Raw genomic sequence first — 113,479 nt, 5'->3', positions numbered from 1 at the left:
CACCGAGGTGCCGGCCGGCACGCTGATGCTGCGGCCATCGATGTTCAGGCTGACCTGCACGTCGCTGTCACGGGCTGGCGTGCCCAGGTCGGTCTCTGGATCGAAATAGATGATCACTGTGCGGCCTCCGTGGTGGTCAGCCCGAAATCGGCGGGGAAGTACTTGAGGGCGCTGGCCACCGGGTAGGCGGTCATGCCGCCCATGGCGCACAGCGAGCCGTACTGCATGGTGTCGCAGAGGTCGCGCAGCAGCAGCGCCTGGTCATGGCGCTCGGTGAAGTCGCTGCTCGCAATCAGCCGGTCGACCACCTCCATGCCACGGGTCGAGCCGATCCGGCACGGGGTGCATTTGCCGCAGGATTCCTCGGCGCAGAACTGCAGGGCAAAGCGCGCCATGCTGGCCATGTTCAGTGTATCGTCGGCCACCACCACGCCACCATGGCCGAGCATCGCGCCCATGGCGGCGAAGGCCTCGTAGTCCAGCGGCGTATCGAAGTGGCTGGGCGGTACCCAGGCGCCGAGCGGGCCGCCGACCTGGGCGGCCTTGAGCGGCCGGCCGCTGGCGGTGCCGCCGCCGTAGCCTTCCACCAATTCGCGCAGGGTCAGGCCGAAAGCGCGCTCCACCAGGCCACCGTTGCGGATGTTGCCGGCCAGCTGGAACGGCATGGTGCCCAGCGAGCGGCCCATGCCGAAATCACGGTAGAACGCCGCGCCCTCGGCCAGGATGGTCGGCACCGAGGCCAGGGTAAGCACGTTGTGCACCAGGGTCGGCAGGCCGAACAGGCCTTCGAGCGCGGGCAACGGCGGCTTGGCGCGGACGATGCCGCGTTTGCCTTCGATGGATTCGAGCAGCGCGGTTTCCTCGCCGCAGATATAGGCACCGGCACCCACCCGTACTTCCAGGTCGAAAGCCTGGCCGCTGCCGGCCACGTCGCTGCCCAGATAACCGGCGTCGCGGGCGATGGCGAAGGCCTGGTTGAGCACGCGGATGGCGTCGGGATACTCCGAGCGCACATAGATGTAGCCTTTGTCGGCCCCGACGGCAAGGCCGGCGATGATCATGCCTTCGATCAGCAGGAAGGGGTCGCCCTCCATCAGCATGCGGTCAGCGAAGGTGCCAGAATCGCCTTCATCGGCGTTACACACCACGTACTTTTGCGCTGCACTGGCCTCGCGCACGGTGCGCCACTTGATGCCGGCCGGGAACGCCGCGCCGCCACGGCCGCGCAGGCCGGAGTCGAGCACGGTGGCGACCACGGCGGCGCCGTCCATCGCCACCGCCGTTTCCAGGCCCTTGAAACCGCCATGGGCACGGTAGTCGTCCAGCGACAACGGGCGGGTGATGCCCGCGCGGGCGAACAGCAGGCGCTGCTGGGTTTTCAGGTAAGGGATTGCTTCGACCGGGCCCAGCGCCAGCGAATGGCCGCCGGGTTCACCCGCCAGGGCGTCAAGCAGCGACGGCACGTCTGCCGGGCTGACCGGGCCGAAGCCCTGGCGCCCTTCGCTGCTTTCGCACTCCAGCAGCGGCTCCAGCCAATACAGGCCACGCGAACTGGTGCGTTGAATATCGACGGGCAACTGGCGGCGCGCGGCCTCGGCCTGGATTGCATCGGCGACCTCATCGGCACCGACTGCGCGGGCGACCGAGTCACAGGGAATGCACAACTTCAGCATGTTTCACCCTCCAGGCAACCGTTCACCAACGCCCGCAGGCGCTCAGGGGTAAGCCTTGCATGCACCTGGCCATCCAGCTCCAGCGCCGGCGAGCAGGCGCAAGCGCCCAGGCAGTACACCGGGCGCAGGCTGATGGCACCGTCGGCGCTGGTGCCATGGTCATCCAGCGCCAGCTGTTCGCGCAGCTGCGCAGCCAGGGCTTCGCTGCCACGGCTCTGGCACGATTCGGCGCGGCACAGGCGCAGGGTGTGACGAGCAGGCGGTGAGGTGCGGAAGTCGTGATAGAAGCTGATCACCCCGCGCACCTCGGCGAGGCTGAGGTTAAGGGCATGGGCGATTTCAGGAACAGCAGCTTCGGGGATGAAACCGACAGCGTCCTGGATGGCGTGAAGGATCGGCAACAGCGCGCCGGGAGCGTCCTTCTCGCGGGTCAGGATGTTCTGGATTACCGGCAGGTGAAGCAGTTCATCAGGCATACAGCGGACCTCGGCATCACGGACCCTGCCTGAATTATTGTGAAGGGCAGGTATCCGGCGTGTTCTGCTGCGGCACACCGGCCACGTCACGGTGGCGTGGGCGCGGTGGCCTCCTTGCCGATGGCCGTGCGTCTGCGCGCACTGGGCTCATGGGCATCCCACAAGCATGGCAGTTGTGACGCCGTTAGGTTGCGTGCGAGCGACCAGGCGCATCCTGAAACCGACCTCAGGATTCTTGCAGGTGTTTGCTGGCCTCTCAGCCAATCACCACATGAGGCAGGAACCGTGAACTGTCCTTGGTTATCAACGAATCATCCTCGCGGATGCCGATCCCCGAAGCCCTGCCCCCAACCACCCAGGACCCGATCAGGGTATAGCTGTCGCCAAACTTCGGCAGCGGAGCAAAACCCTGCAGGATGTAAGGCGCATCATCGTATGGGCCGTCCTCGAAAACCCGCTCCCCCTCGGCAGTGCGGATATCCACGTTGGCCCCTTCCCGCGAGAAATACGGTTTGCGTACCCAGCCCTTGGGCACCGGCAGGTGCGGGCTGTGGTCGACAAACGCCGGGAGCAGGTTCGGGTGGCCTTCATGCCATTGCCAAAGCAACGGCAGAATGCCTTTGTTGGAAATCAACGCCTTCCAGGGCGGCTCGACGAACTGCGTGTCGCACCCGCCAATCGCCTGGCCGAAGTCCTCGTGGAACATGTGCTCCCAGGCATGCAGCTTGAACAGCCGTGCAATCGCCCGCCCCTGCAGGTCGACGAAGCGGCCATCGCCGTCCAGGCCGATGTCTTCCAGGTCGATATGCCGGGTACGGATGCCGGCATGCTCGGCCATCTTGCGCAGGAAGTCGGTGGTACCACGGTCCTCCAGCGAACCGGAGATGGTCGAAAAATAGAAATCTGCATGCCCAGGCATCGCTGCAAATGCCTGGACCAGGTCTTCGGCCAGGGTATTGAACTGGCTCGCCTCGGCGGGCAGAACACCGCGCTGAATCTGCTCCTCCAGCCAGATCAACTGAAATGCTGCGGCTTCGTACAGCGAGGTGGGCGTGTCGTAATTGGCCTCGATCAACTTCGCCGGGCCTTTGCCGTCGTAGCTGAAGTCGAAGCGCCCGTAGAGGTGCGCCTGCCCCTCCAGCCATGAGCGGCGTACCAGGTCGAAGAAGGCTGGCGGGATTGCCAGGCGCGCCATCAGCGCTTCGCTTTCGACGATGCGCCCTACCGCGTCCAGACACATCGCGTGCAGCTCTGCGGTCGGGGCGTGCAGGTCATGCATCACCTGGGCCTCGCTGAATTGATAGTACCCACGCTCGTCCCAGTAACGCTCACCGTCGATCGTGTGAAAGGCAAAGCCCTCGCGCAGGGCTGTCGTGCGCCAGTCGGGACGCTCCGCCAGTTCGACCTTGCGCATGCCTAGCCCCCGAAGAAACTGCCGGATCTGCCGCCCCAGCCACTGCGCGCAGTGGCCTGGCTGCCAAAGCCACCACGCGTGACCGAGGCTGAAGTCGCCGAACGCGACTCGTTGCGGCTTGAGCCGCCGTAGCCGCCACCACCCCCTCCGCCACTCGATGAGCTGTTGCTCTCTTCGTCCTGCTTCACCCGCTGAATACCGCCACCCGTGGCACCGTAACGCTGGCCAAGCAAGCCGTGCCGCTGGCCTGTACCGTCGCGGTAGGCATACAACGGTTGCGCGTTGTAGTGACGGCTGGCGCTGTTGCCCATCTGCGCAAGCAGCATGCCAGCCACTGCGGCGGTGGCCACATGGCCATAGCCACCGCCCTGGGCATAGCCCGCGTCGAGCTGAGACTGCGTCACCTCAGCGCTGGTCTGCAGCTCGAAGCCACTCATGCGCGGCATGTAGCGCCCACCAACGGTGATCTGGCAACCGTCCGGGGTGAACTGCGCCTCGCACTCCGCCTGGGTGAAAAATGTCGGTGCATTGCGCTTGTAATCCGCCAGCGCCCGCTTGAAGGCATCGTTGCAGGCGGGTTCCGGCACCTGGTCGGCGACGCAGGCGGCAACGCTGTCGAAATTGCTTTGCTGGGTGACCGTGTACAGCTCTTCCTGCGGGCCGCAAGCGGTCAGCGCCAGTGGCAGCGAACCGGCCAGCACCAGCTTGACGGAGCTGCGTCGAACAGGGGGCTTCATGGGGGCTCCTTGCATGTCAGGCCGCCGGCGTCATGCAGGCCGAGTTGAGGAAGCCCACGCTGATTGCCACGCTGGCCGCGTATATGGCCGCAGCCAGTTCACCCTTGGCGATGCGCCTGGACAGGTCGCGCAGCACCAGGCTGGTGAGGCCGAAGGCGAGCAACTGCACCACGGCTGCGATCACCACCCAGGCGACGAAGTCAAGGATGCTCACGCTGTAGGCGATGATGTTGCTGGCTGGCAGCGAGAAACCGATCAGCGAGCCCCCGAGGGCGATGGCCGCCGCCGGATTGTTTTCGCGGATCAGCGAAAACTCGCGGTGGGGCGTAATGCGCGTGTAGATGAACTGGAACAGCCAGAACAGCAGCAGCGCCACACTGATATAGAGAATGAAACCGGTCACCGCCGAAGCATTGAGTGACAGGCGAAGCGCGTCGAGCATGGTGAATCCTTGTCAGGTTACGTTGAAGTCCGTGGGGAACAGGGTGACACCCAGCGAGGTGGTGAAGGTGAGCGCACCGTGCTCATCTTCTTCGAGGGAAAACAGCAGAAATTCGCGACGGTCGGGCAGGCCCGTGTCGCGGGCATAAAGCATCGACAGGTGCTGGACGCCATAGCGCGCCTGCGGGCTGACCACCTGCTCATGGAACGGGACCAGTTCAGCCTGCCCTTGAGCCTGGCCCCATTGGCGGGAGTAGAGGCAGCCTTCGTGCGTGTAGATCGGCAGGCCGACCTTGGACAGACAGCCAACCAGCGCCTGCCGGTGCGCATCGTCGCGCACGGCAATGGCGCTGTGGTAGCCGAACAGCACGGTATCGCCCGGCTGGCTGCCGTGCATCAGCACTTGCAGCCAGTAATCTTCGTCGTCCAGGTAGTACCGCAAAAGGCGTACGGACTGGCCAAGGTCGACCTCGCCGCAGGCCCATACCGTTTCCGGGCCGGGGAGCTGAAGTTCAGAGTAACCGTCGAGCAACGGCTCAAGCGTTGGAGCAGGCGTGAAGGTACTGCCAAAACGCAGGTCGAAAGGCGGGCTGGCCCGATTGAAAAGCGACATCAATTACTCCCTGGGGTCGCGGCGTTCCTTGCTGGGGGCGACACCTTAACGGGTTTCAATACCTGGGCCAATACTGACGGTGTGAGCATTCTTTTCGCTGGAAATGTGGTGTAACTACTGGCCTGGGCGCCGGTTTGCCGGCGATGCCCCAGCGTGCTGCGCAGCCCAAGCGACAGCGCCCTGAGCCTTGCACAGCGCTTCAGACCATTCACGATGCCGGTGGGAGTAGGTCTTGAGCAACGATTCGTTAAGACTTTTTCCATACTCCGTTAACGTAATTTTCACGATCCGCCCTCTAGCGTCTCTGCCTTTCCGGCAGCCCCCTTTTCTGGCTGCCGCCATGGTTACGAGGCACACGTGGCAAACACCGCATCCCCATCCACATCCAAGCGGGTGGACTGGGCCGGCCTGGGCTGGCTCCTGCTGTTCTTCTGGTATTTCTCCGGCGTCACCCAGGCGTTGCTGCTGTTCAGCGGTACCACCGGTTTCGCTGGCTTCCGCGATGCCCTGTTCCTCAGCACCCTGTGGTTCGTCCCGGTCCTGCTGCTGCCACGCCTCACCCGCACCCTCGCCGCCGTGATCGGCGTGGTGTTGTGGGCCGCCTCGCTGGTGGGTTTGAGCTACTTCGGCATCTACCACCAGGAATTCTCGCAAAGCGTCATCTTCGTGATGTTCGAGTCGAACACCGCCGAAGCGGGCGAATACTTCAGCCAGTACTTCAGCATTGGCCTGATGCTCGGCCTGCTGGCCTACACCGTGGGCGCCGTGCTGCTGTGGACCCGCGTGCGCCCGGTCACCCTGCGCCTGCGCAGCCGCATCCCGGTGGTGGTGCTGTTGCTGGTCGTCAACCTGGTGCTGCCGTTCTACAAGCAGATGGTCACCCAGGAACGCAATTTCGCCGACGCCGTGGAAAAAGTGCAGCAACGCATGGAGCCTGCCGTGCCCTGGCAGCTGGTGGTCGGTTACCGTCAGTACCTGCAGCAGCTGAACAACATGCAGAAACTGCTGGCGCAGAACGCTGCCCTGCCGCCCCTGCAGAACCTGCAGGACAGCAGCGGCGACGCCCCGCGCACCCTGGTGCTGGTACTTGGCGAGTCGACTACCCGCGAACACATGCACCTGTACGGCTACAACCGCGACACCACCCCCAACCTGGATGCCCTGGCCGCCGACAAGAGCCTGACCGTATTCCGCAACGTGGTGACCCCGCGCCCCTACACCATCGAGGTGATGCAGCAAATCCTCACCTTTGGCGACGAGGAACACCCCGACCGCTTCCTCACCGACCCGTCGCTGATCAACCTGATGAAACAGGCAGGCTACAAGACCTTCTGGATCACCAACCAGCAGACCATGACCAAGCGCAACACCATGCTCACCACGTTCTCGCAGCAGACGGACGAGCAGGTGTACCTGAACAACCAACGCAACCAGAACGCCAGCCAGTACGACGAAGTGGTACTGCCACCGTTCGATAAGGCCCTCAAAGACCCGGCGCCGAAGAAGTTCATCATCGTCCACCTGCTGGGCACGCACATGGACTACCGCTACCGGTACCCGGATGCCTACCAGCACTTCACTGATCGCAAAGGTGCGCCGGCTGCACTGACCGATGACCAGGTAGAAACCTACAACTTCTACGACAATGCCGTGCGCTATAACGATTTCGTGGTGTCGAGCCTGATCAAACAGTATTCGGCGACCACGCCCAACGGCTTCTTGCTGTACCTGTCCGACCACGGCGAAGACGTCTACAGCTCCGGCAACCACGACCGCCTGGGCCGCAACGAAGGCGCGCCGACCCGGCCGATGTACACCGTGCCGTTCCTGCTGTGGACCTCACCGAGCTGGCAGGCCGAGCACCCGCGTGACCTGGAGTCGATGGCCAACCGTGCCTACAGCAGCTCGCACCTGATTCATACGCTGTCGGACCTGGCAGGGTTGAGCTACGACCGGTACGAGCCGGCCAAGAGCCTGGTGAGCACGCAGTTCACGCCAATGCCGCGCTGGATTGGCGACCCGTACCGCAAGGATGGGTTGCATGAGTTCGACCAGCTGCCGCAGGACACGGCGGGGCAGGCTCAACAGACTGCGGCCAATTCCCGGCCGTAGCGAGCGGACGGGTATCCACCGTTCTGAAGGCTGATGGCGAGGTCCCAGATCACGCCATCGGCCTTTCCTCAAAACGACTCAACGGGCTTGTTGGCCTCAGCCAGAACCTTATTCGCCTCTAACCGAGGAAACGTAAACCGAATATGGGTCATTGCGCACCGCGCTGCGGGAGCGGGAACGCAGGTTGCGCAAGGCCGGCATGATCAGGCTGTTCACACCGGTATCCGGCGCATCCCACCCCGACGAGCGCCGTCCCTCGGCGGCGCCTTCATAGCTGGCCTTGATCCGTTCGGGCACCAAGATGCCCGAACGGCCGAGGGACATATAACGTCCGCTCACAGTCCCTTGCCCCCATGGTAGAGGCGAGTCAGCCATGTCGTTCATTTGCGACATCTGCGGTAAGGCTCGCGTGAAGGGCAATCACGACCAATGCTCTAAAACCCGTCAAGCAGCTGGCTTCATCATCATGCGAGGGCGCAAGCCATGAACACTGCATTCATGCTAATGGCGCAATACAACGGACTCGCCATCATCCCAATCGACCAAGTGTGCACCGACTACTTCACCCACCTGACCCCTGACATGTTTCAGCGGAAGGTTCTTGCCGGACAAATCAAGCTTCCTATCACCAGGCTCGAGGCAAGCCAGAAGAGCGCACGAGGCATTCATATTGCCGACCTGGCGCATTACTTGGATCAGCAGCGGGAGGCTGCCCGCAAGGAGTGTGCGCAATTGAACAAGACACTGCGGGCCGGCTAACCGGGAGATTGCACCTCGCCTGGCCAGGTGCCGGTGCCGGTCGACATCGTCGACGATCAATCCGGACCGGCATTTGGCGAGGGCAGCTAACAACCCATAGCGGTTACTCATTGTATGAAAGACAATGCCTACCTACGTATACCTTAGCGAGGGAGAAACTCGTGGACCTTCATGAACAATTGGCCGAGGTTATGGACGCGACGACCTTCTTGGCTTTTGTCCACGCCCTAGCAGCTGATAAGCGCGCAAACAATGCTTGGGAGAATACCAATGTTGAAGCTTTCCTGGATGCCGCAATAGCTTGGGCCGAAGTCAGTGAATTTGGTATTCGCCAAGGGCTTTCACCTTCCAACCCGTGGGCGCAGTTCGCTACATTTCTTTACTGCGGAAAAATTTACGAGTAACTGAAGAGCAATTCGGCTTCTGTTGTGCGTTTGCGAGTGGCCTGGAGCCAGAACGCCTTGAAAGCTCTCAGGTAGCCTTCAAAGCTTTTATTAAAGGAGCCAGTATGCGTATCACCCAAGATTTACGTGCAAACGAAATCCTCAGACTTGAGCATCTCTTGAAGGGTTTTAACTATTCGGTCTGGGTCAACACCTATGGGCCCTTTGACTTGGATAGAACGCTTGAAGAGCAACTCGCTTTTTCCACCGGTAACCAAGTGATCATCTGCGGGCAGTCCTGCGTGACCGCAAGCGAGGCTCGCAGTGAGGTTACCGAGCAACTGCTACACGCCGGGGATGGCGGTTACGGCCCACTGGATCTGGATGCAAAACGCTCCGAAATCCTATGCCTTCTTGAGGACCTATTCACGCATGTGCGCCTAGACCAGGCCAGCACCCTCACTTCATTTTGGCTAACCAAGGGCCATCCGGCATACCCAGTGTTCTGGGACTTCGCTTTTGATATTCAGCAGGGTGGGAAAAGATGGATTTTGATGGGCAGTAGCAGCGATTAGGCTGGGATAGCTAAGCTTTCTGAAGACTTGGCCAAGCCTGCTGCTATGACCGCTAAGGGTCGAAAGAGACCAGTCGCGAACGTCTGCTATCGACCCATAGCAGCCCGTCGCGGCAGGTAAAAAACGTCCAAGCGGACAGTCGTCGGTGCCCTCTGCACTTGCGTGAGTCACGCCCAATGTGTGTAATCGTGACCATATTGAAGTAAGGAACAAGGCATGCACCGCAACACCATAACTTTTCAGGATGCGATTCGCTCTGGAGGCGCATCGAACGGTTGTACTAGCGTTGAGCGTTATTTTGCCGACTTTAGAATCGACGAGCGTTCTCTATTGGAAATTTTAGTAAGCGCTGACGGTGGGCACTCTGACTATATGAGTGGTTTTGTATCGGGATATCCAGAACAAAATCTTCGCTTTGCCAATAGCTTGATCCGAAGCGGCCTGCCCGAGACAAGGTCCAATCGGGTAATCATCTACATTTGCCCTGAATGTGGAGACATCGAGTGCGGAGCATATTCAGTGCACATTCGCAGCTCTGGTGACGAGATCATCTGGGAGGAGTTCGCTTACGAAATCGGATATGAAGAGCCTCGCATAATCCTTGGTGTTGGGCCTTTTTTATTCGGCTCTGCTTCCTATGAGCGCGCCGTTAAAGCCGCGTCTGAGATTTGATTTGGGCCGTGTTAGTAAGCTGCCACTTGGTCTTACATACCCGATCTTGGGCGAGGCGACCACTTGCGAATGGCTACCAGAATCGCTCCCTAGTTTCGTATACGCCTACAAGCCTCTAGGATAGTCTGTTCACTCGAGGCCGGTCGCTTCTGGCCGCTTGCTGCCCTCGGCGATGGCAGCTAAGGTCGAGTGTGGTCGCTCGCGCAGACAGCAACCCGCGTTAGTCCCAGTCCATTTTGATGCTCTCTTGTTTCCTGAACGCATCCAGCACACTCTCGAAACGGGAGCGCTCGAAAGTCAGGCTCGGTATCGAGTCATACCAATCAACGGCAGGGCATTGCAAAGTTATTAATTCCCTCAGCAAACCAAATCGGCGCCAATGGACATGGTGCTCATCGGCGTGCTGCTCAGCAACAATGACGGTACATGTCAGGTCCAAGTCATCAGAGCAAACAAGCAGGGGGACCAAGGCTTCCCAGCCCGGCGCTGTGGAATAGGTCCGATCCCATACCAAATAGGTGTCGTCATCGTCGCTCAAGCCTGAATGCGCTGATACGAGGTGTAACTCAGCTTCCCGATTGTGCTGAGATAGCCAAACCTCCAAAGGTACTCCGTCAACGGCAAACGTCGGGTAGAAGCCGAGACTGTAGTTGGATTTGTGGCTTGTGATGGATAGCAAATTACTCATGCCAGCTCTCGAATCCCTGAAGTCTGTAGAGCTTACTTTTGCCAGGTGCGCATGTCTGCTTTTGGCGGATAGTGGCCCTCCGCGTGAAGGGCCGCTTTGGGTCGAAAGCAGCCGGTCACTTAGACCACTTTCTACCCGAAGCGGACCGTCGCTACGCCTTGCCTTTTGGGCTGGCGCTATCCACCCTGATGGTGGGTCTATTTAGATAACGATGTGCTGAGGGTAAATTTGCACGCTTTCGAATTGCTCTGAGTTATCGTGCAGACGTAGTCTGAACTCTTCACTTAGGCAGATCTCCAACACCCTCTCATCAATCACGCTGTAGCTGGTCACGGAGACGTTCAGGAGCCTTTGGAAATTACTGCTAGTCCAATTGACGTCTTCATACCAAGTTGCAATTAGCTCGTCGCCATGAAATACCTCTATCAGGCTCTGGACAGCGATGCAGCTGCCTGAGCCAAATAGAAACTGAACGTCGTATCGCCCCATGCGAATCTGCCGTATTTCCTCTCCTAGGATACCTTCGATCTTCAGATCCTTGGCAAAGCCGTACATCTCATCTCCTCCTGTGTACGTGCCGAGCCGATGAGTTCGGACTGGATCGCAAGCATACCTACATTGAGGTGGCCGCGCAGAGTCATTACCGGGATGGCTGCGAATTGTGTGGCCGCTCCTTGCCGATTTCTGCCCTTCGTGAACGGCAGCTTCGGGTCGATAGCAGCCATCCGTGAACAGCGTTCGCTCCAGATCAGCCATTCGTGAAGGCAGTTAACCGCCCAAAATGAAGACACTCACTGGTGGCTTATCCGCCGCTGTAGGCCCTAGATTCGCCTGTCACTTATCTGATCCATTTGCATGCAGCGAATGACCGCACTGCAAACGCCTCAGCGGGAGAACTCTGCCAATAACGCCTTGACTTCCCCAGGCCCCATCGCACTCAAAGCCAGCTCGGCAACCTCGCGCATCGGCTGCCAATGGCCCCGTTGAAAGATCGATCGATCATGGCAAGGCAGGTCGGTGTCTGCCATCGATGAATAGAGCGCCCATACGCTGTTCAATGGCACCGCAATCGAATCAGGCAAGACATTGCCAATGTCCTGGAGCGCGTCCTGCACATGACGCATCTTTGTATTCCACACCTCACAAGCCAGGCAGCCTGGAAGCGCATGCTCCTGCTGGGCCGCGGTCATGGCAACGAACTCAAGTGCCGGAACCAGACGCGCTATCGCGTCAATTGACTCAAGTTCATCTGCGCCATACCAATGGCCAATCAGCTCGGCAAAATCAGACATCTCTGTGACCTTTCAGGTTGAGGTGCATGGACCAATCACCTGCCGACCTCTCAGGTAATGCTGCCCAGAACTCCAGTGCATCCCGCAGCGCGAGTAATTGCCATTACACCTGATGGTGCCAGATGCTACCGGTCTATGAGTCGATGCCACCGACACTGGACGAACGATGATCGAATCACAAGGATGTGCAGCATTTTCCGGCCTGCAATGCCAGCCTGTCGACCCCTCTGACGCAGAGATGATCTGCGCGCATCGCCAGGACATGTTTCTTGAGGCGGGTGAGTCATCAATTCGCTTGTTGGTGACAGCTTGTGGCAAATGTCAGCTCAGCGTCTGCTTTGGGTCGAAAGCAGCCGTTCGCGACTGACGGCAATCGACCCAATGCCGATGCCTACCATGAGTAAGCGCTGATAGGGGATAGCATCGTTACCCACCCGCCTACTCAGCCCGGGCGCCGAGTTTAACCGGTGCCTGAATGATCTGATCCAGCCACTTCCAACCTTTATACCCATCGCCTCGCCCACGCAAATGGGTATACCGCCGCAGCGAGTTCCAATCACGGTGACCAGATACGCTTGAGACCCTCGGTATGTCCCAGTCCATTTCAAACAACCGACTCACCCCTTCGTGACGCAAGTCGTGGAAGTGCAGATCCTCTATCCCTTTCATCTTGCATGCCTTCGACCAGGCTGTGCCGATTGAATCCGTGTTGTACGGGAATATCTCGCGACACGCTCTGGGCATGCTCTGCACGATGATCCACGCTTCATCCGGCAAGTAACACCAGACATCGTTGCCAATCTTCTGACCGGGGTTTTTCATGTCCCGCACCTTCACTGCCTGCCGGTGCTCATCGAGATCTTCCCACCGTATGCGTGTGATCTCGTCCATTCGGCGGGTCGAAAAAATTGCGAACGCTACTACCTTGGGCATGTGGATGACGCTCGGACGCCGCTGCAACATCTCGAAGAAGTGCTCCATCACCTTATCGAGCTCATCCAGCGTAGGACGCCGATCCCGCTCTCGGCTCTTCAGGTTGTAGCCGAACTTCTTCAGCACCAGACGCGCATCTGGCATTGCTTGCGCGTCAATCTCATATCCCCACGCCGCCCTGGCCAGGGACAGCACCGACCCCAGGTGCGCCAGGTCATTGCCGGCCGTCTGCGGTTTAATGCCTCCACCTTCAGGACTCATGCGCCACAGCGCATAGTCCACCAGCACCTGCTGGGTGAGGTCAGAATCCACCTTCTCCCCCAGGTAGCTGTTCTTGATGGCATTCAACGTGCGGCGCTTCGTCTCGCCCAACGGCCGGGCTTTCTCGGCCTCGACTAGGTAGCGGTCGATCATCTGCTTGACCGTGCGTCCTACCCGGCTGGCCCGCCCGATTGCACCAGGTTCCGCCAACTCGGTTTCCCGTCGCTTCGCCCAGGCCACCGCCGCCTGTTTGCGGGCGAACGTCTGGCTCTCTTGGTAGACTGTCACCTTATCGCGGTTGATGCGGATCTGAGCTGTGTAGCTGATGGAGCCGTCGGCCTTCTTGCGGGGCCTGATCGTTGCCATGAGAACTGGTACACGTCCTGATTCGATTGGTACATTGTACAAAGCGCTTGGTAAAAACGCCCCAAAACTCCCGAAAATCGGTACGAAACACGTTGAACGAAATCACTGCAAAATCAGGCGCTAAGCCAGACACCACGCGCCCTGAGCCGTCCCGCCGCTTCAGCGTTGCCCCCATGATGGATTGGACTGACCGCCACTGCCGGTTCTTCCTGCGCCTGCTCTCCAAGCACACTCTGCTCTACACCGAAATGGTCACCACCGGTGCCCTCCTGCACAACGACTCCCACCGTTTCCTGCGCCACGACGCCTCCGAGCACCCGCTGGCCCTGCAGTTGGGCGGCAGCGTGCCGGCCGAGCTGGCCGCTTGTGCCAAGTTGGCCGAGGAAGCTGGCTACGACGAGGTCAACCTCAACGTTGGCTGCCCGAGCGACCGGGTGCAGAACAACATGATCGGCGCTTGCCTGATGGCCCACCCGGCGCTGGTCGCCGATTGCGTGAAGGCCATGCAGGATGCGGTATCCACGCCAGTGACGGTAAAGCACCGCATCGGCATCAATGGCCGTGACAGCTATGCCGAGCTGTGCGATTTCGTGGGCCAGGTGCGCGAGGCCGGTTGCCGGAGTTTTACCGTGCATGCGCGGATCGCGATTCTCGAGGGGCTGTCGCCGAAGGAAAACCGCGAGATCCCACCGCTGCGCTATGACATCGCTGCGCAGTTGAAGGCGGACTTCCCGGACCTGGAGATCGTGCTCAATGGCGGGATCAAGACCCTGGCGGAATGCCAGGCGCATCTAGAGACCTTCGATGGCGTGATGCTGGGGCGCGAGGTGTACCACAACCCTTACCTGCTGGCCGAGGTGGATCAGCAGCTGTTTGCCAGCGAAGCGCCGGTAGTGAGCCGCAGCGAGGCACTGGAGCAACTGCGGCCTTATATCGTGGCGCATATGGAGAGTGGTGGCGCGATGCATCACATCACCCGGCATATCCTGGGGCTTGGCCAGGGGTTCCCGGGTGCGCGGCGGTTCCGGCAGCTGTTGTCGGCGGATATTCACAAGGCGGCGGAGCCGCTGAAGGTGTTTGATCAGGCGGCGGAGTTGATGCAGGGGCGGTGAGGCTGGGGCTGACAGGCGCTGCAACACTCAAGGCGAACACCCAGGGAACCTCACGCCACCTCCTGACTCGAATCATCACCGTCGGCACTTCTGCCCCGCCCCACTGGCCTCTTGAGCGCCCGTCGGGCCTCGGGTAATGTCGAGTAAATGCACAGGACAGAGCACGCCCATGACCTCCAAGCTGGAACAACTCAAGCAGTTCACCACCGTGGTTGCCGACACCGGGGACCTGGATGCCATCACCCGCCTCAAGCCGGTCGATGCCACCACCAACCCTTCCCTGCTGCTCAAGGCCGCGGCCATCCCGGGCTACGCCGAGCTGCTCAAGCAAGTGAAGGCCGATGCCAAGGGCGATGTAGACCTGGCCTGCGACAAGTTCGCCGTGGCCGTGGGCGCGGGCATTCTCAAAGTCATTCCAGGGCGCATCTCCACCGAGGTGGATGCGCGCCTGTCGTTCGATGAGCCGGCGCTGCTGAACAAGGCACGCCAGCTGATCGGCCTGTACGAAACCGCAGGGGTGTCGAAAAACCGCGTGCTGATCAAGCTGGCCTCCACCTGGGAAGGCATCCGCGCTGCCGAGAAGCTGGAAAAGGAAGGCATCCAGACCAACCTGACCCTGCTGTTCTCCTTCGCCCAGGCCCAGGCCTGCGCCGACGCCGGGGTGTTTCTGATTTCGCCATTCGTGGGCCGCATCTACGACTGGTACAAGAAGAATACCGGCCAGGAATACGTCGGCGCCGAAGACCCGGGCGTGCAGTCGGTCACGCGCATCTACAACTACTACAAGGCCAATGGCTACGACACCGTGGTCATGGGCGCCAGCTTCCGCAACCTCGGCCAGATCGAACAGCTGGCCGGGTGTGATCGCCTGACCATCAGCCCGGACCTGCTGGACAAGCTGAGCAGCGACCAAGGCGAACTGCCGCGGGTTCTCAAGCCGGGCAATGCCGGTGAAGCCAGACAGGTGCTGAACGAAAGCCAGTTCCGCTGGGCGATGAACGAAGATGCCATGGGCACCGAGAAGCTGGCTGAAGGTATTCGCCAGTTCGCCCGGGATCAGGAAAAACTCGAGAAGTTGATGGCTGAAAAAGCCTGATACATCTAAGGTTTGCCAGGCGGGCGGGAAATGTTCAGCATTTTCCGCCCGTTTCGTTTCAGCGGGCTGTGAACGCGTTCCGAACCCAAAGGCAAAATGACCTCATCCCCCTTGCCCCTCGTACTCTCCGGCCCGGTACTGCGCCGCCTTGAACCGCAAAGGCTGGCCATCTGGCTGGTCGGCAGCCAACCCCTGCAACCTGAATTCATCTTCGACGGCACCGCCCAGGTCGATTGCCAGGTCATTGCCGTCGGCCAGCACGCCTTCGTTCACCTGTTGGACGTCCACTTCGCCGAGCCCCTGCCGCGCAACGTCGCCATCGCCTATGACCTGCTGATCGACGGCCAGGGCGTTGCCGGCTGGGCCCCGCACCTGCTCTACCCCGGCAGCCAACGCCCCAGCCTGGTGCTGCGTGACCGCCTCGATCAGCTGCTGCACGGGTCCTGTCGCAAACCGCATTACCCTGCCGCCGACGGCCTGCTCTGCGCCGACCGCCTGCTGCAGGCCTGCCAACGCCCCGAGGACCGCCCCGCCGTGCTCTTGATGAGCGGTGATCAGGTGTATGCCGACGACGTCGCCGGCCCGATGCTGCGGGCCATTCACTCGCTGATCGAACGCCTGGGGTTGTTCGACGAAGCGCTGGATGGCGCAGTCGTGACCGACAGCCAGGCGCTCTACCGGCATGCTGCCAGTTACTACCATCGTGCCGACCTGCTGCCGGCCCAGGCCCGCAACGAAACCCTGCGCGAACGCTTCTTCGGCGGCAAGCGCAAACCGATATTCTCTTCCAGCAATGCCGACAACCACCTGGTGACCTTAGCCGAGGTCATGGCCATGTACTTGCTGGTATGGGCGCCCGCGCCCTGGCACCTGGTGGACCTGGGCATGCCTGCCGGCCTGAGCCAGCATGACCAGGCGCGCTACCATACGGAACTGCCGCTGATCGAAGCTTTCGCCGCCAACCTGGGTGACGTGGCACGGGTGATGGCGCACCTGCCCTGCCTGATGATCTTCGATGATCACGACATCACCGACGACTGGAACCTCTCCGCGCAATGGGAAGAAACCGCCTATGGCCACCCCTTCTCGCGACGAATCATCGGCAACGCGTTATTGGGCTATCTGCTGTGCCAGGCCTGGGGTAACGACCCGGATGGCTGCAACACGCTGATCGGGCGGTGCCAGGCGCTGAGCCAGCAGCAGGACGAGCTGATCAGTGAGCTCCTGCGCTTCCAGGGCTGGCAATACAGCCTGCCCAGCGAGCCGCCGCTGCTGGTGCTGGACACCCGCACCCGCCGTTGGCGCAGCGAGAGCGACCTGGGCAAGCCGTCCGGCCTGCTCGACTGGGAAGCGCTGTGCGAGCTGCAGCAGGCGCTGCTGGACCATCCTTCGGCAATCATCGTGTCACCGGCTCCGGTCTTTGGCGTCAAGCTGATCGAGACCGTGCAGAAGGTGTTCAGCTGGCTGGGCTACCCGTTGCTGGTGGATGCCGAGAACTGGATGGCCCACCGCGGCGCAGCGCAGGTGATCCTCAACATCTTCCGCCATTCGCGCACGCCGGGGCACTACGTGATCCTCTCGGGCGATGTGCATTATTCATTCGTCTATGAGGTGCTGATCCGCCATCGCCAACGCAGCCCGCACCTCTGGCAGGTGACCAGCAGCGGGATCAAGAACGAGTTCCCGCGGCGCTTGCTGAACGTGCTCGACAGGCTCAACCGCTGGTTGTACTCGCCACGTTCACCATTGAACTGGTTTACCAAGCGCCGGCAGATGGAGGTTGTGCCCCGCCCACCCAGCCGCAGCAAGGCCGGGGAGCGGTTGTGGAATGGGGCGGGGTTGGGGCAGGTGTTCTTCGATGAGCAGGGGCGACCGGCGCGGGTGCTGCAACTGAGCGCGGATGGCAGTGAGGCGACCGAGTTCGCACAGCGAGAGTGACTTGCCTAGTGAGGTTGTGGAGGCCTTGCTGGCCTCTTCGCGGCTAAAGCCGCTCGTACAGGGATCTCACCTGCCTTGAGGTCTGTGGAGGAACTGTGGGAGCGGCTTTAGCCGCGAAGGGGCCAGCGCAGGCTGCCAGATCAGGTGCGCTCCAGCGCATTCACCAGGTCATGGAACGCTTCGCGGTTGGAGTCATTGAGCCCCATGAGAATCTTGTGCGCCTCCAGCACCTTGGAGCGTACTACATCTTCGTTCTGATCCTGCGACGGCAGGTCGGTCAGGCACTCAGGGCGCGGCACCGGGCGGTCGACGATGTTGAACACCTGGTCGAAGCCCATCGATTGCAGCAGCCGCGAAATATCCGGGTTGGTGGTAACCACGGTCGGCAACAGGCCCACCTTCTGCCGCGACAGGATCGACAGCTTGGCCAGCAGGCCCAGGGTGGTGCTGTCGATGCTTTCGGTTTCGGTCAGGTCGATGACGATGGTCGAGAAGTTCAGTGCGGTGAAAATCTTCTCGATCGTCGCATCCAGCGCCGAACACAGGGTCAGGCGCACTTCACCGACGAATTTCAGCACAAAGGTACCGCTCTGCTCGGCGAACTGGATTCTACCGGTACTCATTGAAGGTTCCTGCTCAACACCAATAGGGCGATATCATCCGGCATCTCCCCAAGCGTAGCCAATCCGAATCGTTGGCGCAGCCCATCCAGGCTACCCCCCGCCGCCTTGACGATATCCGGCAAGGCAGCTTCTTTATCTTTGAGCGTATGCCCCGGCAAAAGGTCCAGAATGCCGTCGGACATCAGGCTCAGGCTGAACTGCGGCGGCAGCTCGATCACCAAGTCCTGGTAGCTCGCTTCGTCGAACAACCCTACCGGCAGGCCTCGGCCTTCCAGGTAGCGGGCTCGGCCGGGGGTAAACAGCACCGGCAGCGGCAGGTGGCCGCCCACGGCATAGGTCAGCAGGCCGGTTTCTTCGTCGATCACGCCACCGACCATGGTCACGTGCTTGCCCAGCTTGCAGTTGATCAAACCACGGTTGATGTGGCTGAGCACTTCCGAAGGCTTGAACTCGCGTAGCTTGCTGTTGCGCTTGAATTCGAACAACAGCCGTGTGGTCATGAACTTCAGCAGCACCGTGACGAACGCCGACGACGCGCCGTGCCCGGAGACATCGGCCAGGTAGAAGGCAATGCGCCGCTCATCCACGCGGAAGTAGTCGACGAAATCGCCCGACAGGTACAGCGATGGAATGATCTGGTGCTCGAAAGAGAACTCGCCGAGCTTCCAGGGGCTTTCTGGCAGCATGTTCATCTGCACTTGGCGACCAGCGGTCTGGTCCTCCTGCAACAGGTGCAGGCTGGCCTCCAGTTCGCGGTTGGCCGCTTCCAGCTTGTCGCGGTAGCGCTGGTTTTCCAGCACCAGGCGCGAACGGTCAAGCGCCCGGCGTACCGAGTGCTCGAGCACGGCCAAGTCTTCCAGCGGCTTGATCAGGTAGTCGGCGGCCCCCAGGCGCAAGGCCTCGACCGCGTCGCTCATCACGCCGGCACCCGAGACCACGATCACCGGCAACTGCGGCGCACGCTCGCTGATCTGGCGGATCAGTTCGAGGCCGCCCATCTGCGGCATGCGCAGATCGCAGATCACGAGGTCGGGCTGGTGTTCTTCAAAGACCTGAAGCCCCTGCTGGCCATTTCCGGCCTGGAGGACGCTGAAGCCACTGTCTTCCAGATAGGCGGCGAGGCTCGCACGGACCACGTCGTCATCATCGATGATCAGCAGCGTTGCACTGATTTTCTGCATGTGGGCGAACGGCGCCGATTTGGGGTGGTGCAGGGGCGTCTGCAAGGCTGACATCCAACTGCTGGAATACTCTGTAGTATCACTCTACTTGAGTTGTAGGCCAAGAACGCGGCCCAGGCAACCAGTCGAGCTACCTCGTAAGGCGCAGACGGTACTCCCATCCGCCAGGCGTTTCAAGCATACGTCGGTCGAGTTCGCTGCTCTTTACAGGGTAAATCACCGAGAGTTATAAAAACGCCAACCAGTACTACCTATTGGGAAGGATGCAGCATGCCTCACACGCCCACCAGCCACAGCGAAAAACGCGATTTCATCCGCATGCGCATCGACACCGAGGTCAGCCTGCTGCATGAGGGGCAGGTCATCGCGGCGATCTGCCTGGACCTTTCCAGCGGCGGCATGCAGGTGCAGGCGCCGCAGCAATTCAAGGTGGGTGACCCCCTGGAGGTGCGCATCGAATCCGATCACCCCGCACTCAAGGGGTTGCATGCCAGCACCGAAGTGGTGTGGATCGCCAATCAACCCGGCGGGCAGCAGAAATTTGGCCTGCGCATCCTGGCCATGCATTGAGCTGAAATGAAAACGGCGACCCGAAAGTCGCCGTTTTCATGCATGCCAGGATCAGAAGTCGTCTTCGACTTCGCCATCCTTGACCTTGAACTCGCGGTTCTGCAGGTAGGCATTGCGGATGAAGATGTACTTGTCTCCCTGGATCAGCTTCTCGGCCGACAGCAGGCTGGCGCGCGTGTCGACTACGTTGAGGGCGAAGATCGAATTACGCACCGGCACATCGTTGATGTATCGGTAGGGTTCGGTATAGGAGTCCGGGTACTTGGCCAGGCCGTCACGCACGGTGCTCGGGCCGAGTAGCGGGATCACGACGTATGGACCGCTGGGCACGCCCCAGTGACCGAGGGTCTGGCCGAAGTCTTCGTCGTTGCGCTGCAAGCCCATCTTGCTGCCGACATCGAAGAAGCCACCGATGCCGAACACCGTATTGACGATCAGCCGCGCCGTGTCGACGCCTGCCGCATGGGGCTTGAATTGCAGCACGTCGTTGGCCAGGTTGGTGACATCACCAACGTTGTTGAACATGTTGTGGATGCCATCCTGCAAGAACTGCGGGGTGACCCACTGGTAGCCCTTGGCCAACGGCTTGAGGCCATAGGTATCGATCGCATCGTTGAAACGGAAGATCGGGCGGTTGACCGCTTCCCAGGGATCTTCCTCGGTGGCGGCATGGGTGGCTGCCACGGGCGCCAGCAACAAGCTGGCGCAGACACAGGCCTGGGTGACTCGTTCGATCACACCGGCACCGATCCTACGCATAGATGTTTCTCCATCGAAATTCTCGGTCGCAAACGCCACGTGAGCGCTGCTGTACGGCGGCAGTATAGAGCCTTGTACGCTGATAAACAGCCTTACACATTTTTGCTCAATAATTTGTGAACAACTGTTGCCCGTCACGGCACGGTAACAATCGTCCAATAGCCTGCGGACTATTTCAGGGACGTTACCATGCTCGCTGCACCCGCCATTACCGCTGTGCTGTTCGGCCTGCGCGGTTGCCTGGTCCAGGCCACCGACGGCACCCCCCTGCCCGCCCCTGGCGCCCTCGAAGCCCTGGCCGGCCTGCGCCACGCCCAGGTGCCGTGCATCTGGCTGGACGATCTCGGCAGCCTGCAAAGCAGGCGCCTTGCCAGCGTTCTCCCCGCCTGGCTGCCGGGCCACTCGGTCAATGGTGTGCACTGGCCGGCGCCAAACGCCTGCTGGCAGGCCTTGATGAGCCTGGGCAGCGAACGTCTGGAAGGTTGCGTGCTGGTCAGCGGTGAGCCAAAGCTGCTGCAATCGGGGCTCAACGCCGGCTTGTGGACGGTGGGCCTGGCGGCCTGCAGCCCCTCGTGCGACGCCTCCACCAGGCAATGGCAGGCCATGACCCAGCAAGAGCAGGACCTGGCGCGTGGCAAGGCCACTCTGGGGTTGTTCAGCCTGGGGGTACATTCGGTGATCGACCACCTCGATGAACTGGACGCCTGCCTTGCCGACATCGCCCTGCGTTGCAGCAAGGGCGAAAAACCCTGACACAGCGCCATTGATGTCGATCATGCAAAGCGCCAGCGAGTGGATTACGCTAGGAGACAGGCGAGAACCTTTGCCGCTTCGCTGAGGTCCATGCCTTGCCAAGCCATTGATGGAGAACAGCCAATGCCTGCCCGCGAATTGCAAGAGCGCTTGAACAGCCTGCGCGAGCAACTGGACCGCAACATACCGCTTACGGATGAAGAACTGGCCGCCTTGCACGAAGAGGCCAGGCAGATCGAAGCGCAGTTGAAGCTCGAGGAAGCCACGCCGGACAACAACGTGGTTGACGGGGTGAACCTGGCGATCGAACGTTTCGAGGCCGATCACCCGGACTTGACCGCGACACTGCGCAGCATCGCCAACTCGCTGCACAGTATGGGGATCTGAAACATCTGGGGCCGCTTTGCGGCCCCGATTACATGCAAATTACTGCCGGACCAGCCGCCGGTTCGCCGGGCTGATCGCTCCGGTGCTGCGGTACGGGTTGATATCCAGCCCGCCGCGGCGTACGTACCGCGCATACACCGTCAGGTGCTCAGGCTGCAGCAGGTTCTTCAAGTCCAGGTAAATCCGCTCCACGCACTGCTCATGGAAGTCGGCATGCTGGCGAAAGCTGATCAGGTAGGTCAGCAGGCTGGCATGGTCAAGCGCCCTGCCCTTGTACTCGACCACCACGCTACCCCAGTCCGGCTGGCCGGTCACCGGGCAATTGGATTTGAGCAGGTGGCTGTGCACGGTCTCTTCGACGATGCGCTCCGGGTGGCAGCTCAACAGCTCCGGTTGCGGCTGCTCGTAGTTGTCGATCGCCACATCCAGCGCATCGATGCACTGCCCAGGCAACGCGACCACGCCTTGGGCCTCCACTTCTGCCAAGGTCCGCACCTGCACATCGACGGGTTTGCCAGCGGCCGCCGAAAGGTCTTTGACCAGGCACGCCTGGAGCTCGCCGATCGAGGCAAACACGGTCTGATTCAACGAGTTGAGGTAGAGCTTGAACGACTTCGACTCGATGATGTTCGGCGAATCGGCCGGAATGGCGAACTCGCCGATGGCCACCACCGGTTTGCCCGAGGGCAGCAGCCACGACAGCTCGAAGCAGTTCCAGTAGTCCACGCCCTGCCACGGCAAAGTCTGGGCAGTCACACCCAGCTCAGCCCACTTGGCCGTGCGCGGGATCGGGAACAGCAGCGAGGGCGTGTAGGTGGCGATGTATTCGCTGGACTTGCCCAGCGGAGAGTGTTCGGCGGCGGGATGCATGGAAACTGACCTGGAGGTTCGAAATTGCCCCTAGTCTACCGGTTTTGCACCCCGCCTTGGAGTGCCAGTCACTCGATGGTCAGCTCACCGACCATACCGGCCTGGTAATGCCCGGGCACGTTGCAGGCGAATTCGATCGGCGCCGACTTCCGGAACGTCCAGGTCAGCTCGGCGCGCTGGCCAGGCTGCAGCAGCACGGTATTGCCGCCGTCGTGGCCGTGGGCACCGTGGTCCATCGGCTTGGCGGGTGCGTGGCCCATCTGCGAATGGTCCATGCCCTCATGCTGCATGGCAGCGTTGTACATCTTGCCCTGCATGGCGATCATTTCCTTCTGGTGTTCGGCATGCATGGCCTTGTCACCGAGGTTGAACTCATGGGGCAGCTTGCCTTCGTTGATCAGCACGAAGCGCACGGTCTCACCGGCTTTGACGTGCAGGTTCTTGGGCTCGAAGGCGATGTCCTTGAGCACCACTTCGACGGTGCGGGTGGCCTTGGCCGCCGGAGCGGGCTCGCCGAAAGCGAAGGCTTTCGCCTCGCCAGCCAGGGTGGGCAGGCTGGCCAGGGCCAACGCAGCGGCGACGAACAGGTGCTTCATGATGACTCCGAAAGATCACGGCGGGATGAGACCACTCTAGAAGGGCACGGCTGGCGGTTAGCTGACGGGGAGATTACAACTTTGTCAGCTTGGCCGAGGCACAAGTTAGTCACGTATCATTTCTGCCATTACATCCCCCCTGTGGGAGCGGGTTTACCCGCGAATGCTGTAGTGAACGCACCGACGCATTCGCGGGTAAACCCGCTCCCACAAGGAACCGCGTCAACCCTCTGATTGTGGATTGAGCATGAAACTGCTGATCGTCGAAGACCAGGCCCGCACCGGCCAGTACCTGAGCCAGGGCTTGAGCGAAGCCGGGTTTGCCACCGAACTGGCCACCGACGGCGAAACCGGCCAGTACCTGGCCCTGACAGGCGACCACGACCTGCTGATTCTCGACGTGATGCTGCCCGGGCGTGACGGCTGGCAGATTCTGCAAGCGGTGCGCTCTGCCGGGCTGGACACTCCGGTGCTGTTCCTTACCGCCCGCGACGCCGTCGAAGATCGCGTGCACGGCCTTGAATTGGGCGCCGATGACTATCTGGTCAAGCCCTTCGCCTTCTCTGAGCTGCTGGCCCGGGTACGCAGCCTGCTGCGCCGGGGCGCCAGCCCCAGCCAGGACACTACCCTGGGCCTGGCCGACCTGCGCCTGGACCTGATCCGCCGCCGCGCCGAACGGGCGGGCACACGCATCGACCTGACCGCCAAGGAGTTCGCCTTGCTCGAACTGCTGCTGCGCCGCCAGGGTGAGGTGCTGCCCAAATCGCTGATTGCCTCGCAAGTGTGGGACATGAATTTCGACAGCGACACCAACGTGATCGAAGTGGCGGTCCGCCGCCTGCGCCTGAAGATCGACGACCCGCACCCGAACAAGCTGATCCATACCGTGCGCGGCATGGGCTACGTGCTCGAAGAGCGTCACGACTGATGCGCAGGCTTTCCCTCGGCACGCGCCTGGCGCTGCTGTTTGCCGCCTGTACCGCCGCCGTGTCGCTGGGCGCTGGGCTGCTGTTCAACCGCGCCAGCGAGCAGCATTTCATCGAACTGGACCAGCAACTGCTGGAGTCGCGCCTTTCTCTGTTTCGCAGCCAGCTCGCTGGCCTGCAGGGGCCTGGTGAATTGCAAGGCCGCCTGCCTGCCCTGCGCAACGAGCTGAGCCATCAGGCAGACCTGGCGCTGCGCATCGCTGGCCGCGACGGTGCGACCTGGTTCGCCAGCCGTGACAGCCTGCCCAGCACGCCGTCAACGCCGGGGCTTACGACCCTTCACGCCGACGGCATCGATTATCGAAGCCTGTCTGTGCCGCCGGACGCTCAGACGCCTGCGCAACTGACGCTGTTTCTCGACATCACCCATCACCAGCACTTCTTGCAGGGCATGCAGCGCCTGATCTGGCTCACCGTCGGGCTGTCGGCGCTGGCCACCGCCCTGCTCGGTGCCTGGGCCGCACGCAGTGGCTTGCGCCCCTTGCGCCAGATGGGCCGGGTAGCCGCCAGCGTGTCGGCGCGCTCATTGACCACGCGCCTGCCGGTGGCGCAGATGCCCGAGGAGCTCGCGGAACTGGCCACGACCGTCAACGCCATGCTCCAGCGCCTGGACGACGCCTTCCAGCGCCTGTCGGCGTTCTCCGCCGACATCGCCCACGAGTTGCGCACGCCGCTGTCCAACCTGCTGACCCACACCCAGGTCACCCTCACCCGCCCGCGCAGCCTGGAGGAGTACCGCGAGGCACTGCATGGCAACCTCGAGGAACTGCAGTGGATGGCGCAGATGATCAACGACATGCTGTTCCTCGCCAAGGCCGACCACGGCTTGTTGGTGCCTGGGCAAACAGCCCTGGCCCTGCACGATGACGTGGACGCATTGCTGGAGTACTACGCACCGCTGGCCGAGGACAATGACGTGCAGCTGCTGCGCGAAGGCGAGGCGGTACTGCAGGGGGACCGGCCCATGCTGCGCCGGGCGCTGTCGAACCTCCTCGACAATGCCTTGCGCTTCACACCCAGGGGCGGGCAGGTACGGGTAACCTTGGGGCCGGGTTTGCGAATCTGCGTGGCCAATACCGGGGTAGCAATCGAAGCGGCGGCGTTGCCGCGCCTGTTTGATCGGTTTTACCGGGTGGACCCGGCGCGGCGGGAAGGCAGCAGCGAACATGCGGGGTTGGGGTTGGCGATCACCCGTTCGATCGTGCAGGCCCATGGCGGCAGCATTTCGGTGCAGAGCCAGGGGGGCTGGACACGCTTTGTGATCGAATTACCTGAAACCAGGTGAAAGCGGGGCTGCTTTGCAGCCCCGCAGCTCAGGCAGACATCAAACTGCCAGGCCTATCGCCGGCTGTACCTGCGACGCCCGGTAAGCAGGATAGATGGTCGCCAGGAAGCTCATTACCAACCCGGCAGCACAGATCATCAGCACATCCCCGCCCTGCAGCTCGGACGGCAAGCTGCTGACGAAGTAAACATCCGAGGTGAAGATGTGCTGCCCGCTCACCCGCTCCAGCCAGCCGACGATCTGGCTGACATTGAGCGCTGCAAGTACCCCGAACACACCGCCGATCAGGGTGCCGACAATGCCGATCAAGCTGCCCTGGACCATGAACGTGCCCATGATCTGTGCCGGCGTGGCACCCAGGGTGCGCAGAATGGCGATGTCCGGCCCCTTGTCGTTCACCACCATCACCAGGGTGGCGATGATGTTGAATGCGGCCACCGCGATGATCATCAGCAGCAACAGGCCGATCATGGTCTTTTCCATCTTCATCGCGCTGAACAGGCTGCCCTGGGTGTGCGACCAGTCGTCGGCACGGTAGCGATCGCCCAGGCTGGCAGCGATCGCCTTGGACACCTGTGGCGCGGCATACAGGTCATGCAGCTTCAGGCGCACACCCTGGACCTGGCCCGGCGCCCAGCGCTGCATTTCACCGGCATCGGCCACGTGCATGTAGGCCTGCGAGCCGTCCAGTTCGGCACCGACCTTGAAGATGCCGACCACGGTCAGGCGCTGCATGCGCGGGGTGATGCCCCCTGGCTCCTTGCTGATTTCCGGCACGATCAGGGTCAGCTTGTCGCCCGTGTTGAGGCGGAAGCGCCGTGCGGTCAGTTCACCGATGACCACACCGTACTCACCCGGCTGCAGGTCCTGCAGGCGACCCTGGACGATGTGCTGGCCGACGATCGAAACCTTGCCTTCCTCGGCCGGGTCGATGCCGCTGACCTGGATCGGCTGCATCGCGCCCTTGTAGGAAAGCATGCCTTCCATCTCGGTGATCGGCGCTGCGGCCATCACCGCCGGGTTCTGCAGCGCAGCGTCGGCCGCCTTGTGCCAGTCGTCCAACGGTTGCACACCAAGGATCGAGGCATGCGGCACCAGGCCGAGAATGCGCGAGCTCATTTCACGCTGGAAGCCGTTCATCACCGACAGCACCACGATCATCGCCAGCACGCCCAGCGACAGGCCGATCATCGAGGTCATCGAGATGAACGAGATGAAGTGGTTGCGGCGCTTGGCCCGGGTATAGCGTGCGCCGATGAAGATGGGCAAGGGTCTGAACATGTAGGAAACACCCAATTAAAACGGGAAAACGGGGCAGCGCTGCCACCCCGTGCACTCGGTCAGATCGCCACCAGGTGGCCGTCGTCGAGCTTCAGCACGCGGTCCATCTGGCGCGCCAGGTTGAGGTCGTGAGTCACCACCAGGAAGGCGGTACGCGACGCACTGGACAGCTCCTGCATCAGTTCCTGGATGCCTTGGGCGGTGTGATGGTCGAGGTTGCCGGTCGGCTCGTCGAGCATCACCAGGCCCGGGCGGTTGACCAGGGCGCGGGCGATCGCCACGCGCTGGCGCTCGCCACCGGACAGCTCGGCCGGCTTGTGGTGCAGGCGATGGCCCAGGCCGACCCGCTTGAGCAACGCCTCGGCACGCTCACGGGCTTCCGGGATGGCAGTGCGGCCGATCAGCAGCGGCATGCACACGTTCTCCATGGCGGTGAACTCTGGCAACAGGTGGTGGAACTGGTAGACGAAACCCAGCTCGCGGTTGCGCAGCAGGCCGCGGGCGCGCTCGCCAAGGGCCGACAGCTCTTCGCCGGCCAGCCATACGCTGCCCTGGGTCGGCCGGTCGAGGCCACCTAGCAGGTTGAGCAAGGTGCTCTTGCCCGAGCCCGAGCTGCCGACGATGGCCACACGCTCACCAGCGTGCAGCTCCAGGTTGAGCCCGGACAGCACCTGCACCGACTCCGGGCCCTCGTCGTAGGACTTGCCCAGGTTGCGGCAACTCAGAACGGCTTTATCACTCATGCGCGACTCACTCATAACGTAGCGCCTCTGCAGGCTGGGTGCGGGCCGCACGCCAGGCCGGGTACAGGGTGGCGAAGAAACTCAGGACCAGCGCCGCACCACAGACCATGTAAACGTCCTGGGCCTGGATCTGCGACGGCAGGTAATCGATGAAGTAGACGTCGGCGTTGAGGAACTTGTGCCCGATCAGTTTCTCGATGCCGGCGATCACCGCGCTGACATTCAGCGCAGCGACGATCCCGACCACGGCGCCGATCAGGGTGCCGATCACCCCGATCACCGTGCCCTGAACCATGAAGATCAGCATGATTTGCCCGGGCGTGGCACCCAGGGTACGCAAGATGGCAATATCGCCGCGCTTGTCGTTGACCACCATCACCAGGGTGGAAATGATGTTGAACGCCGCCACCGCGACGATCAGCAGCAACAGCAGGCCGATCATGGCCTTTTCCATGCGGATCGCCTGGTACAGGTTGCCGTGGGTGCGGGTCCAGTCGCGGCTGTAGTATTCCTGGTCACCGAGCTGCTGGGCGATGCTCCAGGCCTCTCGCGGCGCCTGGAACAGGTCGTCGAACTTCAGGCGCAGGCCCTGTACCTGGTCCGGCTTCCAGCGGTGCAGGCGGGACAGGTCGGTGATGTGGGTCAGGCCCAGGTAGCCGTCGATCTCGCCAGCGCCAACGTGGAAGGTGCCGACCACGGTGAAGCGCTTCATGCGCGGGAACATCCCGGCCGGGGTCACGCTGACCTCGGGAGCGACGAAGGTCAGCTTGTCGCCGATGGCGACGCCCAGCTTGGCTGCGGCCTTGTCGCCGATCATGATGCCCCACTCCCCGGCCGCCAGCTTGTCGAGGCTGCCTTGCTGGATGAAGTTGTCGATGATCGACACCTCGCGCTCGCGCGCCGGGTCGATGCCATTGAGCAACACCTTCTGCACCTTGCCATCATGGGTCAGCAGGCCCTGCATCTGCGTGTACGGAGCAACCGCCAGCACGTGCGGATTCTGCTTTACTTGTTGGGCAAGGGCAGACCAGTCGTTGATCGGCTGGCCACTCTCCAGCGTGGCGTGGGGGATCATCCCCAACACGCGGGTACGCATCTCGTGGTCGAAACCGTTCATGACCGAGAGCACCACGATCATCACCACCACGCCCAGGGCGAGGCCGATCATCGAGGTCAGGGAAATGAACGAGACGAAGTGATTACGGCGCTTGGCACGGGTGTAACGCGTACCGATGAATGCGAAAAGAGGTCTGAACATGTCGGGGCTTGTTCGGATGAAAGGGAACGTCCTTGTGGCGAGGCGCCTACGGCGGCTTTACACTCGGACCACCGCCGCAACCATGGGTTCGCCATGACGACATTAGACGAAGAAGATCGCCGCGAATACTACCGCATCGAAGATCGGATCGCACTGGAAATCAGCCCCCTCAGCGCGGCCGAAGCCCTTGAAGCAGAACTGTTGGAGGATGATTCGCCGCTGTTCAACCTGCTCAGCGAATTACACCTGTCCGACTTCGAGTCGCAGCACCTGCTGCGCCAGCTGAGCGAGAAGGACCGCACCCTCGCAGCATTCCTGCGGGCGCAGAACAAACGCCTCGACCTGCTCAGCGCCGTTGTCGCGCAAACCCTGCTCGGCGAAATCGGCCAACCACAACGGGTGATCATCTCCGAAGGGGGCATCGAGTTCGCGCAACCGCGGCAGATCGCCCCCGGCACCCGGGTGAAAGTGAAGATGGTGCTGATGCCACGCGCCCACGGCCTGCTGCTGCGCGGCAAGGTCACCCACTGCGACCGGCGCCCGGACGGCGATTTCGAGGTGGGCACGGAATTCACCGACATGACCGATGCCCAACGGCAACTGCTGGCCCGCTACATCCTGCAACGCCAACAGCAGCAACGGCGCCAGCAACTGGAACAAGACGGCCCCGCCTCCTGAGCCCTATCCCCCTGATTTGAAGGAACGAACGTGACCCTGATCTATGGCCACCGCGGCGCCAAGGGCGAAGCCCCCGAAAATACCCTGAAGAGTTTTCAGCAGTGCCTGTCACACGGCGTGACCCGCTGCGAACTGGACCTGCACCTGTCGGCCGACAACGAACTGATGGTCATCCACGACCCTACCCTCAAGCGCACCACCGGCCGGCGCGGCAAGGTGGTCGAGCACCCGGCTGCCGAGCTGGTCATGATCGATGCGCGCAAGGGCGGCCCGGGCCACGTGCAGCCCTGCCCCATCCCGAAACTTGAGGAACTGTTCGAGAAGTGTCCGTTCGAGCACTGGCAGCTGGAGGTCAAGAGCGCCTCGCGCACCCGCGCCGCCACCACCGTGCTGGCGATCCGCGAACTGGCGCAGCAATACGGCCTGCTGGACAAGGTGACCATCACCTCGAGCTCACGGGAAGTACTGGGCGCGGCCCAGGAGCTGGTACCGGATGTGAAACGCGGGCTGGTAGCCGAGTACGCCTGGCTCGACCCGTTGAAGGTCGCGCAGAATTATGGCTGCGAGCTGCTGGCGTTGAACTGGACGCTGTGCACCCCAGAGCGCCTGCTCAAGGCACAGGGTCAGGGCTTGCATGTGTCGGTGTGGACGGTCAACGAACCGGCACTGATGCGCCGGCTCGCTGATTTTGGCGTGGACAGCCTGATTACAGACTTTCCCGGTTTGGCCAAGACCACCCTCGGGTAGGGCTGAAATCGGTCTCCCCGACCGGCTCAGGCCACCGGCCGGAGCCGGTTAAAAAAGCCGGTTCAGGCCGTCGTAGGCAGCTACCCGATAGGCTTCGGCCATGGTCGGGTAGTTGAACGTGGTGTTGACGAAGTACTTCAGATTGTTCTGCTCGCCTGGCTGGTTCATGATCGCCTGGCCGATGTGAACGATTTCCGAAGCCTGGTAGCCGAAGCAGTGCACGCCGAGGATTTCCAGGGTTTCGCGGTGGAACAGGATCTTCAGCATGCCTTGCGGCTCGCCGGCGATCTGCGCGCGCGCCATGCTCTTGAAGAACGCCTTGCCCACTTCGTATGGCACCTTGGCCTGGGTCAGCTCCTGCTCGTTCTTGCCGATCGAGCTGATCTCCGGGATGGTGTAGATGCCGGTCGGCACGTCATTGACGAAGCGCCAGCTGCCGTTATCGACGATGCTGCCAGAAGCCGAACGGCCCTGGTCATGGGCAGCACTGGCCAGGCTTGGCCAGCCGATCACATCACCGGCGCCATAGACGTTCGGCACGCTGGTGCGGTAGGCCTCGTCGACCTCGATCTGGCCACGGCTGTTGACCTTGATGCCGATGTTTTCCAGGCCCAGCTTGTCGGTGTTGCCGGTACGGCCGTTGCACCACAGCAAGGCGTCGGCCTTGATCTTCTTGCCCGACTTCAGGTGCAGGATGACGCCGTTGTCCAGGCCCTCGACCCGCTCGTACTCCTCGTTGTGGCGCACGGTGATGTTGTTGTTGCTGAAGTGGTAGCTCAGCGCCTGGGAAATTTCCGAATCGAGGAAGCTCAGCAGCTGACCGCGGTTGTCGACCAACTCGACCAGCACGCCCAGGCCGCTGAAGATCGAGGCGTACTCGCAACCGATCACGCCGGCGCCGTAGACGATCAGCTTGCGCGGGGTGTGGCTCAGGCTGAGGATGGTGTCGCTGTCATAGACGCGCGGGTGGTGGAAGTCGATGTCGGCCGGGCGGTACGGGCGCGAGCCGGTGGCAATGATGATGTGCTTGGCGTTGAGCTTCTCGACCACGCCATTCGGGCACACCACTTCGACGGTCTGCTCGTCGGCGAAGCTGCCAGTACCGAAGAACAGATCAACGCGATTACGGGCATAGTAGCCGGTACGCGACGCAACCTGCTTGGCAATGACCTTCTCGGCGCTCTTGAGTACGTCCGGGAACGAGAACCAGCGCGGCTCACCGATGGCACGGAACATCGGGTTGGTGTTGAACTGCATGATCTGCCGCACCGAGTGACGCAGCGCCTTGGACGGGATGGTGCCCAGGTGGGTGCAGTTGCCGCCGACCTGACGGCGGCTGTCGACCATTGCCACCTTGCGCCCCGCTTTGGCGGCGTTCATTGCCGCGCCTTCACCGGCCGGGCCGGAACCCAGCACCACTACGTCGTAGTTGTAGACAGCCATGCGTACTCCTTCAGAACTGGCCCGGGGTTACGGTTACCCGCGGGGCTCGATCATGCCGCCGGGGCGTCATGAGAAAATTCGGGTGCAGTCTAATCAAGCGTGAACGCCGCGCACATTAACCCTTGGTCGCGTCGTAGGCCAATTTTGCCTGCACTACATGTCATTCACCGATCCCTGGCGGCGATCATCCCTGGCAACGCTTTCAATCGCCTTTCACCGCCTGCTCGAATGCAGGGGTCGCTCGGGAGACGAAGCCACCGTCTGCCCGAGTCACCAAAACCGCAGCCAGATCATGGGCCAGGGCAAAATCCCAGCCGCGCTCTGGCCCCAGGATCAGCAACAGGGTCGAATAGCCATCGGCCTGCAGCGCCGAGGCATCGAGCACGGTGACCGCGGCCAGGTCGTGGTCGACCGGGCGCCCCAGGCGTGCGTCGAACGTGTGTGAATAGCGCCGGCCATTCTCCTCGAAATAGTGGCGATAGTCACCCGAGGTCGACACCCCCAGGCCATTGACCGGGATGATCTGGCGGGCGATCTGCCGGTCTTCGCGCGGCAATTCAAGGGCGATGCGCCAGGGGCTGCCGTCGGGCTTGCGGCCCACGGCCTTGAGCTCACCGGTGGCTTCGGCGATGAAACTGGCCACGCCCATGGCGCGCAGGCGCTCGGCGATCAGGTCGACGGCGTGGCCAGCAGCGATGCTGTTGAAATCCAGTTGCACCGCAGCGTCCTTGCACAGTGCCTGGCCGTCGATGCGCAGGTGGTGGTAACCGACGCGCTGGCGGGCCTGGGCCAGGGCCAGCGGATCGGGCACCTGCTCCTGGCGGGCTTGCGGGCCGAACCCCCAGAGGTCGAGCAATGGCTCGACGGTGAGGTCGAAAGCGCCATCACTCTGTTCGGCCAGGTGCTGGCCGAATGCGGCCAGCTCAAGCATGTCGGGCGGCAAAGCCATGCACTGGTTGGCGGGCAGCAGGTTGAACTGGCTGACGGTGGAGTCGCCGCGGTAGGTCGAGTAATGCTGGTCGATGTCGTTGAGGATGGTCTCGACCGCCGCCTGGACCTGGGCCGGTGCCGGGCCGCCGGGTTCGCGGACGTACTGGATGCTGTAGCTGCTGCCCATGGTCGGGCCGCCCAGGCGTTCCAGGGTCGGGCCTTGGTTGCAGGCGGTGAGGAGCATCAACAGGATTGAGAGAAGTGCACGCAATATCGAGATCTCGATTGTCTGTACCTACCTCTTCGCGGGCTTGCCCGCTCCCACAGGGATATCACAAGCCTTGAAAGCAGTGATATCCCTGTGGGAGCGGGCAAGCCCGCGAAGAGGCCGGCACAGGCAACAACAATTGCCAGGCAAAAAAAACGGGAACCCGAAGGTTCCCGTTTTTTCATGCGCTTACAAGCGAATCAGCGTGGAAACGCTGGCGGGTTCACACCCGACATCTCTTCCATCACGCGAACGACCTGGCAGCTGTAACCGAATTCGTTGTCGTACCAGACGTACAGGACAACGCGGTTGTCGTTGGCGATGGTCGCCTCGGCATCCACCACACCGGCGTGGCGCGATCCGACGAAGTCGGTCGAAACCACTTCTTGCGAGCTGACGTAGTCGATCTGCTTGTGCAGTTCCGAGTGCATGGCGGTCTGGCGCAGGTACTCGTTGATTTCGTCGCGGGTGGTCGGCTTCTCAAGGTTCAGGTTGAGAATGGCCATCGAAACGTTCGGCGTCGGAACGCGGATGGCGTTGCCGGTCAGCTTGCCCTTCAGCACTGGCAGCGCCTTGGCGGCAGCGGTGGCGGCGCCGGTTTCGGTGATGACCATGTTCAGCGGCGCGGCACGGCCACGGCGGCTGCCCTTGTGGAAGTTGTCGATCAGGTTCTGGTCGTTGGTGAACGAGTGAACGGTTTCGACGTGGCCGTTGACGATGCCGTACTGGTCATTGATGGCCTTGAGCACCGGCACGATGGCGTTGGTGGTGCACGAAGCTGCCGAGATGATCTTGTCATCGGCAGTGATGTCGCCGTGGTTGATGCCATGCACGATGTTCTTCAGCGCGCCCTTGCCCGGCGCAGTGAGGATCACGCGGGCAGCGCCCGGGCAGGCCAGGTGCTGGCCCAGGCCATCGGCGTCACGCCATACACCGGTGTTGTCGACGATCAGCGCATTGTTGATGCCGTACTGGGTGTAGTCGACTTCGCTCGGGCTCTTGGCGTAGATGACCTGGATCAGGTTGCCGTTGGCAGTGATGGTGTTGTTGGCTTCATCGATGGTGATGGTGCCATCGAACGGGCCATGCACCGAGTCACGGCGCAGCAGGCTGGCACGCTTGACCAGGTCGTTCTCGGCGCCTTTGCGCACGACAATGGCACGCAGACGCAGGCCGTCGCCGCCACCGGTCTTCTCGATCAGGATGCGCGCCAGCAGGCGGCCGATGCGACCGAAGCCGTACAGGACGACGTCGGTACCCTTGCGGGCCGAAGCGTTCTGTTGGCCAACCACGTCGGCCAGCTCTTCACGGACGAACTGCTCGGCAGTGCGGCCGTTGCCCTCCTGCTTGAACTTGTTGGCCAGCTTGCCCAGGTCGACCGAAGCGGCGCCCAGTTTCAGCTCGCTCATGGCCTTGAGCAGGGGGAATGTCTCGTGTACGGACAGTTCGGTCTCGTCGGTCTGACGGTGACGCGCAAAGCGGTGGGCTTTGAGGATCGAGATAACCGAACGGTTGATCAGGCTGCGGCCATAAATCGAGCTCACCACATTGTTGTTGCGGTAGAGCTGACCGATAAGCGGGATCATCGCTTCAGCCAGCGCTTCACGATCGATCCACTCACCAAGACACTGGTCGGGCTTCTGAGTCACGGGAACCTTCCACATGTAGGGACAGAAAAAAGGGGCTACATTATGACGCCCCAGCGCGTAACCGGCAATGAGCGCCTGTCGCCGATGGCAAAGCCTGCTGTTCATGGCCTGTGAAGCCTGACAGCAGGCACCGTCACCGGTACAATCGATCTCTTTGCCGCAACGCTTGGAGTGCAATCTCCCGTGTCAGTTCTGCGCCTTCCGCAAATGTCGGCCACGGCCGGCAAACAAACCTGGGGCAACCTGCCCGGGGCCGCCCTCAGCCTGGCCATCGCCGAGGCCGCCAGCAGCGCGGGTCGCTTCACCCTGCTGCTGACCGCCGACAGCCAGGCAGCCGATCGTCTGGAACAGGAACTTCGCTTCTTTGCCCCGGACCTGCCGGTGCTGCCGTTCCCCGATTGGGAAACCCTGCCCTACGACCTGTTCTCGCCGCACCAGGACATCATTTCCCAGCGTATCGCCAGCCTCTACCGGTTGCCCGAACTGAGCCACGGCATTCTGGTGGTGCCGATCACCACCGCCCTGCACCGCCTGGCCCCCACGCGCTTCCTGCTGGGCAGCAGCCTGGTGCTCGACGTGGGCCAGACCATTGACGTCGAGCAGATGCGCACGCGCCTTGAGGCCACCGGCTACCGCTGCGTAGACACGGTCTACGAGCATGGTGAGTTCGCCGTGCGTGGCGCGCTGATCGACTTGTTCCCGATGGGTAGCAAACTGCCTTATCGCATCGACCTGTTCGATGACGAGATCGAGACCCTGCGCACCTTCGACCCGGAAACCCAGCGCTCGATCGACAAGGTCGACTCGATCCGCCTGCTGCCGGCGCGCGAGTTCCCCATGCAGAAGGAAGAGGTGACCCGCTTCAAGGCGCGTTTCCGTGAGCGTTTCGATGTCGACTTCCGCCGCAGCGCGATCTTCCAGGACCTGGCCAGCGGCATCATCCCCGCCGGCATCGAGTACTACCTGCCGCTGTTCTTCGAAGAAACCTCGACCCTGTTCGACTACCTCCCCGCCGACACCCAGGTGTTCTCGCTGCCAGGCGTCGAGCAGGCTGCCGAGCACTTCTGGAGCGACGTGCGCGGGCGCTATGAAGAACGCCGCGGCGACCTGACCCGCCCGCTGCTGCCGCCAGCCGAGCTGTTCCTGCCGGTGGAAGACTGCTTCGCCCAACTCAAGCAGTGGCCACGGGTGGTGGTCAGCCCCGACGACATCGAAACCGGTGTCGGCCGCGAGCGCTTCCCTGCGCGCAGCCTGCCCAACCTTGCCATCGAAGCCAAGGCCAACCAGCCGCTGGCGGCGCTGGCCGAGTTCCTCGATCAGTTCAGCGGCCGCGTGCTGTTCACCGCCGAATCGGCGGGCCGCCGCGAGGTACTGCTGGAACTGCTCGAACGCCTCAAGCTGCGCCCACAGACGGTCGACAGCTGGGCCGACTTCATTACCGGCGGCGAACGCCTGGCGATCACCATCGCCCCGCTCGACGACGGCTTGCTGCTGGACGACCCGGCCGTCGCCCTGGTTGCCGAGAGCCCGCTGTTCGGCCAGCGCGTGATGCAGCGTCGGCGCCGTGAAAAACGCGGCGAGGCTGCCAACGACGCGGTGATCAAGAACCTCACCGAACTGCGCGAAGGCGCGCCGGTGGTGCATATCGACCATGGCGTGGGCCGCTACCTGGGCCTGGCCACCCTGGAGATCGACGGCCAGGCCGCCGAATTCCTCACCCTGGAATACGCCGAGGGCGCCAAGCTGTATGTGCCGGTGGCCAACCTGCACCTGATCGCCCGCTACACCGGCAGCGATGACGCCCTGGCGCCGCTGCACCGGCTGGGTTCCGAAGCCTGGCAGAAAGCCAAGCGCAAGGCCGCCGAACAGGTCCGCGACGTGGCGGCCGAGCTGCTCGACATCTATGCCCGCCGCGCGGCGCGCAAGGGCTATGCCTTCGCTGACCCCGCCGCTGACTACGCCACTTTCAGCGCAGGCTTCCCGTTCGAGGAAACCCCTGACCAGCAAGCAGCGATCGAGGCGGTGCGGCTCGACATGCTGGCGCCCAAGCCGATGGACCGCCTGGTGTGTGGCGACGTCGGCTTCGGCAAGACCGAAGTGGCCATGCGCGCCGCCTTCATTGCCGTGCACAGTGGCCGCCAGGTGGCGGTGCTGGTGCCCACCACCCTGCTCGCCCAGCAGCACTACAACAGCTTCCGCGACCGCTTTGCCGAATGGCCGGTGAAGGTCGAAGTGATGAGCCGCTTCAAGTCGGCCAAGGAAGTGGCCGCAGCGGCCGCCGACCTCGCCGAAGGCAAGATCGACATCCTCATCGGTACCCACAAGCTGCTGCAGGATGACGTGCGCTTCAAGGACCTGGGCCTGGCCATCATCGACGAGGAACACCGCTTCGGCGTGCGCCAGAAAGAGCAGCTCAAGGCCCTGCGCAGCGAAGTGGACATCCTCACCCTGACCGCCACACCGATCCCGCGTACGCTGAACATGGCGGTGGCGGGCATGCGCGACCTGTCGATCATCGCCACCCCGCCGGCGCGGCGCCTGTCGGTGCGTACCTTCGTCATGGAGCAGAACAAGAGCACGGTCAAAGAGGCGCTGCTGCGTGAACTGCTGCGCGGTGGCCAGGTGTACTACCTGCACAACGATGTGAAAACCATCGAAAAGTGCGCCGCCGAACTGGCCGAGCTGGTCCCGGAAGCGCGTATCGGCATCGGCCACGGGCAGATGCGCGAGCGCGAACTGGAACAGGTGATGAGCGACTTCTACCACAAGCGCTTCAACGTGCTGATCGCCTCGACCATCATCGAGACCGGTATCGACGTGCCCAGTGCCAACACCATCGTCATCGAGCGCGCCGACAAGTTCGGCCTGGCCCAGCTGCACCAGCTGCGTGGCCGGGTTGGCCGTAGCCACCACCAGGCCTACGCCTACCTGCTGACGCCGCAGCGCCAGAAGATCAGCGCCGACGCCGAAAAGCGCCTGGAAGCCATCGCCAACACCCAGGACCTCGGTGCCGGCTTCGTGCTGGCCACCAACGACCTGGAAATCCGCGGTGCCGGCGAGTTGCTTGGTGAAGGCCAGAGCGGGCAGATCCAGGCCGTGGGCTTCACCCTGTACATGGAAATGCTCGAACGTGCGGTCAAGGCGATCCGCAAAGGCACCCAGCCAAACCTCGAGCAGCCGCTGGGCGGCGGCCCGGAGATCAACCTGCGCCTGCCGGCGCTGATCCCCGAGGACTATTTGCCCGACGTGCACGCCCGCCTGATCCTCTACAAGCGCATCGCCTCGGCGGCCGACGAAGAGGGCTTGAAGGACTTGCAGGTTGAGATGATCGACCGCTTCGGCCTGCTGCCCGAGCCGACCAAGAACCTCATGCGCCTGACCCAGCTCAAGCTGCAGGCGGAAACCCTCGGCATCAAGAAAGTCGACGCCGGCCCCAATGGCGGCAAGCTCGAATTCGAGGCCGAGACCCCGGTCGACCCGCTGACCCTGATCAAGCTGATCCAGAGCCAGCCCAAACGCTACAAGTTCGAAGGCGCGACGCAGTTCCGTTTCCTGGTACCGATGGAACGCCCCGAAGAACGCTTCAACACCTTGGAGGCGCTGTTCGAGCGCCTGACCCCACAGCCTGCCTAAGGAAGATCCATGCGTGCCATCCGTTGCCTGACCCTGCTGTTCGCGCTGTTCGCGCCGGCCGCCTTTGCCGAAGGGATGTATCAGGTGGAAATGATTCTGGTGCGGCAGAATAGCGTGCCCGCCTTCACCAGCCCGTTCGCCCCGGAAGACTGGAGCGCCGGCGCCCCGCGCCTGGACAAGGGCGCCGAACGCCCACTGGCGCTGCAGGATGAGGCCACCCGCCTGCAAGCCACTGCCGACTACACCGTGTTGCTGCACAAGGCCTGGCAACAGCCGGTCAGCAGCGACACCAGCCGCATCGCCCTGAGCGCTGGCGCCGAGCAGTTCGGCCACTTCCCCATCGAGGGCAACCTGGGCATCACCGCCGGCCGCTTCATCGGCGTGGAGGCCAACTTCTGGGTCAACCAGCTGGACAGCAACGGCAACGTACTGCAAAGCGAGCAGTTCAAGCAGAGCAACAGCAACATGAAAGGCGGCCAACTGACGTTCCTTGATGGCGGCCACCTGGCCCTGTTGCTGAAGGTCACGCCCCCGGGCACGCCGAAGATGCCGGTGATGGACCCGGAGATGATGGAGCAGTGATGCAATGAGCCGCGACGCTCTCCAGCTGCTGCGCGAATACCCGAACTGGACCCAGTCGTTCACCGGCCCGGTCCTGCAGCGCGGCGAGCGTTACGCCCGGGAAGACCGGGTAGAGGTCGAACACTGCAGCGGCCCGATCATCGAAGCCACCTGTCGTGGCAGCGAAGGCAGCCGCTATCGGCTGAAGATCACCCTCACCGCCCTGGCTGGCCGCTGCCACGTACGCGGCCAGTGCAGTTGCCCAGTGGGGCAGAACTGCAAGCACTGCGCCGCCGTATTGCTCACCTTGAGCGAGCCGCAGGCAGCGGCAAAACACGCTGGCGACGCACTGCCAGCCAACCTGCAGCGCTGGCTGAAAGGCCTTGAGCAACCCGCCCCGGAAACCGCCGAAGCGCAAGATAAACGTGGACGCATGGTTTGCTACCAGCTCAGGCTGACCGAGGAGCCTGGCTGCGCCCTGCGGGTACGCAAAGGCATGCGCGAAGAGGAGGGCTTGCGCTACAGCCGCGTGCAGTCACTGTACGAATTCCTCTACGAACCACCGCGTTTCGTCAAAGAGGAAGATATCCGCATCCTGCGCCTGCTCTCGGCACTGAACCAGGCCGGTAGCCAGGATCGCGGCTACCAGCTCACAGGCCGCGAAGGCGGCGAACTGTTCCAGCGCGCACTGGATACCGGGCGCATGCTCTGTGACGAGAACAAACCGCTGCTGCGCGAGGGCCCGGCGCTTGCCGCCGAGTTCCGCTGGGTGCGACTGGATAACGGCCATTATCGCGGCATCTGGTATCACGGCGAAACACCGCTGAACTGCGTGATTGCACTACTGCCGCTTTACTACTTCGATTTTTCGAGCAGTGAAGCAGGCAAGCTCGAGCACAGCCTCGACCCTCACATTGCCCTGCAACTGACCATCGCTCCTGACGTTCCGGAACACCTCGTCGTGCCTCTCAGCCACAAGCTCAATGCCTTGAACCACCAGCTTCCTACGCCGACCACGCTGGACGAACAGCTCATCGATGACCTGCAGCCCAGGCCCCACCTGACCCTCGGCAGCCTCGAATTCAGCGCCTACACGCCCAAGACCGGGCGTATGCAACGGCAGATGCAGCACCGCGCCGCACTGGCGTTCGACTACGACGGCCTGCGCGCCAGTGGCAATGACGACAAGCCGTTGACCCGCCTGGTCGACGCCACCTGTCAGCGCATCCGCCGCCAGCCCCAGGCCGAGCAGGCGCAGCGCAAGGTGCTGCGCGATTTCGGCTTCAAACCCGCCACCCGGCAGAGCAAGGCCCTGCCCGACAGTGCTGGCGAGATGCTCCAGCTGCCCGACGACGAGGCCTGGCTGCGCTTTGCCCGCGATGGCCTGCCACGCTTGCGCGAGGCTGGCTGGGACATCGAAATCCACCGTGACTTCGCCTTCAACCTGCAGGACGTGGACGACTGGTACGCCACTATCGAGGAAGCGCCGGGGCATGAATGGTTCGACCTGGAGCTGGGCATCGTGGTCGAAGGCCAGCGTCACAGCCTGCTGCCGATCGTGCTGCAACTGTTGCGCAGCAACCCCGAGCTGCTGCGCCCCAGTGAACTGGCGCGGCGCAGCGACGATGAGCATTTGTTGATCGACCTCAATCGCGGCCGCCTGGATAGCCCGGCGCTGCGCGTTGCCCTTCCCTATGGCCGCATCAAGGCAGTGATGGGCACGCTCGGCGAACTGTACCTGCACGAGGACGCGGTCGGCCCTACCCTGCGCATGGACCGTGCCGACGCCGCGCGGCTGAATGACATCGAACACCTGCCACTGCACTGGGAAGGCGGCGCCCATGTGCGCGACCTTGGCCGGCGCCTGCGCGACGCCCGCGAGCTGCAGGTCGAAGTGCCGAGCGGGCTCAACGCCACCCTGCGGCCTTACCAGCAGCAAGGCCTGAACTGGCTGCAGGCCCTGCGCGAAATGGGCACCGGCGGCATCCTTGGCGACGACATGGGCCTGGGCAAGACCCTGCAGGCCCTGGCTCATCTGCTGCTGGAAAAACAGTCCGGGCGCCTGACCGCCCCGGCCCTGGCGGTGATGCCAACCAGCCTGGTGCCCAACTGGCTCGATGAAGCGCAACGCTTCGCTCCCGGCCTGCGCGTGCTGGCCCTGCATGGCCCCGGCCGCAGCAAGCATTTCGCCAAGCTGCACGAATACGACCTGGTACTGAGCACCTACGCCCTGCTGCCTCGCGACCTGGAACACCTGCGCGCGCAAGCCTGGCATGTGCTGGTGCTGGACGAGGCACAGAACATCAAGAGCAGCACCAGCAAAGCCGCCCAGGCCGTCGGCGAACTGCAGGCCAACCAGCGCCTGTGCCTGACCGGCACGCCAATGGAGAACAACCTGGGCGAGCTGTGGTCGATCTTCCACTTCCTCATGCCCGGCTGGCTGGGAGACGTGAAACGCTTCAACCAGGATTACCGCACCCCTATCGAGCGCCACGGCGACGCCGAGCGCCTGGCCCACCTGGTCAGCCGGGTGCGCCCGTTCCTGCTGCGGCGCACCAAGGAACAGGTGGCCACCGAGCTGCCGGCGAAAACCGAAATGGTCCACTGGGTCGAACTCAGTGACGCCCAGCGCGACACCTACGAGGCGGTGCGCGTGGCCATGGACAAGAAGGTCCGCGACGAAATCACCCGCAATGGCGCGGCGCGCAGCCAGATCGTGATCCTCGACGCCCTGCTCAAGCTGCGCCAGGTGTGCTGCGACCTGCGCCTGGTCAAAGGGGTCGAGACCAAAGGCAACCAGGCCGACAAGGGCAAGCTCGGCGCGCTACTGGAGATGCTCGAAGAGCTGCTCAGCGAGGGGCGCCGTGTCCTGCTGTTCTCGCAGTTCACCTCAATGCTGGCGCTGATCGAGCAGGAGCTGGAAAAGCGCAAGATCCGCTATAGCCTGCTCACCGGCGACACCCGCGACCGACGCACCCCGGTGCAGCAGTTCCAGCAGGGCGACAGCGAAGTGTTCCTGATAAGCCTCAAGGCCGGAGGGGTGGGGCTGAACCTCACCGCTGCGGACACCGTAATCCACTTCGACCCGTGGTGGAACCCGGCCAGCGAGAACCAGGCGACCGACCGTGCCTACCGGATCGGCCAGGACAAGCCGGTGTTCGTGTTCAAACTGATTACCCGGGGGACGGTGGAAGAAAAGATCCAGGCGCTGCAGCAGGAGAAGGCAGCGCTGGCGGCGAGCCTGCTCGATGGAGGGCAGGCAGGGCAATGGCGACTTGGCGATGACGAGATCGACGCGCTGTTTGCCCCGCTACCTGGCAAGCGAACCCGATAACCTGTACCGGCCTCTTCGCGGGACACGCCCGCTCCCCTAGGTAGTGCACCGTTCTTGAGGTGGGTGAAATCCTGTGGGAGCGGGCTTGTCCTGCGAAGAGGCCGGTACAGTCAATCGACCAGCTGTGCGTCTTTCAAGGCCCCCAGGGCCTCCAGCCAACGCGGCTGCTGGCGATAATCGGTACGGGCAAAGCCACGCCCGCGCATCTGCGCAATACGCGCCGACGGCTTGACCTTCAAGCGCTGCGCTGCGGTCAACGCCAGCTCCGCCGCCGCCCGGTCGTTGCACACCAGGCCCATGTCGCAACCGGCGCTCAGCGCCGCCTCGATGCGATTGGCGGTATCACCCACCACATGCGCACCAGCCATCGAAAGATCGTCACTGAAGATCACCCCGTCGAAGCCCAGCTCGCCGCGCAAGATGTCCTGCAGCCAGCGGCGCGAGAACCCGGCAGGCTGGTTGTCGACCTGCGGGTAGATCACATGCGCCGGCATCACCGCTGCCAGTTGCCCGCTAAGGCGGGAGAACGGCACCAGGTCCGCCTGGCGCAGCTGTTCGAGGCTGCGTTCGTCGGTAGGAATCGCTACATGCGAATCCGCCTCGGCCCAGCCATGCCCTGGGAAATGCTTGCCGCAAGCTGCCATGCCCGCCGCATTCATGCCGCGAATGAATGCGCCAGCCAGCTGTGTGGCACGCTCAGGGTTGCCTTCGAAGGCACGGCTGCCAACCACCGCGCTGCGCTGGTGGTCGAGGTCGAGCACCGGAGCGAAGCTGAGGTCCAGGCCGACCGCAAGCACCTCGGTGGCCATCAGCCAGCCGCACTGCTCGGCCAGGTACTCGGCATTGGCATTGTCGGCGATGGCGCGCATCGCCGGCAGGCGTACGAAGCCCTGGCGCAGGCGCTGCACGCGGCCGCCTTCCTGGTCGACCGCAAGGATCAGGTCGGGACGGATGGCGCGAATCGATGCGCACAGCTCACGCACCTGGCGTGGGCTGTCGATGTTGCGGGCGAAGATGATCAGGCCGGCCACTTCCGGCTGGCGTAGAAGCTGGCGATCTTCGGCAGTCAGCCATTTACCGGCGATATCCACCATCAGGGAGCCTTGCAGGCTGGTCATAGGCAATCCTTCATTGCAGAGTCAGTGAAGCCCACTCAGGGCAAGCGGCCTCGTCGATGCGCACCGGGCAATGTGCCGGGACGCGCTCGAAAAGGCCAAGCATGTCGATGTTGCGCAAGCGTATGCAGCCATGGGACAGCGGCACGCCCAAGGGTTCCGTGTCTGGCGTGCCGTGCAGATAGATGTGGCGGCGAAAGGTGTCGACACTACCCAGGCGGTTGACGCCCGGCTCGCAGCCACTGAGCCAGAAGATGCGGGTCAGGACCCAGTCCCGCCCGGGATGCTGCGCGTGCAGCGTCGGCGACCAGACCTCGCCCGTCCAGCGCCGGCCTTGCAGCACGGCATTGACTGGCAAGCCTGCGCCGATACGTGCACGCACCTGGTGTAGCCCGCGTGGTGTGCAGCCCGAGCCGTTGCGCTCACCTGCCCCATTGCGGGCGGTGGAAACAACGATGCGCACGCGCAACCGGCCTTGGGCAAAGCCGTAGAGGCGCTGGTCGGCGAGAGCGATGTGCAGGAAATCGAGGTCAGGCATGGGCGCTAGCTTAGCCGAAGCGCCCTGCCCCGCCCAGCCTTCAAGCCTTGGCAGTAGCGCTGCCGGACTTGCTGCGCGGGCGCAACTGGGCGCTGGCCATGGCGCTGTCGGTGACACCGCTGTCGGCACGCATGCCAGCGGCCAGGAATGGCACCATCAGGCGCATGACTTGCTCGATCGACGTGTTGATACCGAAATCGGTCTCGGCAATGGCGCGCAGCGCCTTGATCCCGGACATGCTGAACGCCGCGGCACCGAGCATGAAGTGTACGCGCCAGAACAATTCCAGCGGTGGAATGCGCGGTGCAGCTTCGTTTACCAACAGCATGTAGCGGCGGAACACCTTGCCGTACATGTCCTCGAGATAGCGCCGCAAATGGCCCTGGCTCTGACTGAACGCCAGGCCCAGCAGGCGCATGAAGATCGACAGGTCGTTGTTGCTGCGTGGCTGCACGACCAATGCCTGCTCTACCAGCATTTCCAGCAGCTCTTCAAGGCTGGGCTTCTGCTCGGGCTTGGCCTGTCGCCGCTCCAGCTCACGTTCGAGGCTGGCGCAGAACGGCCCGAGGAAACGCGAAAAGACGGCCTGGATCAGGGCCTTCTTCGAGCCGAAATGATAATTGACCGCTGCGAGGTTGACCCCGGCCTTGCTGGTAATCAGCCGCAATGAGGTTTCCGCGAAGCCTCGTTCCGCGAACAGCTGCTCGGCAGCATCGAGGATGCGTTCAACGGTTTCAGATTGGGCCATCACTACTCCGCCAGACAGAGACAAACAGGTGTTTGAAACATACGTTTCAGCCCTGCCGATGTCAAGGCTCGGTGACTGGGCGGTCGCCATTTAAAGGCGCCAGACTGCAGGCTGCAAGCGTCATCCTGCGTATTTCCTGCAGCTTTGTGCTTGCAGCGAACCCAGCACTGTATATAATCCCAGGCACTGTATAAAAAGACAGAGCGCCCGCCATGTTGAAACTGACGCCACGCCAAGCCGAGATTCTGGCCTTCATCAAACGCTGCCTCGAAGATAACGGCTTCCCACCCACGCGTGCGGAAATCGCTCAGGAGCTGGGCTTCAAGTCGCCGAATGCCGCCGAGGAGCACCTCAAGGCCCTCGCCCGCAAAGGCGCGATCGAAATGACCCCGGGCGCTTCCCGTGGCATCCGTATACCGGGCTTTGAAGCCAAGGCCGAAGAAAACGGCTTGCCGATCATTGGCCGAGTCGCTGCTGGCGCTCCTATCCTCGCCGAGCAGCACATCGAGCAATCCTGCAACATCCACCCGACCTTCTTCCACCCCCCTGCCGACTATTTGTTGCGTGTGCACGGCATGAGCATGAAGGACATCGGCATCTTCGACGGCGATCTGCTGGCGGTGCACACCTGCCGCGAGGCCCGTAATGGCCAGATCGTCGTCGCCCGTATCGGCGACGAAGTGACCGTCAAGCGCTTCAAGCGCGAAGGCAGCAAGGTCTGGCTCATCGCCGAAAACCCCGAGTTCGCCCCTATCGAAGTCGACCTGAAAGAGCAGGAACTGGTGATCGAGGGTTTGAGTGTCGGCGTCATTCGCCGCTGATTCAGGAGGCGTCATGCAGCAGTCCATCCAAGCACATCAGCAGGTCCAGCTTCCGCTGTTCGAAGCGTTCCTCGCCCAGCCGGTACTGCCAGGCCTGAAGGCCAGCGAGCAGGCACGCAAGAGCAGCCATCCGGAGCTGTTCAGCGAACTGTCACTGCGTGGCGCCCCCGAACACTGCCAGAGCCTGTTGGCGCCGGTATTGCGCGAGCTTAGCGAGGAGGAGGAAGCGCGCTGGCTGACGCTGATCGCCCCACCGGCCAGCCTCACCCAGGCCTGGCTGCGCGATGCCGGGCTTAACCGCGAACGGATCCTGCTGTTGCATGCCCGTGGCAATCAGAGCGCACTGCAGCTGGCCTGCGAAGCGTTGCGCCTGGGCCGCAGCCACACCGTGGTCAGCTGGCTTGGCAGCGTCAACGCTACCGCTCGCCAACAACTGCTAGGCGCTGCCAGTGTCGGAAACGCACAAAGCCTGAACATCCGCCTCGGCTGATGTTCAGGCTTTGCCTATGAAGCAGTGCAAGCGGGCGCTTTAGTGCAGTACACGCGGCCCTTCGTCGCGCTCCAGCTCACCCTCTACCAGGCGGCCTGCCATCTGCACGCCAACACTCAGCATTGCCTTGGCGACCTCGACATGCTGGCCCTGCAGGAACGCCTTGGCGTCTTCCGAGAAATCCAGGGTTACCAGGGAGCCTTCATCCTCGGCGCGACGCAGCTCGATACGGCCATCAGGCAACTCGACAATTTCCAGAAACGACGTAGACATATAGGGCAGTTCTCCACGAAAGGCCGGTAGTGTACCAGCCGTTGCAGCTATCAGCACTCACTCAACGCGTCGCGGAAACGTCTCACCAAACCTTTGAGATTGTTCCGCCAACTTTCCAACTCTTCCCTAGACAACGCAGGGTGCTCGGGCTCATCGAGGTTGACGGCCTGAATCAACGGCTGGGTGACGTCAGTTTTTGCTGTTTTTTTCGCGACCGGTGGTCGGAACAAATCGGCATAAGCACTGACCAATTGCGCCAACCAGGTTTCCCGCTGGCGAACCAATTCGAGCATCTCGGCCACTTCAGGGATGGCGATGGTGTTCAATGCATCATCGGCGAGCGCCTGCTCGACCGAAGCCACTACGGGCAGACGGTAGAATCCACCGATTTCATGGCACAGCCCCAACAGTGCGCCGTACAGGTGAAACAGCGCCGATTCACGTTCGGCCTGGACCAGGCCTTGGGCGTTCATGGCCTGGCTTTGTTCGGCCTTGGCCATGGATTCGAGGGCCAGCCCTGCGAAGAACAGTTTCTGGTTGGTGCGGGTGTAGAGTTCCTGGGCCATTTTCAGTGCCCTCCGTAAGGCTGCGAGGCGGATAGCTGCATCATAAATGATTGAGGCCGCTTTGCGCCCCTTCGCGGGCAAGCCCGCTCCCACAGGAATGGCAACAGCCTTGAGGGCGATGCCGTACCTGTGGGAGCGGGCTTGCCCGCGAAGGGGCGCGAAGCGGCCCCAGTTACTGCACCGATAGATCAGCGCTTGTCTTCGACCTTCCAGCTACCACCATCATAGAAAGCCTTCCAGCCAGTAGGCTTGCCATCGACCTCGGACTGCACGTACTGCTCCTTGGTCTTGCGGCTGTAACGAATCACCGCCGGGCGCCCTTCCGGGTCTTTCTGCGGCGCATCGCACAGGAAGTGGTACTTCGGATCGATCTCGTGCTTGTGCGGAACGATCTCCAGCACCAACGGTGCACGGGTTTCGCGGTTTTTCGGGAACTGGCTGGCCGCCAGGAACAGGCCCGAAGCGCCGTCACGCAGCACGTAGGTGTCGTCGACCTTCTCGCACTTGAGCTCCGGCATTTCCACCTTGTCCATCTTCGGTGGTGCGGCCTCACCGCTCTTGAGCAGCTTGCGGGTGTTCTTGCACGCCGGGTTGGTGCAACCGAAGAACTTGCCGAATCGGCCCGTCTTGAGTTGCATCTCACTGCCGCACTTGTCGCACTCCAGGCTCGGCCCTTCGTAGCCCTTGATGCGGTAGCTGCCCTCTTCGATCTCGTAGCCGGCGCAGTCCGGGTTATTACCGCAGATGTGCAGCTTGTGCTTCTCGTCCAGCAGGTAGGCATCCATCGCCGTGGCACAGATCGGGCAGCGGTGCTTGCCCAGCAGCACGCGCGATTCCGATTCACCCTCATCGTCCGCAGCGATCTCATCGCCCGGCACCAGGTTCACTGTGGCCTTGCAACGCTCTTTCGGCGGCAGGCTGTAACCCGAGCAACCGAGAAACACACCGGTGGAAGCGGTGCGGATCATCATTGGCCGGCCACATTCCTTGCACGGAATATTGGTCATGGTCGGCTGGTTGGCACGCATGCCGCTTTCGGCAGACTCGGCGGTCAGCAGTTTCTTGCTGAAGTCACCGTAGAACTCGTCGAGCACGTTCTTCCAGTCACGTTCGCCCTGGGCCACGTCGTCGAGGTTCTCTTCCATGTCGGCAGTGAAGCCATAGTCCATCAGGTTGGAGAAACTCTCCGACAGGCGCTCGGTGACGATATCGCCCATTTTCTCGGAGTAGAAACGACGATTGTGCAGAGTGACGTAGCCGCGGTCCTGGATGGTAGAAATGATCGCCGCATAGGTCGACGGGCGACCAATACCGCGTTTTTCCATTTCCTTGACCAGGCTCGCTTCAGTGAAGCGCGCCGGTGGCTTGGTGAAGTGCTGGCTCGGGTCGAGCTGGATCAGCTTGAGCGCTTCGCCCTGGGCCATTTCCGGCAGCACATCGTCTTCGCCCGGCTTGCTCTGCTGTGGCAGCACGCGGGTGTAACCGTCGAACTTGAGGATGCGGCCCTTGGCACGCAGCTCGAAATCACCTGCGGCCACAGTGACACTGGTGGACAGGTATTGCGCCGGAGGCATCTGGCAGGCCAGGAACTGGCGCCAGATCAGCTCGTACAGGCGCTCTGCATCCCGCTCCATGCCGCTGAGCTTGGTGGGGTGGGTATTGACGTCAGAGGGGCGAATCGCCTCGTGCGCCTCCTGGGCACCTTCCTTGCTGCCATACACCAGCGGGGCTTCCGGCAGGTACTGCTTGCCGAACTCGCGCTCGATGTAGCTGCGCGCCATGTCCAGGGCATCTGCCGACAGGTTGGTCGAGTCGGTACGCATGTAGGTGATGTAACCCGCTTCGTACAAACGCTGGGCCATCATCATGGTTTTCTTCACCCCAAAGCCCAGGCGGTTGCTCGCGGCCTGCTGCAAGGTCGAGGTGATGAACGGGGCCGACGGCTTGCTGCTGGTCGGCCGGTCTTCGCGCTTGATCACGCTGTAGCTGGAGGCCTTGAGCTTCTCCAGCGCGGCCATGGCCTGAGCTTCGTTCAGCGGCTTGAAGGCCTCGCCCTTCTCGCGTGCCACTTCAAAACGCACTTTGGCGTTCTTGGCGGTGCCAAGGTCGGCGTGCACTTCCCAGTACTCTTCTGGGACGAAGGCACGGATCTCGCGTTCACGCTCGACCACCAGCTTCACCGCCACCGACTGTACGCGGCCGGCAGACAGGCCGCGGGCGATCTTGGCCCACAGCAGTGGCGAGACCATGTAGCCCACTACGCGGTCGAGGAAGCGCCGCGCCTGCTGGGCGTTGACCCGGTCGATATCCAGCTCGCCAGGCTGCGAGAACGCTTCCTGGATCGCCTTCTTGGTAATTTCGTTGAACACCACGCGCTTGTAGCGGGTGTCGTCGCCCCCGATGGCTTCGCGCAGGTGCCAGGCAATGGCTTCCCCTTCGCGGTCCAAGTCGGTTGCGAGATAGATGGTGTCGGCATCCTTGGCCAGGCGGCGGAGCTCTTCGATCACCTTCTCCTTGCCGGGAAGGATCTCGTACTTGGCTTTCCAGCCGTGCTCAGGGTCGACGCCCATGCGCGCCACCAGCTGGCGACGGGCCTTCTCTTTTGGCGACAGCGCCGGAGCCTCACCCGCAGCAGCCTTGCCACGCTTGGCGGCCGGCTCTTTGCTTGCGCTGGCCGAACCGCTGGTGGGGAGGTCTCGGATATGGCCGATACTCGACTTCACCACGTACTGGTTGCCCAGGTACTTGTTGATGGTCTTGGCCTTGGCCGGGGATTCCACAATGACCAGCGATTTGCCCATGGATCGGAGTATTCCTGAATCTGAAGATGAAAAACGCGTCAGGTGCCGGACGCGGCACCGCTATATATAGTGGCAAAAGAGTGAGGTCAAGCGTGGTCGATCACGCTTGCGACTTGCCAACCAGCTCCGGCAGCCCTTCTTCGACCTTGACCAAAGCAAAGCGCGGCACCTGCTCGCCGTCAACCTCGACGGACTCCTGGAACATCGCAAGGGGCCTCACCCAGAAGCTGTAATCACCATACAGGCATTGGTAGAAGACCATCCACTCTTCATTCTCCGAGTGCCGTGCAACACTGAAGACACGGTACTCAGGCCCTTTGTAATGCCGGTATACGCCTGGTTGTATCTGCATGCCGCCCTTCCTCTTGAAACAAATTCTGTAAAAAACAAAAACCGGGGCACAAGGCCCCGGCTGCTGTCCCGCTACGCGATCAGACGCGTTCGAAGACAGTGGTGATACCTTGACCGAGGCCGACGCACATGGTCGCCACCCCCAGGGTACCGCCGTTCTGCTTCATGACATTGAGCAGGGTGCCGGAAATCCGTGCACCGGAGCAACCGAACGGGTGGCCCAAAGCGATGGCGCCGCCGTGCAGGTTAACCTTCTCATCCATCTTGTCGAGCACTTTCAAGTCTTTGAGCACTGGCAGGGCTTGTGCAGCGAAGGCTTCGTTGAGCTCGATGAAGTCGATATCGGCCATGGTCAGACCGGCGCGCTTGAGGGCTTTCTGGGTCGACGGCACCGGGCCATAGCCCATGATTGCCGGGTCGACACCGGCCACCGCCATCGAGCGGATCACCGCCAGTGGCTGGATGCCCAGGTCCATGGCGCGCTGGCCGGACATGACGATCATGCACGATGCACCGTCGGTGATCTGCGACGAAGTACCGGCAGTCACGGTACCACCTTTCGGGTTGAACGCCGGTTTCAGCGACGCCAGGCCCTCGAGGGTGGTTTCCGGGCGAATGGTCTCGTCGAAGTCGAAGACCTTGAGGAAACCGTTCTCGTCATAGCCCTGCATCGGGATGATCTCGTCCTTGAACTTGCCTTCGACCGTCGCCTTGTGGGCGAGCTGGTGCGAACGCAGGCCGAACAGGTCCTGCTGCTCGCGGCTGATGCCATGCATCTTGCCGAGCATTTCGGCGGTCAGGCCCATCATCCCCGACGCCTTGGCCGCATGCAGCGACAGGTGCGGGTTGGGGTCGACACCATGCATCATGCTGACGTGGCCCATGTGCTCGACGCCGCCGACCACGAACACATCGCCGTTGCCGGTCATGATCGCCTGGGCGGCGGTGTGCAGCGCGCTCATCGACGAGCCGCACAGGCGGCTGACGGTCTGGGCGGCCGAGGTGTGCGGGATCTGGGTCATCAACGACGCCATGCGGGCGATGTTCCAGCCCTGCTCCAGGGTCTGGTTCACGCAGCCCCAGATCACGTCTTCGACTTCTTTCGGGTCGACCTTGCCGTTGCGTTCCAGCAGCTTGCTGATCAGGTGCGCGGACATGTCTTCGGCGCGGGTGTTGCGGTGCATGCCACCCTTGGAGCGGCCCATCGGGGTGCGACCAAAGTCGACAATCACCACGTCTCTTGGATTAAGGCTCATATCAAATCTCTCGCTCTAGCTCGTTGACCACTCAGTTGAAGAAGCGCTGGCCGTTCTTGGCCATTTCACGCAGCTTCGCGGTCGGGTGGTACAGCGGCCCAAGGTCGGCGTACTGGTCGGCCAGGGCAACGAATTCGGCCACACCGATCGAGTCGATGTAGCGCAGCGCACCACCCCGGAAGGGAGGGAAACCGATGCCATAGACCAGGCCCATGTCGGCTTCGACGGCGGTTTCGACGATGCCGTCTTCCAGGCAACGCACGGTCTCCAGGCACAGCGGCACCATCATCCAGTTGATGATGTCTTCGTCGCTCACTTCACGCTGCTCGAAGACGATCGGCTTGAGCACATCCAGCACGGTGGCATCGAAGACTTTCTTCGGTTTGCCGCGCTTGTCGGTCTCGTAGGCATAGAAGCCCTTGCCGTTCTTCTGGCCCAGGCGGTTGGCCTCGTACAGGGCGTCGACGGCCGAGCGGCGCTCGTCCTTCATGCGGTCCGGGAAGCCTTCGGCCATCACGTCGCGGCCATGGTGGCCGGTGTCGATGCCGACCACGTCCATCAGGTAGGCCGGGCCCATCGGCCAGCCGAACTTCTCCATGACCTTGTCGATGCGCACGAAGTCGACGCCAGCGCTGACCAGCTTGGCGAAACCGCCAAAGTACGGGAACAGCACACGGTTGACCAGGAAGCCCGGGCAGTCGTTGACCACGATCGGGTTCTTGCCCATCTTCTTGGCGTAGGCCACGGTGGTCGCGACTGCTACCTCACTGGACTTCTCGCCACGGATCACTTCCACCAGCGGCATCATGTGTACCGGGTTGAAGAAGTGCATGCCGACGAAGTTTTCCGGGCGCTTGAGCGCCTTGGCCAGCAGGTTGATGGAAATGGTCGAAGTGTTGGAGGCGAGGATCGCGTCCTCTTTTACCTGGCCTTCCACTTCGGCCAGCACGGCCTGCTTGACCTTCGGGTTTTCGACCACGGCTTCTACGACGATGTCGACGTTGGCGAAGTCGCCATACGACAGGGTCGGGCGAATGGCGTTGAGCGCCTCGGCCATTTTCGCCGGAGTCAGGCGGCCTTTCTCGACGCGGTTGCCAAGCAACTTGGAGGCCTCGTTCAGGCCCAACTGGATGGCTTCCTCGCGGATGTCCTTCATCAGGATCGGGGTGCCCTTGACCGCCGACTGGTAGGCAATGCCGCCACCCATGATGCCGGCGCCGAGCACGGCAGCCTGCTTCACGTCGTGGGCGATTTCGTCATGGGCCTTGGCCTTGCGCTTGAGCTCCTGGTCATTCAGGAACAGGCCGATCAGGCTTTCGGCAACCGAGGTCTTGGCCAGTTTGGCGAAGCCTGCAGCCTCGACTTCCAGGGCCTTGTCGCGGCCGAAGTTGGCGGCCTTCTGGATGGTCTTGATGGCCTCGACCGGCGCCGGGTAATTCGGGCCGGCCTGGCCAGCGACGAAGCCCTTGGCGGTCTCGAAGGCCATCATCTGCTCGATGGCGTTGAGCTTGAGCTTTTCCAGCTTGGGCTGGCGCTTGGCCTTGTAGTCCAGCTCGCCACTGATGGCGCGCTTGATCAGGTCCAGCGCACCGGCCAGCAGCAGCTCAGGGGCGACCACGGCATCGACGGCGCCGACTTTCAGGGCGTCTTCGGCACGGTTTTCCTTGCCGGCGGCGATCCACTCGATGGCGTTGTCCGAGCCGATCAGGCGCGGCAGGCGCACGGTACCGCCGAAGCCTGGGTAGATGCCCAGCTTGACTTCGGGCAGGCCGATCTTGGCGCTGCTGGACATGACTCGATAGTCGGCTGCCAGGCACATTTCCAGGCCGCCGCCCAGGGCGATGCCATTGATGGCCGCCACGGTCGGTACTTCGAGGTCTTCGAAGGCGTTGAAGATGCGGTTGGCTTCCAGGTTGCCGGCAACCAGTTCGGCTTCGGGCAGCTTGAAGTTGTCGACGAACTCGGTGATGTCGGCGCCGACGATGAACACGTCCTTGCCACTGCTGACGATCACGCCTTTCACCGAGGCGTCGGCCTTGATGGCGTCGACGGCCTGGCGCAGCTCGTCCAGGGTCAGGCGATTGAACTTGTTGACGGACTCACCCTTGAGGTCGAACTTCAGTTCGACGATGCCGCTTTCAAGAGCCTTAACCGTGATGGCTTTACCTTCGTAAATCATCAACTGATCTCCACGATATGGAAGCTGAACTGTACACGCCGATCGCTGGTGGAAGAGTAGGTCTTGCCGCCCTTGCCCCAGGCACACCCGTCAGCGCGCTAGTCGGGATTCTGTATGAGCGGTATGACATACAAACGCTCAATTCATACGCCCGTTTGATTTGGGTATGCACACATTCACCGAAAAGGTCGGCGTTGTCAAATGCTCTGGAACAGGGTGAAAACGCGACTTTGCGGTCATTTTGTATCGCCGATGGGTTAAACATGATGACAGTGATTACCGATCATTCATGTCAGCGATTGACCACAAGCAAACGACGGTGGCTGCATTTATCTCGTGCACGCGGCCAGGGAATGGCTACACTGCGACTGGATTCAGGAATTTCCCGGCCTGCCTGGCCTTTTCTGCGCGGCAGAAACGACAAAGCGGCAACCTGGTAGCTACCGGGTTGCCGCTTTGTCGTTGTGGCTATCAAGCCAGGGTGTCGAAGGCGTGGGCAATATCCTGCAATACAGATTTATCCCCGCGCTCGCTCCAGTACAGGGCAAGCATGCGCTTGTCAGCCTCCACCTTGTAGACGGTTGCCGGCAGGCGCATGAACACTTCGTTCAGGCGCGGCTCCTCGCAGGCCTCCTTCCACTGGTTCCACCAGACACCAGGGCTGACCTGCCAGTAGCACCAGCTGTCTTCATGCCCGGGCCTGCGCCCACGGTGATATTGCGGGCACGGGCTCGGTGGCGCCTGCTCGAACCAGTGTGGCCACTGTTGGGGGGCCAGTTGCATGGCCAGGCCCATGCGCCGCGCCTCCAGGCGCAGGCTCATCTGCTGCCCCTGTTTGCGCGACAGGCGCAGCCAGGACAGCGGACTGAGAATCAGCGCAAGGATTGACACCACTAGCCATACCGTCATATCAGTAAGTTCCATAAAGCGTTGCAAAAGAGCGGGTTACTCAGTATTCACGGATGACCTGCCGGAAAGCGACCATACTTCTACTATCGCGATTGTCAGGAGTACAGCTCATGTCCTACGAACATCTTCTGGTCGCCGTCGACCTCACCGAGGAATGCGACCCGGTGATCAAGCGTGCCATGAAGCTCGCCGAGCCCACAGGCGCCAAGGTCTCGCTGGTGCATATCGTCGAACCGATGGCCATGGCCTTTGGCGGCGATGTGCCGATGGACCTGTCGCAACTGCAACAGCAGCAGTTCGACCAGGCCAAGGAGCGCATGGACCGCCTGTTCAACAAGTACCCCGGCATCAATCGTGGCGACTCGCACCTGACCTACGGCCAGCCGCGCCAGGAAATCCACCAACTGGCCAAGGACCAGAAATGCGACCTTATCGTGGTCGGCAGCCATGGCCGGCATGGCCTGGCCTTGCTGCTGGGATCCACCGCCAATGATGTGCTGCATGGTGCGCCGTGCGATGTGCTGGCGGTGCGCTTGCAGAAAAAAGAATGATCCAGCCTGCGCCGGCCTCTTCGCGGCGGTTCTGCGCGAAGAGGCCGGCGCAGCAGACTCAGCCTTCCAGCTCAGCCCACCGCTCTACCAGCGCATCCAGCTCAGCTTGCAGCTTCTCGATCTTGGCCAGCACTGCCGAAGTCTCGGCAATCGGCCGCTGATAGAAGCCAGCAGCGTTCACCTCTTCCTGCGCCTCGGCCATGCGCTGCTCGACCTCATCGATCTGACCCGGCAGCATTTCAAGCTCGCGTTGCAGCTTGTAGCTGAGCTTTTTCTTCGAAGTATCGGCAACCGGCGCAGCTGGCGCAGGCGCAGCCACTTCCACCGGCTTTTCGACCACGGCACTGTTGAGCTCGGACTTGCCGCTCTTGCTCTCGGTCACGCCGAGCAGCTTCGCCGAACCGCCCTGGCGGATCCAGTCTTCATAGCCACCGACATACTCGCGCACCTTGCCATCACCTTCGAATACCAACGTGCTGGTGACGACGTTGTCGAGGAAGGCCCGGTCGTGGCTGACCATCAGCACGGTCCCCTTGTAGTTGGACAGCACCTCTTCCAGCAACTCGAGGGTTTCCACATCCAGGTCGTTGGTCGGCTCGTCGAGCACCAGCAGGTTGGCCGGCTTGCTGAACAGCTTGGCCAGCAGCAGGCGCGCCCGCTCGCCGCCGGACAGCGCCTTGACTGGCGTACGGGCACGCTGCGGGCTGAACAGGAAATCGCCCAGGTAGCTCAGCACATGGCGGTTCTGACCATCGATCTCGATGAAGTCACGGCCTTCGGCGAGGTTGTCGATGACGGTCTTTTCCAGGTCGAGCTGGTGGCGCATCTGGTCGAAATACGCCACTTCCAGCTTGGTGCCGCGCTCGACCTTGCCTGCAGTAGGCTCCAGGTCACCGAGCATCATCTTCAGCAGGGTGGTCTTGCCGGTACCGTTGGCACCCAGCAGGCCGATACGGTCCTGGCGCTGCAGGACCATGGAGAAGTCCTTGACCAGCAGCGGGCCATCGGCGTGATGGAAGCTGACGTTTTCCAGCACCATCACCTGCTTGCCGGATTTGTCCGCCGCTTCGATCTGGATGTTCGCCTTGCCCTGGCGTTCGCGGCGCTCGCTGCGCTCGACGCGCAGGGCCTTGAGTGCACGCACACGGCCTTCGTTGCGGGTACGCCGGGCCTTGATGCCCTGGCGAATCCACACTTCTTCCTGGGCCAGGCGCTTGTCGAACAGCGCATTGGCGGTTTCTTCGGCGGCCAGCGCGGCTTCCTTGTGCACCAGGAAGCTGGCGTAGTCGCCGTTCCAGTCGATCAGGCCGCCGCGGTCCAGTTCGAGGATGCGCGTGGCGAGGTTCTGCAGGAAGGAACGGTCGTGGGTGATGAACAGCACGGCACCGTTGAAACCGCGCAGGGCTTCTTCGAGCCAGGCGATGGCCCCGATGTCCAGGTGGTTGGTCGGCTCGTCGAGCAGCAACAGATCAGGCTCGGACACCAGCGCCTGGGCCAGCAGCACGCGGCGGCGCCAGCCACCGGAGAGCTCGGCCAGGGTCTTGTCGGCGGGCAACTGCAGGCGGCTCAAGGTGCTTTCCACCACTTGCTGCAGTCGCCAGCCGTCGCGGGCTTCGAGCTCGTGCTGAACGTGCATGAGCTTTTCCAGATCTGCATCGCTGTGGATGTTCTGGCTCAGGTGATGAAACTCGGCGAGCAACTCGCCGACGCCATCCAGGCCTGCCGCGACCACATCGAACACCGTACGCTCGTCGGCAACCGGCAGCTCCTGTGGCAGCTCGCCGATCTTCAAGCCAGGGGCGCGCCAGATCTCGCCATCGTCGCCCTTCTGCTCGCCCTTGACCAGGCGCAGCATGCTCGATTTGCCGGTGCCGTTACGGCCGATGATGCACACCCGCTCGCCACGGGCGATCTGCCAGGACACTTTGTCCAGCAGCGGCATCGCGCCGAATGCGAGGGACACATCGCTGAATTTGAGCAGGGTCATGTTCGTCTCCAGAAAGCGGGCGCGCATTCTACCTGAGTTGGCCCCTGCCGGCATTAAGTACGCTTCCGTACCGAGGCCTGGCGACACCCGGTCAGTGTTAATGCCCGGTTACAAGCACAGCGCTATCACCCGCCGCCGGCAAACGGCTAAGCTAAGGCAATCAGATTTCAACAGTGCTGGCTTCGCCGTCACTTCCCCATGGTTCAACTGCCCGGACGTATCATGCGCAGCCGCCTGTTACAGATTGCTTCCTGCCTGCTGCTCACTGCCGCCACCGCCAGTGCGGCGCAGGCCATCGACCTTTCTCTGCAACGCCAGTATTACGACGAGGCCAAGCGTGCGCTGGCCAAGGGTGACAAGGGCCCTTACCTGCGTTACGCCCCACAGCTGCGCGACTACCCGCTCACGCCGTACCTGGCGTATGACGAACTGACTGCGCGCCTGAAGACTGCCAGCAACGAGGAAATCGAAGGTTTCCTGGCCAAGCACGGCGACCTGCCCCAGGCCAACTGGATGAAACTGCGCTGGCTGCGCTGGCTGGCCGAACGCGGCGAGTGGAACACCTTCGTCAAGTACTACGACCCCAAGCTCAACTTCACCGAGCTGGACTGCCTCAACGGCCAGTATCAGTTGAGCCACGGCCAGCGCGCCGAAGGCTTCGCCAGTGCGGAAAAATTGTGGAACGTCGGCAAGACGCAACCGGCTGCCTGTGACACCCTGTTCGGCATGTGGGCCGCTGAAGGCCAGCTGACCGAGGCCAAGCGCTGGAACCGCGCCAAGCTTGCAGCCCAGGCGCGCAACTACGCACTGGCCAACAACATGGTGCAAGGCCTGACCACGCTCGGGCCTCAGGGCCGGCTGCTGATCGACGTTGCCCAGAAGCCGGAACTGCTCAACCAGCCGTCGCGCTTCACGCCGGCCACCGAGGCCATGTCCGACGTGGTCAGCCTCGGCCTGCGCCGCCTGGCCCGGCAAGACCCTGAACGGGCCATGGCGCTGCTCGACGAGTACGCCCAACGCATGCATTTCTCGCGTGACGAGAAGGTCGCCATCGCCCGCGAGATCGGCCTGACCCTGGCACGCCGCTACGACCCGCGCGCGCTGGACCTGATGACCCGCTACGACCCTGAACTGCGCGACAACACGGTCAGTGAATGGCGCCTGCGCCTGTTGCTGCGCCTCGGCCGTTGGCAAGACGCCTACGAGCTGACCCGGCGTCTGCCACAGGACCTGGCCAGCAGCAACCGCTGGAAATACTGGCAGGCCCGCACCCTGGAGCTGGCCCAGCCGAACAACCCGCAGGTTCCATTGCTGTACAAGAACGTGGCACGCGAGCGTGACTTCTACGGTTTCCTCGCGGCTGACCGGGCCAAAACGCCTTACCAGTTGAACAACAGGCCGCTGCTGTTGAGCCCGCAACTGGTCAACAAGGTGCGCAATACCCCCGGCATCCAGCGTGCCCTGGAGTTCCACGCGCGTGGCCAGGTGGTCGAAGGCCGCCGCGAGTGGTACCACGTCAGCCGTCACTTCAACCGCGATGAGATGGTCGCCCAGGCTCGCCTGGCCTACGACATGCGTTGGTACTTCCCGGCCATCCGCACCATCAGCCAGGCGCAGTACTGGGACGACCTGGATGTCCGCTTCCCCATGGCCTATCGCGACACCCTGGTACGTGAAGCCAAGGTGCGTGGGCTGCATTCGAGCTGGGTGTTCGCCATCACCCGCCAGGAAAGCGCCTTCATGGAGGATGCCCGCTCCAGCGTCGGCGCCAGCGGCCTGATGCAGGTGATGCCGGCCACCGCCAAGGAAACCGCACGCAAGTTCAGCATCCCGCTGGCCTCGCCGCAGCAGATGTTCAACCCGGAAAAGAACATTCAGGTCGGTGCGGCCTACCTGAGCCAGGTGCATGGCCAGTTCAACGGCAACCGGGTGCTGGCGTCGGCGGCCTACAACGCTGGCCCCGGGCGTGTGCGACAGTGGCTCAAGGGCGCCAAGCACCTGAGCTTCGACGTGTGGGTGGAGTCGATCCCGTTCGATGAAACGCGCCAGTATGTGCAGAACGTGCTGTCGTATTCGGTGATCTACGGGCAAAAGCTCAATGTGCCACAGCCGCTGGTGGACTGGCATGAGCGGTATTTCGATGACATGTAGTTCCAGCTAAGCCTGTACCGGCCTCTTCGCGGCTAAAGCCGCTACCACAGGGATCCCACAGCTTGCAGAGTCAGTGCAATACCTGTGGGAGCGGCTTTAGCCGCGAAGAGGCCGGTACAGGTTATTCGAGCACTTCGACTTCCATCCCCACTTCAAGCCAGCCACTGCCATCCACGGCCAGGTTCTGCCCGAACAGGATGTCGCCTTCCTTCTCACGGAAAGTCTTCAGGGTCGTCAACGGCTCACGGTCAGCACTGCGCTCCCCGGTCGCCGGGTCGAGGGTAGTGAAGATGCACCGGACGCTCGGTTTGAGCACTCGAAACTCCAGCTCGCCAATGCGGATCCGCTTCCAACCATCCTCGGCGAACGGCTCAGCCCCCTGCACCACCAGGTTTGGCCGAAAACGCAGCATTTCCATGGGCCGGCCAATCCGCCGGCTCAGGTCATCCAGCGAGCCCTGCCCGATCAGCAGCAACGGAAAGCCATCAGGGAACGCCGCACGGTCGCTGTTCAGGCCGTAACCATTGGGCAGGTAGCGCGCCCGCTGCTCCGGGCAATGCACCAGGCGCACCGCCTTGCCAAGCCACTGCGACAGCCAGGCAGCCGCCTCGTCGCCGGCGTCCGGCACACGCAAGGTATCGCGCCAGATGGTCACACCGCGCAGCCCATCGTCAGCGGCGGGTACCGCCACTGGCAACGGCGCCTGCCCAGGCAGTTCGAGCAGCAATTCGCCAGCCTCGCCCGCGCTGGCCTTCAGCTGGCCCAGTTGGGGCCAGGCACGCTGAGTGAGGAAGCGTCCGTTCTCTTCCTCGACCACCATCCAGCGTCGGTCGCCCTGCAAGCCTAGAAGCCCCACCGGTGAAGCTCGCAAGCATTGCGCCTGCCCCGACTTCACCGGGTATCGATACAACTCACTGAGAAACATCCCTGCCCGCCTCATGCCTTGTCAAAAGCCAAGCTTATACCTGGCTGACCGTGGGATCACGCGTTGCCGGCATCCAGCAGCAGGCGCTGCTTGACCACATCGACCAGGCGATCAGGCTGGAACTTGGAGAGGAAATTGTCACAACCGACCTTTTTCACCATCGACTCGTTGAAACTGCCCGATAAAGAAGTGTGCAGCACCACGTAGAGCTTGCGCAGGCGCGCATCGCCACGAATTTCGGTGGTCAGCCGATAGCCGTCCATCTCCGGCATTTCCGCATCGGTGAAGACCATCAACAGCTTCTCGCAGACGTCCTCCCCCGCATCGGCCCAACCCTTGAGCAGGCGCAAGGCTTTCAGGCCATCACTGGCAACGTGCAGCTTCACCCCGAGTTGCGACAGGGTATCGCGCAGTTGCGCCAGTGCCACGCTGGAGTCGTCCACCAGCAGCACTTCACGGCCACGCGCGCGCGCCAGCACCGGGTCGGCCAGTTTGTCGCCGGAGACCCGGGCGTTATAAGGCACGATCTCGGCGAGCACCTTCTCCACATCGATCACTTCGACCAGCTTGTCATCCACTTTGGTGATGGCGGTCAGGTAGTGCTGGCGCCCGGCACTCGAAGGCGGCGGCATGATGGATTCCCAATTCATGTTGACGATGCGATCGACGCCACCCACCAGGAACGCCTGCACCGAGCGGTTGTACTCGGTGACGATGATGGTGCTGTCCGGCCCCGGCTGCAGCGGGCGCATGCCGATCGCCTGGGACAGGTCGATCACCGGCAGGGTCTGCCCACGCAGGTTGACCACCCCACAGACGAAGGCGTGGCGCTGCGGCATCAGGGTCAGCTTTGGCAGTTGCAGTACTTCCTGCACCTTGAACACGTTGATTGCGAACAACTGGCGACCGGCAAGGCGGAACATCAGGATTTCCAGACGGTTCTCACCCACCAGCTGCGTGCGTTGGTCTACCGTGTCGAGAATGCCAGCCATTGGAAAACCCCCAGGGTTATGTCGAAAAATAGAAATGATCCGTCCTGTATCGGCGCTATTCTGCGTATCTTGACCCCGGCGAAAAAATGCCCCGCCGGGCGATTGATATCAGATTAGCATCATGCTTTACTGCGGCATGACCCGCCTGGATCCATTTCAGCGCAACCTGTCGCACCCTAGGTGCCATCAGGGAATCCCCTAGGCGCAATCAGGCGCAACCTGATGTTCGCGATATCCTTTAGCCATTAATGTGACGCCATTCTCACTGCATGAATGGAGTCAGGCTTTTGCTAGCGATCGATATGGCGTGGCCATCCCCTGCTCCAGCCCAACGCGCCGGAGTGACTTGATGGACAGCAGCGTCTCCAACTTCGACACCCTGCAGGACTTCCTGCTGGATGCCCAGGTCTTGCTGACCCAGTCCCAGGAATGCCTGCAGCATCTGGAACTGATCAGCAACGATCCGGACGCCTGCCAATGCCTGAACAGCACCCTCCAGACCCTGGCCCGACGCGCCAGCGCCCTGGGCCTGCTTGAAGTCGCCCACTATGCCAGCGTGCTGCACCGACTGCTCGCCCCGGCCTGCAAGCAGCGGTGCCTGGATCAGACCGTTTTGCCAGCGCTGAATGCCTGCCTGACCTTGCTGGCCTGGCAACTCGAACTGCTCGATGTGCGCACCGGCAGGCTCGCTCTCGATTGCTGTGAGCAGGTAACGCTGCTGAGCGAACTGGCAGTCGCCCTGAATCAGCCGTTGCCGCAAACGTGTGCGTCTTGCAACGAAAACGCCAGTAACTGCTTGCATCCGCGCTCCGCCGTGCCCGGCAGGCCATCAGCCAGCGGAGCCGCACAGCGCCACTAGCCGGCGGGTACAACTCACCCAATGACGCATGACTCGAGGGGTTTTTCACACGTTCAGCCGGGCGCACTTTCGCGGTCTGTTGCTAGTTGAACGTGAAGCGGTCATCACAAGATCGGGAGGTGGCATTTTGACACTCAATTTGCCTGCCCAGCCCCCCTCCCGAGCCCGGAAATGCTTAGGTTTCAAAGCATTGCCCAGCGCGACCAAATTGAACCGAAGTGGTAAGATGCGCGCACACAAATGCTGGCCGGCTCCCCATGTTTCGCATCGGGTCGCGCTCGCCACTTGTTGCAAGCACAGCGCCAAAGCCTCTGCCAAGAGGTGTGCACAGCCCCCATCAGCAAGACTTCAGTGGCTTCTCAACTCTATGTCCCCACGCTTGAAGATATCTCTGCGCTGCCGTTCACGCACCACCTTGCTGCGCTGGGTGACGGCAATGCTGTGCGTGGTGTCCCTGCTTGCCAACCTGGCTCTGTATGCTGGCGGGCAAGGCATGCCGGCCAGCCTGTTGCTGCTGCAACTGATGGCCACGCTTGGCGTCTGCTGGCACCTGAGCCACGGTGCCAAGTCGATCAGCCTGCGCCCGGCGGAGCTGGCCGGGCGCATGCTCCAAGTCCAGGAGACAGAGCGCCAGCACCTGAGCCGCGAACTTCACGACGACATCGGGCAATTGCTGACCGCCGCCAAGATGCAGCTGGATTGGTTGCAACGCCGTGTACCGAGCGACTTGCAGACACACTGTGACGACTTGCGCAGCACCCTTGAAGACACCTTGAGCAAAGTGCGCGACGTTTCCGCCCTGCTCAACCCACGGCAACTGGCCAGCCTTGGTCTCGAGGCCAGCCTGCGGGCCCACCTGGTACGCACCTTGGCAAACAGCGACGTGCACTGGAGCCTGGAATGCCATCAACGCCTGGGCGGTATTTCCGAAGAAGTCGCCATGGCGGCGTTTCGCATCACCCAGGAGGCGGTCACCAACATGCTGCGCCATGCCCGGGCTCGCAACTTGACCATCCGCCTGCAGCGCAGCGCAGCAGGGCTTGCCCTATCGATCCAGGATGACGGCCAGGGCTTCATCCCGGCTGCCAATCCGGCCGAGGCCGGCCAGCGCGGCATGGCCGGCATGCAGGAACGCGCCACCGCCCTCAACGGCAGCCTGGCGATCACCAGCCAGCTCGGCCTGGGCACGACGATCGACGTGCTGTTCCCGTGGCCACCCCGTATTCATGAACGCGCCAGGACTACCGCTTCAACATGACCTGTAGATTGCTGCTGGTGGACGACCACTCGCTGATCCGTGCCGGGGTTCGTGCCCTGGTATCCGACATCCCTGGCTACACCGTGGCCGGCGAAGCCGATGACGGCGACCAGTTGCTCGAGCAGGTTCGGCACCTGGCACCTGACATCGTCCTGCTGGACATCTCCATGCGTTCGACCAGCGGCCTCGATGCCCTCACCCAACTGCGCGCCACGGGTAACCCCTGCAAGGTGCTGATCCTGTCCATGCACACCGATCCGGACCTGATCATGCGCGCACTGGAAAGTGGCGCCCACGGTTACCTGCTCAAGGATGCCACGGCGACCGAACTGGAGCAGGCCTTGGCCGCGCTGCGCAATGGCGAGCGCTACCTCAGCCCGGCCATCGCCCATACGGTGATCAACCAGGCATTGATGCGCGCGCAACACGGCAAGCAACCCGGCCTTGATCGCCACAACCTCACCGCAAGGCAACTGGAGATCCTGCGCCTGATCGTGCGCGGCAAGTCCACCCGTGAAATCGCCGCCGGCCTGGGTCTGTCGATCAAGACCGTGGAAACTCACCGTTCGCAGATCATGAAGCGCCTGCAGATCTACGACGTGGCCGGCCTGGTGCTGTTCGCCGTGCGCGAAAAAATCATCAGCCTGGATGACTGATCAGCGGGGAATTCAACGGCAAGTGCAGGCGCAGCGCCCCTGGCAACGCCGCAAAGCGCAGGCTGTCGGCCTGCAGCGGCTCGCCATCGAGGTTGATGTCCAGCCCCTGCGAACAGGTAATCTCGACCCAGGGCAAACGTGCCCGCACGAACAAGCCTTCACCCGCCAGCAAATCACGAAGGGCGCCTACCATTTCCTGGGGCGCTGGCAGGATGGCGATATCGAGCAGGCCATCATCGACTTGCGCGTCCGGGCACAACACTTGTCCGCCACCGGCCTGGCGACCATTGCCGATCCCCAGCGCCAGCAGGTCGCCCTGCCAGTCGAACCCCGGCCCTGACAGCTCGACCGAGGCGGCCTGCAGCTCACTGAAGCGTGACAGCCCGGTAAACAGGTAGGCCGCAGCGCCGAGCATTTTCTTCAGGTCTTCAGAGGTATTGGCGGTAACCTGACTGCCGAAACCGCCCGTGGCCATGTTCAGGAACAACTGGTCGCCCACTTGGCCCAAGTCGATCGGCCGTGGCGGCAGTTCCAGCAGCGCCAAGGCCTCGGTTGGCTCAAGGGAAATGCCGGCAGCCCTGGCGAAGTCATTGGCCGTTCCCAGCGGCAGCAACGCCAGGCTGGCTTCGCTGCGTGCCCGGCCCATGGCTTCGGCGACGTCGCGCAAGGTGCCGTCCCCCCCGCCAGCGATCACATGGCTGTACCCGGCCGCCAGCGCTTCGCCTACCAGCCGCTGGGCATCGCCACCTTCCCAGGTCACCCGCACATCCAGCGTCCAGCCACGTTCGCGCATGGCGCTCACGGCGTGGCGCACCGCTTCGTTCATGGCCTGCTTGCCATGCAGGATCAAGATTGCCTTGCGCTGTGGCATCACGCGTCTCCATGGGGTTGGTTCAGTCCAGATCTCGACCACAAAGTCTGCCCAAATACTGCATGCCGCCGGTAAAACAGCTCTACATCGGGGATTGACTTGGCGCATGTTCGAACAAAAATCGACCAGATTCACATAAATATCATTGAAAGCTTTTTCCATCCGGCGCATTATCGACAAATATTTGGCCTTCATGGACGAAGCTGTAGTGAAAAGTCGGTTTTTTGACTTTTCCGCCAAAACCGTGACAGGTCGCAACGTTTCCCTTCACTGCGCTGTAATCAGCGCCGAGAGTCGAGGCCGTGAAATGAGCGTTCTGATCCCCTGCATCATCGCCGGCGGTGCCGGCACCCGCCTGTGGCCGGTTTCGCGCGAAGCCATGCCCAAACCCTTCATGCGTCTGCCCGATGGCCAGAGCCTGCTGCAGAAGACCTTTTCCCGCGCTGCGGCGTTACCGGGCGTCGAAAGAATACTGACGGTGACCAACCGCGAAGTGTTCTTCCGCACCCAGGACGAATACCGCCAGGTCAACACCGGCAACCTCGCCCTCGATTACCTGCTGGAAACTAACGGCCGCAACACTGCTCCCGCCATCGCAGCAGCCGCGCTGCATTGTGCCAAGCACCATGGCCAGGACAGCGTGCTGCTGGTGTTGCCCGCCGACCACCTGATCCAGGATGCCGAGGCCTTCGCCAACGCCGTCGAACACGCCCGGCTATTGGCTGACGATGGCTGGCTGGCCACCTTCGGCCTGCTGCCCAGCCGCGCCGAAACCGGCTTTGGTTACATCGAGCAAGGCGAGGCGATCGGCCAGCATGCGCATCAGGTCACCTGCTTCGTGGAGAAGCCCGATGCCCTCACCGCCCGCGAATACCTCGAAGGCGGCCGCCACTTGTGGAATGCCGGCATGTTCTGTCTGCGTGCTGGCACCGTGCTCGCCGAATTGCAGGCGCATGCCCCGGAACTGCTGGCCTGCGTGACCTGCTGCCTGGAACAGAGCGCGACCAAGGAGGGCGACAAGGCACTGCAGGTGGAACTGGACCCGAACAGCTTCGCCCTGGCCGAGGACATTTCCATCGACTACGCCTTGATGGAGCGCTCCGACAAGGTTGCCGTGGTGCCTTGCGAACTGGGCTGGAGCGATATCGGCAGCTGGGAGGCAGTGCGCGAGCTGCGCCACACCGACGACGACGGCAACCACTGCAATGGTGAAGCCGTGCTGCACGATGTGACCAACTGCTACATCGACTCGCCAAAGCGCCTGGTCGGCGCGGTCGGCGTGGATAACCTCATCGTCATCGACACCCCCGACGCCCTGCTGATCGCCGACGCAGCGCGCAGCCAGGAGGTCAAGGTGATTGCCCAGCAGCTCAAGCACCAAGGCCATGAGGCCTACCGCCTGCACCGCACCGTCATTCGCCCCTGGGGCATGTACACCGTGCTCGAGGAAGGCCCGCGCTTCAAGATCAAGCGGATCATGGTGCGCCCGGGCGAATCGCTGTCGCTGCAGATGCACCATCATCGCAGCGAGCACTGGATCATCGTCAGCGGCATGGCCTGCGTGACCAACGGCGAAGAAGAGTTTCTGCTCGACACCAACGAGTCGACCTTCATCAAGCCAGGCCGCACCCACCGCCTGACCAACCCCGGCGTCATCGACCTGGTGATGATCGAAGTCCAGAGCGGCGAGTACCTGGGCGAAGACGACATCGTGCGCTTTACTGATATTTACGGACGCGTCCCGGCGGCAGCCATCGGCTGAAGGCTGGCGGGCGCGTTTTTTGTCCGCAGCCTTCAGTGAGGTTTCCGCTTCATGCGCATTCTCTGGACTCTGCCTTACCTGCCCTGGCCCACCACCAGTGGCAGCAAGACCCGGCAATATCACCTGCTGCGCGCGCTGGCGCAGCAGGGCCACCGGATCACCTTGCTGGTGCAGTCGAAAATCCCTTTGTGCGATGCCGCCCGCGAAGCCCTGGAACCCCTGCTCGAACGCCTGATCGTGCTGCCCCGGCGCCCCTTGCACAGCCCGCTCAATCTGCTCGCCTCGCCGATCATCGACTACCCGATGCGGGCCATCATCAATGGCCTGTCGCCAGGCTTGCGGCGCCAGTTCGAGCAGTTGCTGGACGAACCCTGGGACGTTATCCAGATCGAGCACAGCTACAGTTTCCAGCCTTTCGAAAAAGCACTGCAGGCACGCGAGCTGCCCTACATGCTCTGCGAGCACAATCTGGAATCAGTCACCGGCGCCGCCTGCCACGACCGCCTGCCGCTGTGGCTGCGCCCGCTCAACGCCTTCGACCGTTGGCGCTACCGGCGCTGGGAGCAGCGCGTGCTGCGCCAACCCACCGAGGTGGTGGCGGTGAGTCCGCATGATGCCGAGTTGATCAGCCAGGTCAGCGGCCGCCCGGTAAAGGTGGTGGTCAACGGCGTCGATTGCGACTATTACCAGAACGTCCACCCGGCCCTGCATAGCCAGCGCTTGCTGTTCGTTGGCAACTTCGAGTACGCCGCCAACGTGGAGGCGGTCGAATGGGCCTTGGAAGAAATCCTGCCCCAAGTGTGGATGTGCAATCCGGCGGTACGCCTGGCCATCGCCGGGCATGCGCTGCCGGCAAGCTGGAAACTGCGCTGGAACGATCCACGTATCGAATGGGTCGGCTATCGCCCGGACCTGCGCGAATTGCAACGCCGCTCCGCGCTGTTCTTCGCGCCCTTGCGGTATGCCGGGGGCTCCAAGGTGAAGATCCTCGAAGCCATGGCCGCCGGGCTGCCGGTGATCAGCACCGGCAAAGGCGTCTCAGGGCTGGCCGCCAACAACGGCGAACATTACCTGGGCAGTGACGACGGCGACCAGTTGGCGCTGCTGGTCACGCAATTGCTCAACCAGCCGTGGCGCATGTGCCAATTGAGCGAGGCCGGCCGACAGTTCGCCCGCAATCGCCACGACTGGAGCGTGGCCGCCCAGCAACTGGAAACGGTGCACATGCGCCTAACCCAGGCAGCAACGGCCGGCGCCTCCCAAGGCGCTGGCGCCTGGCTGGGTCGCTCAACCGAGTAGTTCGCTCAGCGGGATGAACGGCACGCTATCGCCAGGTTTCGGCGTGCTGCCTTCACGCACCTCCACCAAGCCCTCTGCCCAGGCCGCACTGCGCAGCACACCGGAGCTCTGGTTCTTGTAGATACGCACCTGGCCTTGGTCGATGCGCGCACGCAAGTACTCGCGGCGCGTGCCGGCCTTGGTCCATTCGAACCCGGCCGGTACATCGAAGCGCAGCGGTGTGACATCAGCCACACCCTGGCGGCGCAGCAGATAGGGCCGGGTCAACAGGCCGAAGGTGACCAGGGTCGACGCCGGGTTACCGGGCAGGCCGAGTACCGGCACACCGCGGTAATGGCCGAATGTCAGCGGCTTGCCAGGCTTGATCGCCAGCTTCCACAGGGCCAGCTCCCCCGCTTCGCGCAGTGCGGCACCGAGGTAGTCGGCCTCGCCCACGGAGACACCGCCCGTGGAGAGGATCAGGTCGACATCGCCCAGGGCACCCAGGCACTCGCGGGTACGTTCCAGGTTATCGGGAACAATGCCCATGTCGCGCACTTCGCAGCCCAGCCGCTGCAGCCAGCTGACCAGCAGGCGCCGGTTGCTGTTGTAGATCTGCCCCGGGCCCAGCGGCAGGCCGGGCTCGACCAGTTCATCGCCAGTGGACAGAACCGCCACCCGCACCCGTCGCACCACCGGCAGCTCGGCATGACCCAGGGTCGCCGCCAGGCCCAGTTCTATCGGCCCTAGCCGTGTGCCGGCGGCCATCACCTGCTCGCCCTTGCGGGTTTCCTGGCCCTGCGGGCGAACGTTCTGGTCAAGCGTCAGCGCTTCGAGGAAGCGCACCCGGCCATCCTCCAGCACCTCGGTATTTTCCTGCATTTCGACGCAGTCGGCACCCGCCGGCATCGGTGCACCGGTGAAGATCCGTGCACAGGTACCGGGCTGCAGAGGCTCAGGCGCGTGCCCGGCGAAAATCCGCTGGCTAACCGGCAAAGGCTCGCCCTGCAGGTCGGCCAGGCGCAAGGCGTAGCCGTCCATGGCGCTGTTCGGCCACGGCGGCAGGTCGAGCGTGGCCACTAGCTCGGTGGCCAGCACGCGGCCTTCGGCTTCGGCCAGCGAGACGCGTTCGGTTTGCGTGATTGGCGCAGCCTCGGCCAGCGCCAGCAGGCGCTCCAAGGCTTGCTCCACCGGCATCAGTGGCCGGGTAGCGGGGGCCTCAGCCACGGCTGTCACAGGCCGCTGCCTGTTTCAGGTGGGCGACGAAATTGCACGGACGATGGCGGGCATCCAGCTGTTCGGCGAGGATGCCGTCCCAACCGGTGCGTACGGCATTGGTCGAACCCGGCAGGCAGCAAACCAGGGTGCCGTTGGCCAGGCCAGCCAGGGCGCGCGACTGAATGGTGGAGGTGCCGATATCGGCCACGGAAATCTGCCGGAACAGCTCGCCAAAACCTTCAACCTGCTTGTCCAGCAGGCAGGTAACAGCTTCCGGTGTACTGTCACGGCCGGTAAAGCCGGTACCACCGGTAATCAGCACCACCTGTACGCTATCGTCGGCGATCCAGGTGGCGACCTGGGCGCGGATCTTGTACAGGTCATCCTTGAGCAGTACGCGCGCGGCCAGGTTGTGGCCCGCGGCAGTAAGGCGCTCGACAAAGGTTTGCCCGGAGGTGTCGGTTTCGAAAGTGCGGGTGTCGCTGACCGTCAGCACGGCAATGTTCAGCGCCACGAAGGGGGTATCTGCCTTGGCTTTCATGAGTGTCCGTCGCAGGGGAAGATGATGCGCGCAGTTATAACACAGGCGGCCGTGCAAGCAGGCACAGGTCAATAACCCTGGCTTGTCGCTATGATGGAATGTAAAAGGAACTTGCGTGGACGCCCTGCGTCATAAAGTCATCTTGCACCATCGCACTGGAGAAACACGATGATTCAACGGACCCTTCCCGCCTTCTTGCTCGCCCTGGGCCTTGGCGCCCTCGCCGGCTGCGCATCGCCGACCGTGATCACTCTGAACGACGGCCGTGAAATCCAGGCAGTGGATACCCCTTCCTTTGACGAGGACTCCGGTTTCTACGAATTCGAACAGCTCGACGGCAAGCGCACGCGCCTGAACAAGGACCAGATCCGTACCGTCAAGGAGCTCTGATCCACGCGCTGTTTTGGGCATAAGCCCTTTAAACTACAAGGGCTTGCACCCGAAAATGCTATGCAGTAGGATTTTGCTCATCGGAGTGTAGCGCAGCCAGGTAGCGCGTCTCGTTCGGGACGAGAAGGCCGCAGGTTCGAATCCTGTCTCTCCGACCAGATCCTCAACAAACAGCCCGCCTCGCGCGGGCTTTTTGTTGCGCGTTGAACGCGCCTGTTCCGCCTGCACCGGCACAGGGCGGGTTGCCGCTGGGGGGCGCTTCGTCCCCCCGGCAACCATCAGGCGGTCAGACGCGAAGTGACCTCGCCCAGCTGCCCCGACAAACCATGCAGGCGTTGCCCCGCCTGCTCGGTATGTTGCACGGCCTCTTGGTTGGCGGTGGCAATCCGGGTGATTTCGATCAGGTTGCGCGAGATATCCTCGGCCACGCTGGTCTGCTCCTCGGCCGCCGTGGCGATCTGCCGGTTCATGTCGCGGATCGCCTCCACCGCCAGGGTGATGCGCTGCAGCATCTGCCCGGCCTGCTGCACCTGTTCGGCACCCTCCTCGCTACGCTGCTGGCCACTTTCGATAGCCTTGACCGCCTCCACCGCACCCGACTGCACGGCTTCGATGATCTGGTGAATTTCGGCGATCGACGCCGCAGTACGCTGGGCCAGGCTGCGCACCTCGTCGGCGACCACGGCAAAGCCACGCCCGGCCTCACCCGCGCGGGCCGCCTCGATGGCGGCATTGAGCGCCAGCAAGTTGGTCTGCTCGGCGATGCCACGGATCACCTCAAGCACTTTGCCGATGCGTGAGCTGTCGTTCTCAAGATTGCGGATCACTGCGGCGGTACCGGCGATCTCGCGATTGACTACGCCAATGGTGTCGATGGTCTGCTGCATCACCTGCTCGCCGGCCTGGGCGCTGTGGTCGGCCTCGTCGGCGGCCCGTGCAGCATCCGCTGCGTGGCGCGCCACTTCCTGGGCGGTGGCAGACATCTCGTGCATGGCCGTGGCCACTTGGTCGGTGCGTTGGAACTGGTCGTGGGTGCCACGGGCCATGTCACCGGCAATGGTGCGCAGCTGGCCACTGGCGCCCTCCAGTTCCTGGGCATTGTCCTTGAGGCGGCCAACGGTGTCGGCGAGGAAGTCGCGCAGGGTATTGGCAGCACGCGCCAGGCGGCCCAGTTCGTCTTCGCGACGGCTGTCGACGCGGGCGGCGAAGTGCCCCTGGCTGAGTTGCGCCACGTATTCGATCAGTTGGCGGATCGGCTCGATCAGGCTGCGGTTGAGCAGCCACAGGCTGAGCAGGCCGACCAGTAAGGCCGACCCCAGCATTACCAACACACCCAGCCACACGGTGCGTTCGGCACTGGCGTTGATCTGGGCGGCGCGGTCACGGGCCTCGGCGCGCAACTGCTCGACCAGCGCGCTCATCTGCTCACTGGCCGCCCGGTCGACCCCCTTCACCGCCTGGTCACCGGCTACCGGGTCCCCCCCGGCCGCCAGAAAGGCCTGACGCCCTTGTGCGTAGGCCTGGCCGAGCTGGCGATGGCTATCACGCAGCTGTTGCAGCGGTGCCTTGAGCTCTTCCTCGCTGCCGTCGATCAGTTGCCCGAGCAATTGCTGAACCTGCTGCTCACGGGCCTGGAACTGCTGCCAGTACTTGTCCAGCTCGGCAGGTTGGCGGCCGCGCAGCAGCACGTTTTTCCACTCCTGCACCTGGATCTTGAACTGCAGGTTGGCTTCATCGATCAATTGCGAAGCCCGCAGCGGCCCGTCCACCAGTTCACCATAGCCACGCACGCTGGAGGACAGGAACTGGAAGCACACCAGGGCGATCAGCAGCATCGCCGCCAGGCTGCTGCCCAGCAGGGTAAGAATTTGCACTCGAAGTGATTTACGCAACATCGCGGATCTCGGGAACAAGGAATAAGGGAACGGCGCGCCGTTGCAGCGCCGCGACAGACATCCTTGTCCTCGTTCGCAGGCCAAAAAAAAGCTGCCATCAATCGATAGCAGCCAGGTCGAGCACATACGCAACAGTTGCGATCCATACTCTCAGGCAATTGCTACAGAAATGTTACAGCTACACGACGCCTAGCCCGTGGTGAACTGCAACTCGGCCAGGCGAGCGTACAACGGGCTTTCCTCGATCAGCTGCCGATGGGTGCCGACCGCGACCACACGCCCCTTGTCGATCACCGCGATGCGGTCGGCGTGCTGCACCGTGGCCAGGCGATGGGCGATGACCAGCGTGGTACGCCCGGCCATCAGGCGCGGCAAGGCCTGCTGGATCAAGTGTTCGCTTTGCGCATCGAGGGCGCTGGTGGCTTCGTCGAGCAGCAGGATCGGCGCATCCACCAGCAGCGCCCGGGCGATTGCCAGGCGTTGCTTCTGGCCACCGGAAAGGCCAATGCCGCCCTCGCCCAGCGGCGTCTGGTAACCCTGCGGCAGTTGCCGGATGAACTCGTCGGCATGGGCGCCATGGGCCGCCGCCTCGACCTCGGCCACTGTCGCCTCGGGCCGGCCGTAGCGGATGTTGGCCTCGACCGTGCCGCGGAACAGCGACGGGTTCTGCGCCACCAGGGCGAACTGGCGGCGCAGGTCGTCCGGGGCCAGCGCCGTGATGGGTTGGCCGTCGAGCACGATGCGCCCCTGCTGTGGGTCGTAGAAGCGCAAAAGCAGGTCGAACAATGTCGACTTACCCGCCCCCGACGGCCCCACCAGCGCCAAGGTCTGGCCGGGTTCGATGGTCAGGCTGAGCTGGTCGATGGCAGCCACCGAGGGTCGCGAGGGATAGGCAAAGGTCACGTGCTGCAGTTCGATGCGTCCACTGGCGCGCTGCTGTGCCAGCAGCACGGGGGCCTCTGGGGCCAGGATCGTGCTATTCGCCGCCAGCAGCTCGGCGATGCGCTCGGCGGCCCCAGCGGCGCGCTGCAGCTCGCCGATCACTTCACTGAGCGTGCCAACGGCGCTGCCGACAATCAGGCTATAGAACACGAACGCCGCCAACTCGCCTGCAGAAATGCGCCCGGCGATCACATCCATGCCGCCCACCCACAGCATCACGCCCACCGCCCCCAACACCAGCACGATCACCAGCGTGATCAGCCAGGCACGCTGGGCAATACGTTGCCGGGCCACGGCAAACGCAGCCTCCACCGTACCGGCGAACATTTCACGGTCGCGCACCTGGTGGTTGTATGCCTGCACGGTCTTGATCTGCCCCAGGGTCTCCGCCACATAGCTGCCTACATCGGCCACCCGGTCCTGGCTCTGCCGCGACAGGCTGCGCACCCGTCGGCCAAACAACAGGATCGGTGCCAGCACCAGCGGCAATGCCACCACCACGATGCTGGTGAGCTTGGGGTTGGTGATGAACAGCAGCACCACGCCACCGATCACCATCAGTGCATTGCGCAGGAACATTGACAGCGAGGAGCCGATCACCGACTGCAACAAGGTCGTGTCGGCAGTCAGCCGCGACTGGATCTCAGCGCTGCGGTTGTCTTCGAAAAAGCCCGGATGCAAACCCACCAGGTGGTCGAAGACCGCGCGGCGGATGTCGGCAACGCAGCGCTCGCCAATCCACGACACCAGATAGAAGCGGCTGAACGTGCCAGTCGCCAGGGCCAGCACCAGCACCATGAACAGGCCGATGGTCTGGTTCAACTGGTGTGCTGAACGGGTCATGAAACCCTGGTCGACCAGCAGGCGGATACCCTGGCCCATGGACAGGGTGATGCCAGCGGTGACGATCAGCGCCAGCAATGCCAACAGCGCCTGGCGACGGTAAGGATGCATGAACTGCCAGGCCAGGCGCAGGGCACGGCGTTGGCGAAAGGAAGCCGAATCGGGCATGACATGAACCAGGAAAGCAGGAATATGAAGACTACCACTCATCCACCCAGGCAGTGCCTATAGCCCATCGTTCTAACGGGCCTCTGGAGCTTTGCTGCGCTTTCTGCTGGACTGTGCAGGCCTTGGTGCACACGATAACTTTTGTAACAGGCCAGTCACGGCGCAGGTTTAACCTGGGCCTGAACCTGATGAGGAGATATTCAATGAGCTTGCAACATGGCAGCGACACTGTGAAACCGCAGAACAAGCCACAACCCAAGGCCTGTGGTTCGATCATCGACGCCCAGGGCCGCGAGATCGAGATCACCGAGCAGATGATCCAGCAGGCCTGCAAGGACCTGGAAGACAGCCGCGTGAAAAAACTTCACCACGGCTGAAGTGCGGACTTTTTGAAACCCGGCTTGATGCCGGGTTTTTTATGTGTTGGCCGTGCTCAGGCCAGCACGCCCCCCAGGGCATTGACCATCTGCGCCAGCTGCGGCGCTTCGCCCCGCACGCGCACCGCCAGCCCTTCGATCTCCCGGCGCGGTGGATACTGCTTGCGCAGCTGGTCGAACGCCGCACGCTGCTCGGCCACATCGTCACTCAGGCTGCGACGGAAATCGGCATCGTCACGTCGCGGGTCATATACCGCCCGGCACAGCGTCGCCAAGGCCCAGGCAGGCTCTGCGGTGCCGTCCAGCTCGATTTGCGCCAACGGCGCAGGCGGCAGCAGGTCGGCCAGCTGGACCTGTTCGGCCTCGCCCAGGTGGCGGCACAAGGCCTGATAGATCTGCGCCGTGCCACGCTGGCGGCCATCCAGGCTATAACCGGCAATATGTGGCGTGGCCAGGGTGCACAGGTCTGCCAGTTGCAGGTCGACCTGCGGCTCGCCTTCCCAGACATCGAGCACTGCGTGCACGTCTTCGCGATCCAGCAGCAGCTCGCGCAGCGCTGCGTTGTCCACCACCGGCCCGCGGCTGGCGTTGATCAGCCAGGCACCGGGGCGCAGCTGCGCCAGCTGGGCTGCACCGAGCAGGTGCCAGGTTGGATACTCACCGCCGCGCTGCAGCGGGGTGTGCAGGCTGATCACGTCGCACTGCTCGAGGATGGTCGCGAGGCTGACGAAGTCGCCGCCCTCGGTGGCCTGGCGCAGCGGGTCGCATACCAGCACCTTCCAGCCCAGGCCGTGCAACACGCGCACCAGGCGGCCACCGACTTCGCCGGCGCCGACCACCCCATAGGTGCGTTGCGCCAGTACCGCGCCGTCCAGGTCGGCCAGGGTCAGCAGGCTACCCAGTACGTAATCGACCACGCCACGGGCATTGCAGCCCGGCGCGCTGCTCCAGTGAATACCGGCTTCGGCGAAGTAGTCGAGGTCCAGGTGGTCGGTGCCAATGGTGCAGGTGCCGACGAAGCGCACCTTGCTGCCTTCGAGCAGTTGCCGGTCGACCTTGGTCACCGAGCGCACCAGCAGCACATCGGCGTCCCTGACGCTGGCGGCGTCGAGGCTGCGGCCGGGATAACGGCGGATCTCGCCGAAGCCTGCGAAAAAGGCATCGAGCAGCGGGATATTCTCGTCGGCAACTATCAGCATGGCGCTCTCCTGTCTGGGGAGCGCAGTGTAGGCGCTACGCGAGGTGTGTTCCAGCGTGGTTCAGTCGGCTTTCTTGCGGATCCAGTACAGGTAGGTGCCGGCTTCTTCCTGCTGCCCGAGCAATTCGTGGCCGAGGAAGTTGCAGAACTTGGGGATGTCGCGGCGGGTCGACGGGTCGGTGGCGATGACCTTGAGCAGGCCGCCAGCGGCCAGGTTGCGTACGTGCTGGTGCAGCATCATCACCGGCTCCGGGCAGTTGAGGCCGGTGGCGTCGAGGATGGCATCGGGGGTGAAATCAGTCATGGGGGGCTCCGCAAATGATCGCTATTGTGGCGCATCGCGCCACCAGGACCAATAGCCATTCATGAGGCCCACCTCTGACTGCTCTTGCTCTTGCTCTTGCTCTTGCTCTTGCTCTTGCTCTTGCTCTGCTTTTGCTCTTGCTCTGCTTTTGCTTCTAAGCGCGCGGTAGTTCAGGCGACGCAAATTGCGACTTCAGGAGGCCGAACGCAGGCGTCTGGAGGGCCAGGGTGCGTAGCACCCCTTCGGCGCAGCCGAAGGCGCGAGATGTAGACTTGCGCAGCAAGTCGTAGGCCGCGCGGGCCCGGAGGGCGCCGGAGTGAGGGGACCCCGGAGCGAAGCGCAGGGGCCGGATGATGGGAGCCGGGGTTTTTGGTTACTTTTTGCCCAGTCAAAAAGTGACCCGCCGTAAGGGCGGAAAGGTGACTCAGCGCCACCTTGGCAAATGAATGTTGACCTGATGCAAAGGCCCACTTCTCCAAAAGCCAAAAGCCAAAAGCCAAAAGAAAAAGCTCGACTGCGGTGGTTTTGTTTCACTCAAGTACATTCATTTGCGATGGCGACGCACAATCACCCTTCCGCCCTTACGGCGGGTCACTTTTTGACGGGGCAAAAAGTAACCAAAAACCCCTCGCTCCCATCATCCGGCCCCTGCGCTTCGCTCCGGGGTCCCCTCACTCCGGCGCCTTCCGGGCCCGCGCGGCCTACGACTTGCTACGCAAGTCTACATCTCGCGCCTTCGGCTACGCCGAAGGGGTGCTGCGCACCCTGGCCCTCCAGACGCCTGCGTTCGGCCTCCTGAAGTCGCAATTTGCGTCGCCTGAACTACCGCGCGCTCAGAAGCAAAAGCAGAGCAAAAACAGAGCAGAAGCAGTACGGCGGTCAACGTGGTTTGAGGTCCAACCTGCGCAGGTGACACGTCACTTCCTCGCGGTCGTGATATAGCTGCTTACAGGCAATCGACACCTTGACCTTGCGCGCCTTGAACGTTGCCTCCATACGGTCCAGCAACCGGCGCACCTCGGCATAACGCTGCTTCATCGGCAACTTCAGGTTGACGATCGCCTCACGGCACAACCCCTCGCCCAGCCAGGTCTCGATCAACGAAGTAGTACGCGCCGGCTTCTCGACGATATCGCAGACCATCCAGTCCACCGGCTGCTTCGGCTGCCAGGTGAAACCATCTGCCATCAAGTGTTGTACCAGCCCGGTGTCCATCAGGCTTTCAGCCATTGGCCCGTTGTCGATGGCGGTCACCAGCATGCCACGGCGCACCAGCTGGTAAGTCCAGCCACCCGGCGAAGCACCCAGGTCGACCCCGGTCATATCGTCATTCAGGCGCTGTTCCCACTTCTCGCGCGGGATGAACTGGTGCCAGGCCTCCTCCAGCTTGAGGGTCGAACGGCTGGGCGCCTCACGCGGGAATTTCAGGCGCGGGATACCCATCGGCCACAGCGCGCTGTTGTTCGCCTCGGCCACGCCAACGAAAACCCGGCGGCCGCTGATGAAAGTCAGCAGCAGGCGCGGCAGGCTCGCGTTGTCGACCAGGCGGCCGGCCTTTTCCAGGGCCTTGCGCAGCGGTACTTCGAACTTGCGGCAGAAGGTCGACAGCTCCTTGCCTTCGTTGCTGTCCAGCACCTCCAGCCACAGGCTGCCGAACACCGGGAGCTCGGCCAGATGCGCCAGCAGCACGCTGATGCGGTCAGTTTCCGGCAACTCGATATACGTGCCTCGCGCCCACTGGCGCGGGAAGATCAATTGCGCAAAGCGCAGCTGTGCCATCAGGCGTTCGGCACCTTCGGCCTCGGCGCAGACGAACTCGGCACAAGCGCTCTGCGGCTTGCCCTTGGCATAACCGGCCACACCCAGCTGGGCGGCGTGTTCGCTGATCTCGGCGCAGACCTCACCCTCGAAACCGGGCCGGCAATGCATGAACAGGGTATTCATCTCTCACTCCACTACGGCTGACGCACCACGGGCGCCGGCAGGGCGGCGATGATAAAGGAAGATCGGAACCTGCGACATGCCCCGCCGGTCCAGAAAAGAGTCAGGGGCAGCAAACAGAGCTAACCTGACCCTTCAGCCTGGCCCGTGCCGTGCGGGCCGAAACAGCGCGGTGGCACCGGCCATCCAGCCGTGCCGGGCCCCCGCCGCACAAGGAGTTGGCAATGCCCTCGCTCGATAGCCTGAATACCCTCCAGACCCTCCAGGTGGCTGACCGCACCTACCACTACTACAGCCTCGCCGAAGCCGGCCGGCAGCTGGGCGACCTGCAGCGCCTGCCCATGTCGCTCAAGGTACTGCTGGAAAACCTGCTGCGCTGGGAAGACGGCAAGACCGTCGGCACCGATGACCTGCGCGCCCTCGCCGGCTGGCTGCAGGAACGTCGCTCCGACCGCGAAATCCAGTACCGCCCGGCGCGGGTGCTGATGCAGGACTTCACGGGTGTGCCAGCAGTCGTCGACCTGGCCGCCATGCGCGCCGCCATGGCCAAGGCCGGCGGTGATCCGCAGCGGATCAACCCGCTGTCGCCGGTGGACCTGGTGATCGACCACTCGGTGATGGTCGACCGCTACGCCACGCCACAGGCCTTCACCCAGAACGTCGACATCGAAATGCAGCGCAACGGCGAACGTTATGCCTTCCTGCGCTGGGGCCAAAGTGCATTCGACAACTTCCGCGTGGTACCGCCGGGCACTGGCATCTGCCACCAGGTCAACCTGGAATACCTCGGGCGCACGGTATGGACCCGCGACGACGATGGCCGCACCTATGCCTTCCCCGACACGCTGGTCGGCACCGACTCGCACACCACCATGATCAACGGCCTTGGCGTACTCGGCTGGGGCGTCGGCGGCATCGAGGCGGAAGCGGCCATGCTCGGCCAGCCGGTGTCGATGCTGATACCGGAAGTGATCGGCTTCAAGCTCACCGGCAAGCTGCGCGAAGGCATCACCGCCACCGACCTGGTACTGACCGTCACGCAGATGCTGCGCAAGAAAGGCGTCGTCGGCAAATTCGTCGAGTTCTACGGCGACGGCCTGGCCGACCTGCCGTTGGCCGACCGTGCGACCATCGCCAACATGGCACCGGAGTACGGCGCGACCTGTGGCTTCTTCCCGGTCGATGAGGTCACTCTCGACTACCTGCGGCTGTCGGGCCGCCCAAGCGAATCCGTGGAACTGGTCGAGCAGTATTGCAAGGCACAAGGCCTGTGGCGCCTGCCAGGGCAAGAACCGCTGTTCAGCGACACACTGGCCCTGGACATGCATGACGTCGAGGCCAGCCTGGCCGGGCCCAAGCGGCCACAGGACAGGGTTGCCCTGGGACAGGTAAGCCAGGCCTTCGACCACTTCATCGAGTTGCAACCCAAACCGCTGGCCAAAGAGGTCGGGCGCCTGGAGAGTGAAGGGGGTGGCGGTGTGGCGGTCGGCAACGCCGATCAGGCCGGCGAAATCGCCTACAGCCATGAAGGCCAGAACTACACCCTGCGCGACGGCGCTGTGGTCATCGCCGCGATTACCTCGTGCACCAACACTTCCAACCCCAGCGTGATGATGGCGGCCGGCCTGCTGGCGAAAAAGGCCCTGGAAAAAGGCCTGCAACGCAAGCCCTGGGTCAAGAGTTCACTGGCCCCTGGCTCCAAGGTGGTGACCGACTATTACCAGGCTGCGGGGCTCACCCCATACCTTGACCAGCTTGGCTTCGACCTGGTCGGCTATGGCTGCACCACCTGCATCGGCAACTCAGGGCCATTGGACGAAGCCATCGAAAAAGCCATCGCCAGCGCCGACCTCACGGTCGCGTCGGTCCTCTCGGGCAACCGCAACTTCGAAGGCCGCGTGCACCCGCTGGTCAAGACCAACTGGCTGGCCTCGCCTCCGCTGGTAGTGGCCTACGCGCTGGCCGGCAGCGTGCGCGTCGACCTGACCCAGGATGCGCTGGGGACGGACAACGACGGCAAACCCGTCTACCTGCGCGATATCTGGCCCAGCCAGCAGGAAATCGCCGACGCCGTGGCCAAGGTCGACACGGCCATGTTCCACAAGGAATACGCCGAAGTCTTCGCCGGCGATGCTCAATGGCAGGCCATTGCAGTACCGCAGGCGGCGACTTACGTATGGCAGGACAGTTCTACCTACATCCAGCACCCACCGTTCTTCGACGATATCGGCGGGCCGCTGCCCGAGATCAAGGACATCCACGGTGCACGCATCCTCGCCCTGCTCGGCGACTCGGTGACCACCGACCACATCTCCCCGGCCGGCAACATCAAGGCCGACAGCCCCGCCGGGCGTTACCTGCGCAGCAAGGGGGTGGAGCCTCGGGACTTCAACTCCTACGGTTCACGGCGCGGCAACCACGAAGTGATGATGCGCGGCACCTTCGCCAATATCCGCATCCGCAACGAGATGCTGGCCGGCGAGGAAGGTGGCAACACCGTGCACGTGCCCAGCGGTGAAAAGCTTTCGATCTATGACGCCGCCATGCGTTATCAGGCCGAGGGCACGCCGCTGGTGGTCATCGCCGGCCAGGAATACGGCACCGGCTCCAGCCGTGACTGGGCGGCCAAGGGCACCAACCTGCTGGGGGTCAAGGCGGTGCTGGCAGAAAGTTTCGAACGCATCCACCGCTCCAACTTGGTGGGCATGGGCGTGCTGCCGCTGCAGTTCAAGGCCGGGCAGGACCGCAAGCAATTGGCGCTCACGGGCAAGGAACAGATCGACCTGCTGGGGCTCGACGGTGCCCAGATCACACCGGGCATGAGCCTGCCCCTGCGCATTACCCGTGAGGATGGGCAACAACAGCAGATCGAGGTGCTGTGCCGGATCGACACGCTCAATGAGGTGGAGTACTTCAAGTCAGGTGGGATCTTGCACTATGTGCTGCGGCAGATGATTCGCAGCTGATTGGCTTGGGTGTTGTGGCGCGTAGATCGAGCGCCGCGAGGGCGGCGCTCGATCTACGCGCGACAACAGAAAACGACGTCAGGCACGCGGCAGTAGCACTTTGATGGCCGGTCAGTCATCATGCACCCGATTTGTAACCAAACGGTCACAAACATAGGCCAACTGCTGCGAACGCCGAGGTTCGCATAACGCACCTGCAGTAGCGGCCATTTGCCCCAGGTCAAGTAAATTAAATATCCATTCAATAAAACCAGTGGCTTGCCGATATCAGTCGAAAGCCTTACGGACTATTTCAGCTCATGCGTAACAACCAGCCGATTACCCAGAGGGAACGGACCTTCCCTGCCCAACAACGGTTGATCTCCACCACCAATGCCAAGGGTGTGATCACCTACTGCAACGATGCATTCGTCGAGATCAGCGGTTTCACCCGCGAAGAGCTGAATGGTGCACCCCACAACCTGGTGCGCCACCCGGATGTGCCGACTGCGGTGTTTGCCCACATGTGGCAAACCCTCAAGCAAGGCTTGCCGTGGATGGGCATCGTCAAGAACCGTTGCAAATCCGGCGATCACTACTGGGTAAATGCCTACGTCACGCCGATATTCGAGAACAACCAGGTCGTTGGCTTCGAGTCGGTGCGGGTAAAGCCTAGCGCCGAGCAGATCCGCCGTGCCGAAGCCCTGTACCAGCGCATCAACGACGGCAAGACGGCCATCCCGCGCCGCGATCGCTGGCTGCCGGTGCTGCAGGACTGGCTGCCGTTCATCCTGGTCAGCCAGGTCGGTTTCCTGATTGGCAACTGGCTCGGTCACTCGTGGGGCTTCGCACTGGCCGCCGGCCTGTCGGTACCGCTCGGCCTGCTCGGCCTGAGCTGGCAACAGCGTGGCCTGAAGCGCCTGCTGCGCCTGGCAGAACAGACCACCTCCGACCCGCTGATCGCACAGATGTACACCGACAGCCGTGGGGTACAGGCACGCCTGGAGATGGCCATGCTCAGCCAGGACGCGCGCATGAAGACCTGCCTGACCCGCCTGCAGGACAGCGCCGAGCACCTTAGTGACCAGGCGCGTCAGTCCGATGCGCTGGCGCACAAGAGCTCCTCGGGCCTGGAGCGCCAGCGCGTGGAGACAGAACAGGTCGCCGCCGCGGTCAACCAGATGGCGGCCACCACTCAGGAAGTGGCCAACCACGTGCAACGCACCGCAGACGCTACCCAGGAAGCCAACCGCCTGACCAGCCAGGGTCGGCAGATCGCCGGGGAAACCCGCGACGCCATCGAACGCCTGTCGAGCGCCGTCGGCGAAACCGGCCAGACCGTGACCCAGCTGGCCAAGGACAGCGACGAGATTGGCGGCGTGGTCGATGTGATCAAAGGCATCGCCGACCAGACCAACCTGCTGGCACTCAACGCTGCAATCGAAGCGGCCCGTGCCGGCGAGATGGGCCGTGGTTTTGCCGTGGTCGCCGACGAGGTACGCCAGCTGGCCCAACGCACCGCCGAATCGACCGGGCAGATCCACGGCCTGATCGCCAAGCTGCAACAGACCGCCAACAACGCCGTGCAGACCATGGAAACCGGCCACCGTCAGGCCCAGGAAGGCGTTGACCGCGTCATGCAGGCCGACCAGGCTCTGGTCGGCATCAGCGAAGCCGTGGCCAATATCACTGACATGGCGACCCAGATTGCCGCCGCCACCGAAGAGCAGACCGCAGTGGCCGACGAGATCAGCCGCAACATCAGCACCATCGCGGAACTGGCCGACCAGACAGCCGAGCAAGCGCAGCATTCGGCGCAGCTCAGCGAAGAGCTGACCGTCACTGCCGGCAGCCAGTATTCGCTGGTGGAGCGGTTCAACCGCTAGTTCAGGCCCACGCCGTCATTGCAGGAGCAGCCTTGCGGCCCGTTCGCAGCGCAAGCCGCTTCTGCATGACGGGCAAAGGCGCATTACCAGTCCAGGCCAAGCCGGCTCTCGAAGTAGCGCTCGCTGCCCGTCAACGGGTCGACAAACCGCAAGCTTTGCGCCAGCAGCTTCAACGGCCGCTGATAGTCGTCCTCTTCCTTGAGCAACTCGGGATAGAACGGGTCGTTGCAGATCCCTGCCCCCAACGCCGCCATGTGCACACGCAGCTGATGTGTCTTGCCCGTTACCGGCGACAGGCCGTAGCGCCACCACTCGCCATTCGTCTCCAGCACATCGGCGAAGGTCTCGCTGTTGGCCTCCCCTGGCACTTCATGCATGCGGAAGAACGGCTCGCCGTGCACCAGGCGACTTTTGTGCACCAAGGGGAATGCATGCTGCGGCAAGGCGGCAGCGATGGCCTGATAACGCTTGTCGATCCGCCGCTCCGGAAACAACCGTTGATATGCGCTGCGCGTCTGCGGATTGGCGGAAAACAGCACCAACCCGGCGGTGTGCCGATCGATGCGGTGCAGCGGGACCAGATGCGGGTTGTCCAGGCGCCGGATCAGGCGCCGCAAAAGGGTCTGCTCGACGTACTCCCCGGTGGGCGTCACCGGCAGAAAGTGCGGTTTATCGGCCACTACCAGGTGCTCATCAACATGCAGGATGGTCTCCTGCACCGGAATCGGCCGCTCGTTGAGTACTTCGCGAAAATAGTGAACGCGCATGCCGCGAAGGTAGGGCATGTCGGCGGCAATTGCCCTGCCTTCGGCATCGAGCACCCGCCCTCGAGCGAAGCGGTCAAGCCACTGCGCACGCTCGATCGCCTTGAAATGGTCGCACAGGCAATCGAGTACCGTGGCCCAGTTGCCGGGTGGCAGGCAGAGCGTGCTGGCTTGCTGGCGGGCGGGGTCGAAAGGCGTGGTCATGGCAGGGCTCGAGCAATCAAAGCCGCACATTATCCCCCAAGCCCGGCGCCTCAACCAGTCTCCACTATCCTCTCGCTATGTGCCTTCAACCAGCGCAATACCTGCACCGGCTCCCAGCGCCCGGGGTCATAGAGCGCATAGATCAGGCCTTGGTAACCCACGACATCCAGCCCGCGATGGTAACCGGCACGCTGGAACAAGGCCTCGATTTCTGCAAAACAGGTGTTGAAATGCACCTTTGCGAAGGGCGTGCGGTCATCGGTGACCAAGCCTTCGAGACGCAATTCCAGCACGGCGTCGCACACCCGCTCCACCGGCATACGGTTGACGCTGTACTTGAGTTGCTCGACGTTGAGCATGATCCACCTCGACACTGTATTTATATACAGCATACGTAGCGCGACACCGCTGCGTCAATCGTCTCGGCCCCTACTGCAAGCCGGGCAGGTAGCCCGTACCCTTGCGAATGGTCAGCACCTGACGGCGCGGCGCGGCCACCGATACCGACAAGTGAACCCATCTGTCGAACTCCAGAATCAACTGGTCGAACGCCAAGTCACTCTCACTGACCTGCCTGACCACTTCCCGGTTGTCTATGCCCCGCACGGTGAAATCCGCAGCCAGGCCTTTCACGTGCTGGCTGCCTGGCGCCCCGCCGACGAGCAGATTCAGCGCCTCGCTGCGGTATCCACTGCTGACGATCACGGGGCGCCCGAACATCTCCCGAACCTGCTCAAGCACCTGGCAAAGCAGGTGCAGATTACCCAGGACTTCAGGCGGAGGAATATTGTCCAGTCCCTTTCTCGCGGCAACTTGCGAAGCAATCAGTTCTTCCAGGGCGAAATGTGGCGTGATCAGCATGATGAGGCTCTCGATGACAATGCAAAAGTACCGATGACCATTCAACGGTGAGGCATCATCATTTCTGGCCCGAGGCCGTGCACGAGGGCAATCATTCCCTCCTGCCTGTTATTGGTGAAGAAAAGCCACTACCTGTTCGGCATCGAAGGGCCAAGCAAGCTCTGCAGACGTGTCGCTGCGCCGCAACACCGGAATGATCAAACCGTACCGCTCGAACAAGGCCTGGTCATCGGCGATATCGACCAACTCGATCAGCAAGCCATGTTCGACAAAGGGCATCAGCACGGCTTCGGCCACTTCGCACAAGTGGCACCCGACGGTGCCGAAGAGTTGGCATTCAGGCAGCATGTGGGGCAACACCCGATTTGACTGTAGGAAGAAACTTATTCTAAGTCCGTCCTGCCCCCTGTGCACCTGACCCTGCTCAATCCTGGCTGGTGGCGCCGATCCGGTGCAGCGACAAGTCTGCACCCTGAAACTCCTGTTCATGGCTCAAGCGCAGGCCATGCACCTGGCGAATCAGGCCGTACACGGCGAAACCACCGATCAGTGCGAGCAGGACGCCTGCCAGGCTGCCCAGCAGCTGGCTGACCAGGCTGACCCCACCCATGCCACCCAGAGCCGCCTGGCCAAACACGCCGCAGGCGATGCCGCCCCACAGGCCGCAAAGCCCGTGCAGCGGCCAGACACCGAGCACATCGTCGACCTTCCAGCGATTCTGCGCAGCGGTGAAGCTCCAGACAAACAGTACCCCCGCCACCAGCCCGGTAGCCAAAGCGCCAACGGGGTGCATCAGGTCAGAGCCGGCACAGATCGCCACCAGCCCTGCCAACGGCCCGTTGTGCAGGAAGCCCGGGTCGTTGCGCCCGGCCAGCAAGGCTGCCAAGGTGCCGCCGACCATGGCCATCAGCGAATTGATCGCTACCAGGCCACTGACACCTTGCAAGGTCTGGGCGCTCATCACGTTGAAGCCGAACCAGCCGATGATCAGGATCCATGAGCCCAATGCCAGGAATGGAATGCTCGAGGGTGCGAAGGCCACCAGCCGGCCGTCGCGGTAGCGCCCCCGCCGGGCGCCCAGCAACAGCACCGCGGCCAGCGCCAGCCAGCCGCCCATGGCATGCACGACCACCGAGCCGGCAAAATCATGGAACGGCGCACCAAAGCTGGCCTGCAGCCAGGCCTGCACGCCGAAATTGCCGTTCCACACCACGCCTTCGAAAAAGGGGTAGATGAACGCAACGATCAACGCGGTGGCGCATAGCTGCGGCGCGAAGCGCGCACGTTCGGCGATCCCCCCCGAGATGATCGCCGGAATCGCGGCTGCGAAGGTCAGCAGGAAAAAGCATTTGACCAGCGCATAGCCGTGGTCGGTGGCCAGTTGCGACGCCGGTTGCAGGAAATTCACGCCATAGGCGATCCAGTAGCCGATGAAGAAATACACCAACGCGGAAATGGCGAAATCGCTGAGGATCTTCGACAGCGCGTTGACCTGGTTCTTGTGGCGCACGGTGCCCACTTCGAGAAAGGCGAAGCCGGCGTGCATGGCGAGCACCAGAATGGCGCCCATCAGGATGAACAGGGTGTTGGAGCCGTGGACCAGGGAGTCCATTGCGCTGTGCATGTTTTCCATGAAAGAGGCAGACCTGCTGAAAAAGCACCAGGACAGTTCAAGAACCTGCATCCCTGCACCGAATCGGTGCCAGCGTTTGCCCTGTTTTGCCGAACCGGGCGCGGCCTGCGTGGTTTTTTCTTGGGTTTGTCGTGGATTGGGTTAAGGTTTATCGGTATCCGTCAGGGTCGACGCCCTGGTTCGGCGCACCGCTGCGGGCTACGCCCCGCGTTGTGGCAAGTTTCAGTAGCAAGGCCCATACCAGCGCCGCTAGTGAACCTTCCATACACCCGGTCACTCGAATGACCTACAGACCTGTACACCTACAATAGGGAGAGCCCCATGGCCAGCAAATCGGCAAAGACTGCACAAGAGATATTGATGGCTGACTTCCAAGCCTTGGTTCGCGATACCGAGCGCTTGCTGGCCGATACTGCCAACCTCGCCGGCGACCAGGCCGATGAACTGCGCGAGCAGATCCACGAGCGTCTGACCCAAGCCCGTGAAACCTTGCAGCTGACTCAGGATTCAGTGCGCGAGCGCGGCCAGGCAGCGCTCGGTAGCGCCGAACAGTACGTCCAGGAGACACCCTGGCAGGCCATTGGTATTGCCGCAGGCGTCGGCCTGCTGATCGGCCTGCTGGCCAATCGGCGCTGAGGAGTCCCCATGGACAATGACAGCATTGGCACCAGCGCTTCCGGCAAGCGCCTGGGCGCGGCACTGCTGGGGTTGCTGCACAGCCACATCGAACTGTTCGGCATCGAACTGCAGGAGCAGAAAGCACGCACCCTGAGCCTGCTGCTGTTCGCCGGCCTGGCACTGGTGTTCGCACTGCTGCTGCTGACGGCCTTGTCCGGCTTGCTGCTGGTGCTGCTGTGGGACAGCTATCGGCTGGCTGGCATCATTGGCCTGTGCGTGTTCTATGGCGCGGCTGCGCTGTATTGCGGCCTGCGCCTCAAAGCGGCTGTGTTCGATGAGTCGTCACCGTTCGGTGCGACCCTCGACGAACTGGCCAAGGACCGGGAGCGCCTGTTGCCATGAGCCTGCCAGAACTTCCGAATACCCGTAATCCACGGGAGCTGCGCAAGGCGCTGCTACGCCTGCGCATGGAAATGCACCGCCAGGAGATCCGCCATGAGTCCGGCCAGCTGCTGCAACCCTTGCAGCGCCTGCGCGGCATGGGCAGCTCGCTGCATGACGGGTTGGGTATCAAGCACGCGCCGTTGTGGGGCATCGGGGCCGTCGTGGCACTGGGCTTTCTCACCGGCAAAGGGGTACGCAGCGGTAACCTGGGCCGCCTGGTCCGGCTGGGAACCAGCTTGTTGCCGCTGGTGCGCCTGTACCTGCAAGGCAACCGTCGCCCTTGAACGTCATGACCGGCCCCCTGCCCAGGGCCGGTCACGATGTTCCTCTTGCACGCCTGCTCGCGACGCTGGAAGCTATCCCTCTCGATCGACAGGAGACCGCGCCTTGGACTGGCACACCCTGCTCACCCGCGAGCGCCTTGGCAAAGCGCTCTATAGCGCCGAAGAACTGGGCCGCAGCCCGTTTCACAAAGACCATGACCGGATCATCTTCTCAGGGGCCTTTCGCCGCCTCGGGCGCAAGACCCAGGTCCACCCCGTCACCAGCAACGACCATATCCACACGCGCCTGACCCATTCCCTGGAGGTCAGCTGCGTAGGCCGCTCACTGGGCATGCGTGTCGGTGAAACACTGCGCAGCAGCCTGCCCGAATGGTGCGAGCCCAGCGACCTGGGCATGATCGTGCAGTCGGCCTGCCTGGCTCACGACATTGGCAACCCACCGTTCGGCCACTCCGGTGAAGACGCCATTCGCCACTGGTTCCAGCAGGCCGCCGGGCGTGGCTGGCTGGACGACATGAGCGACGACGAACGCGCCGACTTCCTCAATTTCGAAGGCAACGCGCAAGGCTTTCGTGTGCTCACCCAGCTCGAGTACCACCAGTTCGATGGCGGCACCCGGCTCACCTACGCCACCCTTGGCACTTACCTCAAGTACCCTTGGACTGCCCGGCATGCCGATGCCCTGGGGTACAAGAAGCACAAGTTCGGCTGCTACCAGAGCGAACTGCCACTGCTTGAACAGATTGCCCGCAAGCTCGGCCTGCCGCAGCTTGAAGAACAGCGCTGGGCGCGCCATCCGCTGGTGTACCTGATGGAAGCGGCAGATGACATCTGCTACGCCCTGATTGACCTGGAAGACGGCCTGGAGATGGAGCTGCTGCACTACGCCGAAGTCGAGGCGCTGCTGCTCGACCTGGTCGGCGATGACCTGCCGGAGACCTATCGACAGCTTGGCCCTGCCGACTCCCGCCGACGCAAACTGGCCATACTGCGAGGCAAAGCCATCGAGCACCTGACCAATGCCGCTGCCCACGCCTTTGTCGAGCAGCAGCAAGCACTGTTGAGCGGTCGCCTGAGCGGTGACCTGGTCGAGCACATGCACGGCCCGGCCAAGCGTTGCGTACTGCAGGCCAAGGCTATGGCGCGAAACAAGATTTTCCAGGACAAGCGCAAGACGCTGCATGAAATTGGCGCATACACCACGCTGGAAATCCTCCTCAACACGTTCTGCGCTGCCGCCCTGGAACAGCATGGCGGCCGCACGCCGTCATTCAAGAGCCGCCGCGTGCTGGACCTGATCGGCAACAACGCCCCCAACCCGCACGACTCTTTGCACCAGGCGTTCCTGCGTATGATCGACTTCATCGCAGGCATGACCGACAGTTATGCAAGTGACATGGCTCGGGAAATGACCGGGCACTCGAGCCTGAGCTAAGGGCAAGGCGTCGCTCAGCACATACCGAGCGACGCCCTTATCTAAGAAACGTCCTACAAACCCTACCGCCTTATAAACAACGTATACACAAAAGAACAAAACGCACCCAAAACGCCTTTGATGACGAAGTAAATTCTTACACTTCGTGGCTCAATTTGTTTTCCGCTGTAAGCCGTTTCCCATATATATCGAATTACCTATCCACTCGCCCCCGTCGACTTGCAACTGGGGTAAGGTGCCACCCTGCCTCCGCCATTCGCTGCAGGGAACTTGAACATGAATAGCGTATTTATCGTCGATGACCATCCAGTCATCCGCCTTGCTGTCCGTATGTTGCTGGAAAACCAGAACTACAAAGTCGTGGGTGAATCGGACAATGGCGTAGATGCCATACAGATGATTCGTGAAACCCAGCCAGAACTGGTGATCCTGGATATCAGCATTCCCAAACTCGACGGTCTTGAGGTGCTTTCGCGCTTCCAGGGCATGGCCCTGCCGCTGAAAATCCTGATACTCACCGCACAGACACCGGCATTGTTCGCGATGCGCTGCATGCACTCCGGCGCCGCAGGTTATGTATGCAAACAGGAAGACCTGAGCGAACTGCTCAGTGCAATCAAGGCCGTACTGGCTGGCTATAACTATTTTCCCAGCCAGGCGATACACAATGACCACGCAACAGCTGACGCAGACCTGCAACTTTTCCGACTCGTTAACGACCGAGAACTGATGGTCCTGCAACTTTTCGCCCAAGGCCGCAGTAACCAGGAGATCGCCAAGGGCATGTTCATCAGCAACAAGACCGTCAGTACCTACAAAAAGCGGCTCATGCAGAAATTGCAGGTCGACACCTTGGTCGACCTGATTGAAATGGCTAAACGCAACGCGCTGGTCTGAGGTTTTCGATGCTGCATCTGATCACTTGCCTGGGGTTCGTCCTGGCCTTCGCCTGCGACCTGGCGCAGGCTTCATCCCAGGATGTCGAGACCTATACCCTGCTGGCCCGCTCTTCGGCGATGCCGCTCAATCCGCCACTGACTGAACAGCAAAAGAAGTGGCTGATGGGTCGCCATAGCCTGACCCTGGGCACCTCGGCGCCCGACTACCCACCCTTCGACATCACCAGTGGCGGGCAGATCTACCAGGGCCTCACGGCCGAATATGCAAGCCTGATCGGCAGGGCACTGAACCTGCCGGTCAAGGTCATGCGCTACCCGCACAGGCAGGCAGCGCTGCAGGCGCTCAAACGTGGCGAAATCGACCTGCTCGGCAGCGCCAATGGTTACGAAGCGACAACCGAAGGCGTGACACTTTCGCACCCTTATGCGGTTGATCAACCCGTGCTGGTCACCCGGGAAGATGAAATGCGTGCCCTCAATGGCGGCCTGCCTGGCATGCGCCTGGGCATGCTCTACCACTACCTGCCGCAGGAGGAAGTCCAGGCTACCTACCCCAATGCCGAGGTGCTGGTTTTCGGCTCATCCACCCAGGCCCTCAACGCCGTGGCCTTTGGCCAGGCGGATGTGTTCGTCGGCGATACCATTTCGACCCATTACCAGCTCAACCGCGGGCACCTGCCACGGTTGCGCTTGGCCAGTTTCGGCCAACACGAGAACTTCGGTTTCAGTTTCGCCATGCGCACCGAGGATGTGCAGCTCAAAGAGCTGGTCGATGCAACCCTCGACCGCCAGTCCAGCTCACTGCGGGCCAGTATTCTCAAGCGCTGGAGCGCTGGCAGCGACCTGCTGCTGAGCAATCGCCAGCTGCAGTTGACGGCAGACGAGGAGCAGTGGCTGCGCAGCCATCCGGTCATGCAGGTCGCGATTGACGAAACGGCAGCTCCCCTTTCCTATTTCGATGGCAACGGCCATTTTCGCGGAATAACGGCCGACCTGCTGGACCTGATACGCCTGCGAACCGGCCTGCGCTTTCAGGTCCAGCGGGCCAATGGCATTGCCGACATGCTCGCACGGCTTGAAGACGGGCGTGTAGACATGATTGCCGCCCTTGCCAGCGACGGCATCGACGACAAAAGCCTGCGTTTGAGCCGGCCGTACCTCGAAAGCCCCCACGTGCTGGTCACCCGTGCCCATGACGAGCGGTTCAGTTCGCTGGAGCAGCTGAGCCAGCGTCGTATCGCCATCTCCCGCTACAGCAACATGGACGACCTGCTGGCGAGCCACTTCCCACAGATCGGCTGGATCGAGACCGAAAGCCCCTATTATTCGGTAGCGCTGCTAAACAGTGGTGCCGTCGATGCCGTGATCACACCATTGATTGACGCCAACCACGCCCTTGCCGTCAATACCAACCTGGTCATACGCAGCACGGTGGGCAGCGAGCCAGCCAACTTCGCGATGGCGACCCGCGAACAGGACAAAGCCCTTGCCAGCATGCTCGACAAAGCCCTGCTGAGCATCTCGCCGGAAGAACTGGGGGTGATCAACAATCGCTGGCGCGGCTACGACGTGCATGAAGATGCCAGCTGGCAAAGCTTGCGACGCCTGATCCTGCAAGTGCTGCTGGGGACAGGCGTGCTGCTGTTGCTGGCGCTGCTGTGGAACGCTCGCCTGCGCGGCCAGATCAAGCAGCGCCAACGCGCCGAACGTGCGCTGAGCGACCAGCTGGAGTTCATGGGTGCACTGCTCAACGGCACCCCGCACCCCATGTACGTGCGCGACCGCGAGGGCCGCTTGCAAAGCTGCAACGCCAGCTACCTTGAAGCCGTCCAGTCCAGCCTGGAAGCAGTGATTGGCAAACGCCTGGAAGAGAGCCTGTTCGCCGATGCCGAGAACACCCGCCAGATTCAGGCCGACTACCAACAGGTGATGGCTGCCGGCGTGCCGCTGATCATTGACCGCCCTGTGCGCCTCAAGGATCGCGAAATGACCCTTTACCACTGGATCCTGCCCTACCGTGATTCGCTGGGTGAAGTACAAGGGATCATTGGCGGCTGGGTCGACATCAGCGATCGGCGCAAACTGGTTCAGGAGCTGCGCGAAGCCAAGCGCCTGGCCGACGACGCCAACCGTGCCAAGAGTACCTTCCTGGCCACCATCAGCCACGAGATCCGCACGCCGATGAGCGCGGTCATCGGCATGCTCGAACTGGCGTTGCAGCGCGCACTGCAAGGGCAAGTGGACGCCACTTCGCTGGAAGTCGCCCACCAATCGGCGAGGGATTTGCTTGGCCTGATCGGCGATATCCTGGATATCGTGCGTATCGAGTCTGGCCACCTGTCACTCAATCCAGAGGCCGTCGATCCGGCAGCGCTTGTCGAGTCGGTCGGCCGCGTCTTCCACGGGCAAGCGCGCCAGAAAGGCCTGGCCCTGGACATCAACATCAGCCCTGAAGCCCGTGGCCATGCCTTGCTCGACCCGCTGCGCTTCAAGCAGATCCTGTCCAACCTCGTCAGCAACGCCATCAAGTTCACCGAGCAGGGCCAGATCAGCATCACACTCGGTTTGCGCGACGAAGGCCCGTGCACGCACCCGACGCTGGAACTGGAGGTGCGCGACAGTGGCATCGGCATCGAGGGCGAAGACCTCCAGCGCCTGTTCAACCCGTTCGTCCAGGCCAACCCGCATAGCCAGGGTGCCCGCGCCGGCACTGGGCTCGGCCTGGCTATCTGCCACAGCCTGTGCGAGATGATGGGTGGCAACCTGAGCATCAAGAGCCTCCCGGACTTTGGCACACAAGTTCGCCTGCTGTTGCCGCTTGAGCGCGTCGACGCCCCGGCGCCTCAGGGGCGGGAGGCCGAGGAGGTGGACATACCCGACCGTGACCTGAAAGTGCTGGTGGTCGATGATCACCCAGCCAACCTCTTGCTGATGGCACAGCAACTGGGTTACCTGGGGCTAAGCCATGCCAGCGCCAGCGACGGCCGCGAAGGCCTGGAAAAATGGCGGCATACGCCGTTCGACGTGCTGGTGCTCGATTGCAACATGCCACACCTGAGCGGCTACCAACTGGCCACTGCCGTGCGCAGCGAAGAGCGCCAGAACGGGCGACCGCGCTGCGTCATCCTGGGCTACACCGCAAACGCCCAACCCGAAATCAGGCAAAAGTGCCTCAGCGCCGGCATGGACGATTGCCTGCTCAAGCCCATCAGTCTGCGTACGCTCAGCCAATACCTGGCCAAGATCGTGCCCAGCCCCCACCAAGCCATCGAGCCATTGTTCAACCTGGCGGGCCTGGCCGGCATCGTCGGCAACAACGCCAGAAGCCGTACGCGCTTTCTCACTGCCGTGCACACAAGCCTGCAGGAAGACCTGGCACTGCTCATGAGCCTTGATCCCCAGCATCAGGCCAACCAGATTCGCGAGCAGGCGCACAAGATCCTCAGCGCGGCACGGCTGCTGGAAGCAAGGCGCATGATGACGGCCTGCGAGGCCCTGGAGGAAGAAGCGTTATCTGCGGGGTGCATCAGACTGCAGCGGCAGGTACTGGCCCGGCATATGCGCCGGGTGGAGAAAGCGCTGGCCAGGGAACTGGCCAAGGCTTGACTGAGCGGCGCCCGAGCGAGGCGCCGCTCATGCACAGGTCAGGAAGCCGGGTTGATCGGCTTTTCCGGATACCAGGCGTCCAGCAGCGGGCTGACTTCGATGTTGGTCAGTTCGCTGCGGCCTTTGAGCCAGGCTTCGACAGTGGCACGCTGCTCTTCGCTGACCGAGCCACGCTTGGCCGAGCACACCAGACCGAAGTCATCACCGCCAACGTAATCGAGGCCGTTGGCATCCATGGCTTCAGCCAGGAAGGCGTCGAGGAAGGCATCGATGGCTTCGTCGGACAGGTCTTCCTTGAAACCCAGGTTCAGTTCGAAACCCAGCTCCTGGAATTCATCAACGCACAGCTTCTTGCGCAGACGACGGGAACGGTTGGTAGCCATGAAACAATCCTCTTGAGTATTAACGCGCGGCACTTTACCAGTTTCCACGCTACAAAGGCGCTTTTCCGTCGAACGTGGCGCATCAGCGCTGCGCTTGGGGCATAATGCGCTCTATATTTCGTCCTGGGGTAATCATCTCGTACAGCCCCATTGTCTTTTTCCCTCGTCCGCAGGGTATTTAATCCATATGATCAAAAAGCTCCGCCCCCTCGTTCTCGCTGGCCTGCTGCTGCCACTGGCATTGCCCAGCCAGGCAGCTGCCGTCAATACCTCCCTGCCGCCGAAAGTCCAGCAAGCACTGAAGGCCAACAAGCTGCAGGACAGCGCACTGTCGCTGGTCATGCTGCCGCTTAACGGTCCTGGCTCGGCGACCGTGTTCAACGCCGATGTATCGGTCAACCCGGCCTCGACCATGAAGCTGGTCACCACCTATGCCGCCCTTGAACTGCTCGGTCCCACTTTCCAGTGGAAAACCGAGTTCTACACCGACGGCAGCCTGAGCAACGGGGTGCTCAATGGCAACCTGTACCTCAAGGGCGGCGGCGACCCCAAGCTGAACATGGAAAAGCTCTGGCTGCTCATGCGTGACCTGCGCGCCAATGGCGTACGCACCGTTACCGGCGACCTGGTGCTGGACCGCAGCCACTTCGTGCAACCCAACCTGCCGCAGTTCGACGATGACGGTGGCGACGTCAACAAGCCGTTCCTGGTCAAGCCGGATTCGCTGATGATCAACCTCAAGGCCCTGCGCTTCGTTGCCCGCAACGACGGCGGCAAGGTCACCGTTGCCGTCGAGCCACCGATCGCCAGCATCCACATCGACAACCAGGTCAAGGCCGTGGCCTCCAAGCAGTGCAGCGGCGACGTGCGCTACAACCCGGTACAGCAACCCGACGGCATCAGCGTGACCGTCACCGGCCAGCTGGGCGATGGCTGCAATTCGCAGACCTACCTGTCGCTGCTTGACCACCCGACCTACGCTGCCGGGGCCGTGCGGGCCATCTGGAACGAGCTGGGTGGCAGCATCCAGGGCCGTGACCGCATCGAAAACGTGCCCAAGAGCGCTCGCCTGCTGGCCCGGGCCTTCTCGCCCGACCTGGTTGAGGTGATCCGCGACATCAACAAGTACAGCAACAACACCATGGCCCAGCAGCTGTTCCTGAGCATCGGTGCGCAGTTCCGCACCGATGCCGACGGCGATGACGCCCGTGCCGCGCAGCGCGTGGTGCGCCAGTGGCTGGCCAAGAAAGGCATCACCGCGCCGCACCTGGTGATGGAGAACGGCTCCGGCCTGTCGCGCGCCGAACGGGTCAGTACCCGCGAAATGGCGGCACTGCTGCAAGCGGCGTGGAACAGCCCGTATGCCGCCGAGTTCATGAGCTCGATGCCACTGGTGGGTATGGACGGCACCATGCGCAAACGCCTGAAGCGCACCGCTTTGACCGGCGAAGGGCACATCAAGACCGGCACCCTGAATACCGTACGGGCGATCGCCGGCTTCAGCCGCGACAGCAACGGCAATACCTGGGCGGTGGCGGCGATCCTCAACGATCCGAAGCCATGGGGCGCCTCGCAGGTGCTCGACCAAGTGCTGCTGGACCTCTACCGCCAGCCGAAGCTGAACAACAGCGCGACGGCTGCAGCACCTTGATGCTTCGATAACCTGCACTGGCCACCTCGCGGGGAAACCCGCTCCAACAGGCACCCACAGGGCTCATGCCTTGTGCTATTCCTGTGGGTTTACCCGCGAAGAGGCCGGGACAGGCAAAAAAGCAATCTCAAGCCGACTCTGCCTCTACTCTGTCCCGTCCTGCCTGCTTGGCCGCATACACCCCGGCATCTGCCCGCAGCAACAAGGCATCAGCCCCCTCCCCCTGCCGCCACCCGGCCACGCCAAAGCTTGCAGTGACCTTGCCCACTCCTTCAACTGGCACACTGCGCACGCCTTGCCACAGCTCCGTGGCCAGCGTCCGCGCCTGTTCGACATCGCTTCCAGGGCACAGCACCATGAACTCCTCCCCCCCCAACCGGCAGAACACATCGGTGCGGCGCAAGCGCTGGCCAATGCGTTGGCACAGGCTGCGCAGTACATGGTCACCCACGGCATGGCCGTACTGATCGTTGATCCGCTTGAAATGGTCTATGTCGAGCATGATCACGGCCAGGTCCTGCTTATCACGCTGGGCACGATCCAGTTCGACCTTGAGTCGTTCCTGAAAATAGCGGCGATTATGGATACCGGTCAGCGAATCGGTGACCGACAGCGCCCGTAACTCTTCTTCCACCCCTTTGAGGTCGGAAATATCGGTGAGATAGCCATGCCATAGCGTGCAACCGTTCTCGCCGACCTCGGGCGTCGCCTCACCGCGCACCCAACGCAATCCGGCCCGCGGCAGGCATACCCGGTACTCTTCGCGCCACGGCGACAGGTGTTCAGCGGAATAGCGCACCGAACGGCGCACGCGCTCCAGGTCATCGGGATGGATGCGCTCGAATACCACCGAAGCATCCTCGCGCAGCAGTTGCAGGTCGACCTCGTAGATGTCGAACAGCCCCTGGCTGGCATAGGGGAAGCACGAGTGGCCATCGGCGTCCAGCCGGTACTGGTAGATCCCGCCCGGCACTTCCGCGCTGAGTTTCTCCAGCAAACGATCTCGCAGGGCCAGGGCCTCGTGCACCCGGCGCCGCTCGGTGACATCGATACAGATCGCCAGGTAGCCGACCCAAAGCCCCTGCTCGTCGAGCACGGCAGTCACCAGCATGTTGGCCAGCAAATGACCGCCATCCTTGCGCACCAGGGTCCACTCGCCAGGTTCGCCGCCGCTCTCCTGGATGGTCTCGGCGAACATTGCCTGGCCTCCGGCGATGTGCCGCCCATAGCGCAGGCTCAAAGCATGGGCACGCTGGCTGAGCTCTTCCGGCATCACCAGGTCCTCCAGGTGCAGGTGCCCGATCGCCTCGCTGGCCGAATAACCCAGCATGCGTTCGGCACCGGCGTTGAAGGTGCTGACCTCGCCTTTGAGGCCGGTCGCGATGATGGCCACCTGGGTCGCGGCATCCAGTACGCTGCGCAACTGGTTGTGGGTCTCACGCAACGATTGCTCGCTGACCCGCAGTTCCGCCGTACGTTGCTCGACCAGGGTCAAGGCACGCTGGCGCTGGCTGAACAGGTTGTACAGCAACACACTCAGCAGCAGGCTCAACAAGCCGCCCAGCAGCCCCACGGCCAAGGCGGCAGTGGACTGGTTGGCCCGCAGGAATGCCTGGCTCGGGCGCATTTCGAGCTGGAAATGATGGTCGGCAAGACGCAGCAGCTGCGTGCTGACCATGGCCAGTGCCGCCACCGGATTCTGTGAATCGAACAGCACTTCGTGGCCGTCCCGCCCGCTCGGGTCGATGATGCGCATCACCAGATTGTCATCTTCAGCGATGGGTAGGCCTTCGGTGACCAACTGGCGCACATTCAGCAAGGCCATGACATATCCCGCCGGCGGGTCATCCGGCGATGCATCACGGAATACTGGTGCGACCATCAACAGCCCACGGCTAAGGTCCGGGGCGACGCTGAGCATGTCCAGCGGCTCGGAAACCGCCATGCTGCCCGATAGCATTGCGCGTGCCAAGGCCTGCTCACGGGCCGGCTGGCTGCGCAGGTCGAGCCCGTAGGGCTGCCCCTGCATACGCTCGGCCTGGGTATAAAGCACCGGGTAGTAATAGGCTCGGCGTGGCGAAGGGTACCAGTGACCAGCGCCATCCACCTCGCGGATCAGGTAATCCTGCCCCAGCCAGGCACTGGCCTGGCGCTCGAACTCGCGCCGCTGCCCGCCCTCGACCCGCGGCGCCCAGGAATACGCCTGGGTCCGCTGCAACAAGGGCCGGGCATAGCCATCGAACTCGCTCGGGGTGATTTCATTGGCATAGGTGAAGAAGCGCCGCAAGCCATCCAGGCGTCGCTCCTGGTCGTCGAAACGCTCGGCTATACGGCTATAACGCTCGCTGGCCAACAGTTCGAAGCGCTGACGCAACTGCTGCTTGTAGAACGCCTGCGCGGCCAGCGCGAGGCCAGCCGACAGCAGCACGCCGGCCACCAACGCGACCAGCGCCACCGCCCAGGCAGCCATTGCCTCGCGGCACAGGCCCAGCACCTTCGCACGCACGCCCCACTTCGACATAGAGAGATCTCATCACGTCAGCGTCCTGCGAAACTTCTGGCCCTGTGCTGAGTTATAGCTATTGGCCATTAGGCGCGCAATGCGCCTCGTCGAATTAACGCAGCTGCAGGCGCCAGGCGCGGTGGATCCGGTTGTTGCGAGCGAAGTCCGGGTCCAGGGTCTGGGCGCTGATTTCCTCCACGGCGTAGCGCGTGCTGACATGCTCATCGAGCTGGAACTTGCGGAAGTTGTTGGAGAAATACAACACGCCGCCGGGTGCCAGGCGGGCCATGGCCAGATCGAGCAATTGCACATGGTCGCGCTGGACGTCGAATACCCCTTCCATGCGTTTGGAGTTGGAGAAGGTCGGCGGGTCGATGAAGATCAGGTCGTAGCTGTCGCGGTTGGCTTCCAGCCAGGCCATCACGTCACCCTGCTCCAGGCGGTTACGCTCGGAGAAACCGTTCAACGCCAGGTTGCGCCGTGCCCAGTCCAGGTAGGTTTTCGACAGGTCGACGCTGGTGGTGCTGCGCGCCCCGCCCTTGGCCGCGTGCACGGTCGCTGTAGCGGTATAGCAGAACAGGTTGAGGAAGCGTTTGCCAGCCGCCTCGCGCTGGATGCGCATGCGCATCGGACGGTGGTCGAGGAACAGCCCGGTGTCGAGGTAGTCGGTAAGGTTGACCAGCAGCTTGACGCCGCCCTCGTTCACCTCCTGGAAGCGGCCTTCGGTGGCCTGACGCTCGTACTGGCGCGTGCCGCTCTGGCGCTCGCGGCGCTTGAGCACCACTCGCTGCGGGTCGATGTTCAGTGCCTGGGGGATCGCCGCCAGTGCGTCGAGCAGGCGTGCCTGGGCCCTGTCCGGGTCGATCGAGCGCGGGGCTGCGTATTCCTGCACGTGAACCCAATCCTGATAGAGGTCGACTGCCAGGGCATACTCGGGCATGTCGGCATCGTACAGGCGGTAGCAGTCGACCTGCTCGCGGCGGGCCCACTTGCCCAGCTGCTTGAGGTTCTTTTGCAGGCGGTTGGCGAACATCTGTGCGCCTTCCGAGAGGCGTGCCGGCTCGCTGGCAACCGCCGCTGGGCGGCGGGCCTCGCCATTGTCGGCCTGGGCCTCGCGGCGCTCGCCGGTGACGAACTGATCAGGCTGAACCTTGAACAACAGCAGCTTGCACGGCAAGGCGCCGTTCCAGAAGGCATATTGCTTGTGGCTGCGGATGCCCATGCGCTTGCCCAGCTCCGGCGCGCCGGTGAACACCGCCGCTTCCCAGCCCATGCAGGCCTGGCGCAGGCGCTCGCCAAAGTTCTGGTAGAGGTACAACAGGCTGGCTTCGTCACCCAGGCGCTCGCCGTACGGGGGGTTGCTGATGACCAGGCCTTTCTGGTTCTGGTCCGGGCGTGGCTCGAAGGTGCTGACTTCGCCTTGGTAGATCTTCACCCAGTCGCCCAGGCCGGCACGCTCGACGTTGTTGCGCCCCGGCTGGATCAGCCGCGGGTCGGCTTCGTAACCGCGAATCCACAGTGGCGGCTTGGCCAGGCCGGCTTGCGCACGGGCCAGGCCCTCTTCGTGAACCTTGCGCCATGTGGCCGGCACATGGCCGAGCCAGGCGCTGAAGCCCCAGCGCTCACGCTTGAGGTTGGGGGCAATGTCGGCAGCGATCATCGCCGCCTCCACCAGGAAGGTGCCGACACCGCACATCGGGTCGGCAAGGGCGCCGCCTTGGGCAGCAATGCGCGGCCAGCCGGCGCGGATCAGCACCGCAGCGGCCAGGTTTTCCTTCAGCGGCGCGGCGCCTTGCTGCAGGCGATAGCCACGCTGGTGCAGGCTGTGGCCGGACAGGTCGAGCGAGAGGATCGCCTCGCCACGGTCCAGGCGCAGGTGCACGCGGATATCCGGGTCGACCTTTTCCACCGATGGGCGCAGGCCCTCACGGTTGCGCAGCTTGTCGACGATCGCGTCCTTGACCTTGAGCGCACCGAAGTGAGTGTTGTCGATGCCCGAGCCATGGCCGCTGAATTCCACGGCCAGGGTGCCGTCGGCAGCCAAGTGGTCGGCCCAGTCGACGGCGTGCACACCATCATAGAGGTCCTCGGCATTCTTCATCGGGAAGCGCTTGAGCACCAGCAGCACGCGGTTGGCCAGGCGTGACCACAGGCACAGGCGGTAGGCGGTTTCCATGTCGGCGGCGCCGCGAATGGCCGAGGTGTGCTCACGCACATCATCCAGGCCGAGGCCTCGGGCCTCTTCGGCAAGCAGGCCTTCCAGGCCTTTGGGGCAAGTGAGATAGAGTTCGAAACGGTCCGACATGAGTATTCCAGCGCCTTGGGCTATGTAAGTGACGAGGCGACGCATCGCCTTGCCGATGTTTGCCCGAACGCCCTTCCAGCAAGCGTCCGAGTGGCCTTCCCCGCTGCGTCATCGCAACCGAGGGGCCGGGCCGCCTGATCGATCTGCCGCTCGCCAAGTGGCAAAAACAGCTTAGATCATCAGGCAGTACCAATAATTTCCGTCGACGTCGTGGCCGTGTGACCCTTCGTCGCATTACCAAATATTTCTGTCATCCCGTCGCAACGCTGGCGAAATGACGCCAAGGTTCGGCAAACCCTGATAATAGCGGGCTCAACGCCAAACAAGGTTGAGTCGCATTTATTTACTTATCCCCTCACCCTCGGAAAGGTTACGTGCTTATGACAAATTGATCATTCCCACCGTGACCTGCATTCGTTAGAACTGGTCTCAGGCCGCTTCGCAATGAGGCGGCACCTTCAGCTCGCCACGCCGGCAGCGAGCGCAAAACCGGCAGAAAGACTCTGCCCGGCCTCGGAGAGGCCGACGGGACATTACAGTCAACAAGTGAGGGCAACACCCTATGAGAAGACTTAAGCGTGATCCGTTGGAAAGAGCATATTCACGTGGCTACCAATACGGGGTCACCGGCAAATCCCGCGAACTTTGCCCCTTTACACTTCCTTCAGTTCGCCAAGCCTGGATCAACGGCTGGCGCGAAGGTCGCGGTGATAACTGGGACGGAATGACTGGCACCGCTGGCATCCATAGACTCAACGAAAATCACGCCGTTGGCTGAACGAGGACACTGAATTCGAGTTACCCATGCGCGCCCTATCCGGGCGGCGGGCTTCGGCCCAGGGGCCCCTTGTAGGGGCCCTTTTTTATTAGGCTCGATCTTACATCAGCGCTGCATTCTTCGCGGGATCAACCGCGAAGAGGCCCGGTCAGGTCAACGTGGCATTGCAGCAATGGCATCTACCGCTTCACGAATCAGCGCTGGCCCTTTATAGATGAAGCCCGAGTAGATCTGCACCAGGCTCGCCCCTGCAGCGATCTTCTCGGCCGCATGACGGCCTTCGGTGATGCCTCCGGCGGCGATGATCGGCAGTTTGCCGCCCAACTCGCCCGCCAGTACCTTGACGATGTGCGTGCTCTTCTCCAGCACTGGCGCACCCGACAACCCGCCGGCCTCGCCACCATGCTCCAGCCCCTCGACCCCTTCGCGCCCCAGGGTGGTATTGGTGGCAATTACCGCATCCATGCCCGATTCCATCAGCGCGCTGGCGACCAGCGCGGTTTCCTCGTCGCTCATGTCCGGGGCGATCTTGATCGCCAACGGCACGCGCTTGCCGTGCTCGGCGGCCAGCTGCTCACGGCGCTCGGCCAGGGCATCGAGCAGTTGCTTGAGCGAGTCGCCGAACTGCAGGCTGCGCAGGCCGGGAGTATTCGGCGAGCTGACGTTGACGGTGATGTAGCTGGCTTCGGTATAGACCTTATTCAGGCAGATCAGGTAATCGTCGACCGCACGCTCGACCGGGGTATCGAAGTTCTTGCCGATATTGATGCCCAACACGCCGTCGTAACGCGAAGCCCGCACGCGCTCGAGCAGGTGATCGACGCCCAGGTTGTTGAAACCCATGCGATTGATGATCGCCGTTGCCTGCGGCAGGCGGAACAACCGCGGTTTGGGGTTGCCCGGCTGCGGACGCGGGGTCACGGTGCCGATCTCGACGAAGCCGAAGCCCAGCTGGGCAAAGCCGTCGATGGCCGCGCCGTTCTTGTCCAGGCCCGCCGCCAGCCCCACCGGGTTGGCGAAGTTCAAGCCCATCACGGTCACCGGCAGGGCCGCCGGCTGCTTGCACAGCACACCATTGAGCCCAAGCCGGCCACCGGCGCCGATCAGGTCCAGGGACAGGTCATGGGAGGTTTCCGGGGAAAGCTTGAACAGCAGCTGGCGGGCCAGGGTATACATGGGCGGGCAAGGCTCGGGGTAAGTGAGGCAGCGATTATAGCCAGCGCGCGCCCGGCATGACAGGGGCTTGGCACATGGGTTGCTTCTTCGTTTGCCTACAGTCTATTCAGTACAGGCGAGGACCTTTGTGAATACCGCACCTCTAGCCTGGGTAAACGGCAGCGACGCGCCGGAAAAAACCAGCCTCAACATCGGCTACATGGCCCTGACCGATTGCGCCTCGGTGGTGGTCGCCGCCACCCAGGGCTTTGCCCAGCAACACGGCCTGACCCTCAACCTGGTACGTCAGGGGTCCTGGGCCGGCCTGCGCGACAAGCTGGCCAATGGCGAGCTGGATGCCGCCCATTGCCTGTACGGCCTGGTCTATGCCGTGCACCTGGGGATCGGCGGTGTACCGGCCAGCAACATGGCGGTGCTCATGGGGCTGAACCAGAACGCCCAGGCCATCAACCTGTCACCCGCCTTGCAGCAGCAGGGCGTGACCAGCCCTGAGGCACTGGCGCAGCGGGTGCACCAGCAGCGCGCACGGCTGACCTTCGCCCAGACCTTCCCCACCGGCACCCACGCCATGTGGCTGTATTACTGGCTGGCCAGCCAGGGCATCCACCCGCTGCACGACGTCACCAGCGTGGTGGTGCCACCGGCCCAGATGACGGCGCACATCCAGGCCGGGCGCATCGACGGCTTTTGCGTCGGCGAGCCCTGGGCTGCTGCCGCCGTCAGCCAGGGCCAGGGCTTCACCCTGGCCACCAGCCAGTCGATCTGGCCCGACCACCCGGAGAAGGTACTGGCCTGCACCCGCGCTTTCGTCGAGCACTGCCCCAACAGCGCCCGCGCACTGGTCAAGGCGGTACTCGCTGCCAGCCGGTTCATCGAACAGAGCCCGGAGAACGTGCGCAGCACCGCGCAACTGCTCAGCGGCAGCGCCTACCTCGACACACCGCTCGAAAACATCGAGCCGCGCCTGCTGGGCAACTATCAGGACGGCCTGGGCAACACCTGGCACGACCGGCACGCCCTGCGCCTGTTCGATCAAGGCCGCGCCAACCTGCCTTACCTGTCCGATGGCATGTGGTTCATGACCCAGTTCCGCCGCTGGGGCCTGTTGCGCGATGACCCCGACTATCTCGGCGTGGCTCGCCAGGTGCAGCAATTGCAGCTGTACCGCGAAGCCGCTGACGCACTCGGCGTGAGCAGCCCCGACTCAGCCATGCGCAGCAGCCTGCTCATCGACGGCACGCGCTGGGATGGTACCGACCCCTATGCCTACGCCCGCAGCTTCCGCCTGCACGCACTGGGCCAGGCGCCCGATGCCCGAGTCGGTCTGTGAGGGCCATGACCATGCTGCGCATCTTGCTGATCGACGACACCCAGAAGCAGCTTGGCCGCCTCAAGGCCGCACTGCGCGAAGCCGGATTCGAGGTGATCGAAGCGCCAGACCTGACCATCGACCTGCCCGCCTGCGTCGAAACGGTGCGCCCGGACGTCATACTGATCGATACCGACTCACCTGACCGTGACGTGATGGAGCAGGTGGTGCTGGTCAGCCGCGACCAGCCACGGCCCATCGTGCTGTTCACCGACGAGCACGACCCGACGGTGATGCGCCAGGCGATCCAGGCCGGGGTCAGCGCCTATATCGTCGAAGGCATCCAGGCGGCGCGGCTGCAGCCCATTCTCGACGTCGCCATGGCGCGCTTCGAGAGCGACCAGGCACTCAAGGCTCAGTTGCTGGCCCGCGACCAGCAACTGGCAGAGCGCAAGCGCATCGAGCAGGCCAAGGGGCTGCTGATGAAGATGAAGGACTGCAACGAAGAACAGGCCTACACCTTGATGCGCCGGCAGGCCATGAGCCGGCAGCAGAAGCTCATCCAGGTGGCCGAGCAGATCATCGCCATGCATGAGATGCTCGGCTAGCCCGGCAGCATCGCCAGGGCTGCCAGATCAAAAAGTTGGCCCAGCTTTTGCTGAACCTAGTTCACCGGTAGCCAACGGCGGTTGCCTCATACCCCCCGACAAAGACGTCGCTCTTCGCTCCACGCCAGTGGACCGGGCAGCGGCGTCTTTTTCGTTTCCGCTGCATTGCCGAGTGAGGTGTTCGATGAGTACCAGCTTCTGGAAATCCGGGCATGTGCCCACGCTGTTCGCCGCGTTCCTGTATTTCGACTTGAGCTTCATGGTCTGGTACCTGCTTGGCCCGCTGGCGGTGCAGATTGCTGCCGACCTGCAACTGAGCGCCCAGCAGCGCGGCCTGATGGTGGCTACGCCGATCCTTGCCGGTGCAGTGCTGCGCTTCGTCATGGGCGTGCTGGTCGATCGCCTGTCGCCAAAGACCGCTGGCCTGATCGGCCAGACGATTGTCATCGTCGCCCTGACCGGAGCCTGGTACCTGGGCGTGCACACCTATGAGCAAGCCCTGCTGCTGGGTGTGTTCCTCGGTGTAGCCGGCGCCTCGTTCGCCGTGTCGCTGCCGCTCGCCTCGCAGTGGTACCCGCCACAGCACCAGGGCAAGGCCATGGGCATCGCTGGCGCAGGCAACTCCGGTACGGTGTTCGCCGCCCTGCTGGCCCCGGTGCTGGCTGCCGGGTTTGGCTGGAACAACGTGTTCGGCTTTGCCGTGCTCCCGCTGTTGCTGACCTTGGCAGTGTTCGCCCTGCTGGCGCGCAATGCCCCGCAGCGGCCCAAGCCAAAGGCAGCAGCCGATTACCTCAGTGCCCTGGGCGACCGTGACAGCTGGTGGTTCATGTTCTTCTACAGCGTCACCTTCGGCGGCTTTATCGGCCTGGCCAGCGCCCTGCCCGGCTACTTCAGCGACCAGTACGCCCTGAGCCCGGTCACCGCCGGCTACTACACCGCCGCCTGCGTGTTCGCCGGCAGCCTGATGCGCCCGCTGGGTGGCGCCCTGGCCGACCGCTTCGGCGGCATCCGCACCCTGCTCGGCATGTACAGCGTGGCTGCCATCTGCATCGCGGCAGTTGGCTTCAACCTTCCCAGTGCCGCAGCCGCCCTGGCGCTGTTCGTCAGCGCCATGCTCGGCCTCGGCGCTGGCAATGGCGCGGTGTTCCAGCTGGTACCGCAACGCTTCCGCCAGGAGATCGGCGTGATGACCGGGCTGATCGGCATGGCCGGTGGCATCGGCGGCTTCCTGCTGGCAGCAGGGCTCGGCGCCATCAAGCAGCACAGCGGCGACTATCAGCTGGGCCTGTGGATGTTCGCCAGCCTCGGCGTGCTCGCCTGGTTCGGCCTGTACGGGGTCAAGCAACGCTGGCGTACCACCTGGGGCTCGGCAGCGGTTACCGCTGCGCGGGTCTGAGGAAGACCATGAGCCTGCAGCTCAGCTTCGCCCAGGCCAGCGCCACCGGGCCACGCATGGAGAACCAGGATGCCCTGCGCCTGGTCACGCCGGCGGCGGAGCTGGCCGCCAGCAAGGGCTACCTGTTCGCCCTTGCCGATGGCGTCAGTCAATGCGCCGACGGTGGCCTCGCCGCTCGCGCCAGCCTGCAGGCGCTGGCCATGGATTACTACGCGACGCCCGCTACCTGGGGCGTGGCCCAGGCCCTCGACCGCCTGCTGTTGGCACAAAATCGCTGGTTGCGTGCCCAAGGCAGCCAGCCGCTGCTGACCACACTGAGCGCCCTGGTGCTGCGCGGGCGCCGTTTCACCCTGGCCCACGTGGGCGATTGCCGGGCCTATCGCTGGCACGCCGGGCGCCTGCAATGCCTGAGTGAAGACCACGTCTGGGACCAGCCCGGCATGCAGCATGTGCTCAAGCGTGCACTAGGCCTGGACCAGCACCTGCTGGTCGACTATCTGGAGGGCGAACTGCAAGCTGGCGAGTGCTACCTGCTGCTCAGCGACGGCGTCTGGGCCAGCCTTGGCGACCAGCACATTAAGGCCATCCTGCGCGAGCAGCCCGACCTGCAATCGGCCGCCGACACCCTGGTTGCCAGCGCCCATCACAACGGCAGCCAGGACAACGCCAGCGCCTTGCTGGTGCGGATCGAGCAACTGGGCACGGCCAATCTCGGCGACACCCTGGTGCAACTGCAGCAATGGCCATTGCCTGGCCCACTGCGCGAGGGCCAGGCGCTCGATGGCTGGCAGGTGGAAACGTGCCTGGCGCAGAGTCGCCAGTCGCTGCTTTACCGGGTACGTGATACCGAGGGTCACCCCTGGCTGCTGAAAACACTGCCCGGCGAGCGCGAACAGGAACCCGGCGCCGCCCAGGGCCTGCTACTGGAAGAATGGTTCCTGCGGCGGGTCGCCGGCCGCCATTTCCCCGAACTGCATGCCGCCGGCCGGCGCCAGCACTTGTATTACGTGATGCGCGAACACAGCGGCAAGACGCTCGCCACGCACCTCGAAGCACATGGCCCGTTAGCGCTCGCACAATGGCTGGAAATCGCCCGTCAGCTGCTCCAGGCCATCGGCGTGCTGCACCGACGAAACCTGCTGCATCGCGACATCAAACCGCAAAACCTGCACCTGGGCGATGACGGCCAGGTACGCTTGCTGGACTTCGGCCTGGCGTATTGCCCGGGGTTGTCCCAGGAACCGTTGCACGAATTGGCCGGCACACCGTCGTATATCGCCCCGGAAGCCTACCAAGGCCAGCCCCCGAGCCCGCGCCAGGACCTGTACGCCGCCGGCGTCACGCTCTATCGCTTGCTGACCGGGCATTATCCTTATGGGGAGATCGAGGCCTTCCAGCGCCCACGCTTTGCTCAGGCCGTAAATCCCTCCCGTTATCGCCCCGACCTGCCCGAATGGTTGCAGCACAATTTGCTGCAGGCCGTGGCGGCGGACCCGGCGCATCGCTTCGAGACCGCCGAGCAATGGTTACTGTTGCTCGAACGCGGCGACCGCCAGGAACTGCCCAGCCGCCCTCGCCCGCTGCTGGAGCGTGAGCCGTTGAAGGTATGGCGCACCTTGGCCCTGCTGTCCCTGTTGTTGAATGTGGTGCTGCTGTTCGCCCTGCTAAAGGGTTGAACGTGCCTTGCCGGGGATACGGTGGTTGCATAAATGACAGACAAAGAAAAACCCGGCCGAGGCCGGGTTTTTCATTGAAGCTTCAAACCAATTACTTGGCCTGGGCTTCTACCTGAGCTTCAACGCGACGGTTGATAGCGCGGCCTTCTTCGGTGGCGTTGTCAGCAACCGGACGGGTTTCGCCGTAGCCAACCGACTGAACGCGGCTGGATTCAACACCGTACTGCTGGGTCAGAACCTGCTTGACAGCATTGGCACGACGCTCGGACAGCTTCTGGTTGTAGGCGTCTGGGCCGACGGAGTCAGTGTGACCTTCAACCACGGTGGTGGTCTGTGGGTACTGCTTCATGAAGTCAGCCAGGTTCTTGATGTCGCCGTAGCTGTTTGGCTTGACGACCGACTTGTCGAAGTCGAACTTGACATCCAGCTCAACGCGAACGACTTCGGCAACAGCCGGGCAGCCATCAGCGTCAACGGTAACGTTGGCTGGGGTGTCTGGGCACTTGTCGACGTTGTCGCAAACGCCATCGTTGTCGGAGTCGGAGCAGACTTCAGCAACTGGAGCCGGAGCAGCAGCCACTTTACCACCGCTACCACCGAAGTTCAGACCAACACCAACGGTTGGGCCCCACTCGGTGTTGCCGTCGTCGATGTTGTACATGGCTTCAACGCCAGCACGGGCGAAGAACATGTCGGTGATGTACCACTTGGCGCCAGCGCCAACGTTGGCGAAGGTGGAGTGGTCGCGGCCGCTACGAGTGGCCTGGCCCAGGCTCTCGTGAGCGAAACCGGCGGAAACGTACGGACGCAGAGCATCGCCAACGGTACCGAAGTGGTAGGTAGCGTCCAGCTTGGCCTTGGAACCTTTGATGTCTTTGTTGAAGACTTCGCCACGAGCGTTGTGAGTCTCGTTGTAGCCCAGGTCCAGGGATACGTCGTCAGTCAGGAAGTAACCCAGACGAACACCAGGGTTGGTGCCGTCGTTCTTGAAGTTACGCTCGCTGTCGTAGTACTGCTTGGTCACGTTGCCTTCGACTTCGACCGCGCCTTGGCCTTGAGCCAGAACGCCGAACGAAGTAGCTGCGACGAGCGAGCCAATGGCCAAGCCCAAGGTGTTTTTCAATTTCATCCGTTAAATCCCCATCTGGTGATAGTTAAGCAGTCCCACCAACATCCGGGGGACAACTCGACGGCAAGTCTAGCAGAACTCGCCGATCCGTTAGAGATATTTGCAGAGGGCTAAGTTTCATCAAGCCCTGCAAATTTCTCACGAAGCTTGTCTAGCGCGCGCTTGTAGCGCATTTTCGTTGCGCTCAGGCCCATGTGCATGATATCGGCGATTTCCTGAAATTCCAGCTCCGCGACAAAACGCAGCACCAGAATTTCCCGATCAATCGGGTTCACATGCACCAGCCACTTGTCCAGACCGCCTTTTTCTTCCGGTTTCGGAGCCTTCTCTTCGGACGCCTCTTCAACAGGGTCCAGGCTCAAGGCATCCATCAACCGGCGTTTACGACGCTCCTTGCGGTACTGGGTAATGCATTCGTTGTAGGTAATGCTGTAGAGCCAGGTCTTGAACTTGGACTTGCCCTCGAAGTTCTTCAGACCGTAGAGCACCTTCAGCATCACTTCCTGACAGACATCATCAGCATCGCGGTCGTTCCCCAGATAACGCGCACAGACGTTGAACAGGGTCCGCTGGTAGCGCCGCATGAGCTCCTCATAGGCGCGGGTTACGTGATACAGCTCTTCATGCGAACGCGCCACCAACTCCTCGTCGGTGAGTTCGCGGGGGTCGTAACGCATGGGCGGCGAATGAACTTTATTCAAAACGGATCTGGCCGACAGTCAGGTCAATGTCGCCGCTCAACCCCTGGGGCTGATTTCGCGGCGGCATACATTAACAGCTTTTGTACGGTTAGCGGCTATTGACTCGCTGCTCGAGGAGCTCGCGATTGGACAGCGACACCAGCTCGCCCTCATCGGTCAACAGCGTCGTCTTGACTGTGCCGATCTCTTCGATCATTCCTTCAACCTCTCCAATCCGCACCTGCTGGCCGACCTGGTACAGTTCGCGAACATAAATGCCGGCCAGGATCTGCCCGGCGATTTCGCGGCTGCCAAGGCCCATGGCAAGCGCAACGGCCAGACCAACGGTAATCAGCCCGATGACGATCACGTGGTTGAGCAGGTCGGTCTTGACCTCCAGCTGGCTGATGGCCACCGAGATGCTGATGATGATCACCAGGCCCTGGGTGATGCGCCCAAGGCCGGCGGAATATTCCAGGCCGATACCTTCGGCCGCACCACGCACCAGGCCGTTGGCCACCTGCGCCAGCAGCACGCCGGCCAGCAGCACCAGGGCTGCGCCGAACACCTTGGGCAGGTAAAGGGCGAGCATGTCCAGGGTCGCCGAAACCCGCTCCAGGCCCAACGACTCAGCGGCCGAGACGAGGAAGATGAGCAACACGAACCAGTAGACGATCTTGCCGATCAACGTCGAGATCGGCACCTGGATGCCAACCCGGCCAAGCATCTTGGTCAGCCCGGTACCGGCCATGAGACGGTCCAGGCCGAACTTGGCCAGGAGCTTGGAAAGCAGTGTGTCGAGCAGCTTGGCCACCACGAAACCGAGCAGCACCACGACCAGCGCGCCGAACAGGTTGGGGATGAAGTTCGCTACCTTGGTCCATAGGGCGGTCATGGCAGTGACCAGGCTCTGGGTCCAGAGATCGAGTTCCATATTCAATCGGCCTTATCTGCTTTGCTGCCACCGGCAGCGTTGCGGGTAGAGTGTCGACGCACCGGCGCAACGTGCGCCGAGCCATTGTTCACGGCGATCAGCAGCGCCTGGCTCCAGCGGCCAAGCAGGCTGAACAGATCACCGGCACCGACCTGGCGGTTGGCGGTTTTCAGCACGCGACCCAGGCACGCGGCATCGTCTCGCTCCTCACCGGAGGGCGACGCCTTGAGCAGGTCACGCAGTGATTCTTCAAACGGATCGTGCATGGGCACCTCGCGCAGTGTCACTCAGAGACGAGGTGGCCGGGCGATGGGTCACACATCGCAGTGGAACGAATGCTTCATGACGACTCGGCATGTTCATACCCAGCGCAACCGCCGGAACAACCACCACTGCCCCACTGCCAGGCCGAGCACGACGATGCAGGCCAGCAGGAAGCCATAAGGGTTGCTCGCCCCCGGAATGCCGCCGACATTGATGCCGAGCAACCCGGTGACGAAGCTCATGGGCAGGAAGATGCAGGTGATGATGCCGAAGCGGTACATGGTCCGGTTCATCCGTTCGCTGCGCCGGCGGTCTTCGCTTTCCAGCACCAGCGCTGCCCGCTCGCGGGTCAGCTCCAGCTCTTCGAGGTAGCGGATCAGGCTGTTGTTCAGCTCGTTCCAGTAATCGGCATCGGCATCGCAGAACCAGCTCCATTTGCTGCGCGACAGCTGGGCGTAGATCTCACGCTGAGGTGCCAGAAAGCGACGCAAGCCCGCCGCGCGGCGGCGAATCTGCTGCAGGCTGCCGTGCTCCGGTGTATACCGTTCGTCAGATTCAACCTTCTCTTCCTCCACATCGACCAGTTCCGAGAGGTCGCTGACCAGGCTCTGTACCTTCTCGGTCAGTAACTCACCCATCAACAGCAACAGCTCGGACGCCGATTTCGGCCCCCTGCCCTCTTCAAGCTGCTGAAGGATTTCATCGCTGGCACGCAATGGCCGCAAACGCAGCGAAATGACCCGCTGCGCCTGGGCATGAATGCGCACCGACACCATGTCCTCGGGCTCGGCACCCGGGTTGAGGTTGACCCCGCGCAGGAACAGCAACATCTGCTCTGCGGCCTGCGGCAACAGCCGCGGCCGGGTGTTTTCTTCCAGCAGCAGGTCGCAGGCGAACTCGCTCAGGCCACTGTCCTGCAACAACCAGGTGCGGGTTTGCGGATGACTGCGATCCCAATGCAACCACAGGCTGTGCTGTGGTTGCAGCTGCAGGCCGTCCAGCTCGGTCCGGGCAATCGAACGCGCGCCACCTTTACCATCGAGCACCAGGGCATGCACCAACCCCCACTGCGCGTTGTCTTCCTCGAACATCAAAGCTCCATCAGCGCGTACTACGCGTCACTCCGGCATCTTCAGCGGGCTTGGCGAGATGATCACGCCATTGTTGTCGGCATACAGGTACTCGCCCGGGCGGAAGGTGACACCGGCGAAGGTCACGGCCACGTTAAGGTCGCCGATGCCGCGTTTGTCGGTTTTCATCGGGTGGCTGGCCAGCGCCTGTACACCGACGTCGGTCTGGATCAGTACATCGACGTCACGCACGCAACCGTAGATAACCAGGCCTTCCCAGCCGTTCTTGGCGGCCTTTTCGGCGAGCATGTCACCCAGCAGCGCACGGCGCAGCGAGCCACCCCCGTCGACCACCAGGACCTTGCCCTTGCCATCGAGCTCGACCTGCTCCTTGACCAGCGAGTTGTCTTCGAAGCACTTGATGGTAACGATCTGGCCACCGAAGGAGTCGCGGCCACCGAAGTTGCTGAACATGGGTTCGAGCACCTGAACCAGGTCCGGGTAGGCGTCACACAGGTCGGGCGTTACGTAATGCTGCATGGGAAGCTCCTGTCAGTCACAACGAAGGCGGGTATCGGCCAAGGCTACACCGTAGAAGCCGTCGCAGTCATCCGGGACCGGTGTAGGAGCGGCCTTGTGTCGCGAAAGGGCTGCAAAGCAGCCCCGGCATTTCACGCACCGCTGCAGAAATTCAGGGGCCGCCCTGCGGCCCTTTCGCGACACAAGGCCGCTCCTACACGGCACTGACCAACTCAGCCACTGTCGACTCATGCACCGGCAACAGCGGATCACGCAACCAGCGCTCCACCAACGGCCAGACCTGCGCCTGCGCGGCCTTGCTCACCAGCATGTCGACATGCCCGAAGGCCTCGAACCCCTCTTCACGCCCCAGACGCAGGAACTGCTTGCGCTCCCCGCCCAGCTGATCGAACAGCTTGCGGCAAGCCCATACCGGGTCCTGGAAGTCCCCGGCACCAGCCACGGCCAGCAACGGCACATCCACGTCGGCCAGCCCCGCCCACCAGTCGTTCTGCTTGTCGCCAAAGCGCCCGAACAGGCCATGCCAGCGCATGCTCTCCAGCGCCAGGCCGATCGGCTCGTCCTCCGGCCCACGCTTGAAGCGCGGCCCGGAAATCTGCCCCCAACGCTTGAGCAGCAGTTTTGCCCCCCAGGTCAGCGGAGGCACCTTGAGCGGCCAATAGACCCGGCTGACCTGGGTTCCGAAAAGCGCCACGCTGGCCACCTGTTCAGCCTTTATGAAGCCGCCACCCAAGGCTGCCACCAAGGTAGTGCCACCCAGGGAGTGGCCGACCCAGTGCGGCGCCTGGCCAGACTGCTCACGCACGAATGCACCGATCAGTGGCAGATCGTCGCGGGCATAATCGGCCACGCTGTTGTGCTTCCAGTTGCGGTTACGCGGCGACAGCCCGTGGCCGCGCATTTCCGGGATCCATACGTCGAACCCGGCCCGCGCCAGATAGGCCCCAAGGCCGATGCCCTTGGGCGAGTACCAGAAGCGCCGGTTGGAGAAACTGCCATGCAGCAGAATCACCGGCACACCTTGGGGCCGGCCTTGATCGGCCAGCCCCAGGCGGGTCACGGCCAGTTCGACGCTGGGGTCCGGGCCGTTGCCGGTCTTGATCCGGTACACGTCTTCGCTGAGGTCGCCGCGGCGCTCGGCACTGAGCAAGGCCACGGGAAAAAGGTTGCTGCTGCTTTGCATAAGGTTGCTTGGTGCACAAAAAAGGGCGGGATCCATCACTGGAGCTCGCCCTGGAAAAAACCAGGCGGAAGCGCGCCAGACGCGCCCCCGCAATTTACCGCATCAGGCCGCGCCCTGGCCTTCGGCCAGGAAGAACCAGGTCTCCAGGACCGAGTCCGGGTTCAGCGACACGCTTTCGATGCCCTGCTCCATCAGCCACTTGGCCAGGTCCGGGTGGTCCGACGGGCCTTGGCCACAGATGCCGATGTACTTGCCGGCCTTGTTGCATGCCTGGATGGCGTTGGCCAGCAGCTTCTTCACCGCAGGATTTCGCTCGTCGAACAGGTGGGCGATGATGCCCGAGTCACGGTCCAGGCCCAGGGTCAGCTGGGTCAGGTCGTTGGAGCCGATGGAGAAGCCGTCGAAGTATTCGAGGAACTCTTCGGCGAGGATGGCGTTGGACGGCAACTCGCACATCATGATCACGCGCAGGCCGTTGTCGCCACGGGCCAGGCCGTTTTCGGCAAGCAGGTCGACGACCTGGCTGGCTTCGCCCAGGGTGCGCACGAACGGCACCATGATCTCGACGTTGGTCAGGCCCATTTCGTTGCGCACGCGCTTCAGCGCACGGCACTCGAGCTCGAAGCAGTCGCGGAACGACTCGCTGATGTAGCGCGAGGCGCCGCGGAAGCCCAGCATCGGGTTTTCTTCTTCCGGCTCATACAGCTTGCCGCCGATCAGGTTGGCGTATTCGTTGGACTTGAAGTCCGACAGGCGCACGATGACCTTTTTCGGGTAGAAGGCTGCCGCCAGGGTGCTGATGCCCTCTACCAGCTTCTCGACATAGAAACCGACCGGGTCGTTGTAGCCGGCGATGCGCTTGTCGACGCTTTCTTTCAGGTCGGCTGGCAGACCGGCGTAGTTCAGCAGCGCCTTGGGGTGCACACCGATCATGCGGTTGATGATGAATTCCAGACGCGCCAGGCCCACACCGGCGTTGGGCAGCTGGGCGAAGTCGAAGGCACGGTCCGGGTTGCCGACGTTCATCATGATCTTGAACGGCAGCTCCGGCATGGCGTCCACCGAGTTCTGCTTGACGTCGAAGC

General features: G+C 62.7%; 103 protein-coding genes, 1 tRNA gene and 2 pseudogenes (1 of these 106 cut by a window edge). 44 read left to right on the top strand and 62 right to left on the bottom strand.

Going from position 1 to position 113,479, the window contains the following annotated elements:
* From fdhF to APH33_RS01885, 7 genes are all read right to left on the bottom strand, one after another.
* On the bottom strand, positions 1 to 117 hold the 5' end (the start) of the coding sequence (fdhF, locus tag APH33_RS01915) for a formate dehydrogenase subunit alpha (protein WP_054883528.1). Its footprint begins 2,754 nt before the window's first position; the window shows 117 of its 2,871 coding nt (coding positions 1-117); its start codon is at positions 115 to 117; its stop codon lies beyond the left edge, outside the window.
* Positions 114 to 1,673, bottom strand: a complete 1,560-nt coding sequence (locus tag APH33_RS01910) for an NADH-quinone oxidoreductase subunit NuoF (RefSeq protein WP_054883527.1) — start codon at positions 1,671 to 1,673, stop codon at positions 114 to 116. Before APH33_RS01910 ends, fdhF begins: the two co-directional genes overlap by 4 nt.
* Positions 1,667 to 2,149 (bottom strand): formate dehydrogenase subunit gamma, encoded by a 483-nt coding sequence (locus APH33_RS01905; protein ID WP_054883526.1) that lies wholly within the window; start codon positions 2,147 to 2,149, stop codon positions 1,667 to 1,669. Before APH33_RS01905 ends, APH33_RS01910 begins: the two co-directional genes overlap by 7 nt.
* A gap of 256 nt (positions 2,150 to 2,405) precedes the next feature.
* Positions 2,406 to 3,563: a glutathionylspermidine synthase family protein gene (locus APH33_RS01900; protein WP_054883525.1), complete on the bottom strand. Its 1,158-nt coding sequence runs from the start codon at positions 3,561 to 3,563 to the stop codon at positions 2,406 to 2,408.
* A 2-nt stretch (positions 3,564 to 3,565) separates the two neighbouring features.
* A complete protein-coding gene (locus APH33_RS01895; protein ID WP_054883524.1) occupies positions 3,566 to 4,300 on the bottom strand; it encodes a DUF1190 domain-containing protein in 735 nt (244 codons plus the stop codon).
* 16 nt (positions 4,301 to 4,316) lie between these two features.
* Positions 4,317 to 4,742: a DUF350 domain-containing protein gene (locus APH33_RS01890; protein WP_054883523.1), complete on the bottom strand. Its 426-nt coding sequence runs from the start codon at positions 4,740 to 4,742 to the stop codon at positions 4,317 to 4,319.
* A 12-nt stretch (positions 4,743 to 4,754) separates the two neighbouring features.
* Entirely contained in the window at positions 4,755 to 5,354 is a 600-nt protein-coding gene (locus APH33_RS01885; protein WP_054883522.1) for a DUF2491 family protein, read from the bottom strand.
* 357 nt (positions 5,355 to 5,711) lie between these two features.
* Between APH33_RS01885 and APH33_RS01880 the strand changes: the two genes are divergently transcribed.
* Positions 5,712 to 7,466, top strand: coding sequence for a phosphoethanolamine transferase CptA (locus tag APH33_RS01880; RefSeq protein WP_082433383.1), 1,755 nt, complete (start codon positions 5,712 to 5,714; stop codon positions 7,464 to 7,466).
* Between the two features lie 117 nt (positions 7,467 to 7,583).
* On the opposite strand, the pseudogene APH33_RS01875 reads toward APH33_RS01880, so the two are convergent.
* Positions 7,584 to 7,790: pseudogene (locus tag APH33_RS01875) on the bottom strand (phage portal protein); the annotation flags it as partial.
* 159 nt (positions 7,791 to 7,949) lie between these two features.
* Between APH33_RS01875 and APH33_RS01870 the strand changes: the two are divergent.
* The 4 genes from APH33_RS01870 (at position 7,950) to APH33_RS01855 (ending at position 9,855) form a co-directional block, all read left to right on the top strand.
* Entirely contained in the window at positions 7,950 to 8,225 is a 276-nt protein-coding gene (locus tag APH33_RS01870; protein ID WP_054883519.1) for a pyocin activator PrtN family protein, read from the top strand.
* Positions 8,226 to 8,386: 161 nt separating this feature from the next.
* Complete coding sequence (locus tag APH33_RS01865; protein ID WP_082433381.1) at positions 8,387 to 8,629, top strand: hypothetical protein; 243 nt, start codon at positions 8,387 to 8,389, stop codon at positions 8,627 to 8,629.
* Positions 8,630 to 8,733: 104 nt separating this feature from the next.
* Positions 8,734 to 9,183 carry a hypothetical protein gene (locus APH33_RS01860; RefSeq protein ID WP_054883518.1) on the top strand — a complete coding sequence of 150 codons (450 nt, stop codon included), beginning with the start codon at positions 8,734 to 8,736 and terminating at the stop codon, positions 9,181 to 9,183.
* Between the two features lie 216 nt (positions 9,184 to 9,399).
* Positions 9,400 to 9,855, top strand: a complete 456-nt coding sequence (locus APH33_RS01855) for a hypothetical protein (RefSeq protein ID WP_054883517.1) — start codon at positions 9,400 to 9,402, stop codon at positions 9,853 to 9,855.
* Positions 9,856 to 10,075: 220 nt separating this feature from the next.
* On the opposite strand, the gene APH33_RS27580 is transcribed toward APH33_RS01855, so the two are convergent.
* The 4 genes from APH33_RS27580 to APH33_RS01835 form a co-directional block, all read right to left on the bottom strand.
* Complete coding sequence (locus tag APH33_RS27580; RefSeq protein ID WP_249342004.1) at positions 10,076 to 10,543, bottom strand: hypothetical protein; 468 nt, start codon at positions 10,541 to 10,543, stop codon at positions 10,076 to 10,078.
* A gap of 201 nt (positions 10,544 to 10,744) precedes the next feature.
* Complete coding sequence (locus tag APH33_RS01845) at positions 10,745 to 11,098, bottom strand: hypothetical protein (protein WP_054883516.1); 354 nt, start codon at positions 11,096 to 11,098, stop codon at positions 10,745 to 10,747.
* Between the two features lie 329 nt (positions 11,099 to 11,427).
* Positions 11,428 to 11,835 (bottom strand): hypothetical protein, encoded by a 408-nt coding sequence (locus APH33_RS01840; RefSeq protein WP_054883515.1) that lies wholly within the window; start codon positions 11,833 to 11,835, stop codon positions 11,428 to 11,430.
* A gap of 438 nt (positions 11,836 to 12,273) precedes the next feature.
* The gene (locus APH33_RS01835; RefSeq protein WP_054883514.1) at positions 12,274 to 13,395 is read right to left on the bottom strand and encodes a site-specific integrase; all 1,122 of its coding nucleotides are present in this window, start codon (positions 13,393 to 13,395) and stop codon (positions 12,274 to 12,276) included.
* 101 nt (positions 13,396 to 13,496) lie between these two features.
* Here APH33_RS01835 and dusA point away from each other — a divergent pair, with 101 nt between their 5' ends.
* From dusA to APH33_RS01820, 3 genes are all read left to right on the top strand, one after another.
* Positions 13,497 to 14,507, top strand: coding sequence for a tRNA dihydrouridine(20/20a) synthase DusA (dusA, locus tag APH33_RS01830; protein WP_054883660.1), 1,011 nt, complete (start codon positions 13,497 to 13,499; stop codon positions 14,505 to 14,507).
* 169 nt (positions 14,508 to 14,676) lie between these two features.
* Positions 14,677 to 15,603: a transaldolase gene (tal, locus tag APH33_RS01825; RefSeq protein ID WP_054883513.1), complete on the top strand. Its 927-nt coding sequence runs from the start codon at positions 14,677 to 14,679 to the stop codon at positions 15,601 to 15,603.
* Positions 15,604 to 15,699: 96 nt separating this feature from the next.
* Positions 15,700 to 17,541, top strand: a complete 1,842-nt coding sequence (locus APH33_RS01820; RefSeq protein ID WP_054883512.1) for an alkaline phosphatase D family protein — start codon at positions 15,700 to 15,702, stop codon at positions 17,539 to 17,541.
* Positions 17,542 to 17,681: 140 nt separating this feature from the next.
* On the opposite strand, the gene rssC is transcribed toward APH33_RS01820, so the two are convergent.
* A complete protein-coding gene (rssC, locus tag APH33_RS01815) occupies positions 17,682 to 18,164 on the bottom strand; it encodes an anti-sigma factor antagonist RssC (protein WP_027919583.1) in 483 nt (160 codons plus the stop codon).
* Positions 18,161 to 19,345, bottom strand: a complete 1,185-nt coding sequence (gene rssB, locus APH33_RS01810; RefSeq protein WP_054883659.1) for a two-component system response regulator RssB — start codon at positions 19,343 to 19,345, stop codon at positions 18,161 to 18,163. Before rssB ends, rssC begins: the two co-directional genes overlap by 4 nt.
* Before the next feature lie 270 nt (positions 19,346 to 19,615).
* Here rssB and APH33_RS01805 point away from each other — a divergent pair, with 270 nt between their 5' ends.
* On the top strand, positions 19,616 to 19,915 hold the full coding sequence (locus APH33_RS01805) for a PilZ domain-containing protein (protein WP_054883511.1): 300 nt from the start codon (positions 19,616 to 19,618) through the stop codon (positions 19,913 to 19,915).
* A 51-nt stretch (positions 19,916 to 19,966) separates the two neighbouring features.
* Here APH33_RS01805 and APH33_RS01800 read toward each other — a convergent pair whose 3' ends face one another.
* On the bottom strand, positions 19,967 to 20,674 hold the full coding sequence (locus tag APH33_RS01800; protein ID WP_054883510.1) for a VacJ family lipoprotein: 708 nt from the start codon (positions 20,672 to 20,674) through the stop codon (positions 19,967 to 19,969).
* A 189-nt stretch (positions 20,675 to 20,863) separates the two neighbouring features.
* Here APH33_RS01800 and APH33_RS01795 point away from each other — a divergent pair, with 189 nt between their 5' ends.
* Both APH33_RS01795 and APH33_RS01790 read left to right on the top strand, forming a co-directional pair.
* Positions 20,864 to 21,427, top strand: coding sequence for a hypothetical protein (locus APH33_RS01795; RefSeq protein ID WP_054883509.1), 564 nt, complete (start codon positions 20,864 to 20,866; stop codon positions 21,425 to 21,427).
* A gap of 123 nt (positions 21,428 to 21,550) precedes the next feature.
* Positions 21,551 to 21,814: a DUF4404 family protein gene (locus APH33_RS01790; protein ID WP_054883508.1), complete on the top strand. Its 264-nt coding sequence runs from the start codon at positions 21,551 to 21,553 to the stop codon at positions 21,812 to 21,814.
* Positions 21,815 to 21,853: 39 nt separating this feature from the next.
* On the opposite strand, the gene queF is transcribed toward APH33_RS01790, so the two are convergent.
* Complete coding sequence (queF, locus tag APH33_RS01785) at positions 21,854 to 22,684, bottom strand: NADPH-dependent 7-cyano-7-deazaguanine reductase QueF (protein ID WP_054883507.1); 831 nt, start codon at positions 22,682 to 22,684, stop codon at positions 21,854 to 21,856.
* A gap of 68 nt (positions 22,685 to 22,752) precedes the next feature.
* Positions 22,753 to 23,280 (bottom strand): plastocyanin/azurin family copper-binding protein, encoded by a 528-nt coding sequence (locus APH33_RS01780; RefSeq protein WP_054883506.1) that lies wholly within the window; start codon positions 23,278 to 23,280, stop codon positions 22,753 to 22,755.
* Between the two features lie 247 nt (positions 23,281 to 23,527).
* On the opposite strand from APH33_RS01780, the gene cinR reads away from it, so the two are divergent.
* Together cinR and APH33_RS01770 are read left to right on the top strand one after the other, a co-directional pair.
* Positions 23,528 to 24,208 carry a two-component system response regulator CinR gene (gene cinR, locus APH33_RS01775; RefSeq protein WP_054883505.1) on the top strand — a complete coding sequence of 227 codons (681 nt, stop codon included), beginning with the start codon at positions 23,528 to 23,530 and terminating at the stop codon, positions 24,206 to 24,208.
* Positions 24,208 to 25,551 (top strand): heavy metal sensor histidine kinase, encoded by a 1,344-nt coding sequence (locus APH33_RS01770; protein ID WP_177332329.1) that lies wholly within the window; start codon positions 24,208 to 24,210, stop codon positions 25,549 to 25,551. The genes cinR and APH33_RS01770 overlap by 1 nt, the downstream gene beginning before the upstream one ends.
* Before the next feature lie 39 nt (positions 25,552 to 25,590).
* Here APH33_RS01770 and APH33_RS01765 read toward each other — a convergent pair whose 3' ends face one another.
* From APH33_RS01765 to APH33_RS01755, 3 genes are read right to left on the bottom strand one after another with little or no spacing between them, the layout of a single operon-like run.
* Entirely contained in the window at positions 25,591 to 26,832 is a 1,242-nt protein-coding gene (locus APH33_RS01765) for a lipoprotein-releasing ABC transporter permease subunit (protein ID WP_054883504.1), read from the bottom strand.
* Positions 26,833 to 26,891: 59 nt separating this feature from the next.
* Positions 26,892 to 27,575: a lipoprotein-releasing ABC transporter ATP-binding protein LolD gene (gene lolD / locus APH33_RS01760; RefSeq protein WP_176506135.1), complete on the bottom strand. Its 684-nt coding sequence runs from the start codon at positions 27,573 to 27,575 to the stop codon at positions 26,892 to 26,894.
* Between the two features lie 7 nt (positions 27,576 to 27,582).
* The gene (locus APH33_RS01755) at positions 27,583 to 28,833 is read right to left on the bottom strand and encodes a lipoprotein-releasing ABC transporter permease subunit (RefSeq protein ID WP_054883502.1); all 1,251 of its coding nucleotides are present in this window, start codon (positions 28,831 to 28,833) and stop codon (positions 27,583 to 27,585) included.
* A gap of 93 nt (positions 28,834 to 28,926) precedes the next feature.
* On the opposite strand from APH33_RS01755, the gene APH33_RS01750 reads away from it, so the two are divergent.
* Positions 28,927 to 29,511, top strand: a complete 585-nt coding sequence (locus APH33_RS01750; protein WP_054883501.1) for a PilZ domain-containing protein — start codon at positions 28,927 to 28,929, stop codon at positions 29,509 to 29,511.
* 30 nt (positions 29,512 to 29,541) lie between these two features.
* Positions 29,542 to 30,258 (top strand): glycerophosphodiester phosphodiesterase, encoded by a 717-nt coding sequence (locus APH33_RS01745; RefSeq protein WP_054883500.1) that lies wholly within the window; start codon positions 29,542 to 29,544, stop codon positions 30,256 to 30,258.
* A gap of 48 nt (positions 30,259 to 30,306) precedes the next feature.
* Here the strand turns inward: APH33_RS01745 and sthA are convergent, their stop codons facing one another.
* From sthA to APH33_RS01730, 3 genes are all read right to left on the bottom strand, one after another.
* Positions 30,307 to 31,701: a Si-specific NAD(P)(+) transhydrogenase gene (gene sthA, locus APH33_RS01740; RefSeq protein ID WP_054883499.1), complete on the bottom strand. Its 1,395-nt coding sequence runs from the start codon at positions 31,699 to 31,701 to the stop codon at positions 30,307 to 30,309.
* Between the two features lie 202 nt (positions 31,702 to 31,903).
* Positions 31,904 to 32,875, bottom strand: coding sequence for an FAD:protein FMN transferase (locus APH33_RS01735; protein WP_099815454.1), 972 nt, complete (start codon positions 32,873 to 32,875; stop codon positions 31,904 to 31,906).
* A gap of 224 nt (positions 32,876 to 33,099) precedes the next feature.
* Positions 33,100 to 34,563, bottom strand: coding sequence for a glyceraldehyde-3-phosphate dehydrogenase (locus APH33_RS01730; protein ID WP_054883497.1), 1,464 nt, complete (start codon positions 34,561 to 34,563; stop codon positions 33,100 to 33,102).
* A gap of 168 nt (positions 34,564 to 34,731) precedes the next feature.
* Here APH33_RS01730 and mfd point away from each other — a divergent pair, with 168 nt between their 5' ends.
* The 3 genes from mfd to APH33_RS26260 are packed head-to-tail and all read left to right on the top strand — an operon-like array spanning position 34,732 to position 42,076.
* A complete protein-coding gene (gene mfd, locus APH33_RS01725) occupies positions 34,732 to 38,181 on the top strand; it encodes a transcription-repair coupling factor (protein WP_054883496.1) in 3,450 nt (1,149 codons plus the stop codon).
* A 9-nt stretch (positions 38,182 to 38,190) separates the two neighbouring features.
* Positions 38,191 to 38,763, top strand: a complete 573-nt coding sequence (locus tag APH33_RS01720) for a CsiV family protein (protein ID WP_054883495.1) — start codon at positions 38,191 to 38,193, stop codon at positions 38,761 to 38,763.
* 4 nt (positions 38,764 to 38,767) lie between these two features.
* A complete protein-coding gene (locus APH33_RS26260) occupies positions 38,768 to 42,076 on the top strand; it encodes a DEAD/DEAH box helicase (protein WP_082433379.1) in 3,309 nt (1,102 codons plus the stop codon).
* Positions 42,077 to 42,186: 110 nt separating this feature from the next.
* Here APH33_RS26260 and nagZ read toward each other — a convergent pair whose 3' ends face one another.
* Genes nagZ through APH33_RS01700 form a run of 3 tightly spaced genes read right to left on the bottom strand, consistent with a single transcriptional unit; the run spans position 42,187 to position 44,477 of the window.
* Positions 42,187 to 43,185, bottom strand: coding sequence for a beta-N-acetylhexosaminidase (nagZ, locus tag APH33_RS01710; RefSeq protein WP_177332336.1), 999 nt, complete (start codon positions 43,183 to 43,185; stop codon positions 42,187 to 42,189).
* A 19-nt stretch (positions 43,186 to 43,204) separates the two neighbouring features.
* On the bottom strand, positions 43,205 to 43,729 hold the full coding sequence (locus APH33_RS01705; protein WP_054883493.1) for a L,D-transpeptidase: 525 nt from the start codon (positions 43,727 to 43,729) through the stop codon (positions 43,205 to 43,207).
* A gap of 40 nt (positions 43,730 to 43,769) precedes the next feature.
* Positions 43,770 to 44,477: a TetR/AcrR family transcriptional regulator gene (locus APH33_RS01700; protein WP_054883492.1), complete on the bottom strand. Its 708-nt coding sequence runs from the start codon at positions 44,475 to 44,477 to the stop codon at positions 43,770 to 43,772.
* A 212-nt stretch (positions 44,478 to 44,689) separates the two neighbouring features.
* On the opposite strand from APH33_RS01700, the gene lexA reads away from it, so the two are divergent.
* Entirely contained in the window at positions 44,690 to 45,298 is a 609-nt protein-coding gene (gene lexA / locus APH33_RS01695; RefSeq protein ID WP_054883491.1) for a transcriptional repressor LexA, read from the top strand.
* A 13-nt stretch (positions 45,299 to 45,311) separates the two neighbouring features.
* Positions 45,312 to 45,788, top strand: coding sequence for an SOS-induced cell division inhibitor SulA (gene sulA / locus APH33_RS01690; protein WP_054883490.1), 477 nt, complete (start codon positions 45,312 to 45,314; stop codon positions 45,786 to 45,788).
* A gap of 39 nt (positions 45,789 to 45,827) precedes the next feature.
* On the opposite strand, the gene APH33_RS01685 is transcribed toward sulA, so the two are convergent.
* The 7 genes from APH33_RS01685 to APH33_RS01655 form a co-directional block, all read right to left on the bottom strand.
* Positions 45,828 to 46,061 carry a hypothetical protein gene (locus APH33_RS01685; RefSeq protein ID WP_054883489.1) on the bottom strand — a complete coding sequence of 78 codons (234 nt, stop codon included), beginning with the start codon at positions 46,059 to 46,061 and terminating at the stop codon, positions 45,828 to 45,830.
* A 50-nt stretch (positions 46,062 to 46,111) separates the two neighbouring features.
* The gene (locus APH33_RS01680) at positions 46,112 to 46,627 is read right to left on the bottom strand and encodes a DUF6586 family protein (protein ID WP_054883488.1); all 516 of its coding nucleotides are present in this window, start codon (positions 46,625 to 46,627) and stop codon (positions 46,112 to 46,114) included.
* 188 nt (positions 46,628 to 46,815) lie between these two features.
* On the bottom strand, positions 46,816 to 49,428 hold the full coding sequence (topA, locus tag APH33_RS01675; protein WP_054883487.1) for a type I DNA topoisomerase: 2,613 nt from the start codon (positions 49,426 to 49,428) through the stop codon (positions 46,816 to 46,818).
* 100 nt (positions 49,429 to 49,528) lie between these two features.
* Positions 49,529 to 49,780, bottom strand: coding sequence for a DUF1653 domain-containing protein (locus tag APH33_RS01670; protein WP_054883486.1), 252 nt, complete (start codon positions 49,778 to 49,780; stop codon positions 49,529 to 49,531).
* Between the two features lie 79 nt (positions 49,781 to 49,859).
* Complete coding sequence (fadA, locus tag APH33_RS01665) at positions 49,860 to 51,035, bottom strand: acetyl-CoA C-acyltransferase FadA (protein ID WP_054883485.1); 1,176 nt, start codon at positions 51,033 to 51,035, stop codon at positions 49,860 to 49,862.
* 31 nt (positions 51,036 to 51,066) lie between these two features.
* Entirely contained in the window at positions 51,067 to 53,214 is a 2,148-nt protein-coding gene (fadB, locus tag APH33_RS01660) for a fatty acid oxidation complex subunit alpha FadB (RefSeq protein ID WP_054883484.1), read from the bottom strand.
* A 471-nt stretch (positions 53,215 to 53,685) separates the two neighbouring features.
* Positions 53,686 to 54,123, bottom strand: coding sequence for a hypothetical protein (locus APH33_RS01655; RefSeq protein WP_054883483.1), 438 nt, complete (start codon positions 54,121 to 54,123; stop codon positions 53,686 to 53,688).
* Positions 54,124 to 54,233: 110 nt separating this feature from the next.
* Here APH33_RS01655 and APH33_RS01650 point away from each other — a divergent pair, with 110 nt between their 5' ends.
* Positions 54,234 to 54,674, top strand: coding sequence for a universal stress protein (locus tag APH33_RS01650; RefSeq protein ID WP_054883482.1), 441 nt, complete (start codon positions 54,234 to 54,236; stop codon positions 54,672 to 54,674).
* 58 nt (positions 54,675 to 54,732) lie between these two features.
* Here the strand turns inward: APH33_RS01650 and APH33_RS01645 are convergent, their stop codons facing one another.
* Positions 54,733 to 56,661: an ATP-binding cassette domain-containing protein gene (locus tag APH33_RS01645; RefSeq protein ID WP_054883481.1), complete on the bottom strand. Its 1,929-nt coding sequence runs from the start codon at positions 56,659 to 56,661 to the stop codon at positions 54,733 to 54,735.
* A gap of 222 nt (positions 56,662 to 56,883) precedes the next feature.
* Here APH33_RS01645 and APH33_RS01640 point away from each other — a divergent pair, with 222 nt between their 5' ends.
* Complete coding sequence (locus tag APH33_RS01640; RefSeq protein WP_054883480.1) at positions 56,884 to 58,812, top strand: transglycosylase SLT domain-containing protein; 1,929 nt, start codon at positions 56,884 to 56,886, stop codon at positions 58,810 to 58,812.
* A 121-nt stretch (positions 58,813 to 58,933) separates the two neighbouring features.
* Here APH33_RS01640 and APH33_RS01635 read toward each other — a convergent pair whose 3' ends face one another.
* Positions 58,934 to 59,737 (bottom strand): MOSC domain-containing protein, encoded by an 804-nt coding sequence (locus tag APH33_RS01635; RefSeq protein ID WP_054883479.1) that lies wholly within the window; start codon positions 59,735 to 59,737, stop codon positions 58,934 to 58,936.
* Between the two features lie 56 nt (positions 59,738 to 59,793).
* Positions 59,794 to 60,729 carry a chemotaxis protein CheV gene (locus APH33_RS01630; protein ID WP_054883478.1) on the bottom strand — a complete coding sequence of 312 codons (936 nt, stop codon included), beginning with the start codon at positions 60,727 to 60,729 and terminating at the stop codon, positions 59,794 to 59,796.
* Positions 60,730 to 61,078: 349 nt separating this feature from the next.
* On the opposite strand from APH33_RS01630, the gene APH33_RS01625 reads away from it, so the two are divergent.
* From APH33_RS01625 to APH33_RS01615, 3 genes are all read left to right on the top strand, one after another.
* Positions 61,079 to 61,588 carry a hypothetical protein gene (locus APH33_RS01625; protein WP_054883477.1) on the top strand — a complete coding sequence of 170 codons (510 nt, stop codon included), beginning with the start codon at positions 61,079 to 61,081 and terminating at the stop codon, positions 61,586 to 61,588.
* Between the two features lie 367 nt (positions 61,589 to 61,955).
* Positions 61,956 to 62,846 carry a sensor histidine kinase gene (locus APH33_RS01620; protein WP_054883476.1) on the top strand — a complete coding sequence of 297 codons (891 nt, stop codon included), beginning with the start codon at positions 61,956 to 61,958 and terminating at the stop codon, positions 62,844 to 62,846.
* Entirely contained in the window at positions 62,843 to 63,502 is a 660-nt protein-coding gene (locus APH33_RS01615; RefSeq protein WP_054883475.1) for a response regulator transcription factor, read from the top strand. Before APH33_RS01620 ends, APH33_RS01615 begins: the two co-directional genes overlap by 4 nt.
* Here the strand turns inward: APH33_RS01615 and yegS are convergent.
* Complete coding sequence (gene yegS / locus APH33_RS01610) at positions 63,486 to 64,373, bottom strand: lipid kinase YegS (RefSeq protein ID WP_054883474.1); 888 nt, start codon at positions 64,371 to 64,373, stop codon at positions 63,486 to 63,488. The two genes, APH33_RS01615 and yegS, sit on opposite strands and share 17 nt — an antisense overlap.
* 307 nt (positions 64,374 to 64,680) lie before the next feature.
* Here yegS and APH33_RS01605 point away from each other — a divergent pair, with 307 nt between their 5' ends.
* Entirely contained in the window at positions 64,681 to 66,135 is a 1,455-nt protein-coding gene (locus APH33_RS01605; RefSeq protein WP_054883473.1) for a mannose-1-phosphate guanylyltransferase/mannose-6-phosphate isomerase, read from the top strand.
* A gap of 51 nt (positions 66,136 to 66,186) precedes the next feature.
* Positions 66,187 to 67,434, top strand: coding sequence for a glycosyltransferase family 4 protein (locus tag APH33_RS01600; RefSeq protein ID WP_054883472.1), 1,248 nt, complete (start codon positions 66,187 to 66,189; stop codon positions 67,432 to 67,434).
* On the opposite strand, the gene glp is transcribed toward APH33_RS01600, so the two are convergent.
* Together glp and moaB are read right to left on the bottom strand one after the other, a co-directional pair.
* Positions 67,423 to 68,649 (bottom strand): gephyrin-like molybdotransferase Glp, encoded by a 1,227-nt coding sequence (glp, locus tag APH33_RS01595; RefSeq protein WP_054883471.1) that lies wholly within the window; start codon positions 68,647 to 68,649, stop codon positions 67,423 to 67,425. The genes APH33_RS01600 and glp overlap by 12 nt on opposite strands.
* The gene (moaB, locus tag APH33_RS01590; protein ID WP_054883470.1) at positions 68,633 to 69,172 is read right to left on the bottom strand and encodes a molybdenum cofactor biosynthesis protein B; all 540 of its coding nucleotides are present in this window, start codon (positions 69,170 to 69,172) and stop codon (positions 68,633 to 68,635) included. The genes glp and moaB overlap by 17 nt, the downstream gene beginning before the upstream one ends.
* Positions 69,173 to 69,340: 168 nt before the next feature.
* On the opposite strand from moaB, the gene APH33_RS01585 reads away from it, so the two are divergent.
* Both APH33_RS01585 and APH33_RS01580 read left to right on the top strand, forming a co-directional pair.
* Positions 69,341 to 69,562, top strand: coding sequence for a YgdI/YgdR family lipoprotein (locus APH33_RS01585; RefSeq protein ID WP_027596642.1), 222 nt, complete (start codon positions 69,341 to 69,343; stop codon positions 69,560 to 69,562).
* An 81-nt stretch (positions 69,563 to 69,643) separates the two neighbouring features.
* Positions 69,644 to 69,720, top strand: a tRNA-Pro gene (locus tag APH33_RS01580).
* A gap of 120 nt (positions 69,721 to 69,840) precedes the next feature.
* Here the strand turns inward: APH33_RS01580 and APH33_RS27880 are convergent.
* From APH33_RS27880 to APH33_RS01570, 3 genes and pseudogenes are all read right to left on the bottom strand, one after another.
* Positions 69,841 to 70,545: a methyl-accepting chemotaxis protein gene (locus APH33_RS27880; RefSeq protein ID WP_371263232.1), complete on the bottom strand. Its 705-nt coding sequence runs from the start codon at positions 70,543 to 70,545 to the stop codon at positions 69,841 to 69,843.
* Between the two features lie 228 nt (positions 70,546 to 70,773).
* Positions 70,774 to 70,884: pseudogene (locus APH33_RS27875) on the bottom strand (hypothetical protein); the annotation flags it as partial.
* A gap of 762 nt (positions 70,885 to 71,646) precedes the next feature.
* Positions 71,647 to 73,410 carry an ABC transporter transmembrane domain-containing protein gene (locus APH33_RS01570; protein ID WP_054883468.1) on the bottom strand — a complete coding sequence of 588 codons (1,764 nt, stop codon included), beginning with the start codon at positions 73,408 to 73,410 and terminating at the stop codon, positions 71,647 to 71,649.
* A gap of 203 nt (positions 73,411 to 73,613) precedes the next feature.
* On the opposite strand from APH33_RS01570, the gene APH33_RS27350 reads away from it, so the two are divergent.
* Positions 73,614 to 73,787 carry a PA1571 family protein gene (locus tag APH33_RS27350; protein WP_176506107.1) on the top strand — a complete coding sequence of 58 codons (174 nt, stop codon included), beginning with the start codon at positions 73,614 to 73,616 and terminating at the stop codon, positions 73,785 to 73,787.
* A 56-nt stretch (positions 73,788 to 73,843) separates the two neighbouring features.
* Here APH33_RS27350 and pdxB read toward each other — a convergent pair whose 3' ends face one another.
* From pdxB to rlmM, 3 genes are all read right to left on the bottom strand, one after another.
* Positions 73,844 to 74,986 (bottom strand): 4-phosphoerythronate dehydrogenase PdxB, encoded by a 1,143-nt coding sequence (pdxB, locus tag APH33_RS01565; RefSeq protein WP_054883467.1) that lies wholly within the window; start codon positions 74,984 to 74,986, stop codon positions 73,844 to 73,846.
* A gap of 60 nt (positions 74,987 to 75,046) precedes the next feature.
* A complete protein-coding gene (gene tusA, locus APH33_RS01560) occupies positions 75,047 to 75,289 on the bottom strand; it encodes a sulfurtransferase TusA (protein ID WP_054883466.1) in 243 nt (80 codons plus the stop codon).
* Between the two features lie 879 nt (positions 75,290 to 76,168).
* A complete protein-coding gene (rlmM, locus tag APH33_RS01555; protein WP_054883465.1) occupies positions 76,169 to 77,233 on the bottom strand; it encodes a 23S rRNA (cytidine(2498)-2'-O)-methyltransferase RlmM in 1,065 nt (354 codons plus the stop codon).
* 221 nt (positions 77,234 to 77,454) lie between these two features.
* On the opposite strand from rlmM, the gene acnA reads away from it, so the two are divergent.
* Both acnA and APH33_RS01545 read left to right on the top strand, forming a co-directional pair.
* Complete coding sequence (gene acnA, locus APH33_RS01550) at positions 77,455 to 80,196, top strand: aconitate hydratase AcnA (RefSeq protein ID WP_054883464.1); 2,742 nt, start codon at positions 77,455 to 77,457, stop codon at positions 80,194 to 80,196.
* 299 nt (positions 80,197 to 80,495) lie between these two features.
* Positions 80,496 to 82,061 carry a PAS domain-containing methyl-accepting chemotaxis protein gene (locus tag APH33_RS01545; RefSeq protein WP_054883463.1) on the top strand — a complete coding sequence of 522 codons (1,566 nt, stop codon included), beginning with the start codon at positions 80,496 to 80,498 and terminating at the stop codon, positions 82,059 to 82,061.
* A gap of 83 nt (positions 82,062 to 82,144) precedes the next feature.
* Here APH33_RS01545 and APH33_RS01540 read toward each other — a convergent pair whose 3' ends face one another.
* The 5 genes from APH33_RS01540 to APH33_RS01520 form a co-directional block, all read right to left on the bottom strand.
* On the bottom strand, positions 82,145 to 83,029 hold the full coding sequence (locus APH33_RS01540; RefSeq protein WP_054883462.1) for a pseudouridine synthase: 885 nt from the start codon (positions 83,027 to 83,029) through the stop codon (positions 82,145 to 82,147).
* 50 nt (positions 83,030 to 83,079) lie between these two features.
* Positions 83,080 to 83,388 (bottom strand): hypothetical protein, encoded by a 309-nt coding sequence (locus APH33_RS01535; RefSeq protein ID WP_054883461.1) that lies wholly within the window; start codon positions 83,386 to 83,388, stop codon positions 83,080 to 83,082.
* 70 nt (positions 83,389 to 83,458) lie between these two features.
* Positions 83,459 to 83,890, bottom strand: a complete 432-nt coding sequence (locus tag APH33_RS01530; RefSeq protein WP_054883460.1) for a D-Ala-D-Ala carboxypeptidase family metallohydrolase — start codon at positions 83,888 to 83,890, stop codon at positions 83,459 to 83,461.
* A gap of 108 nt (positions 83,891 to 83,998) precedes the next feature.
* Positions 83,999 to 84,238, bottom strand: coding sequence for a glutaredoxin family protein (locus APH33_RS01525; RefSeq protein WP_054883459.1), 240 nt, complete (start codon positions 84,236 to 84,238; stop codon positions 83,999 to 84,001).
* A gap of 76 nt (positions 84,239 to 84,314) precedes the next feature.
* A complete protein-coding gene (locus tag APH33_RS01520; RefSeq protein WP_054883458.1) occupies positions 84,315 to 85,523 on the bottom strand; it encodes an ammonium transporter in 1,209 nt (402 codons plus the stop codon).
* Positions 85,524 to 85,844: 321 nt separating this feature from the next.
* On the opposite strand from APH33_RS01520, the gene APH33_RS01515 reads away from it, so the two are divergent.
* From APH33_RS01515 to APH33_RS01490, 6 genes are all read left to right on the top strand, one after another.
* Entirely contained in the window at positions 85,845 to 86,159 is a 315-nt protein-coding gene (locus tag APH33_RS01515) for a YqjD family protein (protein WP_054883457.1), read from the top strand.
* Positions 86,160 to 86,168: 9 nt separating this feature from the next.
* On the top strand, positions 86,169 to 86,543 hold the full coding sequence (locus APH33_RS01510; protein ID WP_054883456.1) for a phage holin family protein: 375 nt from the start codon (positions 86,169 to 86,171) through the stop codon (positions 86,541 to 86,543).
* A complete protein-coding gene (locus APH33_RS01505; protein ID WP_054883455.1) occupies positions 86,540 to 86,869 on the top strand; it encodes a hypothetical protein in 330 nt (109 codons plus the stop codon). The genes APH33_RS01510 and APH33_RS01505 overlap by 4 nt, the downstream gene beginning before the upstream one ends.
* 103 nt (positions 86,870 to 86,972) lie before the next feature.
* Complete coding sequence (locus APH33_RS01500) at positions 86,973 to 88,304, top strand: deoxyguanosinetriphosphate triphosphohydrolase (RefSeq protein WP_054883454.1); 1,332 nt, start codon at positions 86,973 to 86,975, stop codon at positions 88,302 to 88,304.
* Positions 88,305 to 88,580: 276 nt separating this feature from the next.
* Complete coding sequence (locus APH33_RS01495) at positions 88,581 to 89,201, top strand: response regulator transcription factor (protein ID WP_054883453.1); 621 nt, start codon at positions 88,581 to 88,583, stop codon at positions 89,199 to 89,201.
* An 8-nt stretch (positions 89,202 to 89,209) separates the two neighbouring features.
* Complete coding sequence (locus APH33_RS01490; RefSeq protein ID WP_054883452.1) at positions 89,210 to 92,809, top strand: transporter substrate-binding domain-containing protein; 3,600 nt, start codon at positions 89,210 to 89,212, stop codon at positions 92,807 to 92,809.
* 38 nt (positions 92,810 to 92,847) lie between these two features.
* Here APH33_RS01490 and APH33_RS01485 read toward each other — a convergent pair whose 3' ends face one another.
* Positions 92,848 to 93,192, bottom strand: coding sequence for a YggL family protein (locus APH33_RS01485; RefSeq protein ID WP_054883451.1), 345 nt, complete (start codon positions 93,190 to 93,192; stop codon positions 92,848 to 92,850).
* A 187-nt stretch (positions 93,193 to 93,379) separates the two neighbouring features.
* Between APH33_RS01485 and dacB the strand changes: the two genes are divergently transcribed.
* Complete coding sequence (gene dacB, locus APH33_RS01480) at positions 93,380 to 94,843, top strand: D-alanyl-D-alanine carboxypeptidase/D-alanyl-D-alanine-endopeptidase (protein WP_054883450.1); 1,464 nt, start codon at positions 93,380 to 93,382, stop codon at positions 94,841 to 94,843.
* Positions 94,844 to 94,970: 127 nt separating this feature from the next.
* Here the strand turns inward: dacB and APH33_RS01475 are convergent, their stop codons facing one another.
* Positions 94,971 to 97,364, bottom strand: coding sequence for a diguanylate cyclase (locus tag APH33_RS01475; RefSeq protein ID WP_054883449.1), 2,394 nt, complete (start codon positions 97,362 to 97,364; stop codon positions 94,971 to 94,973).
* Between the two features lie 94 nt (positions 97,365 to 97,458).
* Positions 97,459 to 99,651 carry a bifunctional 23S rRNA (guanine(2069)-N(7))-methyltransferase RlmK/23S rRNA (guanine(2445)-N(2))-methyltransferase RlmL gene (gene rlmKL / locus APH33_RS01470; protein WP_054883448.1) on the bottom strand — a complete coding sequence of 731 codons (2,193 nt, stop codon included), beginning with the start codon at positions 99,649 to 99,651 and terminating at the stop codon, positions 97,459 to 97,461.
* A gap of 562 nt (positions 99,652 to 100,213) precedes the next feature.
* Here rlmKL and rmf point away from each other — a divergent pair.
* Positions 100,214 to 100,429 carry a ribosome modulation factor gene (gene rmf, locus APH33_RS26255; protein ID WP_079227119.1) on the top strand — a complete coding sequence of 72 codons (216 nt, stop codon included), beginning with the start codon at positions 100,214 to 100,216 and terminating at the stop codon, positions 100,427 to 100,429.
* Between the two features lie 153 nt (positions 100,430 to 100,582).
* Here rmf and APH33_RS01465 read toward each other — a convergent pair whose 3' ends face one another.
* On the bottom strand, positions 100,583 to 101,605 hold the full coding sequence (locus APH33_RS01465; protein ID WP_054883447.1) for a quinone-dependent dihydroorotate dehydrogenase: 1,023 nt from the start codon (positions 101,603 to 101,605) through the stop codon (positions 100,583 to 100,585).
* 127 nt (positions 101,606 to 101,732) lie between these two features.
* Here APH33_RS01465 and APH33_RS01460 point away from each other — a divergent pair, with 127 nt between their 5' ends.
* From APH33_RS01460 to APH33_RS01445, 4 genes are all read left to right on the top strand, one after another.
* A complete protein-coding gene (locus APH33_RS01460; RefSeq protein ID WP_054883446.1) occupies positions 101,733 to 102,935 on the top strand; it encodes a CmpA/NrtA family ABC transporter substrate-binding protein in 1,203 nt (400 codons plus the stop codon).
* A gap of 11 nt (positions 102,936 to 102,946) precedes the next feature.
* Entirely contained in the window at positions 102,947 to 103,522 is a 576-nt protein-coding gene (locus APH33_RS01455) for an ANTAR domain-containing response regulator (RefSeq protein WP_054883656.1), read from the top strand.
* 184 nt (positions 103,523 to 103,706) lie between these two features.
* Complete coding sequence (locus APH33_RS01450) at positions 103,707 to 104,918, top strand: NarK/NasA family nitrate transporter (RefSeq protein WP_054883445.1); 1,212 nt, start codon at positions 103,707 to 103,709, stop codon at positions 104,916 to 104,918.
* An 8-nt stretch (positions 104,919 to 104,926) separates the two neighbouring features.
* Positions 104,927 to 106,594, top strand: a complete 1,668-nt coding sequence (locus APH33_RS01445) for a bifunctional protein-serine/threonine kinase/phosphatase (RefSeq protein WP_054883444.1) — start codon at positions 104,927 to 104,929, stop codon at positions 106,592 to 106,594.
* A 91-nt stretch (positions 106,595 to 106,685) separates the two neighbouring features.
* Here the strand turns inward: APH33_RS01445 and APH33_RS01440 are convergent, their stop codons facing one another.
* The 8 genes from APH33_RS01440 to APH33_RS01405 form a co-directional block, all read right to left on the bottom strand.
* The gene (locus tag APH33_RS01440; protein WP_054883443.1) at positions 106,686 to 107,723 is read right to left on the bottom strand and encodes an OmpA family protein; all 1,038 of its coding nucleotides are present in this window, start codon (positions 107,721 to 107,723) and stop codon (positions 106,686 to 106,688) included.
* Positions 107,724 to 107,833: 110 nt separating this feature from the next.
* The gene (gene sigX, locus APH33_RS01435; protein WP_033696348.1) at positions 107,834 to 108,400 is read right to left on the bottom strand and encodes an RNA polymerase sigma factor SigX; all 567 of its coding nucleotides are present in this window, start codon (positions 108,398 to 108,400) and stop codon (positions 107,834 to 107,836) included.
* Positions 108,401 to 108,512: 112 nt separating this feature from the next.
* Positions 108,513 to 109,337 (bottom strand): mechanosensitive ion channel domain-containing protein, encoded by an 825-nt coding sequence (locus tag APH33_RS01430; protein ID WP_054883442.1) that lies wholly within the window; start codon positions 109,335 to 109,337, stop codon positions 108,513 to 108,515.
* A gap of 2 nt (positions 109,338 to 109,339) precedes the next feature.
* Positions 109,340 to 109,603, bottom strand: a complete 264-nt coding sequence (locus tag APH33_RS01425) for a hypothetical protein (protein ID WP_054883441.1) — start codon at positions 109,601 to 109,603, stop codon at positions 109,340 to 109,342.
* A 93-nt stretch (positions 109,604 to 109,696) separates the two neighbouring features.
* Positions 109,697 to 110,692, bottom strand: a complete 996-nt coding sequence (locus APH33_RS01420; RefSeq protein ID WP_054883440.1) for a zinc transporter ZntB — start codon at positions 110,690 to 110,692, stop codon at positions 109,697 to 109,699.
* 27 nt (positions 110,693 to 110,719) lie between these two features.
* Positions 110,720 to 111,211: a ribonuclease E activity regulator RraA gene (gene rraA, locus APH33_RS01415; RefSeq protein WP_054883439.1), complete on the bottom strand. Its 492-nt coding sequence runs from the start codon at positions 111,209 to 111,211 to the stop codon at positions 110,720 to 110,722.
* 193 nt (positions 111,212 to 111,404) lie between these two features.
* Positions 111,405 to 112,394 carry an alpha/beta fold hydrolase gene (locus APH33_RS01410; protein WP_256218579.1) on the bottom strand — a complete coding sequence of 330 codons (990 nt, stop codon included), beginning with the start codon at positions 112,392 to 112,394 and terminating at the stop codon, positions 111,405 to 111,407.
* Between the two features lie 102 nt (positions 112,395 to 112,496).
* Positions 112,497 to 113,479 (bottom strand): putative PEP-binding protein (locus APH33_RS01405; RefSeq protein ID WP_305728935.1); only part of this gene is annotated, 983 nt, incomplete at its 5' end.

It is taken from the genome of Pseudomonas sp. NBRC 111130 (assembly GCF_001320485.1).
Lineage (GTDB): Bacteria > Pseudomonadota > Gammaproteobacteria > Pseudomonadales > Pseudomonadaceae > Aquipseudomonas > Aquipseudomonas vlassakiae.
The sequence above is the reverse complement of the archived record's forward strand: the minus strand, read 5'-3'. Positions and strand labels throughout refer to the sequence as shown.

Bases quoted from the DNA above. Each gene is read 5' to 3' on its own strand.
- sthA (WP_054883499.1), bottom strand. From the start codon at position 31,701: ATGGCTGTCTACAACTACGACGTAGTGGTGCTGGGTTCCGGCCCGGCC.
- APH33_RS01545 (WP_054883463.1), top strand. From the start codon at position 80,496: ATGCGTAACAACCAGCCGATTACCCAGAGGGAACGGACCTTCCCTGCC.
- APH33_RS27880 (WP_371263232.1), bottom strand. From the start codon at position 70,545: ATGTCTGCCACCGCCCAGGAAGTGGCGCGCCACGCAGCGGATGCTGCA.
- APH33_RS01505 (WP_054883455.1), top strand. From the start codon at position 86,540: ATGAGCCTGCCAGAACTTCCGAATACCCGTAATCCACGGGAGCTGCGC.
- APH33_RS01585 (WP_027596642.1), top strand. From the start codon at position 69,341: ATGATTCAACGGACCCTTCCCGCCTTCTTGCTCGCCCTGGGCCTTGGC.
- APH33_RS01450 (WP_054883445.1), top strand. From the start codon at position 103,707: ATGAGTACCAGCTTCTGGAAATCCGGGCATGTGCCCACGCTGTTCGCC.
- APH33_RS01635 (WP_054883479.1), bottom strand. From the start codon at position 59,737: ATGTTTCTCAGTGAGTTGTATCGATACCCGGTGAAGTCGGGGCAGGCG.
- APH33_RS01655 (WP_054883483.1), bottom strand. From the start codon at position 54,123: ATGACGGTATGGCTAGTGGTGTCAATCCTTGCGCTGATTCTCAGTCCG.
- rmf (WP_079227119.1), top strand. From the start codon at position 100,214: ATGAGAAGACTTAAGCGTGATCCGTTGGAAAGAGCATATTCACGTGGC.
- APH33_RS01670 (WP_054883486.1), bottom strand. From the start codon at position 49,780: ATGCAGATACAACCAGGCGTATACCGGCATTACAAAGGGCCTGAGTAC.
- lolD (WP_176506135.1), bottom strand. From the start codon at position 27,575: ATGAGTGATAAAGCCGTTCTGAGTTGCCGCAACCTGGGCAAGTCCTAC.
- fadB (WP_054883484.1), bottom strand. From the start codon at position 53,214: ATGATTTACGAAGGTAAAGCCATCACGGTTAAGGCTCTTGAAAGCGGC.
- APH33_RS01440 (WP_054883443.1), bottom strand. From the start codon at position 107,723: ATGAAATTGAAAAACACCTTGGGCTTGGCCATTGGCTCGCTCGTCGCA.
- APH33_RS01840 (WP_054883515.1), bottom strand. From the start codon at position 11,835: ATGTCTGATTTTGCCGAGCTGATTGGCCATTGGTATGGCGCAGATGAA.
- rssC (WP_027919583.1), bottom strand. From the start codon at position 18,164: ATGAGTACCGGTAGAATCCAGTTCGCCGAGCAGAGCGGTACCTTTGTG.
- queF (WP_054883507.1), bottom strand. From the start codon at position 22,684: ATGCATCCCGCCGCCGAACACTCTCCGCTGGGCAAGTCCAGCGAATAC.
- APH33_RS01465 (WP_054883447.1), bottom strand. From the start codon at position 101,605: ATGTATACCCTGGCCCGCCAGCTGCTGTTCAAGCTTTCCCCGGAAACC.
- APH33_RS01705 (WP_054883493.1), bottom strand. From the start codon at position 43,729: ATGCCTGACCTCGATTTCCTGCACATCGCTCTCGCCGACCAGCGCCTC.
- APH33_RS01630 (WP_054883478.1), bottom strand. From the start codon at position 60,729: ATGGCTGGCATTCTCGACACGGTAGACCAACGCACGCAGCTGGTGGGT.
- APH33_RS01805 (WP_054883511.1), top strand. From the start codon at position 19,616: ATGCCTCACACGCCCACCAGCCACAGCGAAAAACGCGATTTCATCCGC.
- APH33_RS01790 (WP_054883508.1), top strand. From the start codon at position 21,551: ATGCCTGCCCGCGAATTGCAAGAGCGCTTGAACAGCCTGCGCGAGCAA.
- APH33_RS01770 (WP_177332329.1), top strand. From the start codon at position 24,208: ATGCGCAGGCTTTCCCTCGGCACGCGCCTGGCGCTGCTGTTTGCCGCC.
- APH33_RS01735 (WP_099815454.1), bottom strand. From the start codon at position 32,875: ATGCTCCTCACCGCCTGCAACCAAGGCCCGACCCTGGAACGCCTGGGC.
- APH33_RS01680 (WP_054883488.1), bottom strand. From the start codon at position 46,627: ATGGCCCAGGAACTCTACACCCGCACCAACCAGAAACTGTTCTTCGCA.
- APH33_RS01765 (WP_054883504.1), bottom strand. From the start codon at position 26,832: ATGTTCAGACCCTTGCCCATCTTCATCGGCGCACGCTATACCCGGGCC.
- APH33_RS27350 (WP_176506107.1), top strand. From the start codon at position 73,614: ATGAGCTTGCAACATGGCAGCGACACTGTGAAACCGCAGAACAAGCCA.
- APH33_RS01495 (WP_054883453.1), top strand. From the start codon at position 88,581: ATGAATAGCGTATTTATCGTCGATGACCATCCAGTCATCCGCCTTGCT.
- APH33_RS01900 (WP_054883525.1), bottom strand. From the start codon at position 3,563: ATGCGCAAGGTCGAACTGGCGGAGCGTCCCGACTGGCGCACGACAGCC.
- APH33_RS01640 (WP_054883480.1), top strand. From the start codon at position 56,884: ATGCGCAGCCGCCTGTTACAGATTGCTTCCTGCCTGCTGCTCACTGCC.
- APH33_RS01645 (WP_054883481.1), bottom strand. From the start codon at position 56,661: ATGACCCTGCTCAAATTCAGCGATGTGTCCCTCGCATTCGGCGCGATG.
- APH33_RS01485 (WP_054883451.1), bottom strand. From the start codon at position 93,192: ATGGCTACCAACCGTTCCCGTCGTCTGCGCAAGAAGCTGTGCGTTGAT.
- APH33_RS01905 (WP_054883526.1), bottom strand. From the start codon at position 2,149: ATGCCTGATGAACTGCTTCACCTGCCGGTAATCCAGAACATCCTGACC.
- APH33_RS27580 (WP_249342004.1), bottom strand. From the start codon at position 10,543: ATGAGTAATTTGCTATCCATCACAAGCCACAAATCCAACTACAGTCTC.
- APH33_RS01755 (WP_054883502.1), bottom strand. From the start codon at position 28,833: ATGTTCAGACCTCTTTTCGCATTCATCGGTACGCGTTACACCCGTGCC.
- tusA (WP_054883466.1), bottom strand. From the start codon at position 75,289: ATGACTGATTTCACCCCCGATGCCATCCTCGACGCCACCGGCCTCAAC.
- APH33_RS01620 (WP_054883476.1), top strand. From the start codon at position 61,956: ATGTCCCCACGCTTGAAGATATCTCTGCGCTGCCGTTCACGCACCACC.
- APH33_RS01490 (WP_054883452.1), top strand. From the start codon at position 89,210: ATGCTGCATCTGATCACTTGCCTGGGGTTCGTCCTGGCCTTCGCCTGC.
- APH33_RS01820 (WP_054883512.1), top strand. From the start codon at position 15,700: ATGACCTCATCCCCCTTGCCCCTCGTACTCTCCGGCCCGGTACTGCGC.
- APH33_RS01860 (WP_054883518.1), top strand. From the start codon at position 8,734: ATGCGTATCACCCAAGATTTACGTGCAAACGAAATCCTCAGACTTGAG.
- APH33_RS01455 (WP_054883656.1), top strand. From the start codon at position 102,947: ATGCTGCGCATCTTGCTGATCGACGACACCCAGAAGCAGCTTGGCCGC.
- rlmM (WP_054883465.1), bottom strand. From the start codon at position 77,233: ATGAATACCCTGTTCATGCATTGCCGGCCCGGTTTCGAGGGTGAGGTC.
- acnA (WP_054883464.1), top strand. From the start codon at position 77,455: ATGCCCTCGCTCGATAGCCTGAATACCCTCCAGACCCTCCAGGTGGCT.
- APH33_RS01890 (WP_054883523.1), bottom strand. From the start codon at position 4,742: ATGCTCGACGCGCTTCGCCTGTCACTCAATGCTTCGGCGGTGACCGGT.
- APH33_RS01700 (WP_054883492.1), bottom strand. From the start codon at position 44,477: ATGGCCCAATCTGAAACCGTTGAACGCATCCTCGATGCTGCCGAGCAG.
- APH33_RS01780 (WP_054883506.1), bottom strand. From the start codon at position 23,280: ATGAAGCACCTGTTCGTCGCCGCTGCGTTGGCCCTGGCCAGCCTGCCC.
- APH33_RS01885 (WP_054883522.1), bottom strand. From the start codon at position 5,354: ATGTCGCTTTTCAATCGGGCCAGCCCGCCTTTCGACCTGCGTTTTGGC.
- APH33_RS01845 (WP_054883516.1), bottom strand. From the start codon at position 11,098: ATGTACGGCTTTGCCAAGGATCTGAAGATCGAAGGTATCCTAGGAGAG.
- APH33_RS01445 (WP_054883444.1), top strand. From the start codon at position 104,927: ATGAGCCTGCAGCTCAGCTTCGCCCAGGCCAGCGCCACCGGGCCACGC.
- APH33_RS01650 (WP_054883482.1), top strand. From the start codon at position 54,234: ATGTCCTACGAACATCTTCTGGTCGCCGTCGACCTCACCGAGGAATGC.
- APH33_RS01535 (WP_054883461.1), bottom strand. From the start codon at position 83,388: ATGCTCAACGTCGAGCAACTCAAGTACAGCGTCAACCGTATGCCGGTG.
- APH33_RS01420 (WP_054883440.1), bottom strand. From the start codon at position 110,692: ATGTTCGAGGAAGACAACGCGCAGTGGGGGTTGGTGCATGCCCTGGTG.
- APH33_RS01855 (WP_054883517.1), top strand. From the start codon at position 9,400: ATGCACCGCAACACCATAACTTTTCAGGATGCGATTCGCTCTGGAGGC.
- APH33_RS01720 (WP_054883495.1), top strand. From the start codon at position 38,191: ATGCGTGCCATCCGTTGCCTGACCCTGCTGTTCGCGCTGTTCGCGCCG.
- APH33_RS01475 (WP_054883449.1), bottom strand. From the start codon at position 97,364: ATGTCGAAGTGGGGCGTGCGTGCGAAGGTGCTGGGCCTGTGCCGCGAG.
- sulA (WP_054883490.1), top strand. From the start codon at position 45,312: ATGCAGCAGTCCATCCAAGCACATCAGCAGGTCCAGCTTCCGCTGTTC.
- APH33_RS01600 (WP_054883472.1), top strand. From the start codon at position 66,187: ATGCGCATTCTCTGGACTCTGCCTTACCTGCCCTGGCCCACCACCAGT.
- APH33_RS01795 (WP_054883509.1), top strand. From the start codon at position 20,864: ATGCTCGCTGCACCCGCCATTACCGCTGTGCTGTTCGGCCTGCGCGGT.
- APH33_RS01615 (WP_054883475.1), top strand. From the start codon at position 62,843: ATGACCTGTAGATTGCTGCTGGTGGACGACCACTCGCTGATCCGTGCC.
- APH33_RS01685 (WP_054883489.1), bottom strand. From the start codon at position 46,061: ATGTCTACGTCGTTTCTGGAAATTGTCGAGTTGCCTGATGGCCGTATC.
- moaB (WP_054883470.1), bottom strand. From the start codon at position 69,172: ATGAAAGCCAAGGCAGATACCCCCTTCGTGGCGCTGAACATTGCCGTG.
- rssB (WP_054883659.1), bottom strand. From the start codon at position 19,345: ATGCAGAAAATCAGTGCAACGCTGCTGATCATCGATGATGACGACGTG.
- sigX (WP_033696348.1), bottom strand. From the start codon at position 108,400: ATGCGTTACGACCCCCGCGAACTCACCGACGAGGAGTTGGTGGCGCGT.
- APH33_RS01520 (WP_054883458.1), bottom strand. From the start codon at position 85,523: ATGGAAAACATGCACAGCGCAATGGACTCCCTGGTCCACGGCTCCAAC.
- APH33_RS01425 (WP_054883441.1), bottom strand. From the start codon at position 109,603: ATGCACGATCCGTTTGAAGAATCACTGCGTGACCTGCTCAAGGCGTCG.
- APH33_RS01625 (WP_054883477.1), top strand. From the start codon at position 61,079: ATGGACAGCAGCGTCTCCAACTTCGACACCCTGCAGGACTTCCTGCTG.
- APH33_RS01800 (WP_054883510.1), bottom strand. From the start codon at position 20,674: ATGCGTAGGATCGGTGCCGGTGTGATCGAACGAGTCACCCAGGCCTGT.
- APH33_RS01750 (WP_054883501.1), top strand. From the start codon at position 28,927: ATGACGACATTAGACGAAGAAGATCGCCGCGAATACTACCGCATCGAA.
- APH33_RS01605 (WP_054883473.1), top strand. From the start codon at position 64,681: ATGAGCGTTCTGATCCCCTGCATCATCGCCGGCGGTGCCGGCACCCGC.
- yegS (WP_054883474.1), bottom strand. From the start codon at position 64,373: ATGCCACAGCGCAAGGCAATCTTGATCCTGCATGGCAAGCAGGCCATG.
- topA (WP_054883487.1), bottom strand. From the start codon at position 49,428: ATGGGCAAATCGCTGGTCATTGTGGAATCCCCGGCCAAGGCCAAGACC.
- lexA (WP_054883491.1), top strand. From the start codon at position 44,690: ATGTTGAAACTGACGCCACGCCAAGCCGAGATTCTGGCCTTCATCAAA.
- APH33_RS01910 (WP_054883527.1), bottom strand. From the start codon at position 1,673: ATGCTGAAGTTGTGCATTCCCTGTGACTCGGTCGCCCGCGCAGTCGGT.
- APH33_RS01870 (WP_054883519.1), top strand. From the start codon at position 7,950: ATGAACACTGCATTCATGCTAATGGCGCAATACAACGGACTCGCCATC.
- APH33_RS01525 (WP_054883459.1), bottom strand. From the start codon at position 84,238: ATGCTGCCTGAATGCCAACTCTTCGGCACCGTCGGGTGCCACTTGTGC.
- APH33_RS01515 (WP_054883457.1), top strand. From the start codon at position 85,845: ATGGCCAGCAAATCGGCAAAGACTGCACAAGAGATATTGATGGCTGAC.
- pdxB (WP_054883467.1), bottom strand. From the start codon at position 74,986: ATGCTGATAGTTGCCGACGAGAATATCCCGCTGCTCGATGCCTTTTTC.
- cinR (WP_054883505.1), top strand. From the start codon at position 23,528: ATGAAACTGCTGATCGTCGAAGACCAGGCCCGCACCGGCCAGTACCTG.
- APH33_RS01430 (WP_054883442.1), bottom strand. From the start codon at position 109,337: ATGGAACTCGATCTCTGGACCCAGAGCCTGGTCACTGCCATGACCGCC.
- dacB (WP_054883450.1), top strand. From the start codon at position 93,380: ATGATCAAAAAGCTCCGCCCCCTCGTTCTCGCTGGCCTGCTGCTGCCA.
- fadA (WP_054883485.1), bottom strand. From the start codon at position 51,035: ATGAGCCTTAATCCAAGAGACGTGGTGATTGTCGACTTTGGTCGCACC.
- tal (WP_054883513.1), top strand. From the start codon at position 14,677: ATGACCTCCAAGCTGGAACAACTCAAGCAGTTCACCACCGTGGTTGCC.
- rraA (WP_054883439.1), bottom strand. From the start codon at position 111,211: ATGCAGCATTACGTAACGCCCGACCTGTGTGACGCCTACCCGGACCTG.
- rlmKL (WP_054883448.1), bottom strand. From the start codon at position 99,651: ATGTCGGACCGTTTCGAACTCTATCTCACTTGCCCCAAAGGCCTGGAA.
- APH33_RS01510 (WP_054883456.1), top strand. From the start codon at position 86,169: ATGGACAATGACAGCATTGGCACCAGCGCTTCCGGCAAGCGCCTGGGC.
- APH33_RS01540 (WP_054883462.1), bottom strand. From the start codon at position 83,029: ATGACCACGCCTTTCGACCCCGCCCGCCAGCAAGCCAGCACGCTCTGC.
- APH33_RS01410 (WP_256218579.1), bottom strand. From the start codon at position 112,394: ATGCAAAGCAGCAGCAACCTTTTTCCCGTGGCCTTGCTCAGTGCCGAG.
- APH33_RS26260 (WP_082433379.1), top strand. From the start codon at position 38,768: ATGAGCCGCGACGCTCTCCAGCTGCTGCGCGAATACCCGAACTGGACC.
- APH33_RS01730 (WP_054883497.1), bottom strand. From the start codon at position 34,563: ATGTGGAAGGTTCCCGTGACTCAGAAGCCCGACCAGTGTCTTGGTGAG.
- APH33_RS01570 (WP_054883468.1), bottom strand. From the start codon at position 73,410: ATGCCCGATTCGGCTTCCTTTCGCCAACGCCGTGCCCTGCGCCTGGCC.
- APH33_RS01530 (WP_054883460.1), bottom strand. From the start codon at position 83,890: ATGCTGATCACGCCACATTTCGCCCTGGAAGAACTGATTGCTTCGCAA.
- APH33_RS01835 (WP_054883514.1), bottom strand. From the start codon at position 13,395: ATGGCAACGATCAGGCCCCGCAAGAAGGCCGACGGCTCCATCAGCTAC.
- APH33_RS01895 (WP_054883524.1), bottom strand. From the start codon at position 4,300: ATGAAGCCCCCTGTTCGACGCAGCTCCGTCAAGCTGGTGCTGGCCGGT.